103 protein-coding genes, 3 tRNA genes and 1 other RNA gene (1 of these 107 cut by a window edge) are annotated in these 109287 nt (G+C 71.2%); 73 read left to right on the top strand and 34 right to left on the bottom strand.

The genetic code is table 11. The features are described from left to right. Positions 1-6: 6 nt before the first annotated feature. Entirely contained in the window at positions 7-747 is a 741-nt protein-coding gene (locus tag GH740_RS10460) for a CPBP family intramembrane glutamic endopeptidase (RefSeq protein ID WP_153746075.1), read from the bottom strand. Between the two features lie 234 nt (positions 748-981). Here GH740_RS10460 and GH740_RS10455 point away from each other — a divergent pair, with 234 nt between their 5' ends. The 20 genes from GH740_RS10455 (at position 982) to GH740_RS10360 (ending at position 22218) form a co-directional block, all read left to right on the top strand. Then, positions 982-2610, top strand: coding sequence for an ABC transporter substrate-binding protein (locus tag GH740_RS10455; RefSeq protein ID WP_367641455.1), 1629 nt, complete (start codon positions 982-984; stop codon positions 2608-2610). A gap of 171 nt (positions 2611-2781) precedes the next feature. Then, positions 2782-3711 (top strand): ABC transporter permease, encoded by a 930-nt coding sequence (locus tag GH740_RS10450; protein WP_153746008.1) that lies wholly within the window; start codon positions 2782-2784, stop codon positions 3709-3711. Continuing rightward, entirely contained in the window at positions 3701-4639 is a 939-nt protein-coding gene (locus GH740_RS10445) for an ABC transporter permease (protein WP_153746007.1), read from the top strand. The genes GH740_RS10450 and GH740_RS10445 overlap by 11 nt, the downstream gene beginning before the upstream one ends. Then, complete coding sequence (locus tag GH740_RS10440; RefSeq protein ID WP_153746006.1) at positions 4636-6303, top strand: ABC transporter ATP-binding protein; 1668 nt, start codon at positions 4636-4638, stop codon at positions 6301-6303. The genes GH740_RS10445 and GH740_RS10440 overlap by 4 nt, the downstream gene beginning before the upstream one ends. A 56-nt stretch (positions 6304-6359) precedes the next feature. After that, positions 6360-6869, top strand: a complete 510-nt coding sequence (locus GH740_RS10435) for a PH domain-containing protein (protein ID WP_153746005.1) — start codon at positions 6360-6362, stop codon at positions 6867-6869. Next, positions 6866-7483 carry a PH domain-containing protein gene (locus GH740_RS10430; protein WP_153746004.1) on the top strand — a complete coding sequence of 206 codons (618 nt, stop codon included), beginning with the start codon at positions 6866-6868 and terminating at the stop codon, positions 7481-7483. The genes GH740_RS10435 and GH740_RS10430 overlap by 4 nt, the downstream gene beginning before the upstream one ends. A gap of 137 nt (positions 7484-7620) precedes the next feature. Then, positions 7621-7815: a hypothetical protein gene (locus GH740_RS10425; protein ID WP_153746003.1), complete on the top strand. Its 195-nt coding sequence runs from the start codon at positions 7621-7623 to the stop codon at positions 7813-7815. Further along, complete coding sequence (locus GH740_RS10420; RefSeq protein WP_367641454.1) at positions 7812-8792, top strand: ABC transporter permease; 981 nt, start codon at positions 7812-7814, stop codon at positions 8790-8792. Before GH740_RS10425 ends, GH740_RS10420 begins: the two co-directional genes overlap by 4 nt. A gap of 1 nt (position 8793) precedes the next feature. Next, complete coding sequence (locus GH740_RS10415) at positions 8794-9729, top strand: ABC transporter permease (RefSeq protein WP_153746002.1); 936 nt, start codon at positions 8794-8796, stop codon at positions 9727-9729. Then, on the top strand, positions 9722-11833 hold the full coding sequence (locus GH740_RS10410; protein ID WP_367641453.1) for a dipeptide ABC transporter ATP-binding protein: 2112 nt from the start codon (positions 9722-9724) through the stop codon (positions 11831-11833). Before GH740_RS10415 ends, GH740_RS10410 begins: the two co-directional genes overlap by 8 nt. Before the next feature lie 52 nt (positions 11834-11885). Next, positions 11886-13571 carry an ABC transporter family substrate-binding protein gene (locus GH740_RS10405; protein ID WP_172978349.1) on the top strand — a complete coding sequence of 562 codons (1686 nt, stop codon included), beginning with the start codon at positions 11886-11888 and terminating at the stop codon, positions 13569-13571. A 166-nt stretch (positions 13572-13737) separates the two neighbouring features. Next, on the top strand, positions 13738-15651 hold the full coding sequence (gene typA / locus GH740_RS10400) for a translational GTPase TypA (protein ID WP_153746000.1): 1914 nt from the start codon (positions 13738-13740) through the stop codon (positions 15649-15651). A 31-nt stretch (positions 15652-15682) separates the two neighbouring features. Further along, the gene (locus tag GH740_RS10395; protein WP_153745999.1) at positions 15683-16423 is read left to right on the top strand and encodes an AzlC family ABC transporter permease; all 741 of its coding nucleotides are present in this window, start codon (positions 15683-15685) and stop codon (positions 16421-16423) included. Then, positions 16420-16734 carry an AzlD domain-containing protein gene (locus GH740_RS13890; RefSeq protein WP_367641450.1) on the top strand — a complete coding sequence of 105 codons (315 nt, stop codon included), beginning with the start codon at positions 16420-16422 and terminating at the stop codon, positions 16732-16734. Before GH740_RS10395 ends, GH740_RS13890 begins: the two co-directional genes overlap by 4 nt. Before the next feature lie 33 nt (positions 16735-16767). Further along, complete coding sequence (locus GH740_RS10385; RefSeq protein ID WP_367641448.1) at positions 16768-17166, top strand: histidinol dehydrogenase; 399 nt, start codon at positions 16768-16770, stop codon at positions 17164-17166. Positions 17167-17175: 9 nt separating this feature from the next. Then, positions 17176-17496: a ferredoxin gene (gene fdxA / locus GH740_RS10380; protein WP_367641446.1), complete on the top strand. Its 321-nt coding sequence runs from the start codon at positions 17176-17178 to the stop codon at positions 17494-17496. A 4-nt stretch (positions 17497-17500) separates the two neighbouring features. Then, complete coding sequence (dapC, locus tag GH740_RS10375; RefSeq protein ID WP_367641444.1) at positions 17501-18604, top strand: succinyldiaminopimelate transaminase; 1104 nt, start codon at positions 17501-17503, stop codon at positions 18602-18604. A 203-nt stretch (positions 18605-18807) separates the two neighbouring features. Continuing rightward, positions 18808-20103, top strand: coding sequence for a citrate synthase (locus GH740_RS10370; protein ID WP_367641442.1), 1296 nt, complete (start codon positions 18808-18810; stop codon positions 20101-20103). Continuing rightward, on the top strand, positions 20103-20864 hold the full coding sequence (gene ddaH / locus GH740_RS10365) for a dimethylargininase (RefSeq protein ID WP_153745997.1): 762 nt from the start codon (positions 20103-20105) through the stop codon (positions 20862-20864). Before GH740_RS10370 ends, ddaH begins: the two co-directional genes overlap by 1 nt. A gap of 382 nt (positions 20865-21246) precedes the next feature. After that, positions 21247-22218 (top strand): hypothetical protein, encoded by a 972-nt coding sequence (locus tag GH740_RS10360; protein WP_153745996.1) that lies wholly within the window; start codon positions 21247-21249, stop codon positions 22216-22218. A 210-nt stretch (positions 22219-22428) separates the two neighbouring features. Here the strand turns inward: GH740_RS10360 and dapD are convergent, their stop codons facing one another. Then, on the bottom strand, positions 22429-23364 hold the full coding sequence (gene dapD, locus GH740_RS10355) for a 2,3,4,5-tetrahydropyridine-2,6-dicarboxylate N-succinyltransferase (protein ID WP_153745995.1): 936 nt from the start codon (positions 23362-23364) through the stop codon (positions 22429-22431). 79 nt (positions 23365-23443) lie between these two features. On the opposite strand from dapD, the gene dapE reads away from it, so the two are divergent. From dapE to GH740_RS10340, 3 genes are all read left to right on the top strand, one after another. Further along, positions 23444-24520, top strand: a complete 1077-nt coding sequence (gene dapE / locus GH740_RS10350; RefSeq protein WP_153745994.1) for a succinyl-diaminopimelate desuccinylase — start codon at positions 23444-23446, stop codon at positions 24518-24520. Next, positions 24502-25728, top strand: coding sequence for a hypothetical protein (locus GH740_RS10345; protein WP_367641438.1), 1227 nt, complete (start codon positions 24502-24504; stop codon positions 25726-25728). The genes dapE and GH740_RS10345 overlap by 19 nt, the downstream gene beginning before the upstream one ends. 80 nt (positions 25729-25808) lie before the next feature. Beyond that, entirely contained in the window at positions 25809-25979 is a 171-nt protein-coding gene (locus GH740_RS10340; RefSeq protein WP_084515728.1) for a DUF3117 domain-containing protein, read from the top strand. Positions 25980-26048: 69 nt separating this feature from the next. Here the strand turns inward: GH740_RS10340 and GH740_RS10335 are convergent, their stop codons facing one another. Next, complete coding sequence (locus tag GH740_RS10335) at positions 26049-26687, bottom strand: O-methyltransferase (protein ID WP_153745993.1); 639 nt, start codon at positions 26685-26687, stop codon at positions 26049-26051. Positions 26688-26759: 72 nt separating this feature from the next. On the opposite strand from GH740_RS10335, the gene GH740_RS10330 reads away from it, so the two are divergent. Further along, on the top strand, positions 26760-27107 hold the full coding sequence (locus GH740_RS10330; protein ID WP_153745992.1) for a Sec-independent protein translocase TatB: 348 nt from the start codon (positions 26760-26762) through the stop codon (positions 27105-27107). Positions 27108-27203: 96 nt separating this feature from the next. Then, positions 27204-27650 (top strand): hypothetical protein, encoded by a 447-nt coding sequence (locus GH740_RS10325; protein WP_153745991.1) that lies wholly within the window; start codon positions 27204-27206, stop codon positions 27648-27650. On the opposite strand, the gene GH740_RS10320 is transcribed toward GH740_RS10325, so the two are convergent. Genes GH740_RS10320 through GH740_RS10310 form a run of 3 tightly spaced genes read right to left on the bottom strand, consistent with a single transcriptional unit; the run spans position 27641 to position 30632 of the window. After that, positions 27641-28822 (bottom strand): Mrp/NBP35 family ATP-binding protein, encoded by a 1182-nt coding sequence (locus GH740_RS10320; protein ID WP_153745990.1) that lies wholly within the window; start codon positions 28820-28822, stop codon positions 27641-27643. The genes GH740_RS10325 and GH740_RS10320 overlap by 10 nt on opposite strands. Further along, positions 28819-29343, bottom strand: a complete 525-nt coding sequence (locus GH740_RS10315) for a DUF1003 domain-containing protein (protein WP_153745989.1) — start codon at positions 29341-29343, stop codon at positions 28819-28821. Before GH740_RS10315 ends, GH740_RS10320 begins: the two co-directional genes overlap by 4 nt. Next, complete coding sequence (locus tag GH740_RS10310) at positions 29343-30632, bottom strand: CBS domain-containing protein (RefSeq protein ID WP_367641434.1); 1290 nt, start codon at positions 30630-30632, stop codon at positions 29343-29345. Before GH740_RS10310 ends, GH740_RS10315 begins: the two co-directional genes overlap by 1 nt. A 68-nt stretch (positions 30633-30700) precedes the next feature. Between GH740_RS10310 and GH740_RS10305 the strand changes: the two genes are divergently transcribed. Both GH740_RS10305 and GH740_RS10300 read left to right on the top strand, forming a co-directional pair. Further along, a complete protein-coding gene (locus GH740_RS10305) occupies positions 30701-31456 on the top strand; it encodes a general stress protein (RefSeq protein WP_153745987.1) in 756 nt (251 codons plus the stop codon). Between the two features lie 16 nt (positions 31457-31472). Further along, on the top strand, positions 31473-32132 hold the full coding sequence (locus tag GH740_RS10300) for an alpha/beta family hydrolase (RefSeq protein WP_153745986.1): 660 nt from the start codon (positions 31473-31475) through the stop codon (positions 32130-32132). Positions 32133-32135: 3 nt separating this feature from the next. Here the strand turns inward: GH740_RS10300 and GH740_RS10295 are convergent, their stop codons facing one another. Both GH740_RS10295 and GH740_RS10290 read right to left on the bottom strand, forming a co-directional pair. Further along, entirely contained in the window at positions 32136-33554 is a 1419-nt protein-coding gene (locus GH740_RS10295; protein WP_153745985.1) for an aminopeptidase P family protein, read from the bottom strand. Between the two features lie 37 nt (positions 33555-33591). Then, positions 33592-34611, bottom strand: a complete 1020-nt coding sequence (locus GH740_RS10290; protein WP_367641431.1) for an endonuclease/exonuclease/phosphatase family protein — start codon at positions 34609-34611, stop codon at positions 33592-33594. Positions 34612-34676: 65 nt separating this feature from the next. On the opposite strand from GH740_RS10290, the gene GH740_RS10285 reads away from it, so the two are divergent. Further along, on the top strand, positions 34677-35546 hold the full coding sequence (locus tag GH740_RS10285; RefSeq protein ID WP_153745984.1) for a PHP domain-containing protein: 870 nt from the start codon (positions 34677-34679) through the stop codon (positions 35544-35546). 7 nt (positions 35547-35553) lie between these two features. Here GH740_RS10285 and GH740_RS10280 read toward each other — a convergent pair whose 3' ends face one another. Beyond that, positions 35554-37038: a DEAD/DEAH box helicase gene (locus GH740_RS10280; RefSeq protein ID WP_367641429.1), complete on the bottom strand. Its 1485-nt coding sequence runs from the start codon at positions 37036-37038 to the stop codon at positions 35554-35556. A gap of 176 nt (positions 37039-37214) precedes the next feature. On the opposite strand from GH740_RS10280, the gene GH740_RS10275 reads away from it, so the two are divergent. Further along, a complete protein-coding gene (locus GH740_RS10275) occupies positions 37215-37928 on the top strand; it encodes a ferritin-like fold-containing protein (protein ID WP_367641427.1) in 714 nt (237 codons plus the stop codon). A gap of 10 nt (positions 37929-37938) precedes the next feature. Here GH740_RS10275 and GH740_RS10270 read toward each other — a convergent pair whose 3' ends face one another. Together GH740_RS10270 and GH740_RS10265 are read right to left on the bottom strand one after the other, a co-directional pair. Further along, complete coding sequence (locus tag GH740_RS10270; RefSeq protein WP_153745982.1) at positions 37939-38229, bottom strand: hypothetical protein; 291 nt, start codon at positions 38227-38229, stop codon at positions 37939-37941. After that, complete coding sequence (locus GH740_RS10265) at positions 38229-38453, bottom strand: DUF3107 domain-containing protein (RefSeq protein WP_367641425.1); 225 nt, start codon at positions 38451-38453, stop codon at positions 38229-38231. Before GH740_RS10265 ends, GH740_RS10270 begins: the two co-directional genes overlap by 1 nt. Positions 38454-38604: 151 nt before the next feature. Here GH740_RS10265 and GH740_RS10260 point away from each other — a divergent pair, with 151 nt between their 5' ends. Beyond that, on the top strand, positions 38605-41748 hold the full coding sequence (locus GH740_RS10260) for an ATP-dependent DNA helicase (RefSeq protein ID WP_153745981.1): 3144 nt from the start codon (positions 38605-38607) through the stop codon (positions 41746-41748). Beyond that, positions 41745-45023, top strand: coding sequence for an ATP-dependent DNA helicase (locus GH740_RS10255; RefSeq protein ID WP_367641422.1), 3279 nt, complete (start codon positions 41745-41747; stop codon positions 45021-45023). The genes GH740_RS10260 and GH740_RS10255 overlap by 4 nt, the downstream gene beginning before the upstream one ends. Positions 45024-45027: 4 nt before the next feature. On the opposite strand, the gene GH740_RS10250 is transcribed toward GH740_RS10255, so the two are convergent. After that, a complete protein-coding gene (locus GH740_RS10250; RefSeq protein WP_253941354.1) occupies positions 45028-46215 on the bottom strand; it encodes a phosphotransferase in 1188 nt (395 codons plus the stop codon). Between the two features lie 63 nt (positions 46216-46278). On the opposite strand from GH740_RS10250, the gene nudC reads away from it, so the two are divergent. Then, positions 46279-47220, top strand: a complete 942-nt coding sequence (gene nudC / locus GH740_RS10245) for an NAD(+) diphosphatase (protein ID WP_153745980.1) — start codon at positions 46279-46281, stop codon at positions 47218-47220. Further along, positions 47217-48977 (top strand): ATP-dependent helicase, encoded by a 1761-nt coding sequence (locus GH740_RS10240; RefSeq protein ID WP_367641419.1) that lies wholly within the window; start codon positions 47217-47219, stop codon positions 48975-48977. Before nudC ends, GH740_RS10240 begins: the two co-directional genes overlap by 4 nt. 741 nt (positions 48978-49718) lie before the next feature. Here the strand turns inward: GH740_RS10240 and GH740_RS10235 are convergent. Then, positions 49719-51131: a zinc-dependent metalloprotease gene (locus GH740_RS10235; protein WP_367641417.1), complete on the bottom strand. Its 1413-nt coding sequence runs from the start codon at positions 51129-51131 to the stop codon at positions 49719-49721. A gap of 125 nt (positions 51132-51256) precedes the next feature. On the opposite strand from GH740_RS10235, the gene GH740_RS10230 reads away from it, so the two are divergent. The 3 genes from GH740_RS10230 (at position 51257) to GH740_RS10220 (ending at position 55452) form a co-directional block, all read left to right on the top strand. Then, positions 51257-52381 (top strand): PDZ domain-containing protein, encoded by a 1125-nt coding sequence (locus GH740_RS10230; protein ID WP_367641415.1) that lies wholly within the window; start codon positions 51257-51259, stop codon positions 52379-52381. 42 nt (positions 52382-52423) lie between these two features. Continuing rightward, on the top strand, positions 52424-55333 hold the full coding sequence (locus GH740_RS10225; protein WP_367641413.1) for a UPF0182 family protein: 2910 nt from the start codon (positions 52424-52426) through the stop codon (positions 55331-55333). A 42-nt stretch (positions 55334-55375) separates the two neighbouring features. Continuing rightward, positions 55376-55452, top strand: a tRNA-Met gene (locus GH740_RS10220). Positions 55453-55498: 46 nt separating this feature from the next. Here the strand turns inward: GH740_RS10220 and GH740_RS10215 are convergent. Together GH740_RS10215 and GH740_RS10210 are read right to left on the bottom strand one after the other, a co-directional pair. Next, positions 55499-56026: a flavin reductase family protein gene (locus tag GH740_RS10215; RefSeq protein WP_172978348.1), complete on the bottom strand. Its 528-nt coding sequence runs from the start codon at positions 56024-56026 to the stop codon at positions 55499-55501. A 5-nt stretch (positions 56027-56031) separates the two neighbouring features. After that, the gene (locus GH740_RS10210; protein WP_153745978.1) at positions 56032-56382 is read right to left on the bottom strand and encodes a carboxymuconolactone decarboxylase family protein; all 351 of its coding nucleotides are present in this window, start codon (positions 56380-56382) and stop codon (positions 56032-56034) included. Positions 56383-56482: 100 nt separating this feature from the next. On the opposite strand from GH740_RS10210, the gene GH740_RS10205 reads away from it, so the two are divergent. Further along, the gene (locus tag GH740_RS10205; protein ID WP_153745977.1) at positions 56483-57301 is read left to right on the top strand and encodes a carbon-nitrogen hydrolase family protein; all 819 of its coding nucleotides are present in this window, start codon (positions 56483-56485) and stop codon (positions 57299-57301) included. Between the two features lie 12 nt (positions 57302-57313). Here GH740_RS10205 and GH740_RS10200 read toward each other — a convergent pair whose 3' ends face one another. Beyond that, on the bottom strand, positions 57314-58513 hold the full coding sequence (locus tag GH740_RS10200) for an aminotransferase class I/II-fold pyridoxal phosphate-dependent enzyme (protein WP_367641459.1): 1200 nt from the start codon (positions 58511-58513) through the stop codon (positions 57314-57316). A 98-nt stretch (positions 58514-58611) separates the two neighbouring features. Between GH740_RS10200 and GH740_RS10195 the strand changes: the two genes are divergently transcribed. From GH740_RS10195 to GH740_RS10185, 3 genes are read left to right on the top strand one after another with little or no spacing between them, the layout of a single operon-like run. Then, on the top strand, positions 58612-60003 hold the full coding sequence (locus tag GH740_RS10195) for a S1C family serine protease (RefSeq protein ID WP_253941353.1): 1392 nt from the start codon (positions 58612-58614) through the stop codon (positions 60001-60003). A 40-nt stretch (positions 60004-60043) separates the two neighbouring features. Then, the gene (locus tag GH740_RS10190; RefSeq protein ID WP_367641409.1) at positions 60044-61315 is read left to right on the top strand and encodes a CDP-glycerol glycerophosphotransferase family protein; all 1272 of its coding nucleotides are present in this window, start codon (positions 60044-60046) and stop codon (positions 61313-61315) included. Beyond that, complete coding sequence (locus GH740_RS10185; protein ID WP_153745975.1) at positions 61312-62748, top strand: CDP-glycerol glycerophosphotransferase family protein; 1437 nt, start codon at positions 61312-61314, stop codon at positions 62746-62748. The genes GH740_RS10190 and GH740_RS10185 overlap by 4 nt, the downstream gene beginning before the upstream one ends. Positions 62749-62755: 7 nt before the next feature. Here the strand turns inward: GH740_RS10185 and GH740_RS10180 are convergent, their stop codons facing one another. The 5 genes from GH740_RS10180 to GH740_RS10160 all read right to left on the bottom strand — a co-directional run bounded on the left by GH740_RS10180 (position 62756) and on the right by GH740_RS10160 (position 67155). After that, positions 62756-63775 (bottom strand): glycosyltransferase family 2 protein, encoded by a 1020-nt coding sequence (locus tag GH740_RS10180; RefSeq protein ID WP_153745974.1) that lies wholly within the window; start codon positions 63773-63775, stop codon positions 62756-62758. A 93-nt stretch (positions 63776-63868) separates the two neighbouring features. Then, entirely contained in the window at positions 63869-65107 is a 1239-nt protein-coding gene (locus tag GH740_RS10175; protein WP_153745973.1) for a DUF4192 family protein, read from the bottom strand. A 97-nt stretch (positions 65108-65204) separates the two neighbouring features. Next, positions 65205-65411, bottom strand: coding sequence for a hypothetical protein (locus tag GH740_RS10170; RefSeq protein ID WP_153745972.1), 207 nt, complete (start codon positions 65409-65411; stop codon positions 65205-65207). A gap of 73 nt (positions 65412-65484) precedes the next feature. Beyond that, positions 65485-66432: a hypothetical protein gene (locus GH740_RS10165; RefSeq protein ID WP_367641406.1), complete on the bottom strand. Its 948-nt coding sequence runs from the start codon at positions 66430-66432 to the stop codon at positions 65485-65487. A gap of 30 nt (positions 66433-66462) precedes the next feature. After that, positions 66463-67155, bottom strand: coding sequence for an NTP transferase domain-containing protein (locus tag GH740_RS10160; RefSeq protein WP_153745971.1), 693 nt, complete (start codon positions 67153-67155; stop codon positions 66463-66465). Between the two features lie 190 nt (positions 67156-67345). On the opposite strand from GH740_RS10160, the gene GH740_RS10155 reads away from it, so the two are divergent. Genes GH740_RS10155 through GH740_RS10145 form a run of 3 tightly spaced genes read left to right on the top strand, consistent with a single transcriptional unit; the run spans position 67346 to position 70443 of the window. After that, positions 67346-68590 carry an ABC transporter ATP-binding protein gene (locus tag GH740_RS10155; protein WP_367641404.1) on the top strand — a complete coding sequence of 415 codons (1245 nt, stop codon included), beginning with the start codon at positions 67346-67348 and terminating at the stop codon, positions 68588-68590. Next, a complete protein-coding gene (locus GH740_RS10150) occupies positions 68566-70134 on the top strand; it encodes a hypothetical protein (protein ID WP_153745970.1) in 1569 nt (522 codons plus the stop codon). Before GH740_RS10155 ends, GH740_RS10150 begins: the two co-directional genes overlap by 25 nt. Before the next feature lie 42 nt (positions 70135-70176). Further along, complete coding sequence (locus tag GH740_RS10145) at positions 70177-70443, top strand: DUF3039 domain-containing protein (protein ID WP_153745969.1); 267 nt, start codon at positions 70177-70179, stop codon at positions 70441-70443. Between the two features lies 1 nt (position 70444). Here the strand turns inward: GH740_RS10145 and GH740_RS10140 are convergent, their stop codons facing one another. Then, positions 70445-71773, bottom strand: coding sequence for a nicotinate phosphoribosyltransferase (locus tag GH740_RS10140; protein ID WP_153745968.1), 1329 nt, complete (start codon positions 71771-71773; stop codon positions 70445-70447). A 60-nt stretch (positions 71774-71833) separates the two neighbouring features. Between GH740_RS10140 and murI the strand changes: the two genes are divergently transcribed. The 4 genes from murI (at position 71834) to GH740_RS10120 (ending at position 75009) form a co-directional block, all read left to right on the top strand. Then, the gene (gene murI, locus GH740_RS10135) at positions 71834-72688 is read left to right on the top strand and encodes a glutamate racemase (protein ID WP_367641401.1); all 855 of its coding nucleotides are present in this window, start codon (positions 71834-71836) and stop codon (positions 72686-72688) included. Next, a complete protein-coding gene (gene rph / locus GH740_RS10130) occupies positions 72685-73425 on the top strand; it encodes a ribonuclease PH (protein ID WP_153745967.1) in 741 nt (246 codons plus the stop codon). The genes murI and rph overlap by 4 nt, the downstream gene beginning before the upstream one ends. After that, on the top strand, positions 73422-74018 hold the full coding sequence (rdgB, locus tag GH740_RS10125) for an RdgB/HAM1 family non-canonical purine NTP pyrophosphatase (protein WP_367641398.1): 597 nt from the start codon (positions 73422-73424) through the stop codon (positions 74016-74018). Before rph ends, rdgB begins: the two co-directional genes overlap by 4 nt. Before the next feature lie 79 nt (positions 74019-74097). Beyond that, positions 74098-75009, top strand: a complete 912-nt coding sequence (locus GH740_RS10120) for a cation diffusion facilitator family transporter (protein WP_367641396.1) — start codon at positions 74098-74100, stop codon at positions 75007-75009. Positions 75010-75012: 3 nt separating this feature from the next. Here the strand turns inward: GH740_RS10120 and GH740_RS10115 are convergent, their stop codons facing one another. Then, positions 75013-77499 carry an ATP-dependent DNA ligase gene (locus GH740_RS10115; protein WP_153745966.1) on the bottom strand — a complete coding sequence of 829 codons (2487 nt, stop codon included), beginning with the start codon at positions 77497-77499 and terminating at the stop codon, positions 75013-75015. A gap of 116 nt (positions 77500-77615) precedes the next feature. On the opposite strand from GH740_RS10115, the gene GH740_RS10110 reads away from it, so the two are divergent. Further along, on the top strand, positions 77616-78455 hold the full coding sequence (locus GH740_RS10110) for a Ku protein (protein WP_153745965.1): 840 nt from the start codon (positions 77616-77618) through the stop codon (positions 78453-78455). Between the two features lie 6 nt (positions 78456-78461). Here GH740_RS10110 and GH740_RS10105 read toward each other — a convergent pair whose 3' ends face one another. Then, positions 78462-79151 carry a DedA family protein gene (locus GH740_RS10105; protein ID WP_367641393.1) on the bottom strand — a complete coding sequence of 230 codons (690 nt, stop codon included), beginning with the start codon at positions 79149-79151 and terminating at the stop codon, positions 78462-78464. 60 nt (positions 79152-79211) lie between these two features. Continuing rightward, positions 79212-79293, bottom strand: a tRNA-Leu gene (locus GH740_RS10100). A 124-nt stretch (positions 79294-79417) separates the two neighbouring features. Between GH740_RS10100 and GH740_RS10095 the strand changes: the two genes are divergently transcribed. From GH740_RS10095 to GH740_RS10065, 7 genes are read left to right on the top strand one after another with little or no spacing between them, the layout of a single operon-like run. Beyond that, complete coding sequence (locus GH740_RS10095) at positions 79418-80599, top strand: CpaF family protein (protein ID WP_153745964.1); 1182 nt, start codon at positions 79418-79420, stop codon at positions 80597-80599. Further along, complete coding sequence (locus GH740_RS10090; RefSeq protein ID WP_153745963.1) at positions 80596-81450, top strand: type II secretion system F family protein; 855 nt, start codon at positions 80596-80598, stop codon at positions 81448-81450. Before GH740_RS10095 ends, GH740_RS10090 begins: the two co-directional genes overlap by 4 nt. Continuing rightward, the gene (locus GH740_RS10085; protein WP_153745962.1) at positions 81447-82376 is read left to right on the top strand and encodes a type II secretion system F family protein; all 930 of its coding nucleotides are present in this window, start codon (positions 81447-81449) and stop codon (positions 82374-82376) included. The genes GH740_RS10090 and GH740_RS10085 overlap by 4 nt, the downstream gene beginning before the upstream one ends. 34 nt (positions 82377-82410) lie before the next feature. Continuing rightward, a complete protein-coding gene (locus tag GH740_RS10080) occupies positions 82411-82632 on the top strand; it encodes a hypothetical protein (protein WP_153745961.1) in 222 nt (73 codons plus the stop codon). Positions 82633-82636: 4 nt separating this feature from the next. Beyond that, a complete protein-coding gene (locus GH740_RS10075; protein WP_153745960.1) occupies positions 82637-83035 on the top strand; it encodes a TadE/TadG family type IV pilus assembly protein in 399 nt (132 codons plus the stop codon). After that, positions 83010-83477, top strand: a complete 468-nt coding sequence (locus tag GH740_RS10070; RefSeq protein ID WP_153745959.1) for a TadE family protein — start codon at positions 83010-83012, stop codon at positions 83475-83477. The genes GH740_RS10075 and GH740_RS10070 overlap by 26 nt, the downstream gene beginning before the upstream one ends. Next, complete coding sequence (locus GH740_RS10065; protein ID WP_153746052.1) at positions 83477-83899, top strand: pilus assembly protein TadG-related protein; 423 nt, start codon at positions 83477-83479, stop codon at positions 83897-83899. Before GH740_RS10070 ends, GH740_RS10065 begins: the two co-directional genes overlap by 1 nt. Before the next feature lie 162 nt (positions 83900-84061). On the opposite strand, the gene GH740_RS10060 is transcribed toward GH740_RS10065, so the two are convergent. After that, on the bottom strand, positions 84062-85354 hold the full coding sequence (locus GH740_RS10060; protein WP_253941364.1) for an MFS transporter: 1293 nt from the start codon (positions 85352-85354) through the stop codon (positions 84062-84064). A 25-nt stretch (positions 85355-85379) separates the two neighbouring features. Between GH740_RS10060 and prfB the strand changes: the two genes are divergently transcribed. The 4 genes from prfB to smpB all read left to right on the top strand — a co-directional run bounded on the left by prfB (position 85380) and on the right by smpB (position 89048). Continuing rightward, the gene (prfB, locus tag GH740_RS10055; protein ID WP_153745958.1) at positions 85380-86489 is read left to right on the top strand and encodes a peptide chain release factor 2; all 1110 of its coding nucleotides are present in this window, start codon (positions 85380-85382) and stop codon (positions 86487-86489) included. 68 nt (positions 86490-86557) lie between these two features. Further along, complete coding sequence (gene ftsE / locus GH740_RS10050; protein ID WP_153745957.1) at positions 86558-87568, top strand: cell division ATP-binding protein FtsE; 1011 nt, start codon at positions 86558-86560, stop codon at positions 87566-87568. Beyond that, positions 87565-88479 carry a permease-like cell division protein FtsX gene (gene ftsX / locus GH740_RS10045; RefSeq protein ID WP_153745956.1) on the top strand — a complete coding sequence of 305 codons (915 nt, stop codon included), beginning with the start codon at positions 87565-87567 and terminating at the stop codon, positions 88477-88479. The genes ftsE and ftsX overlap by 4 nt, the downstream gene beginning before the upstream one ends. 92 nt (positions 88480-88571) lie before the next feature. Further along, positions 88572-89048, top strand: coding sequence for an SsrA-binding protein SmpB (gene smpB, locus GH740_RS10040; RefSeq protein ID WP_153745955.1), 477 nt, complete (start codon positions 88572-88574; stop codon positions 89046-89048). On the opposite strand, the gene GH740_RS10035 is transcribed toward smpB, so the two are convergent. Both GH740_RS10035 and GH740_RS10030 read right to left on the bottom strand, forming a co-directional pair. Further along, complete coding sequence (locus GH740_RS10035) at positions 89049-90521, bottom strand: MFS transporter (RefSeq protein ID WP_153745954.1); 1473 nt, start codon at positions 90519-90521, stop codon at positions 89049-89051. It abuts the gene before it with no gap. A gap of 34 nt (positions 90522-90555) precedes the next feature. Continuing rightward, complete coding sequence (locus GH740_RS10030; protein WP_153745953.1) at positions 90556-91896, bottom strand: M20/M25/M40 family metallo-hydrolase; 1341 nt, start codon at positions 91894-91896, stop codon at positions 90556-90558. Positions 91897-92036: 140 nt separating this feature from the next. On the opposite strand from GH740_RS10030, the gene ssrA reads away from it, so the two are divergent. The 3 genes from ssrA to GH740_RS10015 all read left to right on the top strand — a co-directional run bounded on the left by ssrA (position 92037) and on the right by GH740_RS10015 (position 94187). Continuing rightward, positions 92037-92406, top strand: a transfer-messenger RNA (tmRNA) gene (gene ssrA, locus GH740_RS10025). Between the two features lie 87 nt (positions 92407-92493). After that, the gene (locus tag GH740_RS10020) at positions 92494-92709 is read left to right on the top strand and encodes a hypothetical protein (RefSeq protein WP_153745952.1); all 216 of its coding nucleotides are present in this window, start codon (positions 92494-92496) and stop codon (positions 92707-92709) included. Positions 92710-92789: 80 nt separating this feature from the next. After that, positions 92790-94187 carry an HNH endonuclease signature motif containing protein gene (locus tag GH740_RS10015; protein WP_153745951.1) on the top strand — a complete coding sequence of 466 codons (1398 nt, stop codon included), beginning with the start codon at positions 92790-92792 and terminating at the stop codon, positions 94185-94187. A gap of 56 nt (positions 94188-94243) precedes the next feature. Here the strand turns inward: GH740_RS10015 and GH740_RS10010 are convergent, their stop codons facing one another. Further along, the gene (locus GH740_RS10010; protein WP_153745950.1) at positions 94244-94828 is read right to left on the bottom strand and encodes a hypothetical protein; all 585 of its coding nucleotides are present in this window, start codon (positions 94826-94828) and stop codon (positions 94244-94246) included. Then, the gene (locus GH740_RS10005) at positions 94825-95652 is read right to left on the bottom strand and encodes an inositol monophosphatase (protein ID WP_367641386.1); all 828 of its coding nucleotides are present in this window, start codon (positions 95650-95652) and stop codon (positions 94825-94827) included. The genes GH740_RS10010 and GH740_RS10005 overlap by 4 nt, the downstream gene beginning before the upstream one ends. Positions 95653-95745: 93 nt before the next feature. Here GH740_RS10005 and GH740_RS10000 point away from each other — a divergent pair. Together GH740_RS10000 and GH740_RS09995 are read left to right on the top strand one after the other, a co-directional pair. Next, positions 95746-95817, top strand: a tRNA-Lys gene (locus GH740_RS10000). 44 nt (positions 95818-95861) lie between these two features. Next, positions 95862-96218: a helix-turn-helix transcriptional regulator gene (locus GH740_RS09995; RefSeq protein WP_367641384.1), complete on the top strand. Its 357-nt coding sequence runs from the start codon at positions 95862-95864 to the stop codon at positions 96216-96218. Between the two features lie 213 nt (positions 96219-96431). Here GH740_RS09995 and GH740_RS09990 read toward each other — a convergent pair whose 3' ends face one another. Beyond that, positions 96432-96617 (bottom strand): hypothetical protein, encoded by a 186-nt coding sequence (locus GH740_RS09990; RefSeq protein ID WP_153745948.1) that lies wholly within the window; start codon positions 96615-96617, stop codon positions 96432-96434. Between the two features lie 288 nt (positions 96618-96905). On the opposite strand from GH740_RS09990, the gene GH740_RS09985 reads away from it, so the two are divergent. Continuing rightward, positions 96906-97448: a hypothetical protein gene (locus GH740_RS09985; RefSeq protein WP_153745947.1), complete on the top strand. Its 543-nt coding sequence runs from the start codon at positions 96906-96908 to the stop codon at positions 97446-97448. A 146-nt stretch (positions 97449-97594) separates the two neighbouring features. Here GH740_RS09985 and GH740_RS09980 read toward each other — a convergent pair whose 3' ends face one another. From GH740_RS09980 to GH740_RS09970, 3 genes are all read right to left on the bottom strand, one after another. Further along, on the bottom strand, positions 97595-99742 hold the full coding sequence (locus tag GH740_RS09980; protein WP_153745946.1) for a hypothetical protein: 2148 nt from the start codon (positions 99740-99742) through the stop codon (positions 97595-97597). A 556-nt stretch (positions 99743-100298) separates the two neighbouring features. After that, positions 100299-101528 carry an MFS transporter gene (locus GH740_RS09975; protein ID WP_153745945.1) on the bottom strand — a complete coding sequence of 410 codons (1230 nt, stop codon included), beginning with the start codon at positions 101526-101528 and terminating at the stop codon, positions 100299-100301. Continuing rightward, complete coding sequence (locus GH740_RS09970; protein ID WP_153745944.1) at positions 101525-101956, bottom strand: MarR family winged helix-turn-helix transcriptional regulator; 432 nt, start codon at positions 101954-101956, stop codon at positions 101525-101527. Before GH740_RS09970 ends, GH740_RS09975 begins: the two co-directional genes overlap by 4 nt. Positions 101957-102123: 167 nt before the next feature. Here GH740_RS09970 and GH740_RS09965 point away from each other — a divergent pair, with 167 nt between their 5' ends. The 8 genes in view from GH740_RS09965 to GH740_RS09930 are tightly spaced (at most 2 nt apart) and all read left to right on the top strand, a layout consistent with a single transcriptional unit that may run on beyond the window. After that, on the top strand, positions 102124-103323 hold the full coding sequence (locus GH740_RS09965; protein ID WP_153745943.1) for a substrate-binding domain-containing protein: 1200 nt from the start codon (positions 102124-102126) through the stop codon (positions 103321-103323). Positions 103324-103325: 2 nt separating this feature from the next. Next, positions 103326-104090 carry an ABC transporter ATP-binding protein gene (locus GH740_RS09960; RefSeq protein ID WP_153745942.1) on the top strand — a complete coding sequence of 255 codons (765 nt, stop codon included), beginning with the start codon at positions 103326-103328 and terminating at the stop codon, positions 104088-104090. After that, a complete protein-coding gene (locus GH740_RS09955) occupies positions 104087-104827 on the top strand; it encodes an ABC transporter ATP-binding protein (RefSeq protein WP_153745941.1) in 741 nt (246 codons plus the stop codon). The genes GH740_RS09960 and GH740_RS09955 overlap by 4 nt, the downstream gene beginning before the upstream one ends. Continuing rightward, complete coding sequence (locus GH740_RS09950; RefSeq protein ID WP_153745940.1) at positions 104824-105699, top strand: branched-chain amino acid ABC transporter permease; 876 nt, start codon at positions 104824-104826, stop codon at positions 105697-105699. Before GH740_RS09955 ends, GH740_RS09950 begins: the two co-directional genes overlap by 4 nt. After that, positions 105696-106820 (top strand): branched-chain amino acid ABC transporter permease, encoded by a 1125-nt coding sequence (locus tag GH740_RS09945; protein WP_153745939.1) that lies wholly within the window; start codon positions 105696-105698, stop codon positions 106818-106820. The genes GH740_RS09950 and GH740_RS09945 overlap by 4 nt, the downstream gene beginning before the upstream one ends. Next, positions 106817-108403: a class I adenylate-forming enzyme family protein gene (locus GH740_RS09940; RefSeq protein ID WP_367641378.1), complete on the top strand. Its 1587-nt coding sequence runs from the start codon at positions 106817-106819 to the stop codon at positions 108401-108403. The genes GH740_RS09945 and GH740_RS09940 overlap by 4 nt, the downstream gene beginning before the upstream one ends. Next, positions 108387-109067 carry a TetR/AcrR family transcriptional regulator gene (locus GH740_RS09935; RefSeq protein ID WP_153745938.1) on the top strand — a complete coding sequence of 227 codons (681 nt, stop codon included), beginning with the start codon at positions 108387-108389 and terminating at the stop codon, positions 109065-109067. The genes GH740_RS09940 and GH740_RS09935 overlap by 17 nt, the downstream gene beginning before the upstream one ends. After that, positions 109064-109287 carry the start of a 3-hydroxybutyrate dehydrogenase gene (locus GH740_RS09930; protein WP_153745937.1) on the top strand. Its footprint extends 529 nt past the window's final position, so 224 of the gene's 753 nt are visible here — the first part of the coding sequence; the start codon lies at positions 109064-109066; its stop codon lies off the right edge, out of view. Before GH740_RS09935 ends, GH740_RS09930 begins: the two co-directional genes overlap by 4 nt.

Genomic DNA, 109287 nt, shown 5'->3' with positions numbered 1-109287 from the left:
GACGCGTCAGGACGGGGAGGGGGAGGGGGAGGGGGGCGGGGCGAAGACGGCGGGCCACCAGGCGGCCGCGAGGGGGTAACCGACGAACGAGACGATGTCGAGGATCGCGTGCGCGACGACCAACGGCATGACGCGGCCCGAGCGCTTGTAGTACCACCCGAACACGACGCCCATCACGAAGTTGCCGAGGATCGGCCCCACACCCTGATACGCGTGATACGACCCGCGCACCGCGGCGGAGACAAGGATGATCGTCCACGCGTTCCACCCGGCCTGCCGCAGCCGCGTGAACAGGTAGCCGATCATGATGACCTCCTCCTGCAGCCCCGCGCGCACGGCCGCCAGCACGAGCAGCGGGATCGTCCACCACGCGGGGTCCAGGGGAGACGCCTGCACCTGCACCGTGATGCCGAGGACCCGCCCCGCCGCGTACAGGGCCAGCCCCGGGATGCCGATGGCCAGCGCTATCGCCGCTCCGGCACCGAGATCCCGGCCGGGCCGGTGCAGGTCCAGCCCGATCCGGCGGAACGGACTGGACCCGAGATCCCACAGCAGGTACACGACCAGGCCCACCAGCGCCAGCGAGAACGCGACATCCAGCACCTGGTACACGATGTCCCACAGCGCCTGCGTGGACTGCGCGGGGTTCAGGGATGTCTGCTGCTGTGCCAGCGGCACGCTCGCCATGAACCGGCGCGCCAGCAGCAGCAGCGAATACACGGCGGACTGGCCCAGCGTGCACGCCATCACGAGCCCGATCTCCCACCACAGGCGGGCGCGACGGGGCGCGGCGGCGGCTACGGACACCCCAACAGATTGTCACATCGGCGCCCTCCACGGTAAAAGGTGTGTAACGGTTTTGGGCGATATTTGGAGCAGAGCCGTCAGTGTGCTTATGGTGAACGACATCGCCGCGACGAAGCGCTGCGCACTGCTGCGCACCGCCAGGGCGCGGTCAGCATCCCTTTCACAGGAGGACACGTGAAGCGTACGAAGATCGCCCTCGCGGGCATCGCACTGCTGACTGCGGGCACCATTGCCCTCAGCGGCTGCGCGGGTGGCGGCGGAACGGGCGACAACGGCAAGACGACCGGGGCAGCTGCTGCGTCGATCATCACGGTGAACGGATCGGAGCCGGAGAACCCGCTGATCCCGACCAACACCAACGAGGTCGGCGGCGGCAAGATCCTCGACTCGATCTTCGCCGGTCTGGCGTTCTACGACGGCAAGGGCAAGCTGGTCAACGACATGGCCGACTCGATCACCGTCGACGACCCCAGCACCGTCACGATCAAGATCAAGTCGGGCGAGAAGTTCACCAACGGCCAGGTTCTGACCGCGGACAGCTTCATCAAGGCGTGGCAGTTCGGCGCCAAGTTCTCCAACAAGCAGCTGAACTCGTCGTGGTTCGCCGACATCCAGGGCTTCAACCCGGAGAAGGACTCCGAGCTGACCGGTCTGACGAAGGTGGACGACAACACGTTCACCGTCAAGCTGAGCACCCCGGTGGCCGCCGACTGGTCGCAGCGTCTGGGCTACTCGGCGTACTACCCGCTTCCGGATGTCGCTTTCACCGACATGAAGAGCTTCGGCGAGCACCCGATCGGCAACGGCCCGTACAAGCTGGCCAGCGATTCGGCGTGGCAGCACGACGTGCAGATCGACCTGGTCAAGAACGACGGTTACACCGGCGCACGCCAGGTGAAGAACGGCGGTCTGACGATCAAGTTCTACGCCTCGCAGGACTCGGCCTACGCAGACCTGCAGGCCGGAAACCTGGACGTCCTGGACGCCATCCCGGCGGCCGCGTTCGCCACGTTCGAGAGCGACCTCGGTGACCGCGCCGTCAACCAGCCGGCCGCGATCTTCCAGTCGTTCACGCTCCCGGGCAACCTGGCGCACTTCACCGGCCAGGAGGGAATCCTCCGCAAGGAGGCGATCTCCTACGCGATCAACCGTGACCAGATCACCAAGACGATCTTCAACGGCACCCGCACCCCGGCCAGCGACTTCACCTCGCCGGTCATCAACGGGTGGAGCGACTCCATCCCCGGCGCCGAGGTCCTGAAGTACGACCCGGCCAAGGCGAAGGACCTGTGGGCTCAGGCCGACAAGATCTCGAAGTGGTCCGGCTCGTTCCAGATCGCGTACAACGCCGACGGCGGCCACAAGGAGTGGGTCGACGCCGTGTCGAACTCGATCAAGAACACGCTCGGCATCGACGCGTCCGGCAAGTCGTACGTCGACTTCGCCACGCTGCGCGCCGACGTCAACGCCCGCAAGATCAAGACGGCGTTCCGCACCGGTTGGCAGGCTGACTACCCCAGCCAGTACAACTTCCTGCAGCCGCTGTACGGCACCAAGGCCAGCTCGAACGACAGCGACTACACGAACAAGGACTTCGACGCGCTGCTGGCCCAGGGCGCATCGGCCAGCGACCCGAGCGCGGCGACCGCCGACTACGCGAAGGCGCAGGAGATCCTGTTCAAGGAGTTGCCGGCCATCCCGCTGTGGTACTCCAACGTCACCGGCGGCTTCGCCCAGGGCGTGAAGAACGTCACGTTCGGATGGAACTCGGTCCCGCTGTACTACGAGATCACCAAGGGCTGACACCCTAGGGATCCACACCGCGAGGCGGTGACGACCACGTCACCGCCTCGCGGTGTGCCATCCTCGACTCGCACTCGCATCAGTTTCGCGGGAGGATGTCGGCAGCACACAAAGCTGGCCGGCGACCGCCGCGACGCGATCTGAAGCCCCCTGCACCCGAAGGGAGGGCGCATGCTCGTCTACATCCTGCGGCGTCTGTTGCAGGTGATTCCGGTGTTCATCGGAGCCACCCTGCTCATCTATTTCCTCGTGTTCGCCATGCCCGGCGACCCCATCGCCGCGCTGTTCGGCGACAAGCAGCCGAGCCCTCAGCTCCTGGCCGAGCTGCGCGCGCAATACCACCTGGACCAGCCGTTCGTCGTGCAGTACTGGTTCTACCTCACCGGAATCTTCCGCGGAGACCTCGGCACCACGTTCTCGGGCCAATCGGTCAACGACGTCCTGGCCCGGACGCTCCCGGTCACCGGACGCCTCGCGGTCATGTCGATAGCGATCGAGTTCTGCCTGTCCATCGTGATCGGCACCGTCTCGGCGGTCCGCAAGGGCAAGGCTTTCGACCACGGCGCCCTCATCGTGGGCCTGCTGTTCCTGTCGATCCCGGTCTTCGTGCTCGGCTTCGTCTCCCAGTACTTCCTGGCGATCAAGCTCGGCTGGTTCAGTCCCACCGTCGGGGCGAACAACGGCTGGAACGGCCTGTGGCTGCCGGCCCTGGTCCTCGGGGTGAGCCTCTTCGCGACGAGCATGCGCCTGATGCGCGGCTCGGTGATCGAGACCCGCAACCAGGACTGGGTGCGCACCGCATACTCCAAGGGCCTGTCACGCAGCCGCGTCCTGCCGGTCCACGTGATGCGCAACTCGCTGATCCCGATGATCACGAACTCGGCCACGAACTTCGGCGTCCTGCTCGTGGGCGCCACCGTCACCGAGGCCGTGTTCAACATCCCGGGCGTCGGCAACACGCTGTTCCAGGCGACGATCCGGCACGAAGGCCCCACGATCGTCTCCTTCGTGACGATCTTCGTCGTCCTCTATGTGCTCGTGAACCTGCTCGTGGACCTGCTCTACGGGCTGCTGGACCCGAGGATCCGCTATGTCAAGTGATGTCAACGCGACGCACTACGTCGCCCCCGTCCACACCACGACCATCACGGTGGACGCGGTCAAGGTCGCCGCGAAGCCCTCGAGTCTGTGGTCGGATGCCTGGGAGGACATCCGGCGCCGTCCGACGTTCTGGATCTCGGTGGCGATCGTCGTCGTCGTGATCCTGATGTCGTTCGCGCCGACGCTGTTCACCCGCACCGACCCCGCGCAGTGCAGCCTCGACTTCTCGAACGGGGGACCGGCCCCCGGCCACCCGTTCGGCTACACGTTCCAGGGCTGCGACATCTATGCCCGCATCGTGTGGGGCACCCGCATCTCGGTCGCGGTGGGCCTGCTGGCGACCCTCATCGGGTCGGTGATCGGCCTGGTCATGGGCGCCCTCGCCGGATACTACGGCGGATGGCTGGACTCGGTGCTCTCCCGCGTGGGCGACATCTTCTTCTCGATCCCCTACATCCTGGCGGCCGTGGTCGTGATGACGGTGTTCGCGCAGTTCCGCAACGTCCTGACGCTGTCGATAGCGATCGGCGGGTTCGCGTGGGCGTCCACCGCGCGCGTGGTCCGCGCCGAAGTGCTCCGGGTGCGGCAGTCCGACTTCGTGACGGCATCCCGCGCCCTCGGCAAGTCGAACTTCGGCACTCTGATCTCACACGTGATCCCGAACGCCATCGCCCCGCTGCTGGTGGTCTCCACGCTGAGCCTGGCCGCGGCGATCGTGGCCGAGGCGACACTCGCGTTCCTCGGCGTGGGCCTGGGCGACACGATCTCCTGGGGCACGGAGATCAGCAACGCGCAGACATCGATCCGCGTCGCACCGATGTCGCTGATCTATCCGTCGATCTTCCTGACCGTCACGGTGCTGGCGTTCATCATGCTGGGCGAGCTGATCCGCGACGCCCTCGACCCGAGAGCGAGGGCGCAGCGATGAGCGATGCCGTTCAGACGCCGCTTCTGAGCATCCGCGACCTGAAGGTCGCCTTCCGCGGACAGAAGACCGAACGCGAAGTGCTGCACGGGGTGAGCCTCGAGCTGTTCGCGGGCGAGACGCTGGCGATCGTGGGGGAGTCCGGCTCCGGCAAGTCCACGACGGCCTCGGCCATCGTGAACCTGCTGCCGGGCACCGGCCACGTCACCGGCGGCAGCATCATGCTCGACGGCCGCGAGCTGACCACGCTCAGCCGCCCGCAGATGGAGCGGATCCGCGGCCGCGAGATCGGCTACGTGCCGCAGGATCCGATGTCCAACCTGAACCCGGTGTGGTCGATCGGCTTCCAGGTGAAGGAGGCGGTGCGCGCCAACGGCATCGCCCACGGGCGGCACGCCGTGCGCCAGCGCGCAATCGAAGTGCTCAAGCAGGCGGGACTGGCCGACGCCGAACGGCGTCTGCACCAGTACCCGCACCAGTTCTCCGGCGGCATGCGCCAGCGTGCCCTGATCAGCATCGGCCTGGCCGCCGACCCGAAGCTGCTGATCGCGGACGAGCCCACGAGCGCCCTGGACGTCACGGTCCAGCGCGTCATCCTCGACCACATGGCGGGTCTGACGCGCGAGAAGGGCACCTCGGTGCTGCTGATCACGCACGACCTGGGCCTGGCCGCCGAGCGCGCCGAGAAGATCGTGGTGATGCAGCAGGGCCACATCGTCGAGGCGGGCCCCAGCCGCGAGATCCTCGAGAACCCGATGCACCCGTACACGCAGCGGCTCGTCGCCGCGGCGCCGAGCATAGCGTCCAAGCGCATCCAGGCGCAGGCCGAGCGACGGGGGATCGAGCACGAGACCACGCTGGACGACGTGCCCGCGGTGCGCGTTCGCGACCTCACGAAGGACTACAAGATCCGCACCGGCGGGTTCCGGTCCGTCCCGTTCCGGGCCGTGGATGCCGTCAGCTTCGACATCCCGAAGGGCAAGACGCTGGCCCTGGTGGGCGAGTCCGGCTCCGGCAAGTCCACGGTCGCGAAGATGGTCCTGAAGATCGAGGACGCCACCGCCGGGCTCATCGAGATCGACGGCAAGGACTCGTCGACGCTGGACACCCGCGAGGTGCTGGCGCTGCGCCGGCGCATGCAGCCGGTGTTCCAGGACCCGTACGGGTCGCTGGATCCGCTGCGCAACATCGGGAACACCATCGCCGAGCCGCTGGAGATCCACGAGGTGGGCGACCGGGCCTCGCGTCGCGCCCGGGTGGTCGAGCTGCTGGATCAGGTCTCGCTGCCGCAGGAGCTGACCAGCCGCTACCCGAACGAGCTGTCCGGCGGCCAGCGCCAGCGCGTGGCGATAGCCCGCGCGCTCGCGCTCAAGCCCGACATCGTCGTGCTGGACGAGGCCGTGTCGGCGCTGGACGTGCTCGTGCAGGACCAGATCCTGAAGCTGCTCGCCGAGCTGCAGAGCGAACTGGACCTGACATACCTGTTCATCACCCACGACCTCGCCGTCGTGCGCGTGGTGGCGGACGACGTCTGCGTGATGGAGAAGGGCCGGGTCGTCGAGCACGGCACCGTCGACGAGATCTTCGCGAACCCGACGCAGGAGTACACGCAGCGTCTGCTGGACGCCATCCCCGGCGCCGCGATCCCGCTCGGTGGTGCGCGCTGACCCGACGCACTCAGGATCGGTACGTCTACCGGCCGGGATCGGCGATAGCGCTGCTCGTGATCTCGACGGCGGTCGTGGTGTTCCTCCTGGGCGACGCCGTCATCCGGGCGGGCCTCATGGACGCGCTGCTGTTGGCGCCGTGGCCGCTGCTGGCGCTGTGGTGCGTGTACGTGTCGGCGTTCGCCTCAGGCCTGAAGATCGACGACGAGGCGCTCACGGTGCAGAACCTGCTCCGGGTGATCCGGATGCCGTGGGCCCGCGTCGCCGACATCCAGTGGCGGTGGCAGGTGGAGATCACCACCGACGCCGGAGAGAAGGTCCGCGCCGTCGGCGGCCCCGTCGAGGGACGCGGGGGACGGCGCGCGGGTTCGCGCGCGGAGACGCCCATGGGCATGCGGGCGCAGTACGACAGCATCGTGCGTGCATGGGAGACCGCCCGGGAGCGGCTGTCCCCGGGGGCGGACGGCGCGGTGCGGCACGGCTGGGACGTGCCGGTGATCGCCGCGCTCGGCGTGCTCGTCGTCTGGGCCGTGATCGCCCTCCTCGTCACCGGGGGGCCGGCGTGACGAAGGACCTCGCCTCCGGCGGCGCCACGGTGCTGCGGGCCGTATCGTCGATCATCGCGTTCTGGGCGTTCGTGGCGATCGCCGTCGTGTTCGTCGGCGACGCGGCCCTGCGGGGGCGTCTGGATGTCGCGCTGCGCGCCGGCGCCGTGTTCGCGTTCATCGGCTGGTGCGCGTGGGTGTTCCTGATCAGGATGAGCGTGCGCCTGGACGCGCAGGCTCTGACCGCCCGCAACCTGCTGCGGTGGGTGCGGGTCCCGTGGGGCCGCGTCGTGGACGTCGAGCGCCGCGCACAGCTGCGGATAGTCCTGGACGACGACTCGACCGTCGAATGCTGGGGCAGTCCGTTCGCGCCCCGCGCCGGCGGACGCACCCGCGACCACGGCGCGTCGGTGCCGGCGGTCACCGCCACGAACAGTCCGTGGGGGCAGCCGGTGGGCGGCACGGCCGGCATGCGCCGGGGGCCCTCCGCGGACGGGGCCCTGGTCGCCGTCCGCTCGGTCTGGCAGGCCTCGCGCGGCGGGTCCGGACCGGTCACCCGCGGCTGGGATCTCCCCGCGATAGCGGTCGGTGCGGTCCTCGCGGTGGCCGTGATCGTCGCCGTTCTGCCCTGGTGAGCAGGCCGATCGCCGTTCGGGTCAGCGTTCTGCGCGGTCTGCGCGATGCCCGCCGTGCTGATCTGAGCACGTTGCGTACCTAACGCCCCGATAAAGATTCAAGTGAAACCCAGCGAAACGGCCGATGTCGAATTAGAGTGGACGCCGGTCCCGCGGGGCCAGCGCCGAACACACTCGGCATCGACATCGTCGTCGACCACAAGTCGGCGCTCGACGAGCAAGGAACGTTCACGACCGTGATCATTGAGAACACCGGGCGAGGGTCCCATCTCGCCAGCGGCGACGGGCCGCCGGATGCCGCGCGCGCGACAGACGCGGAGCCGCGCCGGTGACCGTCTACATCGTCCGGCGCATCGTCAACTACCTGATCCTGACGGCCGTGGCGTCCTCGCTCGCGTACGTCCTGGCCAGCATCGGCCTGAATCCGGTGTGGCAGTTCGAGAACCGGCATCCCCGACCGCCGCAGTCCTCGATCGACCAGCTGCTGGACGCGTGGGGTGTGAACCCCAAGATCCCGCTGATCGAGCGCACCTGGACGTGGTTCATCAACATGTTCCACGGCGACCTCGGGCTCACCGTCGGCAACCAGCCGGTGATCGAGCAGATCGGCGTGCGCGCGGGCGTCAGCCTGCAGCTGCTGCTGGTGGGCTCGATCCTGGGCGCCATCCTCGGCGTGGTCCTGGGCGTGTGGGGCGCTGTCCGCCAGTACAAGGCCAGCGACCAGGTCGTCACGCTCGTGTCCTACATCGTCTTCGCGACGCCGACGTTCGTGATGGGCATCCTGCTGATGATCCTCGCCACCGACCTGAACAACGTCCTCGGCACGCAGCTCATCACGTTCAGCGGGCAGTACTCCCCGAATGCGGCGCCCGACTTCTGGAGTCAGTTCTGGGATCGGATATCGCACGCGCTGCTGCCGACCCTCGTGCTCGTGCTGCTGGGCGCCGCCTCCTACAGCCGTTACCAGCGCAACGCGATGCTCGACGTCCTCGGCGCCGACTACATCCGCACCGCCCGGTCCAAGGGCCGCACCCGCGGGTCGGCGCTCGTGCGGCACGGCGTGCGGATAGCGCTCATCCCGATGTCCACGTTCTTCGCGTACAGCTTCGGCACGCTCGTGGCCGGCTCCGCGATGCTCGAGATCGTCTTCAGCTGGCACGGCATGGGCGAGATGACGATCCAGTCCGTCCAGCAGAACGACATCAACTCGCTGGCCGGATCGACGCTGTTCATCGCAATCCTCATCCTCTGCTCGTCGACGCTGTCCGAGATCCTGTATGCGGCCCTCGACCCGAGAGTGAGGCGCTGAGATGGCTCTGCCCGAGACCGACCTGCTCACCCAGTCCGACACCGTCCCCGAGGTCGAGCCGATCATCGAACTGCCCGGCGCGAAGCCCGCGTCGCGCGGACGCGTCATCTGGCGACGGCTGCAGCACACGCCGCGGTTCTGGATCGGCGGCACCGTCGTGGTCCTGTTCGTCCTGCTCGCGGTGTTCGGACACCTCCTGACGCCCTGGTCGCCCACCGACCAGGATGTCGACAACATGAACTACCCGCCGACGATCCTGCACTGGTTCGGCACCGACATCCTCGGTCACGACCTCTTCTCGCAGATAGTGTCGGGCCTGCAGAAATCCCTGATCATCGGCTTCATCGCCGGACCCGCGGCGACGATCATCGCCGGCATCCTCGGCGCCACCGCCGGGTATCTCGGCGGCTGGGGCGAGAAGATGATCGCCTGGCTCATCGACCTGCTGCTGGTGCTGCCCGCGTTCTTCATCCTCGTGCTGCTGTACCCGTTCACGCACGGCAGCTGGGTGGTCATGATGATCTTCCTGGCGATCACCGGCTGGATGATCATGGCCCAGGTGATCCGCAACCAGACGAGATCCCTGCGCGACCGCGAGTTCGTCAAGGCCGCCCGGTACATGGGCTTCGGCACCTGGTCCGTGGTGCGCCGGCACGTCATCCCGAACGTCGCGTCGCTGCTGATCATCGACGCCACGCTGGGGGTGGCCGCGATGATCCTCGCCGAGACGAGCCTGAGCTTCTTCGGGTTCGGCGTGCAGCCCCCGGACGTGTCGCTGGGCACGCTGATCGCGAACGGGCAGTCCGCGGCGACCACCCGACCGTGGCTGTTCCTGTTCCCGGCGGGCACGCTGATAGTGCTGCTGCTGGCCATCAGCCTCGTCGGCGACGCGCTGCGCGACGCCATCGACCCGACGTCGGGAGTCAACCGTGCCTGAGACCCTCATTCAGCCTCAGTCGCCGGGGACCGCGGGGCGCGTCGGACGGCCACTGCTGGAGGTCCGCAACCTGTCCGTCACGTTCCCGCAGCGCTCGGGAGACGTGCGCGCGGTGCGGGATATCAGCTACACCGTCAGCGAAGGCGAGTTCCTCGGCATCGTCGGCGAGTCCGGGTCGGGCAAGTCCGTCTCGTCGCTGGCGATCATGGGACTGCTGCCGGACACCGCTGTGATCGAGGGCGAGATTCTCTACAACGGGACGCCGCTGCTGACGATGAACGACCGGCAGCTCTCCCGCATCCGCGGCAGCGAGATAGCGATGGTCTTCCAAGACCCGCTGTCGGCGCTGACCCCCGTCTACACCGTGGGCGAGCAGATCGCCGAGGCGCTGCGGCTGCACGACGGTGCGCTCAGCGCGCAGGCCGCCGGAGCCCGCGCCGTGGAGCTGCTGAAGATCGTCGGCATCCCGGACCCGACCCGGCGCGCCCAGGCGTTCCCGCACGAGTTCTCCGGCGGGATGCGCCAGCGCGCGATGATAGCGATGGCGATAGCGAACGACCCGCGCCTGATCATCGCCGACGAGCCGACCACGGCGCTGGACGTCACGATCCAGGCGCAGATCCTCGAGGTGCTGCAGAAGGCGAAGGACCTCACTGGCGCCGCCGTGTCGCTGATCACGCACGACCTCGGCGTGGTCGCGGGGCAGGCCGACCGGGTCGCGGTGATGTACGCCGGCAAGCTCGTCGAGTACGGCACCGTCGACCAGGTCTTCCACGAGCCGACCATGCCGTACACGATCGGCCTGCTGCGCTCGGTGCCGAACATCCGCACCGCCGGGACCACACGGCTCGTGCCGCTCGAGGGTCGTCCGCCCTCGCTCGCACACCTGCCGCAGGGCTGCCCGTTCGCGGAGCGCTGCCCCGCGGCCATCGACCTGTGCCGCATCGAGGAGCCCGCGCTCGTCGAGCACGGCGGACCGGACCGGCACCTCTCGGCGTGCCACCGCGCCGGGGAGATCATCGACGGCGAGCTCACCCGCCCGCAGATCTTCCCGCGGCCGGAGGCGCTGACCGCCCGGGCGGTGCCCGCCGACGCCCCGCCGGTGATCGTCGTGAAGGACCTTGTCAAGCACTTCCCGCTCATGAAGGGCGGCGTGTTCCGCCGTCAGGTGGGCACGGTGCGCGCCGTGGACGGCGTGTCGTTCTCGCTCAAGCCCGGCCGCACCCTCGCGATAGTGGGGGAGTCCGGCTGCGGCAAAACCACGACGATCCTCGAGCTGATGGAGCTCGTAGGGCCGCAGAGCGGGACCATCGAGATCGTCGGCCAGGATGTCGGAAGGCTGACCCCGCACGCACGCCGGAAGCTGCGCAGCGAGATCCAGATAGTGTTCCAGGACCCGGCGGCCGCCGTCGACCCGCGCCTGCCGATAGCGGATGTCGTCGGCGAGCCGCTGCTGGCGCAGGGTGTCCCACGGGACAAGCGCAACGCGCGCGTCGCCGAGCTGCTGGACCTGGTGGGCCTGGACTCGTCGATGCTGGACCGCTACCCGCACGAGTTCTCCGGCGGGCAGCGCCAGCGCATCGGCATCGCGAGGGGACTGGCCACCGACCCGAAGATCCTCGTCCTGGACGAGCCGGTCTCGGCGCTGGACGTGTCGATCCAGGCGGGCGTGATAAATCTGCTGCAGGACCTGCGCGACCAGTTGGGGCTCTCCCTCATCTTCGTCGCGCACGACCTGGCGGTGGTCCGCCAGATCGCCGACGACGTCGCGGTGATGTACCTCGGTGAGATCGTCGAGTACGGGCACATCGCCGACGTGTTCGACCGCCCCAAGCATCCGTACACCCAGGCGCTGATGTCGGCCGCGCCGATCCCGGACCCGGCGATCGAGCGCACCCGTGAGCGGGTCCTGCTGCAGGGCGACCTGCCTAGCCCCGCCGAGCAGATCGACGGATGCCGTTTCCGTACGCGCTGCCCGCTGTACAAGATCATCGGCGAGTCCGAGCGCGCGCTGTGCGACGCGAAGGATCCCGACCTCGTCGATCACGATGGCGACCTGGTGGCGTGCCACCACGTCGCCCTCAATACCCTGGTCGTCGGCTGACGACCACAGGACCCGCCGGAAGCGGCGGGGTACACAGAAGAAGAGGAAGCACATGAACCGCAGAACCACAGCACTCGCGGCTGTCGCTGTGCTCAGCGCTGCCGGTCTCGCGCTGGCCGGGTGCGCGCAGCCGAATGCGAAGCCGACCAACAGCGAGCCCCCGCAGCTCCCGCTCGTGGGCTGGACGCCGGTGCCGACATCCGACCTGCAGCAGGGTGGCACGCTGAGCCTGGCCGTCCTGTCCAGCGGCACGGACGAGGGCAACTGGAACATCAGCACCACGCAGGGCGCGAACGTTCCGGTCGTCGACATGCAGGCACCGCTGATGGGCACCCCGTACAAGGCCACGAAGGACGGCAGCGTCGAGGTCGACCCCAACTATGCGACCGACATCAAGCTCACGAGCGATTCGCCGCAGACCGTCGACGTCAAACTGAACCAGAAGGCTGTCTGGGAGGACGGCAGCCCGCTCGTCGCCAAGGACTACGAGGCCACGTTCGCGGCGCTGTCGGGCAAGAACACGAAGTTCAACATCGCCTCGTCGGCCGGTTTCGACCAGGTCTCGAAGTTCGAGGTGGTGGGCGACTACGAGTTCACGTTCACGTTCGACACCCCGTACGCGGACTGGCAGGCGCTGCTGACCACACCGGCGGTCAAGGCGGACATCGCCAGCGACCCGGCGAAGTGGGCCAGCTACACCACCAAGCCGCTGCCGTCGAGCGGTCCGTACATCATGAGCAAGATCGACAACAACGCCAAGGTGTACACCGAGACGCCGAACCCGAAGTGGTGGGGTGAGAAGCCGCTCCTGGACAAGATCACCTGGACGGTCATCGACCAGGGCTCGCAGGCGCAGGCCTTCGCGAACAGCGAGATCAACGCCGTCGAGGCGCAGGACGTCGACACGTACACGGCGGCACTGAAGAAGTCCGGCGCCAAGTCGCTGAACTCCGGCGGTGTGACGTACTCGCAGGTGACGTTCAACGGCCTGCAGGCGCCGCTGGATGACGCCAACGTCCGCAAGGCCATCGCCCAGTCGATCGACCGCAACCTGATCGCGAAGACGGCGAACGAGCCGATGGGCGTGAAGGCGACCACGGACGGCAACTGGATCTTCATGCCCGGCCAGAACGGCTATGCGGACACCGTCGAGAACAAGCTGCCCTACGACCTGACCGCGGCCAAGAAACTGCTCACCGACGCCGGCTGGAAGAACGCCGACGGCAAGTGGACGAAGGACGGCAAGGACCTCAAGCTCTCGGTCATCGTCCCGCAGGGCACGAAGTCCAACGAGCTGCGTGCGCAGCAGATCCAGGCGTCGCTGAAGAAGATCGACATCGACGTGGCCCTGGACGAGGTGCCCAGCGCCGACTACTTCACGAACATCATGGCCGGCAAGTACGAGATGGCCACGTTCGGCTGGCAGGGGACGCTGTTCCCGATCAGCTCCAGCGAGTCGCTGTTCTACCCGGAGATGAAGCCGGGTGGAGACGGACAGAACTTCGCGTTCGTGACCGACCCGAAGCTCGGCGACCTGTGGAAGCAGGCCAACTCCGAGCTCGACCCGGCCAAGCGGCTCAAGCTCGCCGACGACATCAACAACACCATCGCGAACTACATGCCGATGCTGCCGATCTACCCCTACCCGGAGGTCATCATCGTCGACAAGAACCTCGCCAACTACGGTCCGGCGACGTTCATGGCGGTGGACTGGACCCAGGTCGGATTCACCAAGTGAGCAGGGCGCGCTCCGGCAACTGAGTGCGCGCTGAACGGGGCGCCCGTCCCGCACCGATAGAATCGGTCGCGGGGCGGGCGCCCTCTCGCGTTTCTGCCGCATCACCACGCTGATGCCGACACGGCCCCCGCACCCTCCCTCACCCCACCGAAAGGTGCCACCGGCCATGTCCATCGCCCATCGCACAGACCTGCGCAACGTCGCCATCGTGGCCCACGTCGACCACGGCAAGACCACGCTCGTGGACGCCATGCTCCGCCAGACCGGATCGTTCGGCGACCACGCGCACGTCGAAGAGCGCGCGATGGACTCCAACGACCTGGAGCGCGAGAAGGGGATCACGATCCTCGCGAAGAACACGGCGATCACCTACAACGGCGTGCACACCGACGTGCCGGTGACGATCAATGTGATCGACACGCCCGGGCACGCCGACTTCGGCGGCGAGGTCGAGCGCGGCCTGTCGATGGTGGACGGCGTCGTGCTGCTGGTGGACGCCTCGGAAGGCCCGCTGCCGCAGACCCGGTTCGTGCTCCGCAAGGCCCTCGAGGCCAAGCTCCCCGTCATCCTGCTCGTGAACAAGACCGACCGTCCGGACGCGCGGATCGCGGAGGTCGAGGAGGAGAGCCACGACCTGCTGCTGGGGCTCGCCTCCGACCTCGTCGACGACGTCCCCGACCTGGATGTGGACGCCCTGCTGGACGTACCCGTGGTGTATGCCTCCGGCCGGGCGGGCGCGGCATCCCGCAACCGTCCCGCGAACGGGCAGCTGCCCGACAACGCCGACCTGGAGCCGCTGTTCGCCGCGATCCTCGAGCACGTGCCGGCCCCGACGTACGACGACCAGGCGCCGCTGCAGGCGTGGGTGACGAACCTCGACTCGTCGCCGTTCCTCGGCCGGCTCGCGCTGCTGCGGGTGTTCAACGGCACGCTGCGCAAGGGCCAGACCGTCGCGTGGGTGCGTCACGACGGCTCGCACGCGAACGCGCGGATCACGGAGCTGCTGAAGACCCGCGCCCTCGACCGCTACCCGGCGGAGGAGGCCGGGCCCGGCGACATCGTCGCGATCGCAGGCCTCGAGGAGATCACGATCGGCGAGACGATCGCCGACCCGGAGGACGTGCGGCCGCTGCCGGCGATCCACGTCGACGACCCGGCCATCTCGATGACGATCGGCACGAACACGTCGCCTTTGGTCGGCAAGGTCAAGGGCCACAAGCTCACCGCCCGCATGGTGAAGGACCGGCTGGATCGCGAACTCGTCGGGAACGTGTCGCTGAAGGTCGTCGACATCGGACGCCCGGACGCGTGGGAGGTGCAGGGCCGCGGCGAGCTGGCGCTGGCGATCCTCGTGGAGAACATGCGCCGCGAGGGCTTCGAGCTGACCGTCGGCAAGCCGCAGGTGGTGACCCGCCGCGACGAGCAGGGGCAGCTGCAGGAGCCGTTCGAGCAGCTCACCGTGGACGCACCCGAGGAGTACCTGGGGGCCATCACGCAGCTGCTGGCGAACCGGAAGGGCCGGATGGAGTCGATGACCAACCACGGCACCGGCTGGGTGCGGATGGAGTTCATCGTGCCCTCGCGGGGCCTGATCGGGTTCCGCACCGAGTTCCTGACGACCACCCGCGGCACCGGCATCGCCAACGCCATCTCGCACGGGTACGAGGCCTGGGCCGGTCACATCGTCACCCGGCAGAACGGGTCGATCGTCGCGGACCGCTCCGGCGTCGTGACGCCGTTCGCCATCATCGCCCTGCAGGAGCGGATGTCGTTCTTCGTGCAGCCCACGCAGGAGGTGTACGAGGGCATGGTGATCGGCGAGAACTCGCGCAACGACGACATGGACGTGAACATCACCAAGGAGAAGAAGCTCACGAACATGCGCTCCTCCACGGCCGACACGTTCGAGTCGATGACCCCGCCGCGCACCCTCTCCCTGGAGGAGAGCCTGGAGTTCGCCCGGGACGACGAATGCGTGGAGGTCACCCCCGAGACCGTGCGCATCCGCAAGGTCGTCCTGGACGGGCACGACCGCGCGCGGGCCACCGCACGCCTGAAGCGGCAGGATGCCAGCGCCTGAGCACCGCCGCGCGCGCCGGTAGGCTCGCAGGGTGACGGAGGGTAGGGACGCCGCGGCCGGACGCCGCGCGGTGCGGGATGCGCTCGGGGTCGCCGTCGCCACGAGCGCCTACGGGATCTCGTTCGGCGCGCTGGCGACGGCATCCGGGTTCGACGTGTGGCAGACGTGCGTGCTGAGCCTGCTGATGTTCACCGGCGGGTCGCAATTCGCCTTCATCGGGGTGATCGGCAGCGGGGGACTGGCCGCGGCCCCGGCGGCCATCACGTCGGCAGCCCTGCTCGGGGTGCGCAACATCGCGTACGGCATGCGCATGGCGCCCCTCGTGGGCGGCGGGTTCTTCACGCGCGCGGCCGCCGCGCATTTCACGATCGACGAGTCCACCGCGGTCGCCCTCGGGCAGAAGTCGCTGCGCGGGCAGCGGCTCGGATTCTGGGTCACCGGGATCGGGATCTACATCGGGTGGAACCTCACCACCCTGGCCGGGGCGCTTCTGGGCGACGTGCTCGGCGACCCGAAGGCGTACGGGCTGGATGCCGCCGCCGCCGCCGCGTTCCTGGCGCTGCTGTGGCCGCGGCTGCGCCGCCGGCAGGCGATAGCGGTGGGGATCGCTGCCGCCGCCGTGGCCACGGTGCTGACCCCCGTCCTGGTGCCGGGGCTGCCGGTGTTGGTGGCGGCCGTGGTCGCGGTGGCCGTGGGCTGGTTCAACTGGCTCGGCCGCGAGGAGGCGCCGGCCGAGCCCGCCGACGTCCCGGAGCGGGAGGGATTGCCGTGACGCTGTGGAACGCGATCCTCGTCGCCGCGATCATCTGCGTGGCCCTGAAGACGCTCGGCTACCTGGTGCCCGCACGCGTCATGGACGCGCCGCGCCCCGCGCGGATAGCGGACCTGCTGACCGTGGCGCTGCTGGCGGCCCTCGTGGCCGTGCAATCCCTCGGCGTCGGGCAGGCGATCACCGTGGACGCGCGGGTCCCCGCGGTCGCGGTGGCAGCGGGGCTCCTGCTGCTGCGCGCCCCATTCCTCGTGGTGGTCGCGGCCGCCGCGGTGGTCGCGGCGCTGCTGCGGCTGTGGGGCTGGGCGCTGTGACATCCCCGCCCGAGGCGGCCGTAGACTGACGCGGTGAACCCGACGCTGGCCCGCGCGCTGACCTGGCTTGTCGCCCTCGTCGTCGGCGCCGTGTACGGCACCGCCGGCACGATCGCGCACTCTTACCGGCTCGGCCCGCTGCCGGTGGGCCTGGCCCTGGCCGTGGTCGGCATCGCCGCGATGCTCGTGGCGATGCGGGCGCTCACCGCCGACCGCTGGACCGCGCTGTGCGGGGGAGCGGGCGCGCTGGCGGCAACGGTCGTGTTCTCCGGTCCCGGCCCCGGCGGCTCCGTCATTGTGCCCGCCGGCGATCTCGACCAGCTGGCCGGAGTGAGCCTCGGACTCGTATGGGGGATAGCGGTGGTCGCGGTGGCGACGCTCGTGGTCGCGTGGCCGGACCTGGCGGCCGTGCGGCGTCGCCCGGACAACTAGACTGGCCGCGTGACGTATGTGATCGCCCTGCCGTGTGTGGATGTGAAGGACCGCGCGTGCGTCGACGAATGCCCCGTGGACTGCATCTACGAAGGCGATCGCTCGCTGTACATCCACCCCGACGAGTGCGTGGACTGCGGCGCCTGCGAGCCGGTGTGCCCAGTCGAGGCGATCTACTACGAGGACGACCTGCCCGAGGAATGGGCGGACTACTACAAGGTCAATGTGGAGTTCTTCGACGACCTCGGCTCGCCCGGCGGGGCCGCGAAGGTCGGCGTGATCCACAAGGACCATCCGATCGTCGCCGCGCTGCCGCCGCAGGGTGCCTGAACCCGTGGGTGTCGCCGATCTCGCCGACTACCCCTGGGACGCGGTCGCCCCGTACGCGCAGCGCGCCCGCGCGCACCCGGACGGCATCGTCGACCTGTCGATCGGGTCGCCGGTGGATGCCACGCCCGACGTCGTCCGGGCGGCGCTGACGGCCGCCACCGACGCGCACGCGTACCCGCAGACGGTGGGCACCGCAGCGCTGCGCGACACCATCGCCGCGTGGTACGCGCGCCGCCGCGGGGTGCCCGGCCTGACTCCGGCGGAGGTCCTGCCCACGGTGGGGTCCAAGGAGCTCGTCGCGCTCCTGCCGCTGCTGCTGGGCGCAGGTCCCGGCGACGTCGTCGTGCACCCCCGCGCCGCGTACCCCACGTACGAGATCGGCGCCCGGCTCGTCGGCGCCACCCCCGTCGCCGCCGACGACCCCGCGGACTGGCCCGAGCGCACGCGCCTGGTCTGGCTGAACAGCCCCGGCAACCCCGACGGGCGGGTCCGCGACATCGGGTCGCTGCAGGCGGCGGTGGCCCGCGCGCGCGAGCTCGGCGCGGTGATCGCCGGCGACGAGTGCTACGCCGAGCTGGGATGGGACGCCCCCTGGGACACCACGCCGATCCCGTCGATCCTGGACCCCCGGGTCGCCGGCGCCGAACGGACCGGCGTGCTGTCGGTGTACTCGCTGAGCAAGCAGTCGAACCTGGCCGGGTACCGGGCCGCGTTCCTCGCGGGCGACGCCGCGCTCGTGGCGCGCCTGCTCACAGCGCGCAAGCATCTCGGCCTGATGGTGCCCGCACCGGTCCAGGCCGCGATGGCGGCGGCCCTGCGCGACGACGCGCACGTCGCCGTGCAGAAGGAGCGGTACCGGCGGCGCCGCGACATCCTGCTCCCCGCCGTCCGGGCCGCCGGTTTCCGCATCGACGGCAGCGAGGCGGGGCTGTACGTGTGGGCGACCGAGGGACGGGACGCGTGGGAGAGCGTGGACCGGCTCGCGGACCTCGGCATCCTCGTGGGCCCGGGCCACTTCTACGGGCCGGACAACGCGCAGCACATCCGGCTGTCGCTGACGGCAGCCGACGAGCGGATAGCGGCCGCCGCCGCGCGCCTGCATTCGTAGACGGCATCCAACCCGAGTGCGGATGCTTTGGCGGATGTCTCAGTAGGCCGATGGGCGGGATAGGCTGTATGGCGAGCGACCCGGCGGTGCCGGCTCCGGCATCCACCGGCTGCCGAGCGAGGCCGCGGCGCTCCACGGACCGAGACGGGGTACGCCCTGCGGGACCGCGATCCCCCTGCCGACAGACATCGCAAGGAGGCGTCGTGACAGACGCGGGAGCCCAGCCGGACATTGCCACCCTCTCCATCGCGGGGCGCACCGCCCAGTTGCCCGTGCTGACGGCGACCGACGGGACCCCCAGCGTCGACGTCTCGTCCCTGATGAAGCAGACCGGCCACACCGCGCTGGACTACGGCTTCGTCAACACCGCCGCGACGAAGTCCGCGATCACGTACATCGACGGCGAGCAGGGCATCCTCCGCTACCGCGGGTACCCGATCGAGCAGCTCGCTCGCAACAGCACGTACCTCGAGGTGGCGTGGCTGCTGCTGTACGGGGAGCTGCCGAACGCGACCGAGCTCGCACAGTTCGACGAGCGCATCCGGCGGCACACGCTGCTGCACGAGGACCTCAAGCGGTTCTTCTCCGCCCTGCCGCACACCGCGCACCCGATGTCGGTGCTGTCCTCGGCCGTCTCGGCACTGTCGACGTACTACGAGGGCCAGGCCGATCCGCACAACCCCGAGCACGTCGAGCTGAACATCGTCCGGATGCTCGCGAAGCTGCCGGTGATCGCCGCGTACGCGCACAAGAAGAGCGTCGGCCAGGCGTTCCTGTACCCGGACAACTCGCTGAGCTTCGTCGACAACTTCCTCAAGCTCAATTTCGGTGTGCTCAGCGAGCCGTATGAGGTCAACCCGGTGATGTCGAAGGCGCTCGAACTGCTGCTGATCCTGCACGAGGACCACGAGCAGAACGCGTCGACCTCCACCGTGCGCCTGGTGGGGTCGACCGGGGCGAACCAGTTCGCGTCGATATCCGCCGGCATCCACGCCCTCTCCGGCCCGCTGCACGGCGGGGCGAACGAGGCGGTGCTGACGATGCTCGCGCGCATCCGCGACTCCGGCGAGAGCGTGCAGCGGTTCGTCGAGCGCGTGAAGAACAAGGAAGACGGCGTGAAGCTCATGGGGTTCGGGCACCGCGTCTACAAGAACTACGACCCGCGGGCGAAGCTCGTCAAGGAGTCCGCCGACGAGGTGCTGCGCGAACTCGGCGTGCGCGACCCGCTGCTGGACCTCGCGAAGGAGCTCGAGGAGATAGCGCTCGGCGACGACTACTTCGTGGAGCGCAAGCTGTACCCGAACGTGGACTTCTACACCGGCGTGATCTACAAGGCGATGGGCTTCCCGACACGGATGTTCACGGTGCTGTTCGCTATCGGGCGGCTGCCCGGCTGGCTCGCGCAGTGGCGCGAGGCCATCGGCGATCCGCAGACGAAGATCGGGCGCCCGCAGCAGCTGTACGTGGGGTCGGCCGAGCGCCGCTACCCGGGCGTCTGATGCCGCGGCTGCTGGTGCGCCGGCCGTCGCCGCTGCTGCCGGACGGCGAGCTGACGCACCTGGAGCGCGTCCCCGCGGATGCCGGGCTGGCGCGTGCGCAGTGGGAGCGGTACGTCGAGGCGTTCCTCGCGCGGGGTTGGGATGTGGCCCCCCTGCCGGTGGCCGACGAGCACCCGGACGGCGTGTTCGTGGAGGACGTCGTGGTCGTGTTCGACGACCTCGCCGTGATCACGCGCCCCGGGGCCTCCTCCCGGCGCGGGGAGGTCGACGGCGTGCGCGCCGTCGTGGAGGCATCTGGTCTGTCCGTCGCGGCCATCGCGGAGCCCGGCACGCTCGAGGGCGGCGACGTGCTGAAGGTCGGGCGCACCGTATATGTGGGTCGTTCGTCGCGCACGAACGAGGCGGGCATCGCGCAGCTGCGGGCCGTGCTGGAGCCGCGGGGGTGGGATGTCGTGGCCGTGCCGGTCGCGAAGGTGCTGCACCTGAAGACCGGGGTGACGGCGCTGCCGGACGGCACCGTGATCGGCTACGCGCCGCTCGTTGACGATGCGTCGGTGTATCCGGAGTTTCTGCCGGTGCCCGAGGCGGAGGGAAGCGCCGTCGTGGTGCTCGACGAGCGCACCGTGCTGATGTCGGCATCCGCCCCGCGCACCGCCGCGCTGCTGCGCGAGCGGGGACTGGACGTCGTCGCGGTGCCGGTGACGGAGTTCGAGAAGCTCGAGGGCTGCGTCACGTGCCTCTCGGTGCGCGTGCGCGGCTGAGGGGGCTGCGGGGTCGGCGTCCGCGTCGCAGAAGATGCGGGATGCCGAGGCGTTAGGCCGCCGATTGTGCGACCCGCTCGTGGATGTGTCGCAGCACATGCGGGATGCTGCGCCCTCCGGCATGGTCGCTCCGACGTGTCGCAGAAGATGTTGGATGTCAACGTCGCAAGCCGCGCGTTGTGCGACGGGCTGACGGTTGTGTCGCAGTTGATGCGGGATGCCGGACTCCGATGCCGCATATTCTGCGACGCGCTCGAGGACCTCTCACATCGGTACTCCCCGGCATCAATCGGTTCCTCCCCAACCGGCCGAGGAGGGCCGGTTCTCCACCGATCCGACCCTGACTCTCCGCACGAGCGCCCCGACGCGGTCGGATGGAGGCATGACCAGAGCCGCACCTCTGCCCGCCCCGCTCTCCGGGCGGCCGTTCTCGATCGACGAGGCACGCAGAGCCGGTGTCAGTCGGTCGCGTCTGCGGGCGCGGGACCTCATTGTTCCGACGCGCGGCGTGCGCGACGCGTCGGCTGCAGCGGCCTCGGTGACTGCGGGGGAGACGCCGTCGCAGAGGATGGAGCGTCTGCGCGTCGACCTGATCGCCCGTGCCCGGCAGATAGCTCCGGCGCTGACGCCGGAGCAGTTCTTCAGCCACGATGTGGCCGTCGCGGTGCTCGGCGGACCCCTGCCGTACACGACCGCGAATCGCCGCGCGATCGATGTCTCGGCCCGCCGGCCGGCGGCACAGCCTCGCCGCGCCGGCGTGACCGGTCACCGGTTGCAGTCCCGTCCACCCGCATTCCGGGTGATCGATGGATTGCGGATCGAGGATCCCGCTCGCGTGTGGCGGCAGGTCGCGCGCTCCTGGGCCCTCGACGATCTCATCGCACTCGGCGACTACCTCGTCCAGCCGCGGAATCGGCTGCTCACGATGGACGATCTGCGCGCCGAGCTCGAGCATGGCGAAGACGTGCGCGGACGCCTGCTCGCGCGGGCCACGGCCGAGATCCGCCCCGGTTCGGAGACATCCGAAGAGACGAAACTGCGCCTGATCCTGGTGCGGGCGGGTCTTCCCGAACCGGAACTGAACTGGGAGCTCGTCGACCGCGCCGGCAATCTCGTGGCACGGCTGGATCTCGCCTACCCGCGATATCGGGTGGGGGCCGAGAGCGACGGTCGCGTGCACGCGTTCGACGAGGCCCAGTTCGCCCGCGACGCCGACCGGTGGGACGCGATCCGCGCGCTCGGGTGGGCGCACGTGCGCATCCTCAGCCACCATCTGCGGCCAGACCCGACCGTCGCCCTGCGGAAGGTGACGGAGGCGCTGCTGGATGCCGGGTGGCGGCCCGGCATGGCCTGACGCCGTGGCGCGATGCGGTTTCGGATCTGCGGGTACCGCAACCCGCGCCGGGGATGTCGCACTAGATGCGGGATGCAGCGGCGGGATGCCACCCGTTGTGTGACACGCAACTGGGGATGTCGCAGAAGATGCGGGATGGGGCGGCGAACACCCGCATCTTGTGCGACACGAACCCGGCGCCGCGCCGCGCAGGTCGCGCCCTCGCAGCCGTCAGACGTGCAGAGCCTCGTTGAGGGTCACGCCGACGCCCTCCCGGCGCAGGGCCTCGACGGCGCCGGTGAGCGAGTTGCGGCGGTACAGCATCCCGGGCCGCCCGGACAGGTCGGCCGCCTTCGCCGACGGGCGGATGCCGTCGGCGCGCGGGGGCTCGTCGGCCAGCACGACCTTGGTGCCGCCGGTCAGGTACAGCCCCGCCTCGACCACGCAGTCGTCGCCGAGCGAGATGCCCACGCCCGCGTTGGCGCCCAGCAGGCACCGCTCGCCGATCGAGACGCGGTGCGTACCGCCGCCCGACAGCGTGCCCATGATCGACGCGCCGCCGCCGATGTCGCTGCCGTCGCCCACCACCACGCCCTGCGAGATCCGGCCCTCCACCATCGAGGCGCCCAGCGTGCCCGCGTTGAAGTTGACGAAGCCCTCGTGCATCACCGTTGTCCCCGGGGACAGGTACGCGCCGAGCCGCACGCGCGCGGCGTCGGCGATCCGCACCCCGGCGGGGGCGACGTAGTCCAGCAGACGCGGGAACTTGTCCAGTCCCTCCACCTGGATGCCGGCACGGCGCAGGGCGGGACGCAGCCGTGTCACGTCGTCCGGATGCATCGGCCCGGCGTTCGTCCACGCGACGATCGGCAGGAAGGAGAAGATCCCGTCGAGGTTCAGACTGTTCGGCTCCACGAGCCGGTGTGACAGCGCATGCAGGCGCAGGTACGCGTCGACGGTGGACGCGGGCGCGTCATCGAGGTCGATGTGCAGCTCGACGACCTCCCCGCGCACCCCGCGGCGCGGATCGTCGCCCGCAGCACCGGCAAGATCCACGGCATCCGCCGCCGACCCGACCCGCGGATGCGGGAACCACGCATCCAGAACCATCCCGTCGGCGGTCACCGTGGCCACACCCGTCCCGAAGACCCGTCGCTCGTCGCTCATCCCTCAACCGTATCCGCTGGGCCGTCGCCGCCCGCGCCCGGTGACATCCCCGGCGAAGGGCCCTGGCTAGACTCGGAGGATGCCGGTGCTCGATCTGTCACAGACATCCCCGGACCTCACCCGTGCCGTGTGCGACATCCCGAGCGTGTCCGACGACGAGACCACGCTCGCCGACGCCATCCACGCGGCGATCACGGGCCTTTCCCACCTCGACGTGCATCGCGACGGTGACACCATTGTCGCCCGCACCCATCGCGGACGGGGCCGCCGGGTCGTGATCGCCGGCCACATCGACACCGTCCCGATCAACGGCAACGTCCCCACCCGCGACATCGAGATCGACGGCGCCGCGCACATCTGGGGCCGCGGCACCGTCGACATGAAATCCGGTCTCGCCGTGCAGTTGAAGCTGGCCGCGGAGCTGACCGACCCCGCGATCGACATCACCTGGATGTGGTACGACCACGAGGAGGTCGACGCGTCCCGCAACGGCCTGAACCGGCTCTCGCAGACCCGGCCCGACCTTTTCGCCGCGGACTTCGCGATCCTCGGCGAACCCTCGGGCGGTGAGGTCGAGGGCGGCTGCAACGGGACGCTGCGCGTCGTCGTGCGCACGCACGGCGTCCGCGCCCACAGCGCCCGCGCGTGGATCGGCGAGAACGCCATCCACGCCGCCGCCCCCGTCCTCGCGCGCCTTGCCGCGTACCGGCCCCGCGACGTCCCCGTGGAGGGGCTCGTGTACCGGGAGGGGCTCAACGCGGTCCGCGTCGCCGGCGGCGTCGCCGGCAACGTCATCCCGGACCTGTGCGAGGTCGAGGTCAACTACCGCTTCGCCCCCAGCCGGACCGTCGACGAGGCCGTCGCGCACGTGCGCGACGTGTTCGAGGGATTCGAGGTGGAGGTGACGGATGCCTCGCCCGGCGCCCGTCCGGGCCTGGACGCCCCGGTGGCCCGCGAGTTCCTCGCCGCCGTGGGCGCCCAGCCGCGGCCGAAGTACGGGTGGACGGATGTCGCCCGGTTCTCGGCGCTCGGCGTTCCCGCGGTCAACTACGGGCCGGGGGACCCGCACCTCGCCCACCATGACGAGGAGCGCGTGCCGATAGCCCAGATCGAGGCGGTGGAACAGGGTCTGCGCGCGTGGCTGACGGCGCTCTGACCGCGCAGGACACCGCGCAGCGCGGCTGGAGCCGGCTGCCCGCGGCGCTGCGCATCGGCATCCTCTACCTCGCCGCCCGGGTGATCACGACCGGGTTCTTCGCGCTGGCGTCCGCCCTCGCCACCCCGGACTCACGGTTCGGTCCGCGCCCGGGCGTCGGGGCTCTGTTGATGGGTTGGGACGCGCAGTGGTACTGGTTCATCGCCGTGCACGGCTACCCCACGCAGCTGCCGGTGGATGCCGCAGGGCACGTGTCGCAGAACGCCTGGGCGTTCATGCCGGTGTACCCGTACCTGGCGCGGCTGCTGGGCGGCGACGGCGCGGGATGGCCGGTGGCCGCGATCCTGATCTCCCTCGTCGCCGGGTACCTGTCGTGCCTCGTGCTGTACCGGCTGCTGCGCGAACGGCTCGACGCGCCGACGGCCACCTGGGCGGTCGTGTTCTTCGCGTGCGCGCCGCTCGCGGCCGTGTTCCAGATCGGGTACGGGGAGGCCCTGTTCCTGCTGTGGCTGTTCCTCGCGTTGTGGGCGGTGGTCCGGCGCCGATACGCGTGGCTGTGGCTGCTGATCCCGCTGATGGGGTTCACCCGCCCCGGCGTGCTCGCGTTCGCGCTGCTGCTGGGGCTGCACGGCATCGCCCGGTGGGTCGGCAGGCGACGCGAGCCGCTGCCGGCGCGGCACGTCGCGCAGCTCGTCGCCCTCGGCGCGTGGACGTGCACGGTCGGGTTCGCGTGGCCGGTGATCGCCGGGGCGGCCACCGGCCGGTCCGACGCGTACATGGCCACCGAGCTGAGCTGGCGCCGCGACTGGGTGGGGACGGACGCCGGCTTCGCGCCGCTGCGCGGATTCTGGGATGCCGCGGGCTTCTGGTTCCGCACCTGGGGCCTGGGCGAGACCACCGGCCACATCGCCCTCGTCGTCCTGGTCCTCGCGTGCGCCGGGATGCTGCTGTTCGGCCCCCGGGTGCGGCGGGTGGGCGTCGACATCCGGCTCTGGTCGGCGTCGTACCTCGCGTACCTGCTGGCGGTGTTCTTCCCGCAGTCCAGCGTGTTCCGGCTGCTGCTGCCGCTGTCGCCGCTGTGGGGCGCGGTCGCCGTGCCCCGATCGCGATGGTGGCGCGGGGGAGTCCTGGTGCTGTGCCTGGCCGGGCAGTGGTGGTGGATCTACAACATGTACGCGCTCGGGAACACGTACTGGCAGATCCCGTGAGCGGCGCGCCCGGCGCCGATTCCCGGGCGGGAGGGGCTCACGATAAACTTGTGTGAAGACCACAACGAAAGGGAGCCACGATGGCAGCCATGAAGCCGAGAACCGGGGACGGGCCGATGGAGGCTGTGAAGGAGGGGCGCCTCATCATCGTCCGCGTTCCGCTCGAGGGTGGTGGACGCCTTGTCGTCTCCGTCAACGACGCGGAGGCGAAGGAGCTCTACGACGTGCTCGGCGGTGTCGTGAACGCGTAGTTCCGTCACGTCCAGCGGCCGGTCTGTCCAGACCGGCCGCTGTTTTTTGCCTGCCCGGCCGGTGGTCGCTCAGACCGTCGCGCGGATCGTCGTCAGCTGGAGCAGTCCCTCGCCGGTCGTGGACAGCGCCCCGATCACCGCGGGCGATGCCTGCGTCTCCTGGATGAGGGAGCGGTAGGCCGTCGTCGTCGGGTCGCGGCGCACCGGGTCCGAGACCGCGCCGCCGGCAAGCACCCGCGGGACCAGCACGGTGCCGCCGGGGCGCACCAGGCGCAGACCGTGCTCGACGTACTCGATGACGCCCTCCGGGTCGGCGTCCACGAGCACTATGTCGTAGGAGGCCTCGTTCATGCGGGGCAGCACCTCGGACGCGCGGCCGGCGATGAACCGCGCGCGTCCGGCGGGGATCTTCGCGTCGGCGAAGGCCTGGCGGGCGACCCCCAGATGCTCGGGCTCGCTGTCGATCGTGGTGAGCACCGCGTGCGGGGAGCCGTGCAGCAGCCACAGGCCGGACACGCCCGCCCCGGTGCCGATCTCGATCATGCTCTGCGCGTTCGCGCACGCGGCGATCACGGCGCACTGGGCGCCTACGGCGGGGCTGATCGGCGCGGCACCCAGCTCCAGGGCGTGGGCTCGCGCGCGGGCGATGTGGTCGGGTTCGACGGTCGCCTCCTGGACGAACCGCTGGTTCGCGTCGTGCTCGGTCATGGTGCGCCTCCGCGCAAAGCCTACGGGAGCCGGATGCGCGGGACCGCCAGGCGCGGCGGGTACCCTGAGGAGATGATCTTCGGGCTCACGATCGAGAAGCTCGTGGTGATCGGGGTGATCGCCGCGCTGCTGGTGGGCCCCGACCGGTTGCCGCGGTACGCGGCCATGCTCGCGCAGCTGCTCGGCCGCGGTCGCGAGCTGCTGGGCACCGCTCGGGAGCGGATGAAGGACGAGCTCGGCGACGACGTCGACTGGCGCACGCTCGACCCCCGCCAGTACGATCCGCGTCGCATCATCCGTGAGGCGCTCCTGGACGACGTGCCGCCGCCCGCGCGGCCCGCGCCGGCCCGCGCGACGCTCACCCCGCCCACGCCGTTCACCCCGGGGACTATTCCGCCGTTCGACTCCGAAGCCACCTGACCGTCGGCTCCTCCCCAGCGCGGGACGGACGGCCGCTTGTCCACAGATCGCGTGGACGGACCCTCGTGCCCCGTCCGGCCGGCGCAGGCTGAGGGGATGACGAACAAGACCGCGGCCGACCGCGAGGCGCCGCTGACCGACGACATCCTGCTGGCCGAGCGCGTCGCGTTCCTCCTGGAACGCGCGTCCACGCGGCAGCTGTGGATGATGTTCCTGGATGCCGACGACGTGCAGTGCCCGATGCTCATGCCGTGCGCGGGACTGCCCGCCGATCCCGCCCAGCCGGCGGGCACCGGCGGCACCGGGCCGGTCACGGCCGCGCAGCTGCTGGGATCGCGGGTCGCCGAGCTCCTGGACGGCACGGCCCTCGCCCAGGTCGTGTTCGCGTGGGAGCGACCCGGCGGGTCGCGCCCCGACGATCGGGAAAGGGCGTGGGCGCGTGAGCTGGCCGACGCCTGCACCGGCGCGGGCGGTCGCGTACGGGCGCAGTTCCTCGTGCACGACCGGGGCGTGCGCCCGCTGACACCGGACGACTACCGCTGAGCGTCCCCGGGCCGGCGGCCGGTGCTGCCGAGGTTCACGGCGCCGGGCCGATGGTCCCTCGCGGGCGTGTGCAGCGCGGCGATCCGCTCCGCGAGACCCGCCAGCGCAGCCGCGGCCGGATCCTCGGGATGCACGCCCACGATCGGGGTCCCCGCGTCGCCGCACGCGCGCAGCCGCGGGCTGAGCGGCACGGAGCCGAGCAGTGGGACGTCTTCGTCGGGGGTGGACAGGGCGGCGGCCGCTTGTGCTCCGCCGCCCGCGCCGAACAGGTCCAGCAGCGTCCCGTCGGGCAGGGCCAGCGGCGCCATGTTCTCCACCACGCCGATCACGTGCTGGCCGGTCTGCCGGGCGACCATGCCGCTGCGCACCGCGACGTCCACCGCCGCCGGCTGCGGGGTCGTGACGACCAGGACGCCGGCGTCCGGCAGCAGCTGCCCGGCGGTGATGGCGATGTCGCCGGTGCCGGGCGGCATGTCCAGCAGCAGCACGTCCAGCGGTCCGAAGTGCACGTCGGTGAGGAACTGCTGCACCGTGCGGTGCAGCAGCGGACCGCGCCAGGCGACGGCCTTGTGCTCGTCGCCCTCCCGCAGGAACATGCCGATCGATATCGTCTTCACGTCGTGGGCGACCGGCGGCAGGATGAGGTCGTCGATGCGGGTCGGGCGCGGCGCGTGGCCCTGCGCGTCCACGAGTCCCATCAGCCCGGGGATCGAGAATCCGTGCACGTCGAGGTCGACAAGGCCCACCCGCAGTCCCGCGCGACTGAGCGCGACGGCGAGGTTCGCGGTGATCGTCGACTTGCCGACCCCGCCCTTCCCGCTCGTGACGGCGACCACCTGGGTGCCTGAGCCCGCCCCGAACGGGGTGCCGCGGCCCGCCCGCCGGCCGCGCAACTCCTCCACGAGTGCGCCGCGCTCCTCCGGCGACATCACCCCGACGACGACGTCGACCGCGGTCACCCCGGGCACCGCCGCGGCGGCCGCGCGCACGTCCGCGGTGATGCGCTCGGACATCGGGCAGCCGACCACCGTCAACAGGATGTCGACGTGGGCCGCGCCATCCGGGTCCACGCGGATGCCGCGGACCATGTTCATCGTGGAGATGGGCCGGCGCAGTTCCGGGTCCACGACCGCGCCGACCGCGTCGCGGACGGCGGCGTCCAGGCTGGTCATGGCGCGGCGGGCGAGCCGTCGGCGCGGCCGTCCACCTGCTCCAGCAGCGCCTTCAGCTCCTGCCGCAGCGTCTCCTTCGTCATGACCTCGCTCGACAGCTCGGTCAGGGCAAGGCGCAGCGCCACAATCTCGCGGGCCAGGTACTCGGTGTCGGCGAGATTGCGCTCGGCGCGCTGGCGGTCCTGCTCGATCTGGACGCGGTCGCGGTCGTCCTGCCGGTTCTGCGCGAGCAGGATCAGGGGAGCGGCGTATGAGGCCTGCAGGGACAGCATCAGCGTCAGCGCGGTGAACCCATTCGTCGCGGAGTCGAAGCGCAATTCCGGCGGCGTGAGAGTGTTCCACGCGAGCCAGGCCGCGCAGAAGAGCGTCAGCAGCAGCAGGAACGCCGGGGTGCCCATCGCGCGCGCGACCCACTCCGTGAAGCGGCCGAAGCGGTCCCGCGACGGCTGCGCCGGGCGGGTGCGCATGCCCGTGCGCCCGCGCGGCGCGTCCAGCCGCGCGCGGTCCGCCGCCCGCGCCATCAGCGCCGCCTCGGGATGCTCGCGGTGGTCGTGGGGACGGTCTCGGCGTGGTCATCGGCCCCGTGCGACCGCCAGTCCTCGGGCAGCAGGTAGTCCAGCACGTCGTCCACGCTCACCGCGCCGACGAGGCGCCGGGCGGGGTCGACGACCGGGAGGGAGACGAGGTTGTAGCTGGCCAGCAGCCGCGCGACCTCCGCCGCCGACGCCGTCACCGGGACGGGGTCGACGGTGTCGTCGATGATGGCGCCCAGGCGCTCGTGCGGCGGGTAGCGCAGCATCCGCTGGAAGTGCACGGTGCCCAGCAGCCGCCCGGTGGGGGTCTCGTACGGCGGGAGCGTGACGAAGACGGCCGCCGCCAGCGCGGGATGCAGCTCGTGACGGCGGATCAGGGCCAGTGCCTCGGCGACGGTGGCATCGGCGGGCAGCACTATCGGCTCGCTCGTCATCAGGCCGCCGGCGGTGTCCGGGCCGTACTTCAGCAGCGCTCGGACGTCTTCGGCCTCCTCGGGCTCCATCAGCTCGAGGAGCTTCTCGAGGCGGTTCTCGGGGAGCTGGCCGAGCACGTCGGCGGCGTCATCCGGCTCCATGGCGTCGAGGATGTCGGCGGCGCGCTCGTCGCCGAGCTGCTCGAGGATGTGCAGCTGCTCGTCCTCGGGCATCTCCTCGAGGGCGTCCGCGAGCCGGTCGTCGGGCAGCTCCTCCGCCACTTCCAGGAGCCGGTCGTCGGGCAGGTCCAGCAGTGTGTTCGCGAGGTCGGCGGGCTTGAGCTCCGAGTACGTCGCCACGAGCTGTTCGGCGGACTGCGCCTCGCCGGGGGTCTGCTGCTCGCGCACGTCCTGCCAGTCCGCGAACGTGGTCGGGCCCTTCGCGAACGGCGACGCGCTCGTCTTCGGCTTGCGCAGGAACAGCTGTCCGATGTTCCACAGGCCGTGCCGGTCCTGCTCGATGGCGACATCCTCGATCACCGCGTGGCCGGTGCCGTCGCGGAAGTACACCTTGCGACCGAGAAGTTCGACCATCACGCGCACCTCGCCCCCGCGCTGCTGGAAGCGGCGCACGTTGATGAGGCCGGTCGTGATCACCTGGCCCATCGCTATCGAGGTGACCCGCCCGATCGACAGGAAGACGTTGCGCCGGCCGGGGATCTCCACCACCAGGCCGACCACCCGCGGCGGGTCGTCTTTGCGGTAGATGACGACGACGTCACGCACCCGGCCCACGCGATCGCCCGCGGGGTCGAAGACCGTGCAGCCGGCCAGCCGCGCGACGAAAACCCTCTGCGTGCTCACGCTTCCAGCGTAGCCGCACGGTACAGCCGGATCACAGAATGCCGCGGCCGGCATGACAAGATGGGGGCATGAGCATGCCGGGAATGCCCCAGGGGCGAGGCGGCGAGATCGGGGAGACCGTCGCGAGCTTCCCGACGTACGAGGGCGCGCAGAAGGCTGTCTCGGCGCTCATCTCGTCCGACGTGCCCGCCCGCGACATCGCCATCGTCGGCAGCGGCCTGCGCTCCATCGAACGGGTCACCGGCAAGCTCGGCTACGCCACCGCCGCACGCCAGGGCGCCATCAACGGCCTGCTGCTGGGACTCTTCTTCTCCGCGATCTTCGTGCTCGGCAACAGCGCGGTGCCGGTCTCCGTGTTCATCGGCGTCCTGTTCATCGGCGTGGCCCTGGGCATGCTGATGAGCATCGCCGCGTACGCGATAGTGCGCCGCCGCCGCGACTTCGCGTCGGTCATGCAGGTGGTCGCCGACCACTACGACGTCACGGTGCTGCCCACGAGCATCCACCGGGCCCGCGAGATCCTCGGACCGGGCGTCACGGTCGCGCGCCCGCCGGCGCCGCCGCAGCACGACCGGGCGCAGCATCCCGCTCCCCGGTTCGGACTGCGAGCCCGCCCGGCGGCACCCGCGACGCCGGATGCGGACGCTCCAGCGCCGCCGGCACCCGACGTCGACGAGCCGCCGCGCTACGGCGAGCGGATCCCCGACACGCCACCGGCATCCGAGGACGCCGGTGCCCCGCACCCGGATGCGCACGCGGATGCCGCGCCCGACGGCCCGGCGGATGAGCCGGCCGCGGACGGCCCGGACGACCACCGGGCGTGAGCCGGCGCAACGCCCGATGATCAGGGAGCTGGCGGTGCCGGTCCCGCTGCCGGCGGGCGAGGTCGACATCGACGCCGTGGTGCACGAGCCCGCGCACCCGTCGGCGACGGTGATCGTCGCGCACGGGGCCGGCACACGGCTGGACCATCCGTTCCTCGTCGGCTTCGCCACCGCCGTCGCCGCCGCCGGGATGCGGGCGGTGCGGTTCAACTTCCCGTACGCGCAGGCGGGACGGCGGATGCCGGGACCCGCCGCCCACGCCGTCGCCGCGTGGCAGGCCGTCGTGGACCGCTGTCGCGGGGACGTCCCGGTGCACGCGGCGGGCCGGTCCTACGGCGGACGGATGGCGTCGATGGCCGCCGCCGAGGGGCGCATCCGGCCGCACACGCTCGTGTACCTGGGCTACCCGCTGCACCCGCCCGGCCGGCCCGACAAGCTGCGGACCGAGCACCTTCCCCTGATCCTCGCGCCGCAGCTGTTCGTCTCCGGCACGCGAGACCCGTTCGTGGATCCGCACGGGCAGCTCGAGGACGCCGTCGCCGCGTGCCGCCGGGCCCACCTGCACTGGGTGGACGGCGGCGGGCACGGCTTCGAGGTCGCCGGACGCCGTCGCCCGGCGGACGAGATCGGCGCCGGGATAGCGGCGATAGCGCTGGAGTGGATCGCCGCGCAGTAACACTCAGGCGCGCAGCCGCGCCACCCAGGCCTCGACCTCGTCGGCCGTGCGCGGCACGCCGGCGGACAGGTTCTCCACGCCGTCCGCGGTCACCAGCACGTCGTCCTCGATCCGCACGCCGATCCCGCGGTATTCCGCGGGCACTGTCTCGTCGTCGATCTGGAAGTACAGGCCCGGCTCGATGGTGAACACCATCCCGGGCTCCAGGATGCCGTCGTAGTACATCTCGCGGCGCGCCTGCGCGCAGTCGTGCACGTCGATGCCGAGGTGGTGGCTCGTACCGTGGACCATGTACCGGCGGTGCTGGCCGCCGGCCTCGGCATCCAGCGCTTCCTGCGCGGTCACCGGCAGCAGGCCCCATTCCGCCGTGCGGCGGGCTATCACGCCCATCGCGGTCTCGTGCACGGTGCGGAACGTGACGCCGGGTTTCGCGGCAGCGAAGGCCGCGTCGGCGGCCTCGCGCACTGTCTCGTACACCTTCCGCTGCACGTCGGTGAACGTCCCGGACACCGGGATGGTGCGGGTCACGTCGGCGGTGTACAGGCTGTCGACCTCGACGCCCGCGTCGACGAGGATGAGGTCGCCGTCGACGACCGCACCGTCGTTCCGGGTCCAGTGCAGGTAGCACGCGTGCGGACCGGATGCCGCGATGGTGTCGTAGCCTTCGCCGTTGCCGTCGCTGCGGGCACGGCGGTGGAACACGCCCTCCACCACGCGCTCGCCGCGCGGGTGCGCGGTCGCGGCGGACAGCTCGCGCACTATGTCGTCGAAGCCGTCGGCGGTCACCTTCACGGCCAGCCGCAGCTGTGCGATCTCGTATTCGTCCTTCACGAGGCGCAGCTCGGACACCGCGCGCGTGAGCTCGGCGTCGTCGCCGACGACGAGCTCGCCGTCGGCGTGCGTGAAAGCGTTGATGTGCGCGGTCGCGACGCCGAGATCGGCGGCGACGCCCGCGAGGGACGGCCGCGGGCCGATCCAGAACTCGCCGATCGAGGCATCCCCGTAGAACTCCGCGGTCGTCCGGTCGGCGCGCTCACGGAAGTACAGCGTCACGTCGTGCCCGTCGGGACGCGGCTCGAAGACCAGGACGGCGCCGGGCTCGGCATCCGCCGCCCACCCGGTCAGATGCGCGAACGCGGAGTGCGCGCGGAACGGGAAGTCGGTGTCGTTGCTGCGCTGCTTGAGCTCACCGGCGGGGACCACGAGCCGCCGGCCCGGGAACTGCGCGGACAGGCGGGCGCGCCGGTGCGCGGCGTACGGCGCCTGATCGCGCTGCGGCGGCAGCGTCTCGGGGCGCGTCGCCCACCCCGATGAGATCGTGTCGAGGAACCCCTGCGGGAACGGCTGTCGGCGGTTCTCGCTCGTGGAGGGGCGGGCCGGTCGGGCCGTGGTGCCGGTGGACGATTCGCCTGTCGTGCTCATCTTTCCAGTCTCGCACGCCACGGGAAGTCCGCAGGAGTCACTGCGCGCGGTCGAGCTGCACTATCAGCGGACGGTGGTCGCTGCCGCTGCCGTCCATCGAGGTGAGGACCACCGAGCCCACCGGCACCCAGGCATCCGTCGCCATCACGTGGTCGATGGGGGCGCCGATCAGGGCCGGGGTGGACGTCGGCCACGTGCCGACGCCGCCGTTGCCGGTCGCGCCCACGGCGTCCCGGCACCGTCCCATCGTGCCGCCGCCGGTGCCCAGGCCCGCCATGTGGTCCACGGTCGCGTTGAAGTCGCCGGCGAGGATGACGTCGCGGGACGCGCATTGGTCGGCGATCCACTGCAGGTCGTGCTTCCAGTTGCCCATGTCCTGCTCGCGGGGGGCCACCGCGTGCGCGGCGACGATGATCGGACCCTTGCCGTCCACGGGCATCGCGACCGCCGACGGCACGGTCGACGTGTTGCTGGTGCCGTCGGCCGACGACGCCGTCACCGAGTACGCGCCCAGTCGCGGCGTTATCAGCACCGTCGTGGAGCTGGCATCCCATCCGTGTTCGCCGTACTGGGTGTGGTACGCCCACATCCGGTGTCCGAGGCTGCGCATCGCCAGCGCCACCTTCTCGCCGGTGCCGATCGTCGTCTCCGGCAGCGTCACGACGTCGGCGTCCATCGCGACCGCGGTGCGGGCGATCGCATCGGGGGATGTCGCGGCCCCGGCGGTGTTCCAGGTCATCACCCGCACGCTGCTCGCCGTCTTTGCCGGCAGCGCGTCGGTTCCCATGCCGCGCATCGCGATGATCGCCGCGTTCGTGCCGCCGGCGAGCAGGGCCAGCACCGCCATCGACGCGGCGAACGCCCGCAGCGGCCGGGCGAGCATGAGCAGCAGCATCACGACCAGCAGCGCCGTGAAAGCGACGACGAGGATGCCGCGGAACGACACCGCCTGCGCGACCGGGAACGCGCGCTCCAGCCGGAACACCTGCGGCCACGTCAGGATCGCCGCGACGATCGCGCACAGCGCGGTCACCAGGATCCCGAGCAGGCGAAGCACGCTCGGAACTCTATGCCGTCAGGCTGGGAGATCGGCGCACGCGGCGCGCACGCTACCCTCGGACAATGGCGTTGCAGCGGTTCCGTGGTCCGAGCGATCTGCACCTGCATTCGGACCGCTCCGACGGCACCCAGCCGCCCGCCGAGGTGATCCGCGCCGTCCATCAGCACGGGCTGCGCACTGTCTCCCTGACCGACCACGACACCACGTCCGGGTGGGCCGAGGCCGCCCAGGCGGCGACGTCACTGGACGTGACGTTCCTGCCGGGCATGGAGATGTCGGCCAAGCACGAGTGGCGCAGCGTCCACCTGCTCGCGTACCTCGTCGACCCGGACGATGCGGCGCTGCGCGCGATGACCGACCGAGTGCGCACGTCGCGGCTGGACCGGGCGCGCACGATGGCCGACCGGATAGCGCGTGACTACGACCTCACCTGGGACGACATCCTCGCCGAGACCACCGACGGCGCCACGGTCGGCCGTCCGCACATCGCCGACGCGCTCGTGCGGCGCGGGCACGTCCGCGACCGCACGGAGGCTTTCTCCGGCATCCTCAGCCCCCGCGGCGACTACTACGTGGCGCTGTTCGCCCCGGACCCGGTCACCGCCGTCGGGTTGATCGCCGGCGCCGGCGGCGTGCCGATCGTCGCGCATCCCGCCGGGCGCGCAGGCGTGCTGCCGCGGGCGCTGCTGGAGCGGATGCTGGACGCGGGACTGGCCGGCTTCGAGCTCGGCCACCGGGAGAACCTGGAGCCGGGCGTGCGGATGCTGCGCCGGCTCGTGGCGGAGCGGGACCTCATCGCCACCGGCTCCAGCGACTACCACGGCGCCGGCAAGCCGAACATGCCGGGGGAGCACACGACCGAGGACGCCATGGTGCAGCGCATCATCGCGCGCGGCACCGGCAGCACGCCGGTCTACCCTCGGGCGGGGTGACCGGCGGTCACGCCCCGGGCGTCGGCGAACCGGCCCCCGAGCGGCGCCGGCGCCGGCGACGGGCCACGGCGGGCTTGCCGTCGCGGTGCTCCCGGCCCGCGCCGTCGTGGACGCCGGTGCCCTCGGCCGCATCCTCCGCCGGCTGCTCGCCGTCCTCGGACGCGGCGGCCGGCTCGAACGACGAGCCCACGCTGTCGTCCGCGCGCCGGCGCCGCCGACGACGCTTCGTGCCGCCCTCGCCCTCCGCGGCGGCATCCGCGGCGCGTGCGGGCGCCTTCTGCGTGCGCACCGACTGCGTGCGCGGCGCGGTGGCGATGCGGCCCTTCGTCCCCTCCGGGATGTCGAGATCGCTGTACAGGTGCGGGCTCGACGAGTAGGTCTCCATCGGCTCCGGCTTGCCGAAGTCCAGGGCGCGGTTGATCAGCGCCCACTTGTGCAGATCCTCCCAGTCCACGAACGTGACCGCGATGCCGGTCTTGCCGGCACGGCCGGTGCGCCCCACGCGGTGCAGGTACGACTTCTCGTCGTCCGGGATCGTGTGGTTGATCACGTGGGTGACGTCATCGACATCGATGCCGCGGGCTGCGACGTCGGTGGCGATCAGGACGTCCCGCTTGCCGGCCTTGAACGCCGCCATCGAGCGCTCCCGCGACTCCTGGCTCATGTCGCCGTGCACGGCGCCGGCGTTGAACCCGCGGTCGGACAGCTCGTCGACGAGCTTCTGCGCGGCGCGCTTGGTGCGTGTGAAGATCACCGTCTTGCCGCGGCCGCGGGCCTGCAGGATCCGCGAGATCACCTCGTCCTTGTTCAGCGCATGCGCCCGGTACACGAGGTGGCGGATGTTCGCCTGCGCGATGCCCTCATCCGGGTCGGAGGCGCGGATGTGGATAGGGCCGGACATGAACCGGCGCGCGAGCGCCACGATGGGGCCGGGCATCGTGGCCGAGAACAGCTGCGTGTGCCGGACGGTGGGCAGCTTCTGGAAGATCTTCTCGATGTCGGGCAGGAACCCGAGGTCCAGCATCTTGTCCGCCTCGTCGAGCACGACCTCGGTGGCGTGCGAGAGGTCCAGCAGCCGCTGGCCGGCGAGGTCGATGAGCCGGCCGGGCGTGCCGACCACTATCTGGGCGCCCGCCCGCAGCTGCTCGATCTGGCCCTCGTACGCCTTCCCGCCGTAGATCGCCACGACGCTCGTGGCGCGGTTCGAGGTCAGCATGTCGATGTCCTCGTACACCTGCACCGCCAGCTCGCGGGTGGGCACCACCACGAGTGCCTTCACCCCCGGCGCCGGGGCGATGCCCAGGCGCTGGACGATCGGGATGCCGAACCCGAACGTCTTCCCGGTGCCGGTCTTGGCCTGCCCGATGATGTCCTGCCCGGGAAGGCTGAGCGGAATCGTCTGCTCCTGAATGGGGAAGGCATCCACGATGCCGCGCGCGGAGAGCGCGTCGATGATGTCCTGGTCCACGCCGAGGTCGGCGAAAGTCGTCACGATGAGATGAGGCCTGTCTGATGTCAGAGGCGGCAGCCGGCCGCCGGGCGAGGAGTCCACGCCCTTGTGTCATCTGCCAGGCGCGGGGCCCCGGTCCATCGCCGGGGCAGTCCCAGTCTACCGGAGCACGGAGCCGGCGCCGGGATCGGCCGCCGCAGGGCCGTAGGCTGTATCGCGTGTTCGGGTGGTTCAAGCGGCGTCAGCCGGCGGTGCGGACGCTGCGTCTGCGCTCCCGCGGTGACGCCGGGGATGCCACCCGGGTGGCGTTCCAGGACCTCGCGCCGAACATCGACACGTTCCTCGGGCAGGCGGCGTACCTGCAGCTCGGATACTTCGAGACGCTCAGCGAGCTGATCGCCGCGACGCCCGCGCTCGCGCACAAGGAGGCGCTGTCCCGCGCGGCCGGCGCGGCGCTCACGAAGCACCAGGCCATCGTCGCCCTGATCCGCGAGAGCGCGGCCGACCCGACGGATCTGATGCGGCCGTTCCGTGAGCCGCTGGACGCGTTCCGGGCCGCCACCCACGGCATCCGCCCGCAGGAGACCATGCTGTCCGTGCACATCACGGCGGGAATGCTCGACGACTTCTACGACACGCTGTCGCACAGCTACGGCGAGATCGGAGGCCGGGTCGCGCGGATCCTCCAGGCCGACTCCGACCGGCAGGCCATCGTCCAGCTCGTGGCCGAGGCCATCGCCGCCGACGACGAACTGCGGTCGCTGCTGGCGCTGTGGGGACGGCGCCTGGTGGGCGACACGATCCTCATCGCGCGGGCGGCGCTGCGCACCGGGATGCTGGATGCGGCCGTCCAGGAGCAGGTCGAGCCGGTGTTCACCGAGCTGCTGGGCGCGCATGCTCGCCGCATGGAGGCCATCGGGCTGAACGCCTGAGCCGTGCGGATCAGACGATCCCGAGCCGGCGCCGTTCCTGGTCGTCGCGGGCGCGCCGCACCCGGGTCAGCGCCGCCACGATGAGGTACACGGCCGCGGGCGGCACCAGTGCCCCCGCCAGCCACAGCCACGGGTTGCCGAGGCCCAGCCCCGCCCAGGTCAGCGCGGTCCACAGCACGCTGCCGATCACGGCGCCCAGCACGGGCGCCAGTCCCGCACCGCGCGTGTCGCGCGCAGGCATCGTGAAGTGCGCGAGAGCGCCCACCGCCGCCCCGTAGATCAGCGCGAGGACTATCTGCATCAGGCCACGAATCCGACGCGGCGCACGTCCTCCGTGCCGAGCTCCACATACGCGAGGCCCGCGGTGGGCACTATGTACGAATTGCCCTTGTTGTCGGCCAGGCTCACATGCGTGGCGCCGGAGTCGAGGGCTCCGGTGACCGCCGCGCGGACGGCATCCGCGGTCTGGTCGGTCTCGAAGTTCAACTCGCGTCCGGTGTTCGCGATGCCGATGCGGATCTCCACGGATCACTGCCTCTCTGTGCCGTGCGTGCTGGGGTATGGCCACTCTACGACACGGCCGCACCCGCCCGGACGGCTCCCGCCCACGCTGTCGGCGAACGCGCGGCGCCGCCAGGCGGGCGGTGTCGCCGGCACACGGTAGCGTGACCAGGCGATGACACAGAACCCCCCGACCGGCCCGTCGCACCGGCCGCCCGACCCGGCCGCCCCCGTGCCGGATGTTGATCAGCGCGCCGTGATCGAGCTTCCGGTGCACGCCTCGGGCACCATCGCGGGCGGTCCCGGCACCGGCAAGACGTCGAGCCTCGTCGCCCGCGTGCGCGCCCTCGTCGAGCGCGGCGTCGGCCCCGACGCCGTCGTCGTGCTCACCCCCAGCCGGCAGACGGCGACCGCGCTGCGGGACCGGCTCGGGCTCGCGGTGGGAGGGGCGACATCCGGCGCGCTCGCGCATTCCGTCGCGTCGTTCGCGTTCCGGCTCGTGCGCGGCGCGGCCGTGCACGCGGGCGCCGAGCCGCCGCGGCTGCTCACCGGCGGCGACGAGGACCAGCTCATCCAGGATCTGCTCGACGGCGACGCGCAGGACGAGGCCGCCGGCGTCGTCCGCTGGCCCGACTGGCTGCCGGCCGACGTGCGGGCCACGCGCGGGTTCCGCAGCGAGGTGCGCGCGTTCCTCGCCGAGTGCATCACGCTGGGCGTCGAGCCGGCGGCGCTGGCGTCCCTCGCCGCCCGCGTGCGGGTGCCGGTCTGGGAGTCGGCGGCCTCGTTCTTCGCCGAGTACCTGCAGGTGCGCGCCGACATGCGGGGCGCGCACCGGGATGCCGCGGGACTCGTGCGCGAGGCGGCGGCCCTCGTGCGCACGGCCGACGCCGCGATGCTCGGCGGGCTCGGCGACGTGCAGGCGATCCTCGTGGACGACGCGCAGGAGCTCACGCTCGGCGGTGTCGAGCTGCTCGAGGCGTGCCGGAGCCGCGGCATCCCGGTCCTCGCGTTCGGCGACCCGGATGTCGGCGCGGGCGCGTTCCGCGGCGCGACGCCGGAGAACTTCGCACGGCTGACGGCCGCGCTCGGCCCTGTGCACGTGCTGGGCGTCCCGCATCGCGGAACCGGCACCATGGTCGACCTCGTCCGCACCGTGACCGCGCACATCGGCACCGCCGGCGGCGTGCGGCACCGGCGTCCGGCGCAGGGCGGCGAGCCCGACTCGTCGGTGCAGACCCTGCTGCTGCGCTCGCAGGCGGAAGAGTACGACGTCGTCGCGCGGCTGCTGCGCGAACGGCACGTGCGAGGCGGCGTCCCATGGGACGCGTGCGCCGTGATAGCGCACGACACGCGCCAGGTCGCCGCGCTGGAGGCCGAGCTCGGCGCGCGGGAGGTCCCGGCGCGCGCGGCGGGCCCGGGACGCGCCCTGGGCACCCTGCGCCCCGTGCAGGACATCCTGCGCGTCGTGGAGCTCGCCGCGATCGATCCCGCCGAATGGACGGCGGCGTCCGTGGCGGACGCGTTCCTCGGCGTCGCCGGGGGCTTCGACCCGGTCCGGCTGCGCCGGCTGCGCACGGCGCTGCGCCACGAGGAGCTGCGCGCCGGCGGCGACCGGTCTGCCGCCCAGCTCCTGGTGGACGGATGCCGTCATCCCATCGAGTTCGAGCAGGTCGACCTCCGCGAGGCGCGCCGGGCGGCACGGCTGGCCCGCACCATCGCCGCGGTGCGCACCGGCATCGAGGAGGGCGCGACCGCGCACGAGCTGCTGTGGACGGTGTGGGATGCCTCCGGCCTGCACCGGCAGTGGGGGCAGGCCGCCGCCGGCACCGGCCCGCTGGCGGAGCAGGCGAACCGGGGCCTGGATGCCGTTGTCGCGCTGTTCCAGGCCGCGAAGCGCTTCGACGAGCGCGCCGCGGCCGGCAACCCCATGCTGTTCGTGCGCGGCATCCTGCACAGCGACGTCGCCGAGGACCGCCTCGAGCCGTCCGCGAGCATGCCCGCCGTCGCCGTGCTGACCCCGGCCGCAGCGCTCGGCGTCGAGTTCGACACCGTCGTGGTCGCGGGGGTCCAGGACGGCGTGTGGCCGAACATCCGGCTGCGGGGGAGTCTGCTGGACACGTGGCGGCTCGCCGACGCCGCCACCCGCGCGCCCGGCGACGACGGCACCGTGGGCCTGCTGGATCGGCGCCGCGCGGCCATGCACGACGAGCTGCGCCTTTTCGTGCGCGCCGTCTCCCGCGCACGGTCGCATCTCACGGTGACCGCCGTCGACGACGACGACACCGGGCCGAGCCGCTTCTTCGAGTTCCTGCCCGCGCCCTCGCCGACCGACCGGCTCGCCGAGCACCCGCTGTCGCTGCGGGGCCTGGTGGCGCGGCACCGCCGCACCCTCACCGAGCCGCGCACCGCCGCCCACGCCGCCCGGCACGCCGCGGGGCAACTGGCGATTCTCGCAGCGGCGGGCGTGGCCGGCGCCGACCCCGGCGAATGGTACGGCGTCGCGGACCCCACCTCGGCCGCCCCGCTGCGTGACCCCGACGGCGAGGTCCGGGTCTCGCCGTCGCGGATCGAGGCGCTGGAGACGTGCCAGCTGAACTGGGCGATCGGCGACCTCGGCGGCGACCCCGGCGGGGCGACGGCGGGCCTGGGCACCATCATCCACGCCGCCCTCGAGCATGCCGACGGGTCCGACGAGGCGGCGCTGTGGGACCTCGTCGAGCAGCGCTGGGGTGAGCTCGAGTTCGAGGCGCCGTGGCTCGACCGGGCCTCGCAGGCGCAGGCCCGCGACCTCATCCACCGGCTGCATCTGTACCTGCGGCGCTTCGAGTCAGGCGGCGGCACCCTCGTGGACGCCGAGCCGCACTTCGAGGTGCCGATCCCGATGGGCGACGGAACCGCGGCCGTCCTGTCCGGCTACATCGACCGGGTCGAGCTCACGGCGCAGGGCCGGGTCGTGATCGTGGACCTGAAGACCGGCAAGCACGAGCCGCAGTCCGACGCGAAGGTGGCGGCGAACCCGCAGCTGGCCGCCTACCAGCTCGCGTTCGAGTCCGGAGCCATCCCCGGGGCGGACGGGCACCCACCCGGCGGGGCGAAACTGCTCGTCCTGCGGCCCTCTGCGAAGACCAGCGACTACGCCGAGCCCTGGCAGCCCCCGTTCGACGACGAGACCCGCGGGGCGTTCCTGGCGCGGGTGCGCACCGCCGTGGACGTCATGCGGTCCACGACGTTCACCGCCCCGTTCGAGGAGCACTGCCGCGACGAGCACTCGTACGGGCTGTGCCGCATCCACACGATCGGGGCGGTGAGCGCGTCGTGACGCACGCCCCGCTGACCCCCGAGGTGATCGCCGCCGCCCTCGGCCAGTTCCCGCCCACCGCCGAGCAGTCCGCCGTGATCGCCGCGCCGCTGGAGCCCGCGCTGGTCGTCGCCGGCGCCGGCAGCGGCAAGACCGAGACGATGGCGGCCCGGGTGGTGTGGCTCGTGGCCAACGGGATCGTCGGCCGCGACGAGATCCTCGGACTGACGTTCACCCGGAAGGCCGCCGGCGAGCTCGCCGAGCGCATCCAGAAGCGCCTGGCCCGCCTGACGGAGTTCGAGCGGCGCGGACTCGTCGACCGCCTTCCCGCGCTGCATGCCGACGGTGCCCTGGACGTGTTCGTCCGGCTGGAACGCGCGGGGGCGGGGGAGCGCGCCCGGCAGGCGGCACTCGCCGACCTGGCGGAGCGGGCGGGGGCGCACCCGCGCCCGGACGACGACGAGATGCTGCTGCACCGGCCCACCGTCGCCACATACAACAGCTTCGCGGACGGCATAGTGCGCGAGCACGCCGTGCGCATCGGCCGCGACCCCGAGGCCACCGTGATGAGCGAGTCCGCCGCGTGGCTGCTGATGCGCCGGGTCGTGTTCGGCAGCGACGACCCGCGCCTGGAGGGTGTCCAGCGCTCTCCCCGGGGCGTCATCGACGCGGCGCTGCGGATAGCCCGTGACGGCGTCGACAACGTCGTGGATCTCGACGAGCTGGCAGCGTTCCCCGCCCGGTTCCGCACCGTCGCCGACCTGCCGTCCACGACCAGCCGCACCACGGTGTACGCGGACGTGCGCACCGCGGTGGCATCGGTCGACGCGCTGGAGCTGCTCGTGGACCTGGCCCGCGCGTACAACGCCCAGAAGCGCCGGCTGGGCGTCCTGGACTTCTCCGACCAGGTCGCCGGGGCCCGTCAGGTGGTGATCGGCCACCCCGCCGTGGCCGCCGAGATCCGGGACCGCTACCGCGTGGTGCTGCTGGACGAATACCAGGACACCTCCGTGGTCCAGACCGAGCTCCTGGCGAGCCTCTTCGCCGATCGTGCCGTGATGGCGGTCGGCGATCCGCACCAGGCCATCTACGGGTGGCGCGGGGCCAGCGCCGGCAACCTCGGCGGTTTCGCGGCGGCGTTCGGGGCGGCCACGCCCTGCGGCACGTACGCGCTGATGACGAGCTGGCGCAACAGTGCCCGGATCCTGCAGGCGGCGGCTGCGGTGCTCGAGCCGCTGCCGGCGGCCGTGCCGGTGGGTCGGCTGCGCCCGCGGCCGGACGCCGGTGCCGGTGAGGTGAGCGTGTGCACCGCGCCGGACCTGGATGTCGAGGCCGACCGCGTCGCCGAATGGTTCGGCGGGGTCCGGCGCGCGCGCGCCGAGCAGGGCCGGTCCACCACCGGGGCGGTGCTGTTCCGCAGCAAGAAGCACATGGTGCGGTTCGCCGACGCGCTGGGCGCACACGGCATCCCGCACCGGATCCTGGGGCTCGGGGGGCTGCTGTCGACGCCGGAGGTCGTGGATGTCGTCAGCACGCTGCGCGTGATCAGCGACCCGCGCGCCGGTTCGGCGCTGATCCGGCTGCTGACCGGCCCGCGCTGGCGCATCGGCCTGGCCGACATGGGCGCGCTCGCCCGGCTGTCGCGGCGCATAGCGCAGCACGACACGGCCCTGCAGCGGCTCGAGCCCGATGTCGCCGAGCGGATCCGCACGTCGTCCGGCGACGATCAGGGCTCGCTCGTGGACGCGCTGGACTTCGTCGGACGGGTGCCCGACGACCACGGCTGGCTGGCGGAGCTCACGGTCGCGGCCCGTGCACGGCTGCGCGAGGCGTCCGCCGTGTTCGCGGGGCTGCGCCGCTCGGCGGCGCTGCCGATCGCCGAGCTCGTGCGGCTGATCGAACTGGAGCTGCGGCTGGACGTGGAACTGGCCGCGAACGAGGCGCGGGGCCCCGCGCGGATAGCGTCCGCGCAGCTGCGCGCGTTCGTCGACGAGGTGCACGCGTTCCTCGCGGCGGACGAGACCGGCTCGCTGTCGAGTCTGCTGGCATGGCTGGATCACGCCGAGCAGCTCGACGAGTTCGCGCCGCGCACCGAGCCGCCGGAGGACGATGTCGTCCAGCTGCTGACGATCCACGGCGCGAAGGGGCTGGAGTGGGATGCCGTCGCCGTGGTGCGCATGGTCGACGGGGAGCTGCCCACCGGGGCGAAGGACACGAAGGGATGGCTCGCCTTCGGCGTGCTGCCGTATCAGTTCCGCGGGGATGCCGCGTGGCTGCCGGAGTTCGCGTGGGAGGGCGCCGCCACCCAGCAGGAGCTCAAGGACGCGCTGGCCCGGTTCGTGCAGGCAGGCCGCGACCGCCAGGTGGAGGAGGACCGCCGCCTCGCGTACGTCGCGGTGACCCGCGCCCGGGAGCATCTCCTGCTGACCGGAGCGCCCTGGTCGGGCACGACGCGGCCGCGTGCGCACAGCCCGTTCCTGCAGGAGATCGCGGCCGCCCAGGGCATCCCGCTGCCGGACGCGGACCCGGGGGAGAACCCGTACCTCGGAGAGCGCCGGCTGCTGCACTGGCCGATCGATCCGCTGGGCGCCCGACGGCCGCGCGTGGAACGCGCGGCCGCCGCGGTGCGCGCGGCACAGGATGCCGCACCCGCCGCCGCCGACGAGGACCTCGCGCTGCTGCTGGCCGAGCGCGCCGCCCGGCAGCATCCGGCCTCGGCGACGGCGCCGGTGCGGATCCCCGCGTCCCGGTACAAGGACTACGTGGCGGACTACGACGGCGCCGTCGCGGCGACCGCGCGGCCGATGCCGGAGCGGCCGTACCGGCAGACGCGGCTGGGCACGCTGTTCCACGCCTGGGTGGAGCGCCGGTCGGGCCTTGTCGGCACGACCGGGAGCCTCGACGACACGCTGTGGGACGGCCAAGACGAGGACGCCGCGGGGGACTGCGCCGACGACGACGCGCTGCGCGAACTGAAGGCCGCGTTCGAACGGTCGGAGTGGGCGCCGCTGCAGCCGGTCGCGGTGGAGACCGAGATCGACTTCCGGTTCGTCGGGCTCGACGGCCGCGAGCACCTGGCCATCTGCAAGCTGGACGCGGTCTACCGGCGCGGCGAGCGCATCGAGATCGTCGACTGGAAGACCGGTGCGCCGCCGGCGACCGACGCCGACCGGACGGCGCGGATGCTGCAGCTGGAGCTGTACCGGCGGGCGTACCACGCGAAGCACGACATCCCGATCGAGGACATCGACGTGGCGCTGTACTACGTCGGCCACGGCGTCGTGATCCGCGGCTGAGCGGCTACTCGGACGCCGCCCAGCGGCGCAGCGCCGCTTCGGACGCGCGATCGGCGTCGGCGATGTCCGGGTCGGACAGGTCCAGCGGCAGGGTGTCCTGCTGGTGCACGGGGGTCACCGCCGGCGCGTCCTCCGCGAAGAACGCTGTGTCGTCGGCGTCGAACGCGTCGGTCTGCATCGACGTGTCCGTCTCCTGTGCGGGCGTGCGCGGGGTGCGGCCGAGGAGCGCTATGGCGTCGTCGACGTCGAAGCCGTCCTCCGCGAGCAGATCGTCGTCGACCACGGTCTCGGCCAGCGACTGCAGCAGGGCGACGGCGTCGTCGACGACGTCGTCACGGCCGTCGTCGTGACCGTGCACGAGCCACTTCGCGAACTCCAGCTCGGCGTACAGCCGCGCCCGGGTGCGCAGCGTCGCGTCGGGGGTGCGGGCGGAGGCGGCGAGGTACGCGTCGAACACGTCATCGGCGGCATCCGGTGCGGACGACAGCCACCGCAGGTCGACGGCGGGGTCGCCCACCCCCAGCCCGTTCCACACCAGCAGCCCGGTCACCGTGGGCACGCCGTCCACGTCCTCCAGCAGGAACGCGTCCGCCGTCGTGCCGCCCAGGGTCAGCGTCGCCTCGAAGCGCCACAGCCGGTCCGCCGCCAGGGCACGGCTCCAGCGCGACAGCAGCGCCACCGGGACCCGGTGGTGACTGGCCGCGACGCGGTCCAGCAGACGCGACACCTCCGAGCGCACATGCTCGGGCGTGCGGTGCGGGAGCTCCTCGGTGCGGGCGACGGACTCGGGGAGGGCGTGCACCGCGGCGATCGCCGCGCCCAGCGAGACCGCCGCCCCGCGCCCGGGCGGCACCTGCGCCGCGTCGACACGGTATCCCTTGAGCAGATCGGTCACCAGCACCGGCATCCCGCCGAGGGTGGCGCGCCCGTGCACGACGGGCGCCCGCATCGGCAGGAGCCCGCGCACCCCCGAGGTGAGAGCACGCAGCGCGCGCGCCTGCGCGCCCAGCTCCGCGGCGCCCTCGTCGTCGGTGGCGACCCGGACCACGACCCGGCGGCCGTCGTCCAGATCCGCGACGGCGGAGTCGAAGCGGCCGGACGCATGCTCGGTGAGCGCGGCGACGCCCACGACCGAGGCCTCCGGCAGGGCCGCGGTCACCATCGCCGCTAGAGTGAGAGGGGAGCGTGCCATGCCCCCCAGGGTAGGTCTGGCCCGGTGCCGGGGCCTGCCGCCACGCCCTGGACGGAGGTATCCATGACCGCACGGACGGACCCCCGGATCCCCGTGCGGATGCCGTCGGGTTTCGACCGCGCCGCCGCCGAACGCGAGGACGACGGCCTCCTGGATCGGCTGCGTGCGGACGAGGCGTCCCGAGTGCTCGTCCTGCACGCCGACACCGCCCAGGTCACCGGCCCCTCCGGGGGTGGCGCCCGGCTCGTCTACCGGCGATCCGCGCAGGTGCCGGACGGCGCACGGTGGGCGTTCCTCGGCCGTGCCGACGACGGTGCGGCCCTGTTGACGGCGGTGTTCGACCGGGAGGCGGAACGCCCGTTCGCGGGCGAGGAGTGGGCGCCGCTGCGCGCGGCCGGGGGCGACCTGGACGCCGGCGAGGCAGCCGCCTTCACGGCCGCGGTGAGCCTTGGCCGCTGGCTGCTGGATGCCGAGTTCTGCCCCGCCTGCGGAATTCGCACCCGCCTGCGCGCGAACGGCTGGGCGCGCGTGTGCGACGACTGCGGTCGCGAGCACTTCCCCCGCACGGATCCCGCCGTGATCGTCGCCGTGCAGAGCGCGACCGACCCGGACCTGCTGCTGTTGGGATCGAACGCGCTGTGGGAAGCGGACCGCTTCTCCTGCTTCGCGGGGTTCGTGGAGGCAGGGGAGTCCGCCGAGGCCGCGGTGGTCCGGGAACTCGGCGAGGAGGCCGGCGTGCGCGTGCGCGACGTCCGCTACCGCGGCTCGCAGGCGTGGCCGTATCCGCGGTCGCTGATGCTGGGGTTCCTCGCGCGCGCCGTCGACGATGATGCGGCTCGCGCCGACGGCGCGGAGATCGCCGCCGTGCGCTGGTTCACGCGTGCGCAGATCGGCGAGGCGCTGCAGGAGCGGGCGGCCGGACGTCGCCCCGGCGATGTGCTGCTGCCGGGGACCGCGTCGATAGCGCACCGGCTCATCTCCGAGTGGCACGCGGGGGCCGCGTGAGCGCCCCGCTGGACAGCCTCGACGAGCAGCAGCGGGAAGCGGCCACCGCGCTGCGCGGACCGGTGTGCGTGCTCGCGGGCGCCGGCGCCGGCAAGACCCGGGTGATCACGCACCGGATCGCGCACGGCGTGGACACCGGGGCATACTCGCCGGGCCGGGTCATGGCGGTCACATTCACGACGAAGGCCGCCGGTCAGATGCGGGGCAGGCTCCGCGCGCTGGGTGTCGAGGGCGTCGCCGCGCGCACGTTCCACGCCGCCGCGCTCGCACAGCTGAACTTCTTCTGGCCCACGGTCGCGCGGGATTCCGCCCCCGCCATCGTCGACAACAAGGTGCGCCTTCTCGCGCATGCCGCCGACGGCATCGGACTGGACCTGGACACTCCCACGCTGCGGGATGTCGCCGCGTCGATCGAATGGCGCAAGGTCACCATGCGCTCGATCGAGACGTACGCGGCCGACCGGCCCGGCGGGGTGGGGCGCCTGGGCGCCGACCGCGTCGCCGACCTGCAGCGCGCGTACGAGAAGCTCAAGGACGAGCGCCGCCAGCTGGATTTCGAGGACGTGCTGCTGGCCTGCGCCGGAATGCTGGAGGCAGAGCCGCGCGTGGTCCAGGCCGTGCGCGAGCAGTACCGGCACTTCACGGTCGACGAGTTCCAGGATGTCTCACCGCTGCAGCATCGCCTGCTGGAGCTCTGGCTCGGTGACCGGCGCGACCTGTGCGTGGTCGGGGACGCCAGCCAGACGGTGTACTCGTTCGCGGGGGCGGACCCGTCCTACCTGCTGGACTTCGACAAGAGGTACCCGGATGCCCGCGTCGTGCGGCTGCAGACCAGCTACCGGTGCGCCCCGGAGATCCTCGAGGTGGCCAACGAGCTGATGCGGGGACGGCCGGGCGCGCTGCGCCTGAGCGCCGCGGGTGCCGGCGGAGGCGAGCGGCCGGTGCCGCAGGTGACGGCGTACCCCGACGACGCGGCCGAAGCCCGCGGAGTGGCCGGGGCGATAGCGGCGCAGCTGCGGGCGGGCGCCGATCCGCGCACCATCGCGGTGCTCTACCGCGCGCACATGCAGTCGGCCGAGCTCCTGGGCGCCCTGGCCGCCGAGGGGATCCCCGCCACCGTGCTGGGCGGGCGCCGGTTCTTCGACCTGCCGGAGGTGCGGCAGGCGGTGCTCGCGCTGCGCGGCGCGTCCGTCGCGCCGATGTCCTCGGGGTTCGTGGACAGTGTGCGCGACGTGCTGCGCTCACTGGGCCTGACCGAGGAGCCGCCGCCGGCCGGTGGTGCCGTGCGGGACGCGTGGGAGGCACGGCGGGCGCTGCTGCGGCTGGCCGAGGAGGCGCCCGCGCACACGACGCTGCGCGTGTTCACCGACCAGCTGATAGCCCGCGCCAAGGACCAGCACGAACCGGCGATGCGCACCGTCACGCTGTCCACCCTGCACGCGGCGAAGGGCCTGGAGTGGGAGCACGTGCACCTCGTGGGGCTCGCGGAGGGTCTGCTGCCCATCTCCTACGCGGGCACCTTCGACGAGGTCGACGAGGAGCGTCGCCTCGCGTACGTCGGGGTCACGCGCGCCGCGCGGACGCTGTCGGTGTCGTGGTCGCGGGGTTCCCGCGGCGACCGGTCGCCGTCGCGTTTCCTTGCGGAGATCGGCACCCGCACGCTGCATGCGGTCGATGCACGCGCCACGTCCGTCGCGCGGAGCCGGCCGTCAGCTGCAGCGACCGGGAGGCCCACGCGGTCCGGTCGCGTCCGCTGATCAGCTGCCCCGCGACAAGGCCCGCCTCCAGCGCGAGCGCGTCCGGCACCGGGGGACCGGTGCGGTGCAGCAGCTGCGCGGCCAGGGTCGGCCACGCGGGATCCGCGTCCGTGCGCTCGGCCTCCACGCACATCAGGCACGCAGTGCGGCCCGGCTGCACGAGCGGCCCGACCGTCGCGCCCCGGCCCGTGAACACGACCGGCAGGTGCAGGATGTCATCGCGCATCAGGGCGGCCGCGTCCACCGGCGAGGTGACGTGCGCGCTGACCACGACCACGACGTCGGCGCCGTCGGCCGCCGGGCCGGCGTGCAGGCCCGCGCCGGCGAGCGCGTCGACGATCCGCTCGCCGGCACCGGGCGGGGCGCCCACGGCCACCCGCACCTGCACGGTGGGCAGGTGCGGCGCAGCCGGCGGCAGCAGCACCGGGCGCAGCTGCGCCAGCAGCGCGTCCGCGTCGGCGCGCGTGCCGCCCAGGGCTATCGCCAGCGGCTCGACGGCCGGCTCGGGCACGCCTCGCTCCAGCTCGACGAGCATGCGCTGCTGCCAGATCGTCGGGTCGTGAACCTCGGCGACCCGGTCCACCCCGAACTGCAGGACGTCGGGGGAGCGCCACAGCGGCGGCTGCGCGGGATCCAGGAGAAGCATGAGCCGATTCTGCGCGCGCGCGTGCGGCGTGTCGCGGTTTTCCACAGCGCCGCGACGCGAGAGACAATCAGGCCCCGGTTGGGGAGGCGCCGGTGTCAGACCGGATGCGGTCCGTGCGGCGGCTCGCCGGCGGCGCTGCCGTCCTCGTCGCCGTCGGGATGCGCGTCGCCGGCCAGTGGCGGGACCTCGCCGCGCAGCAGCGCGTCGAAAGCGTCGTCGATCTCGTCGCGCGGGGCCTGCTCGCCCCGCGCCCGGGCCTGCAGCCGGGCTATCAGCGCGCTCGGGTCGTCGATGTCGGAGCCCCCCGGCACGAGGTCCGGGTAGTCCCACAGGGCGTCGCGGGCCGCGACGCCGACGGCGTCCGTCACCGCCCGCCACATCGCCGCCGCCTCCCGCATCCGCCGCGGGCGCAGCTCCAGCCCGACGAGGGTGCCCAGCGCCTTCTCGGCGGGTCCGCCCACGGCGCGGCGTCGGCGCACGGCCTCGGCCACGCGTGCCGCAGAGGGCAGCCGCCCGGTGGCGTCGGCGGTGACGACATCCACCCAGCCCTCGATCAGCGCGAGCAGGTTCTCCAGGCGGTCCAGCGCCGCCGCCTGCGCGTCGGTGCGCGGCGGCAGCAGCGCGCCGCTCTGCAGCGCGTCGCGCAGCTCACCGGGATTGGCGGGGTCGAAGCGCGACGCGAGGTCCTCCAGCGCGCTCGTGTCCACATGCACGCCGCGGGCGAATTCCGTGATCTGCGCTATCACGTGCAGCCGCAGCCACCGGGCGTGCCGGAACAGTCGCGCATGCGCGAGCTCCCGGGTCGCCAGGTACAGCGCCAGCTGGTCTTCGGGCACCTCGAGGTCGCGGCCGAAGTCGGCGAAGTTCTGCGGCAGGATCGCCGCGCTTCCGGCGGGCATGAGCGGGATGCCCACGTCGCCCCCGGCGACCACCTCGAGTGAGAGGCGGCCGATCACCTGGCCCAGCTGGGTCGCGAACAGGCCGCCGCCGATGGTGCGCATGACGCGGCCGGCGCCCTGGATCAGCGACTGCATCTCCGCCGGTGCCTGCGTGCGCATGGCGTCGGTCAGCGCGTCCGCGATGCTGGTGGCCACCGGCTCCGCCAGCTCCTGCCATACCGGCATGGTGGCCTCGACCCAGCCGCCGCGCGAGACGGCCTGCGGCGGGGTGGGCAGGTCCGAGATCGTCGTGGCCTCCCCGAGCCAGAGCGTGGCCAGCGCGAACGCCTGGTCGAAGCCGGTGCGCTGCCCGCCGGTCACGCCGAGATCGCTCTGGTTGGCGATGTGCAGCGCCTGCTGCTTCGCGACGTCCCACGAGATGCCGCCTTCGGGGGTGCCGCGGAACGCGGACTGCAGCTGCCGCATCATGTTCTGCATCATCGCGGGATCCACGCCCAGCGCACGCAGCTGCTCGAGCTGCTCCGGATCGACGGAGCCGTCCTGGCCGCCGAACAGCTGCCGCATCAGCTCCTGGAAATCGTCCTCGGGGCTGCGGTCCTCGTCTGCCACTTCAGCCGCCTTTCAGCGCGGGGTCCGGGTGTGGTTCTACGCTAGTCGCACGGATCGCACCGATCCCCGACCGTGGCGCCCCCGCCGTACGCCGGTCGCGAACGACACGACGCGGAAGGTCACCTGTGGCGCTGTTCGACGAGAACGTCACGATCGCCCCGGCGCCGCCCCGTCCCCGCCGCCCCGGCGTGACGTTCGGCGTGTGGTCGCTGACGGTCGCGCTGGTGGTGCTGCTGGCGCTCACGTTCCTGCCCACCGCGTACGTCATCCAGCGGCCCGGGCCGGTGTTCGACACCCTCGGGTCCGCGGCGAACGCCGACGGACGCCAGGTGCCGCTGATCAGCGTGAAGGACACGCCGACCTACCCGGCGCAGGGTCGCCTGGACCTGCTCACTGTGCAGGTGGTCGGCAACCGCGAGCGCACCCCGTCGTGGCTCGAGCTGGCCGCCGCGTGGTTCGATCCGTCGCGCGCCGTGCTGCCGATCGACGCGGTGTTCCCGCAGGGGCAGAGCTCCACGCAGCGCGACCAGGAGTCCGCGGAGATGATGGTCGACTCACAGAAGGAGGCCACGGCGGCGGCGCTGCGGCACCTCGGCTACGCGGTCACGCCGCTGGTCACGGTGTACTCGCTGGTCACGGATTCCGCCGCGCAGGGGATCCTGCGCACCGGCGACGTGATCCTCGAGGCCAACGGCACCGCCATCGCGGATGCCACGGCACTGCGGAGCATCGTGGCGCGGGCGGCGGGCAGCCCGGTGTCGCTGCTGATACGGCGCGAGGGGCGGCGGGAGGCCGTCTCGGTGACGCCGCGCCAGGCCACCGTGGACGGCAAGACCCAGTGGCTGATCGGGGTCACGCTCGTCACCGACTTCGACTTCCCGATCGACGTGACGATCCAGCTGGACAACGTGGGCGGCCCGTCGGCGGGGATGATGTTCGCGCTCGGGATCATCGACACTCTCACTCCCGGCAGCCTCACCGGCGGACGGAACGTCGCCGGCACCGGCACCATCGACGCGGCCGGCTCGGTGGGCCCGATCGGCGGCATCCGTCAGAAGCTGTATGGGGCGAAGGATGCCGGTGCCCGCTATTTCCTGGCGCCGAGGTCGAATTGCGATGAGGTCGCGGGGCACGTCCCGGCGGGACTGCGGGTGTTCGCGGTGACCACGCTCGACGACTCGCTGAAGGCCCTGCAGACACTGGATGACGGCGGCGACGTCGACGCACTCCCCACCTGCAGCGGATCCTGACGCCGCGGCGGCCCGATGCGCCGCCGCGCATAGGATGAAGGGGTGACCACGACTCCTGCGCCGCCGCCGGCCACGCCTCACCGTTCCCGCCGCGTCATCGCCATCTCGCTCGTCATCATCGCGGCCTTCGTGGTGGCGTTCTTCGTCTTCGCGAACCTGTACGCCGACTGGCTCTGGTACGACCAGCTCGGGTTCTCCCGGGTCCTGGTCACGCAATGGCTCGCGCGGATCGGCATGTTCGCCATCGGCTTCGTCGGCATGGCGCTGCCGGTGTGGCTGTGCATCCAGCTCGCGTACCGGCTGCGTCCGGTGTACGCACGGCTGAGCTCGCAGCTGGACCGCTACCAGGAGGTCGTCGAGCCGCTGCGGCGCCTGGCCATGTGGGGCATCCCGATCTTCTTCGGATTCTTCGCCGGGTTCGCGGCATCCACCCAGTGGGAGACCACCGCGCTGTGGCTGAACGGGGTGACCACGAAGGTCATCGACCCGCAGTTCGGCCTGGACACCGGGTTCTACATGTTCGCGCTGCCGTTCTACGGCTCCGTGCTCGGCTTCAGCTCCGCGGTGCTGCTGATCTGCCTGCTGGTCTCCGCGGTCGTGTCGTACCTGTACGGTTCGGTGCGGATAGCGCAGCGCGAGCTGCGGATCTCGCGCGCGGCCCGCATCCAATTCGCGGTGCTCGCCGGCGTCTACCTGCTGCTGCAGGCGGCGAGCCTGTGGCTGGACCGGTACAAGACGATGGTGTCCGAGAACGGCCTGATCACCGGCCCCGGCTTCACCGAGACGAACGCGGTGATCCCCGGGCAGGTGATCCTCGCGATCATCGCCGCGCTCGTGGCGGTGCTGTTCTTCGTCACCGCCGTGATCGGCCACTGGCGCTACCCGCTGATAGCGACAGCGCTGCTGGTGGTGTCGTCGATCGTCGTCGGAATGGCCTACCCGTGGGTCGTGAACGTCGTGCAGGTCAAGCCCAACCAGCTGAGCCTGGAGGCCATGTACTACCAGCGCAACATCGACGCGACGAAGCAGGCGTACGGGCTGTCGGGCCTGGAGACCACGAACTTCGCCGCGAAGACGGATGCCACGAAGGGGCAGCTGCTGTCGGACGCGTCCACCACCGCCCAGATCCGGATCATGGACCCGGCCATCATCGGCCCCACCGTGCAGCAGCTGGAGCAGTACCGCTCCTACTACCAGTTCAACAACCCGCTGGACGTCGACCGCTACCAGCTGAACGGCGTCTCCCAGGACACCGTGGTGTCGGTGCGCGACCTGAACCTCAACGCGCTCGGCGCGAACGCGACGTGGCAGAACACGACGCAGATCTACACGCACGGCTACGGGATGGTGGTCGCGAAGGGTAACGCCCGCACGAACGACGGCATGCCGGTGTTCCTGGAGCGCGGCATCCCGAGCGCCGGATTCCTCGGTTCGGACTTCCAGCCGCGGGTCTACTTCGGCGAGCACTCGCCGCAGTACTCGATCGTCGGCGCCGCCGCCGGCGCCGCACCGATCGAGCTGGACTACCTGTCCGGCACCGAGGGCGCCGACGAGGTGAAGACGACGTTCACCGGGGACGGCGGCCCGAACATCGGCAGCTGGTTCAACCGGCTCGTGTACGCGCTGAAGTTCCAGTCCGAGCAGATCCTGTTCTCGGACAGCATCAACGCCCAGTCGCAGATCCTGTACGACCGTGACCCGGAGCTGCGGGTGAAGAAGGCGGCCCCGTACCTGACGCTGGACGGCGACCCGTACCCCACCGTCGTCGACGGCCGCATCGTGTGGGTCGTGGACGGCTACACGACCAGCGCCGACTACCCGTACTCGCACACCACGAGCCTGTCCAAGGCGACCGCGGACGCGTCCAACACGACGCCGACGATCACGATGGACAACATCAACTACATCCGCAACTCGGTGAAGGCCACCGTGGACGCGTACGACGGTCACGTCACGCTCTATGCGTGGGACGCGGCCGACCCGGTGCTGCAGACGTGGGAGAAGGTGTATCCCGCCACGATCAAGCCGCTGTCGGCGATCAGCGGGGAGCTGATGAGCCACGTGCGGTATCCCACCGACCTGTTCAAGGTGCAGCGGTCCGTGCTCGGCACGTACCACGTCGATGACGCGCAGTCGTTCTACCGCAGCGACAACAAGTGGATAACGCCTGACGATCCGCAGACCCCGGACAGCCTGCAGCCGCCGTACTACCTGACGATGAAGATGCCGGGGCAGAAGAACCCCGAGTACTCGATGTTCACGAGCTTCATCCCGGAGTCGAACACCGGCAGCGACGCGCGCAACGTGCTGATGGGCTACCTCGCCGTGGACTCGAACGCCGGCAGCACGTCCGGTGAGAAGTCCGCGGACTACGGCAAGCTGCGGATGCTGGAGATCAGCGCCGACACCCCGGTCCCCGGTCCCGGCCGCGTGCAGAACAACTTCGACGCGCAGCCGAGCGTGTCGCAGTTCATCAACCTGCTCAAGCAGGGGCAGTCGCAGGTTCTCCCGGGCAACCTGCTGACCGTCCCGGTCGGCGGCGGCCTGCTGTACGTGCAGCCGGTGTTCGTGCAGTCGTCCGGGCAGACGAAGCTCCCCACGCTGCAGAAGGTGCTCGTCGCGTTCGGCGACAAGGTCGCGTTCGAGGACACCCTGGGCGACGCGCTGGACACCCTGTTCGGCGGCGACTCCGGAGCGTCCACCGGTGACGAGAACGTCACCCCGACCGCGACGGCCACGCCGACGCCGGGGCAGACCACGACGCCCGGCCAGGGCGGCACCGGAACCGGGACGTCGGTCGCGTTCCAGGCGGCGCTGCAGGAGGCCAAGCAGGCCATGACGGACCGGCAGGCGGCGCTGAGCAAGGGCGACTGGGCCGCGTACGGGCAGGCCGATGCCCGCCTGACGGACGCCCTGGACAAGCTGCTGCAGCTGTCCGGTCAGCAGCCCTGAGGTCGGGCACCACCCCGCGGGCATGCTAAGCTTGTGATGTGCCGCGGGGTGGAGCAGTTCGGTAGCTCGCTGGGCTCATAACCCAGAGGTCGTAGGTTCAAATCCTGCCCCCGCAACCAGACACGAAGGCCCTCACGACGTGAGGGCCTTCGTCGTTTCCGGACGTCACCGGAGGTATCGCGACCGCCACCGCACGAGCGGCCCGGCCGTCGTCGCGGCGGTGCTCATCGCCTCCACCCGGCCCACGACGAGCAGGTGCGTCGCGGCGCGGTGCGCGGCCTGCACCCGCACGTCGAGCCACGCCAGCGCGCCCGCCAGGAGCGCCGGTCCCTGCGGATCGCGCCGCACGTGCGGCACCTGATCGAGGAGGGCCACGAGCGGCGAGCCGGGCTCGCCCAGCCGATCCGCGATCCAGCCCTGGTCCTCGCCGAGGATGCACAGGCCGAACCGGCCCGCCGCGGTGACGGCATCCGCTATCCGCGACAGCTCGTGCAGGGAGACCAGCACCGTCGGCGGGTCGTACGAGATCGACAGGAAGTCGGTGACGGTGACGGCGTGATCCCAGCGGCCTTGCCGTGCGGTGACCACGCCGACGCCCTTCGCCGTGAACGTGGACAGCAGCTTGTACGCGTCCTCGTCATCGGCGGTGGGGGGATCGGCGAGCACCCGCGCGCCCGGGGCGGGATCGGTCACGGCGCTCAGACGGCGGACTGGTGGGCGTGCACGCGGTCGAGGGCATCCAGCGCCACTATCGAGTGGGCGTAAGCGCCGCCCGCGCGCATCTCCGCGGCGACCCAGATGGCCTCCATGATCTCCTCGTCGGTGGCGCCCTTGCGCGCGGCCTGCTTCGTGTGGCCGTCGATGCAGTACGGGCACTGCGTGACGTGCGCGACGGCGACCGCCAGCAGCTGCTTCGTCTTCTCGTCCAGCGCGCCGGCGGCGAACACCTGCCGGCTGAACGACTGGAACGCGGCGGCAGTGTCGGGCACCAGCTCTTCCCGGCGGCGCAGCAGCTCAGGGGTGCGCTTCGGGTACGGGGAATCGGTCATGTCGTCCTCTCTGCGGCCGGACCCCGGTCGCAGCACCAGGCTATGCCCGCCGGGATGCCGCCGGCTTGCCCCCGGCCTTCACGGCGGCGAGGATGGACCCATGCCCGAGGAGTCGCCGTCCACCCTCGCCCTCGCGGTCGCCCAGTTCGCCCCGACCGCGGACACCGCCGCAAACCTGGCCGAGATCGCCCGGCTGACCGCCCTCGCCGCGGACCGGGGCGCCCAGGTCGTGGTCTTCCCCGAGTACGCGAGCGCCTTCGTCGACCCGTTCGACGACACCCTGGCCTCCCTCGCGCAGGACCTGGACGGGCCCTTCACGCAGGCGCTGGCGCGCATCGCCGCCGAGACCGGCGCCGTGGTCGTGGCGGGGCTGCTCGAGCACGGCACGGCCGGACGCCGCGTGCACAACACCGTCGTCGCGGTGGACGGCGGCGGCATCCGCAGCCACTACCGCAAACTTCACCTGTACGACGCGTTCGGGCAGCGCGAGTCCGACTGGGTGCAGGCCGGGTCGATCGAGCCGCCGCGGATCTTCGAGGTCGCGGGGCTCCGCTTCGGCCTGCAGACGTGCTACGACCTGCGCTTCCCGGAGGTCACCCGGATGGTGGTGGATGCCGGAGCCGACGTGGTCCTGGTGCCCTCGCAGTGGGTCCGCGGGCCCCTCAAGGAGCAGCACTGGCACACCCTCCTGCAGGCGCGGGCGATCGAGAACACCGTGTACGTCGCCGGCGCCGATCACCCGCCGCCGCTCGGGGTCGGTCAGTCGACGGTGATCGACCCGCAGGGCGTCGCCGTCGCCGCCGTCGGCACCGCCACCGACGTCGCCGTGGCGCACCTGGACCCGTCCGCGATCGAGCGCGTGCGCCGGATCAACCCGTCGCTGGCCGCGCGCCGGTTCACGGTCGCGCCGCGCGGATGAGACCGGTGCGCCTCACCGCAGTCGCTGCAGGCGGGTGACGGCCTCCTCGATCACCGTTGTCCGCTTGCACGCGGCGAAGCGCACCAGCGTCGCATAGTCGCGGCGGTGCGCGGGGCTGGCGAACGCCGTGAGCGGGATGGCGACGACCCCGGCGCGCTCGGGCAGCGCCCGGCAGAACGCCGCGGCATCCTCCGCCCCGAGCGGCGCCGCGTCCGCGACTGTGAAGTACGAGCCCGCCGGCGCCGACACCGCGAACCCGGCATCGCGCAGGCCGCGTCCGAGCAGGCGCGCCTTGGCCTGCATCGTCGCGGCGATGCCCGCGAAGAAGTCATCCGGGAGCCCCAGCCCGGCGGCAACCGCCGGCTGGAACGGTCCGCCGTTCACGTACGTGAGGAACTGCTTGACGGCGAGCACGGCGTCCACGAGCGGCGCGGGGCCGCTGACCCAGCCGATCTTCCAGCCCGTCGCGGAGAATGTCTTCCCGGCGGAGGAGATCGACAGCGTCCGCTCCCACGCGCCGGGCAGGGTCGCCAGCGGCACGTGCGACGCGTCGAACACGAGGTGCTCGTACACCTCGTCGGTGACCACCAGGGCATCATGACGTTCCGCCAGCCGCATGAGCTCTGCGCGCACTTCGGGCGAGAAGACGACGCCTGTCGGGTTGTGCGGGTCGTTCACGAGGATAATGCGGGTGCGGTCGCCGACGGCGGCGCGCAGATCGTCCAGGTCCGGCTGGAAGTCGGGGAAGCGCAGCGGCACCGTGACCAGACGTGCCCCGGACAGCGCCGCGCACGCGGCGTACGAGTCGTAATAGGGCTCGAACACGACGACCTCGTCGTCGGGTCCGTCCACGAACGCCAGCAGCGTCGCGGCGATGGCCTCGGTGGCTCCCGCGGTGACGAGGACCTCCCGCTCGGGATCCGGGTGCAGGCCGTAGAACCGCGCCTGGTGGTCGGCGATCGCGGTGCGCAGCTCGAGCGTGCCGCGCCCCGGCGGGTACTGGTTGGCGCCGTGGGCTATCGCCTCGCGCGCCGTCTCCAGCAGCAGCGCCGGACCGTCCTCGTCCGGAAATCCCTGGCCGAGGTTGACCGCGCCGGTCCGGGACGCGAGGTCGCTCATCTCGGCGAAGACGGTCGGCGCGCTGCGGCCGTCCGCGCCGAGCAGACCCGCTCCCGCGGCGACACGACGCCAGGCTCCTGCACGCTCTTGCACGATTCCCACGCTACCCGCATAGGGTCATCCCAATGCCGCCATACGGAACACACAGCAATGCGCGGCATGCTGGCATCTGTCAGCACGAAGGAGCACCCATGAGCGAGAACCAGGACCCCCGGCCCGAGGACGTCCCCGCGGCACCCGCGACGCCGTCGGCCCCGCCCGTGCCGCCGCTGCCCCCGACGCCCGGGGCGTCGACGGCGCCCACGCAGCCCTACCCCGGCCAGAGCTTCGGCATCCCCGCCGCACAGACACCGGAGCCCGCCTCGACGGCACCGGCCCGGGACCGGCGGATCGGCACCGGCAAGGTCGCGAGCCTGCTCGTGGCTGCGGCCCTCGTCGGCGGCGCCGCGGGCCTGGGCGGCACCTGGGCCGGCTCGAACCTGTGGAGCGTGGCGGATTCGTCGCCGGCGGCCGGGCCGAGCGTGGTCACGGTGAACAACACCGACAGCGTCACCGCGACCACGGCGATCGCCGCGAAGGTGGTACCGAGCGTCGTGACGATCAACGTGTCCGCCGGCAGCGACGGCGGCACCGGATCGGGTGTCGTGCTGAGCAAGGACGGCTACGTGCTGACCAACACGCACGTGGTGACCCTGGACGGCCAGAGCGCCACTCCGCGGATCTCCGTGACCACCTCGGACGGGCACATCTACGCCGCGAAGATCGTCGGCACCGACCCGGTGTACGACCTCGCCGTGATCAAGCTGGAGGGCGCGACAGATCTCGCGCCGGTCACCTGGGGCGACTCCGGCAAGCTCAACGTCGGCGACCAGACGATAGCAATCGGGGCCCCGCTGGGGCTGTCGAACACCGTCACCACCGGCATCGTCAGCGCCCTGAACAGGTCGATCGAGATAGCGTCGTCGGCCGCCCCCGGCTCCGGCGGCGACAGCAACGGAGACAACGGGGGCCAGAACGGCGACAGCCCGTTCTTCTTCGACTTCGGCCAGGGCCCGCAGACTCAGCGGTCCAGCGAATCGATCAAGATCGCCGTGATCCAGACCGACGCGCCGATCAACCCGGGCAACTCCGGCGGCGCCCTTGTGGACGGACAGGGCCGGATCGTCGGCATCAACGTCGCGATAGCCTCCACCGGGTCGACGACCTCCTCGTCGCAGAGCGGGTCGATCGGGGTCGGTTTCTCGATCCCGTCCGACATCGCGCAGCGCGTGGCGAAGGAGATCATCGACACCGGCGCCGCCACGCACGGACTGCTGGGCGCGAGCGTGCGCGACGCCTCATCGATCCAGGGGGCGACGATCACCGGCGCCGCGATCGTCGAGGTCACCGCCGGCGGCGGGGCCGACGGCGCGGGGCTGCGCGCGGGCGACGTGGTGACGGCTTTCAACGGCGTGCCGGTGGGCAGCGCGGTCGATCTGACCGCCCAGGTGCGTGCGGCCGCCGCCGGCAGCAAGGCCACCGTGACGTACGTGCGCGACGGAGCCAGCCACACGACGGATGTCACGCTGGGCACGCTGAAGTAGCGCCCAGGGACCGGACGCCGCCCCGCGATAGGCTCGCGGGGTGGCGTCCTTCTCGTTCAGCGCGGGCAACGCGGCAAAGCTCCTCCGGATCCCGCTGTACGTCGCCGGACGCCTCGTCACCCTCCTCGTCCCGCGCACCCGCGACGAGTGGGTCTTCGGCTGTGGCGCCGGCATCGGCGACGGCGCGCTGGCGCTGTGGGACGAGGCCACCCGGCACTCGCACGCGATGGTGTGGCTGGTCACCTCCGAACGGCAGCAGGCCGATGCCGCGGCCCGCGGCATCCCGACCCTTTGCGCCTACTCGCCGCGCGGCTTCTGGCGCACCGCGCGAGCCCGCGTGGTGGTCGTCACGCACGGCTTCGGGGACGTGAACAGGTACGCCGTCGGCGGCGCCTTCATCGTCCAGCTGTGGCACGGCATCCCCCTCAAGCGCATCGGGATCGACTCCCCGGAGACCGTGCGCATCCCGGACGCCGTGAGCGGGATGCCGGGGGCCGGCGCCGTGCGCCGGCTCATCGCCGTGCTGTACCGGCGCACGACGCGCCGCATCGACCTGATCCCGGCGGCATCCCACCTCGTGCGCGGACGCCTCGAGTCGGCCTTCTCGCTGCCGGACGCGCGAGTGCCGGTCACGGGGGAGCCGCGCGTGGACGTGCTCTCGGCCGGCGACCCCCGGGCGCGCCGCGACCGCGCCCGTGCCCTGATCGAAGCCGCCGTGGGCCCACTGGACGGCTCCCGCGCGGTGCTGTACGCGCCCACGTGGCGCGACGGCGCGCAGGACCCGGCGGTGCCCGGCGACACGGACTGGGCGCGGATCGTCGAGATGCTCCGCGCCCGCGACGCGGTCCTGCTGATCCGCTCGCATCCACTCGGGTCGGGGCGCTATGCGCCCGGGGAGCCGACCGACCGGGTGCGGTCGATCGGCAGCGACCTCGTCCCCGACATCACGCCGCTGCTGCCCGGTCTCGATGCGCTCGTCACCGACTATTCGTCGCTCGCGTTCGACGCGTCGCTCGTGCCGCTGCCGGTGGTGTTCTTCGCCCCCGACCTCGAGGAGTACGTCGCCCGCCGCGGGATGTACGGCAGGTACGTGGATGTGGCAGGTTCCGGGTGGGCGACGGACTGGACGCAGACCGTGGGGCAACTGGACGCGGTCCTCGCAGACAAGGCCGCGCGCGCCGACCGACTCGCCCGGTCCGCGGCGCTCGGTGCGCGGGTGCACGCTTTCGCGGACGCCAGGAACGCCGTCCGCGTGCACCGCGCCATCCTCACGCGGCTGGCCGCGGGGCGGGACCGGGAGGAGACCCGATGACCGAGGCCCGCTTCGACGCCGCCGCGCCGGCCCTCGTCGTCACCGGGACCGGCGCCCGGCCGGCGCGAGCGCGCCTGGACGGGCCGCGCGCCGGCGTGGACGCCCGGGTCACCGGCGGCGGACGCACGTGGCGTGCGGTGTTCCCGCTGCAGGCGTCGCGCTGGTCGGGCCCGGTCCTGCCGCTGCCCACCGGCGAGTACCGGGTGCACATCGACGGCGCGGACCTTGCATCCGTGCGCCTCCCCGACACCCTGCTCGGCACGGTGCGGGCGGCGCTGGACGACGGCATCCTGCGCATCGCGGCGCCGCTGGACTCCGCCTACGACTCGTGGGAGGGACAGGCCGCGCTGGAGCGCCGGTACGCGAACCGGCCCAGCGACCGGCTCGAGAACGCGGTCTTCTTCGAGAGCTTCTACGGCCGCAACGCGAGCGACAACCCGTACGCGATCGACCGCGAGCTCGCGCGACGCGCCCCGCAGACAGCCCGCTACTGGAGCGTCGTCGACCTTTCGGTGGCCGTCCCCGACGGGGCCATCCCGATCATCGAAGGCAGCCCGGAGTGGTGGCGGGCGCGGGGAACGGCGCGGCTGCTCGTGGTCAACGACTGGCTGCGCCGGCGTTTCGAGCGGCGGCGCGGACAGCGGGTCGTGCAGACCTGGCACGGCACGCCCCTCAAGCGCCTCGCCCTGCACCGGCCGGGCTTCGCCCCGCGGAGGGCGGTCGCGGCGATCCGCGAGGCGCGCCGGTGGGACGTGCTGCTCGCGCAGAACCCGTACGCCGCCGGCGTCCTCGGCGGCGCGTACGCGCTGGGCCGCCGACCCATCTGGGTGGAGGGATACCCGCGCAACGACGTGCTGGTCACCGGCGATGGGGCACAGGTCCGCGCCCGGCTCGGCATCGCCGCGCACGAGCGGGTGCTGCTGTACGCCCCGACGTGGCGGGACGACCGCGAGCAGATCGTCGACTTCCTCGACCTCGAGGCGCTGGCCGCCGACACCGGAACCGTGGTCCTGGTGCGGGGCCACTCCCGCACGCTCCTGCCGGGTCGGGATGCCGTCGGCGCGCGGGTCCGCGACGTCACCGCGTTCCCCGACACGGCGCTTCTCATGCTGGCCGCCGACGCGCTGATCACGGACTACTCGTCGGTGATGTTCGACTTCTCGGTCACCGGCCGGCCGATCTACTTCCACGTGCCGGACATGGCCCACTACCGCGGCGAGCTGCGGGGGTTCTACTTCGACCTGGCGGCGCGGGCGCCCGGCCCCCTGGTGCGGACGCAGAGCGAGCTCGTCGCCGCTGTCCTCGCCGACGACCCGGCCCCGTACGCCGAGCGCTACGCGGCGTGGCGGGAGCGGTTCAACGCGCGCGAGGACGGGCACGCCGCCGAACGGGTCGTGGCACGCCTGCTCGACCAGGGCTTCGTCGAGCTCTGACGCGCGGCTACGGCAGCGGCGTGTTCCGGCTGCCGAGCCGGGACGTGTCGACGGTCCGGGACGCCCCCGCGAAAAGGCCGGCGAGGAAGCCCGCCCCCCAGCACACGTGCATCGTCGGGAGCACCGCGAGCGTCCAGAGCCGGTCGCGCCACCCGCCGTCGCGGCCGATCGCGACGGCGACGACGAGGACGACGTAGGCCAGGATCGGCAGGTGGATCACGGAGGCAGCCACCGCCGCCGGCCCGGTGATCACACGCAGCACCTGGAGCAGCCCGACGACGACCGCGAGCGCGACGACGACGACGAGGACCGGCGGGGCGAAGAACCGCAGCGCATTGCGTCGGCCGTACCGGCGCACGAGCTCGCCGCGCCACGCGCCGGTGGCCCGGAACTGCTGTGCGAGCCGCAGCCAGCTCTCCCGCGGCCAGTACGTCACCGCCAGGGACGGGTCGAACCACACCCGGTACCCGGCCCGGCGGATGCGCAGGTTCAGCTCCCAGTCCTCACCGCGGCGGATCGACTCGTCGAACAGGCCCACCTCGTCCAGCACCGTGCGACGCATGACGCCGAGGTACGCCGATTCGGCGGGTCCGGCCTGCGCGCCGCCATGGTACGCGGCACCGCCCAGGCCGATCGGCGAGTTGTAGGCATGCGCGACGGCGCGCTGGAAGGGGGTGCGGCCGTCCGCGCGCATCACGCCGCCGACGTTCGCCGCACGGGTGCCCGCGAGCACCGCGAGGGCTGCGCGCGCGTACCCGCCGGCCAGCTCGGAATGCGCATCCACGCGCACGACGGTCGGGTACCGGCTCGCGCGGATGGCGCGGTTCAGGCCCTTCGGGATGTCGGCCTCGGGGTTGTCGACGAGCACTATCCGGGAATCCCCGGCGGCCAGCCGCCGGGCGAGGTCGCTGGTGCCGTCGGTGGACGGACCGAGGGCGAGCACGAGCTCGGACGGCCCGTCGACCTCCTGCGCGAGCACCGTCTGCACCGCCCGGTCGAGGTAGTCCGCCTCGTTCAGCACCGGCATGACGAAGGAGACGCCCGCACCGGCGGGAGGGACAGGGGCGTCTCGATGGCCTGCCGCGTCCTCCTGCACCACACGATCATGTCATGCCCGCGATCACGTCCGCGTCCGCCGCCGCTTCGCGGCCGTGGGCCGGCGCCTTCCCGTCGCGTGCGGCACGGGCGGCGGGTCGCTGTGCAGCCGGAACAGCCATTCCGGGATCTTCCCGCTGCCGATCAGGGCGGTGAGCACGCGCGCCATGCCGTGATCGGGATCCGCCTGCAGCGCGGCATCCAGGTGATGCCCCGCCACCGTGCCGGCACCCAGCGCCCAATGCTGCCACGCGAGCATGCACAGCAGATCGGGTCGCAGGTCGGCGGGGAGGTGGGCGACGACGCGGCGGAGGATGCCGGTGGCCCGCCGGATCCGGTCGACGTCCGGGATGCGGTCGCTGTCGCCGCTCATCAGCCCGCCGATCTCGCCCGGCAGGTCGCCGGCCGCGGTTTCGGCGGCGATCACGTCGTCCATGGACTGCCCCGTCGCCCGCTGACGCTCATGCCACCGGTCGGAGTCGGCCCGCGCCCGTTCGCCGACGCCGCGGCCGAACGCCATCTGCAGCATCATCTCGTCACGCCGGGCCGGCAGGAACGCGAGGACGGCCAGCTGCATCATCAGCGGGAACGGCACCACGTCGGGCTCGTACGCGAGGATCCGTTCGACCAGCTCCACGCCGTCGGGGAAGGAGCCGGGATGGATGCGACCGAACGCGTCCCGCTCGACACCGTCGCAGAGCAGGTCCTCGACAGCATCCACCAGCAGCCGAGCCAGCGCCGGGTCGGCCGGCGGCAGGGCGGTGTCCGCGGTGTGCGCCGGCAGCCGCTTTCCGCCGCGCACCGCGGCGGCATCGGCGGCCAGGGGGCTCTGGGCGATCCGGGCCGGGGGGTGCCCGTCGAACGGCGGATCGTCCTCGTACCAGCTGGCATACCCGTCGCCGGCGACGCACAGTGCGTCCTTGACCTGGAAGCCGGCCGACTCGAAGCCCTCGTCCAGCCGTTGGATGAGCGCCTCACGCCCGGCGTACGCGACGGGGAACGTGTCGTCCGTGTAGACGACGAAGGTCGCGCCGTCGCAGCCGTCGAGGCGGCTGAGCGCGCCCAGGGCGAGCGAGCAGATGGCGGCATCGTGCTCCGGGGACCGGAGCGACGGGAGATCCAGACGCATCGTCCCCATCGTGCGCTTGCCGCGGAAGGCGACGACCACGACGCTTTCGCGCACGGTGCGACCCATGAGCGTGGGCAGTGTCGCCAGGAAGTCGGTGCTCGTCGTGGATCGGAGGATCACGCGGTTCTCGGTCATCACCCCATGGTCGTGATCCGGGTGGTGCGGTGGCGGCCGAGGCGGGAATCTGTGGACAGGTCAGTGCGGCGCCCCCGTTGGGGAGGAGCCGATGACCTCACAGTGGATCGTCGGCGGGTGCGGGATCGGCCGGGGTCACCTCGACCGAAATCGAGATCGAGGCTCCGGAGGTTCCCGTCGCAATCGCGAACGGGTCCACCGGCGGGTCTTCCAGCAGTTCGGCGTCGGTGTGCTGCCGCAGCGGCTCGGACGGCAGGCCCGCCCACTCGAACGGATTGTCGGGGTGCGACGCGAAAAGTCCCATGGCTTCATTCTCGTCGGATCGCGCGGGCGCAGGACGGTCATTCGGCGAACATCCAGCGAGCCGGCCGGCGGGCCTACTCGTCCGGCGCCGTCTCGCGGGCCGGTGCGGTCCGGCGCACGGCGAGCGCGGCGGCCGCATCCTTGACCCGTCCTGCCGCCCCGCCGACGGCGCCGGTGGCGCGGCCGGCCGCGCCGGCGACGGCGGTCCCGGCCCGGTGCAGGCCGCCCCCGACGATGTGCTCCACGCGGCGCGCTCCCGGCCGCGGCGCTGTCTGGGCCGGCAGCACCGGGGGAGGCACGCCGAACGCGCGCCGGGACGAGACGACGACGCGGCGGCCGAGGACCCCGTTGCCGACGCCGCCGACGACAGCGCCGACGCCGAACGGGAGCGCCTTGCCGAGCAGGGTCGCACCGCCGGCTGCCGCGAACCGGCGGATGAACACCGACTTCAGCCGATCCACGAGGGGGCCGACGGCGGCGCGCGGGAGCGCGGTGGTGATCAGCTCGCCCCAGTACGCGCTGCGGGACGGGCCACGTCCGCTCGCCTGCCGCGCAAGCTGCGTGACGAGATCCACGCCCTCGTTGCCGAGCAGCAGGGTCAGCACGAGCGCCCGCGCACGGTCCGGGTCCTCGACCCGGATGCCATGCACCTCCGCGAGGGACTGCGCGAACAGCGCCGTCGACTCCACGAAGGCCACCGTCTCGACACCGCTGAGGGCCAGGGTCACGCCCGTCGTGATCCCCGGGACCACGGCCGTCGCCCCCACGGCCGCACCGCCGGTCGCGACGGTCGCCAGGTACCGGCGCTCCAGGAGCCGGACTATCTCGACCGGCCCCGCGGCGGGATGGCGCAGGCGGAGGCTGCGCAGGTGCGCGAGCACGGCGGGACGCTGGATCGCCAGCACCCGGTCGAGGGCGCGGATCAGGCGCGGATGCTCAGCGGAGCCCTCCGGCGGCAGACCGCCTGCCCACGGCGCGCCGTCCGGGAGGGAGTCGATGCGGTGCACCTTCTTCGCGGTCACGACGATCCGCTTGCCCCGTCCGACCGCGGGTCAGACGAAGAGGTTGGCCCGCTCGAGGTCTTCGGCGAAGTCGACCTCGACGGCATAGAGGTCGGAGATGTCCAGCGGCGCCAGCAGCACGCCGTCCTCGAGGATGGCCAGCTCGAGACCGCGCTCGAAGTAGTCCTGGTCGTCGACGCGGTGCAACTGGCGCATGAACGCCTTCTTGTCCCGAGAGGAGATGTAGTTGATCCCGACGGCTTCGCCGATCCCGCCGGCGACCGTCTTGGAGAGCTCCTTGATGTGCCCTTCGGCGTCGATCGTGTACTTGACCTCTTCGTCGCTCACGCGCGCCGTGTTCACCGTCACGAACGACTCGTCCCGCTCGATCAGGGCTATTGCGCGCCCCAGGATCCGCGGATCGAACACGACGTCCCCGTTCATCCAGAGGACGCCGTCCCGGCCCGTGGAGGACAGTCCGCGCAGCAGGCTCTTGGACGTGTTCGTCTGGTCGTAACGGTCGTTGTAGACGTAGTCGTCGTCCGGGAACGCCTCGACAATCGTCTCCGCCCGATATCCCACCACCACGGTGATCCGGACGTCCCGGCCGAAAGCGGCGCGGATGTTGTCGTGCTGCTGGCCCATGATCGTGCGGCCGTCGGTGAGCGTCGTGAGCGGCTTGGGAAGACTGCGACCCAGGCGCGAGCCCATGCCGGCCGCGAGTATGACGGTCTGAAGTGTCAAGATCAGCTCCTGGAATACGTGTCTGGGATGCCGGGGGAAAGCCGGCGAGACACCCCATCGTGCTGTTGCCATGCTATCGAACGGCCCTGGATGTGCTCTGGGACGTCCGGGTGACGTTGCCGATTCGTGACACGCCGCACGGCAACCTCACAGCATCGTTCGTCCCGGCCGCGCTTGATACCGTGGTGCGGTGACAGCCTCCTCCCCGGTGCCGCAGGACCCGCCCGCCGACAAGGGCGACGGTGGCGCGGGCGCGGGGAAGAAGGCCCTGCCGCGTCCTCCGCGGCCACGGATCGACGCGGCCACGGCGGCACGGGCGGCGGAGAAGGGCACACCCAAGAGCACGGCGAAAGAGCTCGCTGCGGCGAAACCGACCGTGCCGGCGGGACCCGCTCCGCGACCCAAGAAGCCGCGTGCGAAGCCGAAGCCGAAGCCGAGGCCTGAACCCGCGGCGCCGGTCGAGCCGGTGGATGCCGCCGACACCGCCCTTCCCGCCGCCGACGTGGTGATCCCGCCGAAGCCGCCGCTTCCCCCCGCCGCGCCACCGCCCCCGACCTCGCCGGCGACGGATGCCGCGCCAGACGACGTGGTGGTCACCGTCGCGGAGGCAGAGGAGGACGTCGCAACCACGCCGGAGCCTGCTGTCGCCGAGGACGCCGCGACGGCATCCCCGCCGCTGCCTGCACTCGAGGTACACGGGCTCGCCAAGAGCTTCCACGGCACGGCCGCCGTCTCCGGGATCGATCTCACCGTGCCCGCCGGAACGTTCTACGGCGTCGTCGGCCCGAACGGGGCCGGGAAGACCACGACGCTGTCGATGATCGCGGGCCTGCTGCGCCCCGACCACGGCCGCATCCTCGTGAACGGCGTCGACGCCGTACAGCGTCCCCGGGCGGTGAAGCGGCTGCTGGGCGTGCTGCCGGACCGGCTGCGCACGTTCGACCGCCTCACCGGCCGGCAGCTCCTCTACTACTGCGGGGTGCTGCGCGGACTGGACCCTGCCCTCGTGAACACCCGAACCGGCGACCTCGCGCGCGCGTTCGACCTCACCGACGCGCTCGCCCGGCCGGTGTCGGACTATTCCGCCGGCATGACGAAGAAGGTCATGCTCGCGGGCGCCATGATCCACTCGCCGCGCCTGCTCGTGCTCGACGAGCCGTTCGAGGCCGTCGATCCCGTCTCGTCCGCGGTGATCCTCGACATCCTCGGCGCGTATGTCGCCCACGGCGGCACCGTCATCCTCTCCAGCCACGGCATGGAGCTCGTGGAGCGCGTGTGCACGCGGGTCGCGGTGCTGGTCGGCGGTCAGGTGCTCGCCGAAGGACCCGTCGCCGACGTGCGCGGCGAGCTCACCCTGGAGCAGCGGTTCGTGCAGCTGGCCGGCGGCCTCGGCGACGTGGAGGGCCTGGAATGGCTGCACACGTTCTCCGACTGAGACTGGCGATGCTCGTCGGCGCGGTGCGCACCGACCGGCGCGCCGCGGTGCGGGTGGTCCTCGGCCTGATCCTGGTCGTCGCGGCCACCGTGGTCGGCTGCGTCGCGCTGCTGACCCTGCGGCACTCGTCGGTCGCGGCGGCGTTCGTCGTCAGCGTGTTCGGCGGCAGCGCGCTGACTCTCGGATTCGCCGCCGCCCCGCTGATGGCGGGCGCCGTCGACCCGCTGGATCCCCGGCGCTTCGTCGTGTTCGACATCCCGCCGGGCCGGCTTGCGGCCACGCTCGCGCTCGCCGGCGTGCTCAGCGTCCCGCTGGCGGCGGTCACCGCGCTCGCCGCGTGCACGGCCGTGCTGTGGCAGTCGCTCGGGGTGCCGTGGCCCGTGGCCACACTGGGGGCGCTGCTCGGCGTGCTCACGTGCACGCTTGCGGCGCGGGTGTTCACCGCGCTCGCGGCGCTGGTCCTGCGGCAGCGCCGCTCCCGCGAGCTCACGGGCCTCTTCGTCCTCGCGCTGCTCGTGGTGGTCGTCCCGGTCGGCGTGTTCCTCGCCTCCCTGCAGTGGGCGGGGCATGTCCCCGGGCAGCTGGGCGCGGCCGCCGCGATCCTCGCTCTCACGCCAATGGGCGCGGCCTGGGCGATCCCGGCGCTGTGGGCGTCCGGCGCCGGCGAGGTCTGGATCGCGGCGCCGCTCGCCCTGGTCACGGTGGCGGTCCTCGGCGCCGGGTGGGTGTGGATCGTCGCGCACGTCCTGCGCACCGTGGAGCGCCCGGCGGTGGGCCGCGGCAGCGGGGGACTGGGCTGGTTCGCCGTCGCCCCGGGCACGCCCGGCGGCGCCGTCGCGGCCCGGAGCCTGCTGTACTGGCTCACCGACCGCCGGTACATCGTGAACGTCGTGATAGTGCCGGTCGCGGCGCTGCTGGCGATGGTGCCGCCGCTGGTGGTGGGCGTGCCGTTCGCCGTCGTGGTCCTGGTGCCGGTGCCGATCATGGCCCTGTTCCTCGGCTGGCTTCCGCACAACGATCTCGCGTACGACTCCACCGCCGTGTGGATGCACATCGCCGCAGGGGTGCGCGGCGTGTCCGACCGTGTGGGCAGACTCGTTCCGGTGCTGGTGATCGGCATCCCGGTGCTGGCGGTCACCGCGCCGGTCGCGATAGCGCTCCACGGGCACTGGGCGCTGCTGCCCGCCATGATCGGCGTGTGCGGGAGTCTGTTCCTGGGCGGACTTGGCCTGTCCAGCATCTCGTCGGCGCTCGCGCCGTATCCGGTCACCCGGCCCGGCGACAGCCCGTTCCAGCAGCCGGAGCGGGCGGGCACGGCGTCCGCGCTCGCCCAGGCCGCCGTCCTCGTGGGAGCGCTCGTGTTGTCGGCGCCGGCGCTGTGGTGGGCGTGGCGCGCGCTCACCGGCACCGCCGCGGACGCGACGCTCGCGCTGTGGGCGGGACTGGGCACCGGGATCGGGATGCTGGTGGTCGGCGTCATCCTCGGATCGGCGGTGTACTCCCGCCGCGGACCCCGTCTGCTCGAGGTCGCCGAGTCGGCCTGACGCCGGCGCCGGGGGCGCCGACCGTGACTAGACTTGGCCACCATGAGCACCCCGATCGATCGGCCGGATTCCGGGGGACTGGCGACCCTCGACCGCGAGCTGGAAGAGCTCCTGCGCGAGGAGGCCATCGAGCCGGGCGACCACGAGCGCTTCTCCCACTACGTGAAGAAAGAGAAGATCCTCGAGTCGGCCCTCACCGGGAAGCCCGTGCGCGCGCTGTGCGGCAAGAAGTGGACGCCGGGCCGCGACCCGGAGAAGTTCCCGGTGTGCCCCGCCTGCAAGGAGATCTACGAATCCCTGATGGGATGACTCACTCCACGTCCACGTAGACCGTCGGGATGGCGGGATCCGCGCGGCTGAGGGCCAGTGCCCGCACCGGCAGTTCCTCGCGCACGCGGGCGTGGTGCGCGCGGGCCGTCTGCACGCCGGCGATGCCTTCATACTGCGGGTCGGCCTCGCCCGCGACGATCAGCGGCTGCTGCAGGGCGCGCGCGTCCGGGAACGCCGCGCCGGCAGGCGTCGTCTCGAAGCCGTCTGCCACGGCGATCAGCTCCTGCGTGGCGGTGCCGGCGTCCAGCGTGCGGAACGCCGCCTTGCGGCCGCCTCTGGACGCCTTGTCGGCGGACGCCTTCGCGACCGACACCCACGACCCGTCGCCGGCCTGCCGCGCCACGAGCTTGTACACCATGCCGGCGGTGGCGGTGCCGGATCCGGTCACCAGCGACGTCCCCACGCCGTACGCGTCGACGGGAGCGGCGGCCAAAGTCGCTATGGCGTACTCGTCGAGGTCGCTGGTGACCGTGATCCGCGTACCGGTGGCCCCCAGCTCGTCCAGCTGATCGCGGACGGCGGCGGCCACGCTCGGCAGATCGCCGGAGTCGATGCGCACGCCGCCGAGCCCGGTGCCGGCGGCGCGGACCGCCGCCTCGACGCCCGCGCGGATGTCGTACGTGTCCACCAGGAGCGTGGTGGCGGCGCCGAGCGCCGCGACCTGGGAGCGGAACGCGTCCGCCTCGGTGTCGTGCAGCAGTGTGAAAGCGTGCGCGGCCGTTCCCATCGTCGGGATGCCCCAGACCCGGCCGGCCTCCAGGTTGCTGGTGGCGTCGAAGCCGGCGATGAACGCGGCACGCGCTGCCGCCACTGCGGAGTGCTCGCCGGTGCGGCGCGATCCCATCTCCGCCAGCGGCCGGTCCCCGGCCGCTATCGACATGCGGGCGGCGGCGGTGGCGACGGCGGAGTCGTAGTTCATCACGCTCAGCGCTATCGTCTCCAGGACCACGGCCTCCGCGAACGTGCCCTCCACGGTCAGCACCGGGGATCCGGGGAAGTACAGCTCGCCCTCCCGGTATCCGGTGATCGAGCCGGTGAACCGGAAGTCCTCCAGATACCGCACGGTGTCGGCATCCACGACCCGGCCGTCGCGCAGGTACCGCAGCTGGTCGTCGCCGAAGCGGAACTCGCGCAGCAGCTGCAGCAGCCGCCCGGTGCCGGCGACCACCCCGAAGCGCCGCGCCCCGGACAGGCGCCGGGTGAAGAGCTCGAACACGCACCGCCGCCCCGCCGTGCCGTCCCGCAGCGCCGCGTCCACCATCGTCAATTCGTAGCGGTCGGTGAACAATGCGGTGCTGGCCTCGCCCATGCCGGTCAGCCTAGCGGCGACGGCGGGACGACCAGGACGCCCCGGGTAGGCTGGGTGACTGTGAACGACGCGCCGATCGGCATCTTCGACTCCGGAGTCGGCGGTCTGACCGTCGCCCGCGCCGTCTCGGCGCTGCTGCCCCGGGAATCCATCCGTTACATCGGCGACACCGCGCACTCGCCGTACGGACCCAAGGCCATCGCCGACGTCCGCCGGTATGGGCTCGAGGTGCTGGACACGCTCGTCGGCCAGGGCGTGAAGATGCTGGTGATAGCGTGCAACACCGCCTCCGCCGCGCTGCTGCGCGACGCCCGCGAGCGCTACGACGTCCCCGTGGTCGAGGTGATCGGCCCCGCCGTGCGCACCGCCGTCTCCACCACCCGCAACGGGCGGATCGGTGTGATCGGCACTGCCGGAACCATCGGCTCGGGCGTCTACCAGGACATGTTCGGCGTCGATGCGCGGTTGACAGTGTTCGCGCAGGCCTGCCCCCGGTTCGTGGAATTCGTCGAGGCCGGGGTCACCGGCACGCCGGAGGTCCTCGCCGCCGCCGAGGAATACCTCGCGCCGCTGCGGCACGCCGGGGTCGACACGCTCGTGCTCGGCTGCACCCACTACCCGTTCCTCGAGGGCGCCATCAGCTACGTGATGGGCGCGGAGGTGTCACTGGTCTCCAGCGACACCGAGACCGCGAAGGACGTGTACCGGCAGCTCGTCTCCCGCGACCTGCTCGCGGGACCGGATGCCGCGGCCCGGCACGACTACGAGGCGACCGGCGACTCCGCGAGCGCCTTCCTCGACCTGGCGCACCGGCTGATGGGCCGCGAGGTGCGCAGTGTCACGCTGGTGCAGACCGGTGTGATCGACCTGCCGCCGCTGGCGGCATCCGTCCCCCAGGACCAAGGAGAACGATGACACAGACCGTCCGCGCCGATGGGCGCACCCCCGACCGGCTGCGCCCCGTCACGATCGAACGAGGCTGGAGCGCGCAGGCGGAGGGATCGGCCCTTGTCTCGTTCGGCGGCACGAAGGTGCTGTGCACGGCGTCGTTCACGAACGGCGTGCCGCGCTGGCTCACCGGGAAGGGACGGGGCTGGGTCACCGCGGAGTACGCGATGCTCCCGCGCGCCACGAACACCCGCAACGACCGGGAATCGGTGAAGGGACGGATCGGCGGGCGCACCCACGAGATCTCGCGCCTGATCGGCCGCGCGCTGCGTGCGGTCGTGGACACGAAGGCGCTCGGCGAGAACACCATCGTGATCGACTGCGACGTGCTGCAGGCCGACGGCGGCACACGCACGGCCGCCATCACCGGCGCGTATGTCGCGCTCGCCGACGCCATCGCCTGGGGACGCGACCAGAAATTCGTCGCGCAGCGCTCGAACGTGCTGTTCGACTCGGTCTCGGCGGTCTCGGTGGGCATCATCGACGGCGAGCCGATGGTCGACCTCGCGTACGTCGAGGACGTGCGGGCCGAGACCGACATGAACATCGTGGTGACCGGGCGGGGCCTGTTCGTCGAGGTGCAGGGCACCGCGGAGGGGGCGCCGTTCGACAAGAGCGAGCTGGATGCCCTGCTCGAGCTCGGCGTGAACGGCTGCGCGCAGCTGCGCGACATCCAGCTGGCCACCCTCGGGACGCAGGCGTGAAGCGCGCGGTCCTCGCGACGCACAACCCGCACAAGGTCAGCGAGTTCGCACAGATCATCGCCGCGTCCCGGCCCGACTTCGAGCTGATCGGATACGACGGACCGGAGCCCGTGGAGGACGGCGTCACATTCGTCGCGAACGCGCTTCTGAAGGCGCGGACTGCCGCCGCCCACACCGGCCTGCCGTCGTTCGCGGACGACTCCGGCGTGTGCGTCGACGTGCTCGGCGGCGCACCCGGCATCTTCTCTGCGTACTGGGCCGGGCACCGCAAGGACCCGGTCGCGAACCTCGAGCTGCTGCTGGACCAGATCTCCGACATCGCCGACCCGCACCGCACCGCGCACTTCACGTCCGTGATTGCGCTGGTCCTCCCCGGCGGAGCGGAGCACGTCGTGGAGGGCATCTGGCCGGGGCGGATAGCCACCGCCGGGCGCGGCGACGGCGGCTTCGGGTACGACCCGATCTTCATCCCCGACGAGCAGCCCACATCGCACGAGCGCACCGTGGGGGAGTGGACCGACGACGAGAAGGCGGTCGCCTCCCACCGAGCCCGGGCGTTCGAGGCGCTCGGGCCGCTGCTGCAGTCCCTGTAACCGGGTCGACCGGCATGTTCGGCGTGCGCGCAGACGCACCATCGACCGGTTGAGCCCTTCGGCGGCCTAGCCTGGAGACGTGCACGACCACGTTCCGACCGGAATCCGCGGCGCCGACAACCGGCGCCTGCTGGCCATCTCGCTCGGCGTGACGAGCGTCGTCATGGTCGTGCAGATCGTCGGCGCCGTGCTGTCCGGGTCCCTGGCCCTGCTCGCGGACGCCGCACACATGTTCACGGACGCCGCGGCCCTGGTGATAGCGCTCGTGGCGAGCATCGTGGCGGCCCGACCGGCGAACGACCGGCGCACATTCGGCTACCAGCGGGCCGAGGTCTTCGGCGCGCTCGTGAACGGCATCATCCTCATCGCGCTGTCGGTGGGAGTCGCGGTCGCCGCCGTGCTGCGCCTGTCCCGCGGCGACCAGGTCGAGGTCACCGGCGGCGTGATGCTGGTGGTGGCGATCGTCGGATTCTGCGCGAACGGCGTCGCCATGTGGCTGCTGTCGGCCGCGCAGCGGCGCAGCATGAACGTGCGCGGCGCGTACCTCGAGGTGATGGGCGACCTGATCGGCTCCGGCATGGTGATCATCGCCGCTGTCGTCATCCTCCTCACGGGATGGGCGCCCGCGGATGCCATAGTGTCGCTCGTGATCGCCGCGATGATCGTGCCGCGCGCCGTCGGCCTGCTGCGCGAGGTGGTGTCGGTGCTCGGTGAGTCCGTGCCCGAGGGCATGCACGTGCAGGCCATCCGCGAGCACATCCTCGCAACGCCGCACGTGCACGACGTGCACGACGTGCACGTGTGGCAGCTCACGCGCGGCGCGCCGGTGTTCTCGGCGCACGTCGTCGTGGACCAGGAGGCGCTGCGCTCGGGCAGGTCCGGCGAGATCCTCGCGAGCCTGCAGGGATGCCTGGCCGCGCACTTCGACGTGGAGCACTCCACGTTCCAGCTCGAGCCCGCCGGCCACGCCGAGCACGACGCGCACGCGTGACGCTCAACCCTCGCGGCGCACCTCGGACGGCGCCTTGTCCGGCCGCAGGCCCCGCCATCGCGCGTGGCGCAGCGCGCCGCCGGGGCTGAACTCGGCGAACTCCACCTCGCCGACCACGTCCGGACGCACCCACAGCGCATCACGGGCGTCGGCCGCCGGCACCCCGACGAACGGATCGGCATCCGTGCGCAGCGGCTCGAGCACTTCCTGCAGGCGCTCCAGCGTCGACTCGCTGAATCCGCTGCCCACGCGCCCCACGTACCGCAGGCCTTCCCCGTCCGGGATTCCCAGCAGAAGGGACCCGATCTGGCCGGTCCGTCCGCCGCGCCCGGGGCGGATCCCCCCGATCACGACCTCCTGCGTGCGGGTGAGCTTCACCTTCAGCCACTGGTCCGACCGCGCGCCCCGGCGGTATCCGGAGGCCGGGTCCTTCACGACGATGCCCTCCAGCGCCAGCCGCTGCGCGGTCTCCAGTGCGTCTCCCACGTCGTCGAACACGGGAGGAACGACGATCTCCGCGGCCGTCGACGCGGCGATCCGCTCGAGCAGCGCACGGCGCTCCCGCAGCGGCCGCGGCGCGAGGTCCTCACCGTCGAGGGCCAGGATGTCGAACACGTGATACCGCACCGGCGTGCGACGGCGCTCCGCGTCGATCTGCCGGGCGCCGGTGAGGTGCATCCGGGCCTGCAGCCGGGCGAAGCTCGGCCGCCCCGCGGCATCCAGGGCGACGATCTCGCCGTCCACGACCGCCGCGCCGGCATCCAGCCCGATGTCCGCCGCCGTCAGCTCCGGGTAGCGCGCGGTGATGTCGGTGCCGCGGCGCGCGTACAGGCGCAGCATCCCACCCTCCCATGACCCCACCGCACGGACGCCGTCCCACTTCATCTCCGCCCACTGGCCCCACCGCTGCGCCGTGGAACGGGCGAGCGCGGGCGTCGCGGACGTGGCGAGCATCGGCGCGACGGCCGCGGGGCCCTCCGGCGCCCGCGGCGCGGGTCGCTCCGGGGCGGCGCCGCGCACGGTCCGTGCGGGGCGGGCGGGAGCGACCCGCGCCTCGTCCGCCTGCTCGGACGCCACCACCGCCGCACCGTCCGACTGCGCCCGGCCCTCGGCATCCGTCTTCATCCGGTGCAGCAGCCAGCTGGACTTCTCGCCGGACCCCTGCGTGCGGATGAGCGCCAGGCGCACCGATCCGAGCGGCCCGCCCGGCCGTCCGTGCGCGGTGAAGATGATCTCGTCGTCGCGCCATTTCTCCAGCTCGTAGCGGCCGTCGTCCCAGATGGTGACGGTGCCGCCGCCGTACTCGCCGCGGGGGATCGACCCTTCGAACGAGCCGTACTCGAGCGGATGGTCCTCGGTCATCACGGCGAGGCTGTTGCGCGCCGTCGTCGCCGGCACGCCGCGCGGCACCGCCCAGCTCACGAACACGCCGTCGTGCTCCAGGCGCAGGTCCCAGTGCAGGCGGCGGGCGTGGTGTTCCTGGATCACGAACCGCGGCGGCGCGCCCGGCGGGGTCGCGGCGGCCAGCGGGTTGTCCGGCACCGGCTCGGGGGTGCGGGCGCGGTCGCGCTTGGCTATGTATGTGGACAGGGGGCCGGATGCCGCGGCACGGCCGCCCGCACGGAAGCCCAGCGCGCCCATCGGATCGCCGTCGCGCTCGGCGCGGTCGAGCACGTCAGCGAACCCGAGCTGGGCCAGCTGCGGGTCCGACAGCTCCTCCCACGTACGGGGCGCCGCGACCGTCGGATGCTCCCGGCCGCGCAGCGAGTACGGGGCAATCGTCGTCTTGCTGCCGTTGTTCTGGCTCCAGTCCAGGAGCACCCGCCCGTCCCGCAGGTTCTTCGCCATCCGGCTGACGACGAGGTCGGGATGATCCGCCTCCAGCGCCCGGGCGAGCTCCTTCGCGATCGCGGACGCCTGATCGCTGCTCTGCCGGCCGTCCAGGCCCGCGTACAGGTGGATTCCCTTGCTGCCGCTGGTGACCGGATGCGACTCGAGCCCCATGCCCGAGAGGATCTCGCGCGCCCAGAACGCGACCTGGGCGCACTCGGCGAGTCCCGTGCCGGGGCCGGGATCCAGGTCCAGGACGAGGCGGTCCGGGTTGCCGGGCTCGCCCTCGGGTGTGAACCGCCACTGCGGCACGTGGAGCTCGAGGCTCGCGACCTGCGCGAGATACACGAGGGTGGGCACATCGTCGACCAACGGGTAGTGCTTCGGCCCGCCGGAATGCCGGATCGGCAGCCGGTGCACCCACTCCGGGGCGCCGCGTTCGAGATCCTTCGCGAAGAACGGTGGGTGGTCCACGCCCTCCGGCCACCGCTTACGGGTAACCGGCCGGCCCGTGACGTGGGGCAGCAGGAGCGGGGCGATGCGGGTGTAGTAGTCGATCACCTCGCCCTTCGTGGTACCGGTCGCCGGATACAGCACCTTGTCCAGACGGCTCAGGCGCAGGCGTCGGCCGCCGATCTGCACCAGATGCTCGTCGCCCATGTGCCCATCCTGCCGGGCGGCGCGGCGCCGCGCACCCGGTTGCGGCCGCCCGGCGCGACATCCGGGGCCGGCGGGAAGCCGTTGCCCTTGCGGCGCGGGCAGTGTGTACTGATCACATGAGGGCGATCTGGAAGGGTGCGCTTACGTTCGGGCTCGTGAACGTGCCGGTGAAGGTCTACGCCGCCACCGAGGAGCACGACGTGTCGCTGCACCAGGTGCACAGCAAGGACGGCGGCCGGATCCGCTACCAGCGGGTGTGCGAGCTGGACGGCGAGGTCGTGCCGTACGCCGAGATCGACCGGGCGTACGACGACGGCGAGCGCACGGTGGTGCTCACGAAGGAGGATCTCGCGGCGCTGCCGGCCGAGCGCAGCCGCGAGATCGAGGTCGTCGAGTTCGTTCCGACCGACCAGATCGACCCGCTGCTGTTCGAGCGGGCGTACTACCTCGAGCCGGACTCGTCGTCGCCGAAGGCGTACGCGCTGCTGCGGGAGACCCTCGAACGCACCGACCGCACCGCTGTCGTGCGGTTCTCGCTGCGGGAGAAGACGCGGCTGGCGGCGCTGCGGGTGCGCGGCAACGTGCTCACACTGCAGACGCTGCGCTGGGCGGACGAGATCCGCGAGGCGGCGTTCCCGTCGCTGGAGGAGAAGGTCACGGTCTCGGACAAGGAGCTGAAGCTCTCCGCGGCGCTCGTGGAGGGGTTCGCCGCCGACTTCGACCCCGGCTCGTTCACGGACGAGTACCAGGACGAGCTGCGCACCCTGATCGACGCGAAGCTCGCCAAGGGCGAGGCCATCGACACCGCCGAGACGTTCGGCGAGCGTGAGGAGGAGACGGGCGGCGAGGTCATCGACCTGATGGAGGCGCTGCGGGCGAGCGTGGAGCGCAGCCGCCAGCAGCGCGGCGAGGAGAAGCCGCCGCCCAAGAAGGGCAAGCGGGCCTCCGGCCAATAGCGCGCCTCAACGCGTGCGGTGCTCGTGCACGCCGTCGGCCTCCGCAACCTCCCGGCGCGCCTTCGCGCGCTCGTAGAAGTAGTGCCACACGGTTCCGGCGATCGTGAGGACCACGACGCCGACGAGGATGAGATCGATGTACTCGGTGACGATCTGGGCCACCCACGGGATGAAGCCGATCCCGAAGCCGAGCATTGTGAGCCCGAAGCCCCACAGCACCGCGCCGACGAGGTTGTACAGGGAGTAGCGGCGCCACGGCATGCGGCCGACGCCCGCGGCGACCGGCGCGAAAGTGCGCACTATCGGCACGAACCGGGCGAGGACGACAGTGAGGCCCCCGTACCGCTCGAAGAAGGCGTTCGTCCGGTCGACGTTCTTGCGGCTGAAGAGCCCGGACTCCTTCCGCTCGAACACGGCGGGTCCGCCCTTGTGCCCTATGAAGTAGCCGACCTCGCCGCCGACGAACGCTGCCACCGCTATCAGCAGCGAGACGAGCCAGATGTTCAGGCCGAAGACGTCGCTGGTCTTGGTGAGAAGGCCGGAGATGACCAGGAGCGTGTCGCCGGGCAGGATGAACCCGACCAGCAGCCCGGTCTCGGCGAACACGATGAAGCAGACGACCAGCAGCGCCCAGGGGCCCGCGTAGGCGATGATGGTCTCCGGGTTGAGCCAGGGAATCAGACCAGCTGAGAGCACGTGTGTCCCGTCGGTGAGAGGCGGATGAAAGCACCGGATGCCGCAGACGGCGGCGTTCCGTGCGGAAGGGGGGAGTCGAACCCCCACGCCCGAAGGCACAGGAACCTAAATCCTGCGTGTCTGCCGGTTTCACCACTCCCGCGAATGGTCATCAGTCTAGTGAGCCGGTGCCGCGGATGCTGGGGGACACCCCTCACGTCCGCGCCCGGAAAGCCCCCTGTGGATAACTTCCGCGGCGGATTCCGGAAACTTGCGAGGATGCTGGGATGAGCCTGGCTCGGGTCGCCGTCAGCGATGTCGATGCGCGCGCGGTCGACCTGATCGCGCAGCAGGTCCGCGAGCGGCTGCGCGCCGATCAGACCGATCCGACGCGGGACCCGGACGCCGCCGCGCGGGTCGCCTGGACCGAGGTGCGCCGGCACAACGACCACGCGCTGGCGCGGGGTCTGCCCACGATCGACGACGAGCAGGCGTGCGCGCGCGAAATCCTGGCATCCGTCTCCGGGTTCGGGGTACTCCAGGCGTACTTGGACGACCCGACCGTCGAAGAGCTGTGGATCAACGCTCCGGATCGGATCTTCATCGCGCGCGACGGCGTCGCTCAGCGGGTGCCGCTCGTGCTGACGGCCGCCGCGGTGCGGGATCTCGTCGAGCGCATGCTGCAGTCCACCGGCCGCCGCGTGGATCTCAGCCAGCCGTTCGTGGACGCGTCGCTGAGCGACGGCAGCCGACTGCACTGCGTCATCCCCGACATCACGCGCACGGACTGGTCGGTGAACATCCGGAAGTTCCTGCCGGCGTATCGCGACCTCGACCGGCTCGTGGCCGGCGGCTCTCTCTCGGTCGCGGGGGCGCAGCTGCTGCGCGACGCGATGATCGCCGGGCGCAGCATCCTCGTCTCCGGCGCCACGCACGCCGGCAAGACGACGCTGCTGGGCGCGCTGGTGGCCGCGTGCGCGCACATGAGCCGGATAGTGACGGTGGAGGAGACGTTCGAGCTCGCGGTGGACGGCCCCGACCTCGTCGCGCTGCAGGGACGCCAGCCGAGCCTGGAGGGCACCGGGGAGGTGACCCTGCGCCGGCTCGTGAAGGAGGCGCTGCGGATGCGCCCGGATCGGATCGTGGTCGGCGAGGTCCGCGACGCGGAGGCGCTGGACCTCGTGCTCGCCCTGAACACCGGCGTGCCGGGCGCGGCGACGATCCACGCGAACTCTGCCCGCGAGGCGCTGTCCAAGCTCGCGGCGCTGCCGTTGCTGGCCGGCCGGAACATCGACGCCGGCTTCGTCCTGCCGGCGATAGCGTCCACCGTGGACCTCGTGGCCCACTGCGTCCGCGACGCGGACGGGCGCCGACGTGTTGCGGAGATCATCGCGCCCACCGGCCAGGTCGTGGACGGCGCCATCGAGGCGCGCACGGTCTACGACGCGCCGCGACGGAGCGGGCGATGACGATCGTCCTGGGGGCGCTGCTGGCCGCGGGGGTGCTCCTGACGATGTCCCCGTGGCTGTGGCCGTGGCGACCGATGCGGCCGCCGCGGGAGCGCGGGGCTCTGGACGCGCTGATGGATGCCGCGGGGTACGCGCACCTGCCGGCGAAAGTGCCGGTGGCGCTCGCCGCGGGCCTGTGCGTTGTCGCGGCCGCCGCCGTGTGGCTGGTCGTCCCGGTGCCGGCGCTCGCCGCACTCGCTGCCATCGCCGCCGGCGCGGCTCCGTTCCTCTGGCTGCGCGGGCGGCGGCTGCGTCTGCTGCGGATGCGGCGTGCGCTGTGGCCGGACGTGTGCGATCTGCTCATAGCGTCGGTGCGGGCCGGGATGTCGCTGCCGGACGCCGTCGCGTCCCTGCAGAGCTCCGCGCCGCCCGCGCTGCGCGCGGCCTTCGCCGCGTTCGCCCGCGACAGTGCGGCGTCGGGGCACTTCGATTCCAGCGCTGCACGGCTGAAGCTCGCCCTGTCCGACCCGATCGCGGACCGCATCGTGGAGACGCTGCGGATGGCGCGGCAGGTCGGCGGCACCGAGCTGGTCCCGGTGCTGCGCGCCCTCGCGGCATCCGTGCGCGCCGACGCCGCGCTGCGCGCCGAGGTCGAGGCGCGCCAGTCGTGGATCCGCGGCGCGGCGGTGCTCGGCGTTGTGGCCCCGTGGGTGATCCTTGCCCTGCTCGCCATGCGGCCCGAGGGCGCGCACGCTTACAGCAGCCCCGAGGGCGTCGCGCTGATCCTCGGCGGCGCGGCGGTGTCGTTCGTCGCGTATCGCATCATGATCCGGCTCGGACGTCTGCCGGAGCCGCGGCGGTGGTTCGGATGACCGGGGTCACCGACGTCGCCATCGCCGTGGTGCTCGGCGGCGCCCTCGGCACGGGCGGCCTCCTGCTCCTGGTGCTGATGCCGCGGTGGGGCGCGCCGGGCCTGGAGCGCCGGATCGCCCCGTACATCCGTGACGTCACCGACCCGCAGGGCGTGACGCCGCTCGTGGGCGTGTCGATGCCGAGCGTGATCTGGGACCGCGTGCAGGCGGGCAGCGCCGTTTTCGGGGGTGCGTCGGATGCCGTCGGCCGGCGCCTGCGCCAGGCGGGGCGGCGCGCGGACGAGCAGGGCGTCGCCGCGTACCGGGCCCGCCGCCTCATCTGGATGCTCGGCGGGCTCGTGCTGGGCGGCCTCGTCACGGTGGGGCTGGTCCTGTCCGGCCGGTTCTCGACGCCGGCGGTCGTCGTCCCGGTCGTGGCGGCCGCGGTGGGTGCCGTGGGGTGCGACGCGCTGCTGGCTCGGGCGGCGCGTGCGCGGGTCGCCCGGGTTCAGGAGGAGCTGCCCACCGTGCTGGAGTTCCTCGCGCTGTGCCTGTCGGCCGGCGAGGGGATCCTGGACTCGCTGCGCCGGGTCGGGCAGGTCGGCGCGGGGGAGTTGACGGCGGAGATCCGCGCCGCGGTGCTCGCCGTCGGCACGGGGTCGACCCTTGCCGAGTCGCTGACGGCGATGGCGCGCGGGCTCGACATCCCGGCGCTCACCCGGGCGGTGGATCACATCGTGGCGGCGCTGGACCGGGGCGCGCCGCTCGCGCACGTGTTGCAGGCGCAGGCTGCCGACGCGCGCGAAGACGCGAAGAGGGCGCTCATCGAACAGGCCGGCCGCAAGGAGATCTTGATGCTCCTCCCGCTGGTCTTTCTCATTTTGCCGCTGTCCGTGTTGTTCGCCGTGTTTCCGGGCGTGTTCATGCTCCGCCTGGGGATCGGGTGAAGCCGGAATCAAGGACGTCGACGAGGAGGATGACATGGAGGATCACGGACGCGCGGCGGCGCCGCTGCTGCGCTCGGCATGGGGCCGTGTCCAGCGACGGTGGCAGCGTGGCATCGCAGACGATCGCGGGGACGTGCCGGGCTGGGTGCTGATCACGCTGATGACCGCCGGCTTGGTGGTCGTGATCTGGGCGCTGGCCGGCCCCGCTCTGGCGGATCTTTTCCAGCAGGCCATCGCCAAGGTCTCCGGGCTGTAGACGCATGCCGCTGCACGTGCCGAATGCGAGCGACGACCGCGGCTCGGGCCCGGTCGAGTTCGTGCTCGTCGGTGTGCTGCTGACGCTGCTGACCCTCGCCGTCCTGCAGTTCGGGCTCGTCGTCTACGTGCGCAACGTGGTCCACGACGCGGCCGTGGAAGGCGCCTACCGCGGGGCGCTCGCCGATCAGACTCCGCGGGACGGGGTCGCACGGGCGCGCGAACTCATCACCCGGGCGGTCGGCGCGGGGTACGCCCGGGATGTCACGGCAACGGAGGTGCTCGTGGGCGGCGCCCCGGTGGTGCGGGTCACCGTGCACACTCCGCTCCCGCTCGTGGGCCTGGTCGGAGCGCCGCGCGCGCTGGAGGTGAGCGCGGATGCTCCGGCGGAGAACTTCGACTGACCCGCCGGACACGGGTGACCGCGGGTCGGCGGCGCTGGAGTTCATCCTCGTGGGCGTCCTGCTGCTGGTCCCGATCGTGTATCTCATCCTCGCGCTGGGGGCGATCCAGGAGCAGACGCTCGGCACGGAATCCGGGGCGCGCCACATCGCCCGCGTGCTGGCGGAGGCGCCGGACGCGACGGTCGCCCGCGAACGCGCGGACGCCGTGCTGCGCTCGATCGTCGCCGAGTACGGTCTGGACCGCGACCGCGTAGAGCTCGCCGTGGCGTGCCTGCCCGCCGGCGGCCCGTGCCCGTGCGCCGGTGCGACGCTCGTGGTGACGGTGCGCACGCGGGTGGCGCTGCCGCTGGTCCCGCCGGTGCTGGGACTGGATGGCACAGCGAGCGTGCCGGTCGAGGCATCCTCCGCGCAGCGCGTGTCACGCCTCTGGGGCACGCCGTGATGCATCGGGGTGCCCACCGGGGCGACGACGAGGGAACGGTGCTGCTGCTGACGATCGGCTACGCGGTGCTCGCCCTCGTCGCAGTTCTCGTCTGCGTGGACGCCACGTCGCTGTACCTCGCGCAGAAGAAGCTCGACGGCCTCGCGGATGCCGCGGCGCTGGCCGGGGCGGACGGCTTCGCGCTCACCGTCGAGGGTGGCGAGCCCGTCGCACGGCTGACGACGGACCAGGTGCGCGCGCAGGCAGCGTCGCTGGTGGGGCAGGTGGGCGGCGACGCCCGGCTCGTCGCGGCGGGCACTCCCGACGGCGAGTCGGCGCGCGTGCAGGTCGCTGTCGCCTGGCATCCGCCGGTCGTCACGCTGTTCGTGCCCGACGGCTTCGTCCTGCAGTCCACCGCGACCAGCCGCACCGCGCTGCGGTGACACGCGTCGGGCCGCGATCGGGTGACCGCGCCGGCCGGCGTTCATCTGGCGCTGTCGCGCGCGCGGAGCGCGGTTCGGTGCAGGAGCGGCAAATGGACACGCGAAGTGGACGCGATTTCGCAGGTATCGGCCGCGCGGCGTGGAATCGCGACCACTGCGCGGCTACCGGGGCCCGCGCGGCACGTACCGGGGGATCCAGCGCAGGAACCCGAGAGCGCCCACCAGACCGACCACGCCGATCACCCCGGTCGCAAGCGCCAGCGACCACGCCGCGGTCAGCGCCGAGATCAGCAGCGGCGCCGCCGCGCCGCCGGCATCCGTCAGGGTGCGCCACGAGCCGAGGAACGCCGCCGGGTCACGCTGCGGGGCGAGGTCGGCGCCGAGGGTCATCAGGATGCCGCTGGACATCCCGTTCCCGACGCCGAGCACCGCCGCGAACAGGGCGAACCACATCGCGGCCTGCGTTGTGTCGTGCGTGAACGACAGCGCGAGGAAGGCGGCGCCCATCAGCAGCATCGCCGGCAGCGCCGCCCAGAGCCTGCCGAATCTGTCCATCACCTGGCCGGACGCGTAGAACAGCGCGAAATCCAGCGCGCCGGAGATGCCGACCACGATCGCTATCGTCTGCGCGTCCAGCCCGATCGACACGCCCCACAGCGGCAGTGCGACCTGCCGCGCCGAGCGGATCGACGACAGGAGCGCCGCCGCGGCTCCGAGGCGGGAGAGCACGTTGCGGTGCTGCCACATCGTGCGGAACACGCCCTGGGCCGCGTCGACCGTGCGCACCGGTCCGGTGATGACCTCGCCGGTGTCCTCGGCCAGCTCGTCGGCCTCGGGTTGTGTCCGCGCCAGCGCGGCCGCCGCATCCTTCTCCGGGTCCGGGCCGAGCAGCACCAGCAGCACCACGCCGACCAGGCACACCAGCGCGAACCAGATCGCCGAGTGCTCGTCGACGAAGATCGCCAGCAGCGCCGCGGCGGCGAACGGCCCCACGAACACGCCGAGCCGGAACGACCCGCCCAGCAGTGACAGCGCACGGGCGCGGAACGACAGCGGGATGCGGGTCGTCATGAACGAATGGCGTGCCAGCCCGAACACGGCCGCGCAGAACCCGAGCACGAACACAGCGATGGTCAGCGTGACGAGGTTGGGCGCCAGGATGAGGCCGCCGGCCGCGACGATCGCCGCCGAGCCGCCGATCACCATCGTCATCCGCTCGCCGATCCGGGCCACCGCCCACCCGGCCGGCAGGTTCCCGCACAGCTGACCCACGACGAGGGCCGAGGACACGAGGGCCGCGAGCGCGACACCCGCGCCCAGCTGCGACGCGATCACCGGGATCAGCGGGATGACCGCGCCCTCGCCGAGCGAGAACAGCAGGGTGGGTCCGTAGATCATCGGACCGAAGCGCCACAGCACGGTGCCGATGCGGAGGGGAGCGGAATCGGCGGTCATCGCATCCACGTTAGTCTGGAGTGTCATGCTCGAACTCGATCTGTCTGCCGACATCCAGGCCCTGCGCACCACATTCGCCGACATCCAGGCGGTGGTCGACGTGTCCGCGCTGCGGGCGGACATCGACCGCTTGAGCGCCGAGGCCGGCGCGCCCGACCTGTGGGACGACGTCGACAAGGCGCAGAAGGTGACCAGCGCGCTCAGCCACCGGCAGGCCGATCTCAAGCGGATCACCGAGATCGAGCATCGGCTGGACGACCTCGAGGTGCTGGTCGAGTTGGCCAACGAGATGGACGACGAGGACTCGGCGGCCGAGGCGCGCCACGAGCTCACCCACCTCGGCGAGACGATCAACCAGCTCGAGGTGCAGACCCTGCTGGACGGCGAGTACGACGACCGGGCCGCCGTCGTCACGATCCGCTCGGGAGCCGGCGGCGACGACGCCACCGACTTCGCCGAGATGCTGATGCGGATGTACCTGCGCTGGGCCGAGCGGCACAAGCACCCGGTCAAGGTGATGGACACGTCCTACGCCGAAGGCGCCGGCATCAAGTCCGCGACGTTCGAGATCGACGCGCCGTACGCGTACGGCACACTGTCCGTCGAGGCGGGCACGCACCGACTCGCGCGCATCAGTCCGTTCGGCGGCGCCGACAAGCGTCAGACGAGCTTTGCCGCCGTCGAGGTCATCCCCGTGATGGAGGAGGCGCAGGAGGTCGAAATCCCCGAGACCGACATCCGCGTCGACGTGTTCCGCTCCTCCGGCCCCGGCGGCCAGTCCGTGAACACGACGGACTCCGCGGTCCGGCTCACGCACATCCCCACCGGGATCGTCGTGTCGATGCAGAACGAGAAGTCGCAGATCCAGAACCGCGCCGCGGCGATGCGCGTGCTGCAGACGCGTTTGCTGCTGCTCAAGCGCGAGGAAGAGGCGGCGAAGAAGAAGGAGCTCGCGGGAACGATCACCGCGAGCTGGGGCGACCAGATGCGCTCGTACTTCCTGTACGGCCAGCAGCTGGTGAAGGACCTGCGCACCGGGTACGAGGTGGGCAACCCGGCCCCGGTGTTCGACGGGGAGATCGACGGGTTCATCGCCGCCGGCATCCGCTGGCGCAAGCGCAAGGACGAGGACTGATCTCGCGTCATCGGCGCGGCGGTGTCGCTCCCGGCATTCCGGCCCGGTCCGCTTAGGCTCGTTGAGCCATGATCCGGTTCGAAAACGTCACCAAGCGGTATCGCGGCACTGCCGGAGCCGCGTTGCAGAACGTCGACTTCGAGGTGCAGCGCGGGGAGTTCGTCTTCCTCGTCGGGCCCTCGGGGTCCGGCAAGTCCACATGCCTGCGGATGATCCTGCGCGAAGAGACGCCCAGCCAGGGCCGCGTCGTCGTGCTCGGCCGGGACCTCCGCTCGCTGTCCAGCCGCAAGGTGCCCTACTTCCGGCGGCACATCGGCGCGGTGTTCCAGGACTTCCGGCTGCTGCCCACCAAGACGATCTTCCAGAACGTCGCGTTCGCGCTGCAGGTCATCGGCTCCTCGCGCGCGTTCATCCGCCAGGCCGTGCCGGAGGCGCTGGCCCTGGTCGGCCTGCAGGACAAGGGGAAGCGGCTGCCGCACGAGCTGTCCGGCGGTGAGCAGCAGCGCGTGGCGATAGCCCGCGCCATCGTCAACCGTCCGCAGGTGCTGCTGGCCGACGAGCCCACCGGCAACCTCGACCCGGCCACGTCCGTCGACATCATGCAGCTGCTGGCCCGCATCAACGCCACCGGCACCACGATCGTGATGGCCACGCACGAGGCCGGCTTCGTCGACGAGATGAAGCGCCGCGTCATCGAGCTGCACCGCGGCACGCTGGTCCGCGACGAGCGGCACGGCGGATACGGCGACACGTCGAGCCTGCCCAGTCTCGCCCCCGGACCCGAACGTGGCGCCGCCGCCGTCGCCGCGCTCACCGCGGTCCTCGAGGTGCACCGCGAAACTGTGGAGGGCACGACATCCCCCCAGGCTCGGGATGCCGCGCCCGCGTCGCGGACCCGGGATGCCGCGCGCGACGCCGTCGCCGACCCGGCCCCGCAGACGCCGCCCGTGACGCGTCCGCCCGTGCGCCCCGCGCGCCCGGCCGACGACCTGTCCGGCGTGCAGCTGGACGAGCTCGGACTCGTCGATCGGCTGGGTCTGGACGACGAGGACGACGACGAAGTGGGTCCCACGCGATGAGGGCAGGACTTATCCTCGGCGAAGCGCTCTCGGGCCTGCGCCGCAACGCCTCCATGGTCATCTCGATCGTCCTGGTCACCTTCGTGTCGCTCACATTCGTCGGCGCCGCGATGCTCATGCAGGCGCAGATCGGCACTATGCGCGACTTCTGGACCGGACGCGCCCAGGTGCAGGTGTCGATGTGCGTGGACGGCGCCCGGGAGGCGACCTGCGTCGACGGGGCGGCCACCGACCAGCAGATCCAGTCGGTGCGCGATCGGCTCGACGGCGCCGGCCTGAAGCCGCTGATCGCGAAGGTGCGCTTCGAGAACCCCGAGCAGGCCTACAAGAACGCGCTGGAGCTGCTCGGCGCGGACTACAAGGACATCCTCTCCCCGAGCCAGTTCGGCGCGAGCTTCTACGTGAACCTCGTCGATCCGCAGAACTCCGCCGTGATCACGGAGGCGTTCGCCGGCAACAAGGGCGTGCAGACCGTGCAGGACCAGATGCAGCTGCTGCAGCCGCTGTTCTCCGCGCTCACGATCGCCACCTACATCGCCGTCGGCATCGCCGTGCTGATGCTGATCGCCGCGGTGCTGCTGATCTCCACGACGATCCGATTGTCGGCGTACGCGCGCCGCAAGGAGCTGCGCATCATGCGCCTCGTGGGAGCGTCGAACCGCTTCATCCAGACGCCGTTCATCCTCGAGGGGGTGTTCGCCGCGCTGATCGGGTCGATCCTCGCCGGCGGCGCGGTATGGGCGGCGGTGCAGTTCGGTGTGCGGGGATACCTGCAGAAGCGTGTGGACTTCATCACGACCTGGGTCGGGATGGGCGAGGTGGCGTACGTGATCCCGGTCCTCGTCGGGATCGGCGTGGTCCTCTCGGCGGTCTCCGCGGGCTTCGCCATCCGCCGCTGGCTGCGCGCCTGACCGACGGGCGGGATGCCGCCGCTGCGATACACTGATGGGCTGCCGTCGCCCGGGCCGGGCGCGGCATCCGGCACCGAAATCAGGGAGCGCTCATGCCCAGGGAACGTGGCGAGAAGGTCGTCGCGACCAACCGTCGCGCCCGCCACGACTACCTCATCGAGAAGACGTACGAGGCGGGCCTCGTGCTCACCGGCACCGAGGTGAAGTCACTGCGCGAAGGGCGCGCGAACCTGACCGACGGGTACGCGTACATCAAGGACGGCGAGGCGTTCCTGGACGCGGTGAACATCCCGCAGTACCTGCAGGGCAACTGGACCAACCACGCCGCGCGGCGGGTCCGCAAGCTCCTGCTGCACAAGGAGGAGATAGTGCGGCTCTCGCACGCCGTCTCCGCCGGCGGATACACACTGGTGCCGCTGCGGCTGTACTTCTCCGACGGGCGCGCGAAGGTCGAGATCGCCATTGCGAAGGGAAAGCGCGAGTTCGACAAGCGGCAGACGCTGCGCGAGCGGCAGGACCGGCGCGAGGCCGAGCGGGCCATGCGCACCCGCAACCGGCTCGGCGAGTAGTCAGGCGACCGGTCCGACCTCGGCGGGCTCGGGCACCGCCTGGTCGCTGAACGCTGTCTTCGGCACCACAAGCAGCAGCGCGGCGGCCGCGAACGCCGTCACACCGCACACCACCCACACCGTGACGTAGCCGGCGAACGATCCCGCGGTGCCCGACGCGGCGGCCCCGGCCGTGCCGTGCAGCAGGGCGATGCCGAACGCGCATGACGCTATGGCGCCGCCGACGGTCTTCACCGAGTTCGTGAGCCCGGTCGCCACGCCGGTCTGCGTGTGGGCTGCGCCGGATGCCGCTGCCGCGGGCAGCGCGGCGACCAGCGCACCGGAACCCAGTCCGACGACGACCATGTTCACGATGACCTGCAGGTACGACTGGTGGAACGGAAGGAACAGCAGGAAGCCGATCCCGACGAGCACGGCCGCGACGATCAGCGCTATGCGCGGCGCGGACAGCCGTGCGGCGAGCGGATACCCGAGAGCCCCGGTGATCATCGCGATCAGGTAGATGCCGATGATGAGGGATGTCGCGAAGCCGCTGGTCCCCAGGCCGTAGCCGTACACGCCCGGATCTGTGCGCGCGAACGTCGACAGCGGCGCCTGCGCGCCCAGCACGCTCACGCCGAACAGGCCCGCGGTCAGGAAAACCGGGCCGAGGGCGGGGGAGCGGAACATGCGCACGTCGATCAGCGGATCGTCCTGACGCAGCTCCCACAGCACGAACGGCACGACCAGGAGCACGCCGAGCGCGACCGTGATCCACGACACGAGGTCGCCGGGGCCGTTCAGGCGCAGCAGGCTCAGGCCGCCGGTGAACGCTATCAGGGCGAGCGAGATGAGCACGACGCCGACGGTGTCGAACACGCCGCCAGTGGGCTCGGGCGACTCGCGCACGCCGAACAGCACGACGAAGAAGCAGACCACGATCATCACGGCGGGCACGAGCAGCACTATCCACAGGGGCAGCGCATCCACGAGCGCCCCGCCGACGAGGGCCCCGATGATGGCCCCGGATTCGAGGGCGGCGACGAGGAAACCGGCGGCGCGAGCGGTGATCGTCGAGCGGCCCTCCATCCGCCGCGCGCGCGACCAGATCAGCGCAATCTCCAGGGGCAGCCACACGACGTAGAAGCCCATCAGCGCCCACCCGGCCAGGAACACCGCGAACGAGTCGGTGAACGGCAGCACGAACGCGGCAGCACCGGTCACCGCCGTCGAGATCAGCAGCATCCGCTTGTGCCCGATCATGTCGCCGAGCTTGGCGAACGCCGGGACGACGAGGGCCGACAGCATCAGCTGGGTCCCCTCGAGCCAGTTCACGTCGGCGTCGTGGATGCCCAGGTGGCGCGCTATGTCCGTGAGCATGGGCGTGTAGTAGCCCTGCAGCACGCCGCTGGTGAACTCGACGAACGCGAGGAATCCGACGACGCCGGCGAGGGCGCCGATCGAGACGCGGGTGGATGTCGCGCGGCCCGTCATGCGTGCTCCTTTGCAGGCCGGGATTCGGGTGCGCTCACTCTAGCCGCTGGATCAGCGCGCGATGGAACAGCACGCCCTGTTCGAGCGACGCCACCTCGACCCGCTCATCGACGCCGTGGATCCCGGCGCGCTGGGCGGCCGACATCCGCAGCGGCGCGAAGCGGTACACGGCCGGGGAGAACCGGTGGAAGTGCCGTGCGTCGCTGGCCTGCATCATGATGTACGGGACGACAGCGGCCTCCGGGTAGGACGCGTGCACCGCCGCCGCGAGCAGGGCGAACGGCGCACCGTCGCTCGCCGATTCCGGCGACGGGTCGTCGCCCTCGTCGACGGTGACCGTGACCGCGTCGTCGGCGATGCGCCGCCGCACGCGGGTGACCGTGCCGGCGACGGTCTCGCCGATCGCCAGGCGCAGGTTGACCGTCGCGCCGGCCTGCGACGGCAGCACGTTGACGGCGGTGCCGCCGGAGGTCATCGTCGCGGCCACCGTGGTGCGCACGAATGCCGCCGTCTCGCCGCCCATCCGGGCGAAGACCCGCCCCGCCAGCCACGGCCAGGCCGCGAGGATCCGATACAGCGGCCGCCCGGGGCCGTTCGCGCGGGCGGCGAAGACCCGCAGCATCCCGGACACCGCCTTCGGGGTACGGGGCGGGAACGTCCGGGCGTTCAGACGGTACAGGGCGCGGGCGATGCGGCGCACCGCCGTCATCGGCGGGGGAGCGGACGCGTGCCCGCCCTCACCGCGGGCGGACAGGGTCACCGTCAGCACGCCCTTCTCGGCGACGCCGATCATCGCGGCATCCCCGGTCACGAACGGGAGGGGCGCGTCGATCACGGCACCGCCCTCGTCCACGACGAGCCAGGGGATCTCGCCGCTGTCGCGGAAGCTCGCGGCGATCTCGCGTGCGGCGGCGCCGTACGTCTCCTCGTTGCCACCGAACGAGAGGCACACGTCGCGCGCAGGCTGGAATCCCTCCGCGAGCAGGCTCTCCACGGCCTCGAGGATGACGATGAGCGGACCCTTGTCATCGAGCGTGCCGCGGCCGTAGACCCAGCCGTCGGCGATCCGGCCCTCGAACGGCGGATACGTCCACGGGTCGCTCTCATCCACCGGCACCACGTCGTAATGCGCCATCAGCACGAGCGGCCCGTCCGCCGCGGTGCGCCGGCCACGCCAGCGGAACAGCAGGCCGAGGTCAGTGTGTCGGGTGAGCTCGAGATGCTCGTGTACGCGGGGGTAGAGCTCGCGGATCAGCGCGACGAAGTCCTCGAACGGGCCCATCCCGCGCTGTGCGAGCTCTGCCGAGACCGTGGGCAGCCGGATCATCAACGACAGACGCTCGGCGATCCCGGGACGGAGTGTGGGCTCGGTCATACCCGGAGCCTACGGCCCTGCGCAGCGCCCCGCAGGAATTCCGGATGTCGGGGATCCGTTGTATCCTGTGATGCTCGGGGGCCACGGCTCCCGGGGACAACTCCACAGTGTGACAACGGCCGCTCCGATGGAGCAGACACGGGGATGATCGGTTTCGACGTCGCCTGTCTATTCACGAGAAGCGGGCCGAGGATGCAGGGTTATCTCGTGAACGCTCCCTGCAAAACAATAAGTGCCAATGCAAAGCGCACTGACTTCGCCCTCGCTGCGTAAGCGAGCCCGATAGTCCGTCAGACCGTATGTGATTCCGGTACGGATCCTGGCGTCATCTAGGAATCTCGCTGTGTGGCGGCGTCTGGACGTCGCACGGGACTTCTCCCAGACTGGGCCTGTCGACTTAGGTGTCTGTGACAAAGGTTGGGGCCGAGTAGAACGCTTTCACAGACTGCGCCCGGAGAAGGCGTGGAGATTCAGCGATGGACGGGGGTTCGATTCCCCCCATCTCCACAACGCCGTTGTCACCGAAGAGGGCCCGAGAGCCGCGTGAATTTTGCGGGTCGAGGGCCCTCTACGTCGCTGCGGAGCTAGGGTGAGCACGTGAAGCGAAGCTGGCCAGTGATCACCGCGGGCGCGATTGTCAGCGCTGTGGGACTGGTGTGGATGCTCCAGGGTCTCAACGTCCTGGGGGGCTCCGTGATGAGTGGCTCGCCGGTCTGGGCGGTCATCGGCCCGATCGTCCTCTTGATCGGACTCGCTGTGCTCATCGTTGGAATCCTCAACGCGCGAAGGCGCCGGCGCGAAATGACCCGCTGAGACAGCCACACGCCGTTGTCATCCACGAGGGCCCGACGAACCGAGATTCGAATGTCGGTGCCCACATCTACCATCGAGATATGGATACCTCATCGGACGACCCGGGCCCGCGGCGCAGCCCGGATCTGTGGGACGATCCAGTCGCGTTGGCATCGGCGCTGGCGGAATACGACGAGTACCTCGAGTCGCAGGCCACGCCGGCGTGGGGCCACGACATCTTCACCTCGGGAGCCGCGCACGACGTCGCGGTGGACGATGCAGGCGAGGTGACCGCCGATCTGCGGCGGTTGACGGCCCGTCAGTACGGCCTGTTCGCGCAGGTGCTGCGGGATGCCGCGGACTGCCCCGACCCCTGGTGCGGGCCGGATCCCACCCTCGATCCGCACTGGACGAACCCGCGGGACCTGACGGTGTCGCGCGTACGGGCCGAGCGCGCCGAAATGGCGGTGCGAGCAGCGGTGTGCGACCTGGCGGTACGCACGCGACTGTCCGAGGTGGTCATCCGCACCCGTGCGGCCGACGCCGACACGTTGCAGGAGCGGTGCCCGGTCGTGTGGGCAGCGTTCTGCGCGGGGAGCGTCGATGAGCGCAATGCGATCACCGCCGCCGGCTACGCGCGCAGCCTGCCGGACGATGCCCCGGACGCGTGGACCGCCTTTGATGAACGCATAGCGCCCTCGGCGACTGCGCTGCCTGCTGGAAAGTTCCGCATCAAGGCACGTGCGATCCGTGAACGCATCCACCCCGAGGGCATCGACGAGAGACACCGGCGCGCCCGGGAGGATCGGAGCACGTGGCTGGGCGCCGAGCTCGATGGGATGGCGACATTCAGCATCTACGGACCCGCCGCCGAACTGCACACCATCGGCGCCCGCGTGGAGCAGTGTGCCCGCCACCTGCACGCGCAGGAGGGGGAGACCCGCACCCTGGCGCAGCTGCGCGCCGACACGGCGATCGATCTTCTCGGCAGCGCCGACTCCGACGTCACGCGGGGTGCGGCGACCGGCAAGCCCGCCGTCGCGATCACGGTGCCGGTGCTCACTCTCCTCGGGCGTGGCGACGAGCCGGCGATGCTGGACGGCTACGGACCCGTCGATACCGCCACAGCGAGCAGCCTCGCCGGGGATGCGACCAGTTGGGTGCGCATCCTCACCCACCCGGTCAGCGGCACGGTACTCGACCTCGACCGGAAGACCTACCGCGTCCCGAAGGCGTTGCGGCGGTGGCTGGGCGTCAGAGACCCGGTGTGCGCCTTCCCGGGCTGTGGGCGGCTGGTCCGCGATTGCGATATCGATCACCGCAGGGAGTGGCATGCGGGCGGCACGACGTCGGCCCGCAACACCGGTCCTCTGTGCCGACCCCACCACCGCGTGAAGACTGAAACCTTGTGGGACGTCCGGACCGATTCCGAGACCGGCGAGGCGCACTGGGTCTCACCAACGGCGCTCAGCGCCGACACCGACCCTCCACCCTGGTGATGCGGGGCGTCCGTCGCCGAGGCTCGGGTGCCGACCCACTTGCCCGGCTCATTCCGTCACTGCGGCGGCCACTGCACGAGCTGCAGGCCCTGCTTCGTATCGGCCACCGAGATCTGCCCGTCATCGAGACGGTAAGTGATGCCGTACCCGTCCTCATCCGGATTCATGATCATGTCGCCGGTGGCGGTGAGATACGTCGCGCCGTCCTCGTCGAATTCCTTCCAGCCCGAGTCGAGCAGCTCCTTCGTCACTTCCGCCTTGACGGCGTCATCCATGGGCGCCCAGCCGTACACCTGGACCTGGTCGCTGGCCACCCCGGGATCGCCCCACGTGCACTGGATGCCGCCGGGCAGTTCGATGTTGCCCACGTAGAAGGGATCCTGCCGGGCCTTCCATCCGAGCTTCGTCAGATCATCGACGGTGACCGAGCTGATGATGCCCTCGCAGGTGGGCGGGCCGGCCGGGGTGACGGTGGAATCCGGGCCGGTCACGGTCGCCGACGGCGCCGCGGCCTGCCCGCTGGGACTGGCCGGGGGCACCGTCGGTGTCACGACCGGACCCGGGGTGGCCGCGCAGCCGGCGACGACGAGCAGTGCGACAAGCACACTGCCGGCCACGCCCGCGAGCCGGAGGGATCTCACCGCCGCACCGTCCCACCCACGAGAGCGAGGAACGCCTCGTGCAGAACGCCGTTCGTGGCCAGCGACGAGCGGGTGCCTATCTCGTCGGCCCCGTCGATATCGGTGAACCGCCCACCCGCCTCGCGCACGATCGGCACGTGTGCCGCGATGTCGTATTCCTTCACGTCGAACTCGGCCACCATCTCGAGGCGTCCCTCGGCCAGCAGCATGTACGGCCAGGCGTCTCCGTAGCCGCGGTCGCGCCACACGGACCGGGTCAGCCGCACCAGATCGTCCACGCGACCCACCTCGTCCCACTGCGCGATGCTCTGGAAGCTCACACTCGATGCCGCGACATCGTCGACGCCGGACACTGCGATGCGCCGGGTCGCGGCATCCGGCGCGCTCGTCCACGCGCCCAGTCCCGCCGCCGCCCACCACCGACGCCCGATCGCGGGCTGGCTGACCACCCCGACCTGCGGAACACCATCGACGGCGAGCGCGATCAGAGTGGCCCACATCGGAATGCCCTTGAGGTAGTTGGCGGTGCCGTCGATGGGGTCGATGATCCACTGCCGAGATCCCGCGCCCGCTGCACCGAACTCCTCGCCGAACACGCCGTCCTGAGGGCGCTCGACGGCCAAGATGTCGCGGATTGCCCGCTCTGTCGCCAGGTCCGCCTCCGTCACATAGCTGGCGTCGGCCTTCACGCGCACGTCGAGGTCCGGGGCGTCGAATCGTCGCATGGATGCCGCATCCGCGGCATCCGCGAGGCGGAGTGCGAGGGCGAGATCGGCGTCGTACTCCGCGCGGCCGGGGGCCCGATCGGGGGTAGGGGACGTCACTTGCTCAGGATACCGGCACCGGCGTGGGTGATTTCGCGAAGGGTCAGCCGTGATGCTAATGTTGACCCTCGGTTCGCCTCTTCGGTGGACCGAGCGCCTCTAGCTCAACGGCAGAGCAATTGACTCTTAATCAATGGGTTCTGGGTTCGAATCCCAGGGGGCGCACCGCAATACCCCCGGGAGCTTCAAGGAAGTCCGGGGGTTTCCTTATGCGTCACTTTGCCCAGCGACACCTCTTTCCCCATTGGGGGTGCCGGGAGCGGTGCCGATACCGTCGTCACCGGAGGTTCCCGAGGGCGCCGGCCGCTGACGGGCACCGCACTAGACAGGCCATGAGCGCTGCGATTGCGGGCCTAGAGCTCCTCGTTACCATCGACGAGCTGTCGGAGTACCTCGGGGTGCCTAAGCAGACGATCTACAGCTGGCAGGCCACCGGCAACGGCCCGCGTGCGACCCGGGTGGGCCGTCACCTGAAGTACCGGGTCAGGGTGCTTCGCCGATCCCGGCAATTGCGACGATCCGGAAGACCACCAGAGGCGCGGCACCCAGCTACGATGAGCGCATAAACGACCCCTCTGCCGAGGATCCGCGGTCTCGCTACCGCCGCCTGGAACCGCCGATCGCGTTGGGTCAGACAATGGAGACGGTGGATGCCTCGACGCCGCCGGAGTCGCGCGATGAGGGGTATAGCGAGCAGGAGCGGCTGCTGCGTCTCGGGGAGTGAACTGTCCACCCGCACAGCACGCTGAACCGTTTCCGCGGAAGTTTGCCTGCACTGTCTAGCCTTGGGTGAAACCGCCGCCGAGCTCGGCGGCAGCAGCGCTCCGAATCGCATCCGCGAGCCCGTCGTAGCCGAGATCGACGCCGCCCTCAGCCAGGGCCCTGTTCCAGCTCAGCGACGTGCGCCCGGTCGCGGCGACCCTGCTGCGGGTGAGCACCACGAAGCGCCACTGCGAGAGGTCCAACTGCTGGTACAGGTTGTGGCTGTGTGCCGCCGGCTGCCAGGATATCGGGCGTCGAGTTAGCCACAACGTGTGCGATGCGCTCAATCGACCCGTCCCGCGTGGCGAGGGTGATCATCGGGAACGACGCGGGTCCTGGTGGTCACGTCGGCGGGACCGCCTTCGCTGCAATCCGGGAGGGGTCTACATTCGGAAGGGAGGGCGATTGGGGCAAGGATGAGCCCGGATTACTGGGGTCGGCACCCGCTGACAGAGGCGTTCCGAAGGGGTGGCTTCTGGGCGAAGGTGTCCGTGAACGCGGCCGCCGGCCTAATCGTCGCGTACGTCGTGGTCTCCGCGGGTGTGGTCATTGCCGCCGCAGCGTTCGGCGGCCCGACCAAGCCGGTGGCGTGGCGGAACGCCCTGTTCATTGCGGGAGCGCAGCTGGCGCTCGTGATTCCGGCCGCCCTCCTGCTCTGGGCCGGGTACCTCCTCTTGGACCAGAGACCTCTTCCCCACGACATTGGGCAGCTGTACGACTTCAACCTCCTCGCGGTGTGGGCCGCGAGCCTCGCTTTCGTCGTGTCGTTCACCATCGACGACCAATGGTTGTACCAGACCTTCGCCTGGATCGTGTTGGGAAGCGGTATCTACTGCGCATTGGCGTCATGGCTCGTGGTGAGGAGACGTCAGGACCAGCTCTTCGGTCGGCCTGAGAGGCGCATCTACCGGTGGGTGCGTGCTGATCCCGCGCAGCTGTCAGTGCAGGTATCGGCCGTGGTGACCGGCGCCGGCGCGTTCTTCACCTTGGCCGTCTTCTACGGGGTTCTGCTGGGCAAGGCAGGCATCCTCTAACCTCGCAGCGGCGTCAGCTTGCCCAGCGCGCCACCTGCGGGACACCCGCCACATCCAGCTGGACCTCGATCGATACGAGCCGACCGGCGACGATGCTATGCGAGTCGATGCGGCGGAGCGTGGATCGGTTGAGCCTCGTGCGGGCCTTAGCGGTAGTGGGCCTGGTAGTGGAGGTTGCCCAGGTCGAAGAATGCGTAGCTGATGCCCTTGATGAGCTTGACGTCGTAGTCGACCGGTTTCCCGTCGGCGGTGAACGACGACAAGACCTTGTCTGCCCAGTTCACCGGAAGCATGCCGCTGAGCAGACCGGCAGCCCGTGAGTCCACCCCGGCGTCGAACGTCACGTCGCCCGTGCTGTTCTTTGCGACGTTCGTGAACGTTGACGCATCACGTCCTTCGGTGAAGGCGAGCAGCTGTTCCGCGGACACCATGGGGATGTGCCTGCGGACCGCGACGTTTGTGAGCTCTTGATCGAAGTTGTCGCTGAAGTCGAAATGCGTGCCGAACGCCCCGTAGTAGCCGCGCTCGTCTTCGGCCGCGGTGATCAGCTGCTCGATGGCCACGGGGGAGCCATTCCAGGTCTCGTCGACCAGATGCGATTCCTGCTGGAACACGTCCAGCATCCGGCCGTTCTCGTCGCTGAACCGCATGGGCAGCGCGGAACCGGTGATATATCCGGGTCGGCCCCGAATCCAGCTCGGTGGCCAGTTGAAGTAGTTCATGTCGAAGTGGATGCCCCATCGCTGCTCCTCGCGCGGCACACCCAGCCAGTCACTATAGACAACGCAGTGGAGGCGGTTGCCGGCTTGGTCGGGGAGGTCGGGATACTTCCTGCGAAACTCGAGCAGGTACGCCCTGAACGCGGCGGCAAGTGAATCCTCGGTCCAGTCGGCACAATCCGTGGAAACGTGTGCGCCCAGATCGAACCCCAGACCGGAGTAGTGTTTCGCCTCCTGTCGGGTGAGCGGGGTCCATGGATACACCCACGCGGTTGCCCGCGGGCACTCCCACTTCCGGGCATCGCATCCGGGTGGGGACAGGGCGAGCATCCGTTGGAAGAGCTGTCGGGTTCCGTCCTCGGTGTCGTGGTCATCTGCTGCCATCACCAGGGCGGCCTTCTGACCGTGAGGCAGGTACCAGAACCGCGGCAGCGGGTAGGTGTCTGCGTGTAGTTCCTCCAGCAGGTTGCTGAGCAGGCGCATCTGCTCATCGGCTTGGGGAATCCCGATGTCGGCGTGATCTAGGTAGTCCTTTCCACCATCCGATCCCATGAAGAGGTCATTTGGCCGGATGGGAGGCGACATGTCACGCTCCGTGCCCGCCGCGGCCGGATCTCCCTGCCTCGTGTACATCACCGATGTCGCAAGGTCGTAGGTGAAGGCGGCGATGTGCCCACCATGAGGACCGACCTTCGTCAGTGTCACCGCGGGACCAAGGTCGGGGGCCTGCCGATCGGACGCCAGGGTCGCGAGGGTCTTACCGCCCGGGCCGCGTGTGTAAAGGCGCGCGCCTCCATGGAACTGCATCCGCTCGGCTGTCAGGCCGATTCCCGGGGCGTGCGTGGTGTCGATCTGCAGATAGCCATCCCGGAGCGCCCCGCCGGTCGGCTCCAGCCCAGCCAGAGAAGCCAGCCCGCCCTGGGGTGTCATGGTGATCACATCACCGCCGCCCTTGACCCACGACTCCACGTCGCGAAGATGCGGTCCTGTCGAACTCGTCGCCCCGAGGATGACGACGGCATGATCGGCCAACACGTCTCGGGAAAGATGCTCGGGGGCCACCGTATCGAATCCCGTGAATCCCTCTGCCCGCAGGATCTCGGCCAGGTACGCATCCCGCGTCCCCTCACGCGCCACCAGCAGGATGCTGCCACCGGAGCCATCCGACAGGCTCGGCACGGACTCCACCCCGAACGACCACGAGTCGAGCACGGTGTCCTCGACCGGTGACTCGCGCAGGTGGACCACCGCCGTGTACTTCCCTGCAGCAAAGGGCCTCACCGGGGTGAACGACAGCGCCTCGGCGCTGTCCACCGCGCTGCGCCCCCGCACGATCCGTCCGCCCGGCCCCGTGACCACCATGTCGAACGTCTTCTGCGCGTCCATCCAGCCAACCTGCAATTGCACGGAGATCTCAGCGGACGGGGAAACACGCTGCGCCCCTCTCCCCGGGTACCGGGCGACCACCCCTACCTCTCCGCCGCCCGCCACCGCGGCCACGCCGCCCGCCACCACCACCGCAGCAACGATCACCCCGACCGCGACGCGGCCGACACCGAGCGTGCGCCGCCGCACGCCCCTCACAGCGCCGCCGAACGGAGTGCACTCATCGCTCTCATCGGCGCATCCTTGAAACAGATCGTTTCGCCAGTGTCACCTCCCCCACGAGAAGCGTCAACAGACAAGCCGCAACTCCCGGCGCAGCCACAGGATCGACGACATCCGTTCGCAGGCACCGCGTTGTCGCCTGTCATCGCCCGCCCCGATGGCCTCTAATGAAGATGCCCGTGACACCTAAACCCGGTTCTGTGACACCTATTGCGACACCTAAACCCCCGCCAGCGACACCTGAACCCAGTGGGTTTTGGTAAGTCGGTGGGGGAGAGGGCCGCAGCGGATGATCCGAAAACCGCGGAATTACGCGGTAAACGGGGTTTCGTGGGTGGTCGCGGGATGTCTCAAACATTTGGCCAGTTGCCAATGGGTTCTGGGTTCGAATCCGAGGAGGGCGCACCACGTTTCACAGCGGCTGTTCCCAGGTGTGCGACCAGTCCGGCCGCAGCCTGGCGGCTGACGCCGTTTCGTCACCCGGGGCCGGGTGGTACGAGCGCCCCCGGGACCGGACGCCGCCTCAGGTGGCGTCGCCCACGAGGATCGCGGCACCCTCCTCCGCGACATCCGCTTCGTGCACGTCGATGCGTGCGATCACGCGACGCCCGAGCGCTATCGCCAGCGTCGCGACGAGTATGGACGCTCCGGCGAAGAAGTATGGCACCGAGGCGCCGAATGCGTGCCAGAGGGCTGCCGCGATCGGCGGGGCGGCGGCACCGCCGATGAATCGGACCGCCGAGTACGCGGAGGATGCGACCGCGCGCGGCTGGTCGGTGGCCTCCATGACCGCCTCGGTGAGGACGGTGTTCATGATGCCCAAGAGCAGCCCGCCCGCGACGATGCAGATAACGAGCGCGGTGACCGAGGCTACGAGCACGCCGGCGACGATCAGATCGATCGCCAGCAGCGGCAGGATGATGAACATCACAGTCGTGCGCGACATCCGGTGCAGCAGGATCGGTGCGATCCACACGCTCGTGACAGCCAGAGCCACGCCCCAGCCGAAGAACGTGAACCCGATGCCCATTGCCGAGAAGCCGAGGACGAACGGCGAGAACGCGAGCAGGACGAAGAATCCGATGTTGTAGAAGAGCGCCGCGACCGCGAGGATCGCCAGCGCGGGGATCCGCAACGCCCGGAACGGGGCGGACAGCGGCATCGGCGCGCGCTTCTCGCCCTTCGTGCGCAGCAGCACGAGGACCGCGACGAACGCAATCGCCATCAGCACGACGACGCCGAAGAACGGCCCCCGCCAGCTGACTTCGCCGAGCAGGCCGCCCAGCAGCGGCCCCACCGCGATGCCGAGACCCAGCGCCGCCTCGTACAGGATGATGGCCGCTTCGCTGCCGCCGGATGCCGCCCCGACGATCGTCGCGAGCGCGGTGGAGATGAACAGGGCGTTGCCCAGGCCCCACCCGGCGCGGAAGCCGATGATGGCATCCACGCTTCCGCTGAGCGCGCACAGCAGGGAGAAGGCGACGATAAGGGCGAGTCCCGCCAGGAGCGTCGCCTTCGCCCCGATCCGGCTGGAGACCCAGCTCGTGATGAGCATCGCCGCGCCGGTGACCAGCAGATAGCTGGTGAACAGCAGCTCCGTCTGGACGGCGTCCGCCTTCAGCGACCCCGCGATGGCAGGCAGAATCGGGTCAACCAGGCCGATGCCCATGAACGCGACGACGCACGCGAAGGCGACGGCCCAGACCTGCGGCGGTTGACGCCAGATCGATCCGGTAGCGGTGGCAGATCTCATCCAGTGACTCCTCGTGGGGTGGTGCGGGATTTGAGGATGCGGGCGGCTTGCGACAGGGTGTCCCATTCCGCATCGGTCAGGTCTGCGAACAGGGGCTGCAGGGCATCCCGTAGCTCGACGCGCCAGGCGGCGAGATCCTCGCGACCCCGGTCCGTGATCTCGATCACCGTCGCGCGGGAGTCGGACGGATCGTGGTCGCGCGTGACGAGCCCGGCCTCCGCGAGCTGGCCGATCAGCCGGGTCATGCCTGGCTGGGTCGCCCGACTGGCGCGCGCGAGTTCACCGAGTCGCATCGGCCCGTCGGATTGCAGGATGCTCAGCGCACGCCATTGCGTCGACGGCGCCTCGTTCTTCGTCTCCAGAGCAGCCAATCGCGTCAGCACGTGCGCGGCGGTGACGATCTCGGAGATGTCCTCGGCGCGTGGCATTCGATAAGTATATAACACGGATATATAAACGGTGCATTGAATCAGCCGCACTCGGCCGTCCGCCCAGCCTCGTGTGTCGGCGTTGACAACCGGATGTCGATCTCCGTAGCATTCGTATACCTGAATCGGGTTTCATAAACTCCCTTCCAACGGCGAAAGGCACTCACATGCGGGTTACGAAGAAGATGGCGCTGCTGGGCGCGCTGGCGACCGCTGCCGCGGTCGCCCTCACGGCATGCGCCCCGGGCGTCGCGGACACTGGCAACCAACCGTCTGCCGGTGGCGAGATCAGCGTCGGGGTCGTCAGCAGCGAGACCGGCCCCCTCGCCGGCTACGGAAAGCAGTACCTCGACGCCTTCAAGGCCGGTCTGGACTACGCGACCGACGGCACCGGGAAGGTCGACGGCCGCACGCTGAAGATCGACTACCGCGATGACGCCGGCGACCCCGATACCGCGGTGACCGCCGCGAAGGACCTCATCGGCAAGGGCACCAAGATCCTGATGGGCAGCACGTCGTCCGGCGTGGCTCTCGCCGTGGCTGCGCAGGCTGCGCAGAACAAGGTCCTGTTCATCTCCGGGCCCGCGGCCGTCGACGGGATCACCGGCGTCAACAAGTACACTTTCCGGTCAGGCCGCCAGAGTGCGCAGGACGTCGCAACCGCCGGTACGTTCCTCGACGACGTCGCCGGGAAGAAGATCACGGTGTTCGCGCAGAACACCGCTTTCGGCCAGGGCAATGACGCCGCAGTGAAGGCCATCCTCGGCGCGAAGGGCGCGACGGTGGCCAGCGTGCTCGTCCCGGAGGATGCCACCGAGTTCACCCCGTTCGCCCAGCAGATCCTGCAGTCCAAGCCCGATCTCGTGTTCGTGGCCTGGGCGGGGGCGACCAGCGGCGCGATGTGGCAGGCGCTCTCGCAGCAGGGCGTGCTCGAAGACATCCCCGTGGTCACCGGGCTCGGTGACTCGCCGACGTTCGGCGCCTACGGCCAGGCCAGTGAGAAGATCAACTTCCTCAGCTACTACTTCCCCGGCGCCAATGACGACAAGGTGAACACGGCGATGATCGATCTCATCGAGAAGGCCGGCGGCACGCCCGACCTGTTCAGCCCGGACGGCTTCAACGCGGCCATCATGCTGGTGCACGCGGTGAAGGAGGGTGCCGGCGACGTGGATGCCATGGTGAAGGCGCTCGAGGGCTTCAGCTTCGACGGCCCGAAGGGCAAGACCACCGTGCGGGCGTCCGATCACGCGCTAATCCAGGAGATGTACCAGGCCAAGCTCGTCGCCAAGAACGGCTCGTTCGTCCCCGAGCTCATCGCCGCGGTGCCCGCGGACGAGGTGGCCCCTGCGGAGGCGACCAAGTAGCCATGAGCATCCCAGTCCCGCCCGCGCTGCGCATTCGCGGACTCGGCCTGCAGATCGGCGGCATCGGAATCCTGAAGGATGTCGACCTCGACGTGCCGCCCGGCGCGTTGGTCGGCGTCATCGGCCCCAACGGAGCCGGCAAGACGACGCTGTTCAACGCGATCTCCGGTCTGGTCCGCCCCACTGCAGGCAGTGTCGAGATGGCCGGCACCGACATCACCCGGATGTCGGTGGCCCGCCGAGCGCGGGCAGGACTGGGGCGCACCTTCCAGACCTCCAGCCTCTTTCCCCAGCTGAGCGTCCTCGAGAATGTACGCCTCGCAGCGCAGGCCGCCCTCGGTGGCAGCTACTCGCTGCTGCGGTTCCCGACGGCGGCGGATCAGGCCACCGCCACGGCGCACGAGAAGCTCCAGATCGTCGGGCTGGCCCACCGCGCGGGCGCGCGCGCCGGCGACATCTCGCACGGCGACAAGCGCAAGCTCGAAATCGCCGTGCTGCTGGCCACCCGTGCCCGCGTCATCCTGCTGGACGAGCCGATGGCCGGTGTCGCCTCCGGAGATGTCGCGGGGCTCGTCGACAGCATCCGTGAGCTGCACCGCGCCACGGGCTGCACTGTGCTCATGGTGGAGCACCACATCGAGGTGCTGATGGGCCTCGTGCAGAAGGTCGCGGTGATGTACGCCGGCTCCATCATCGCGTTCGACGCCCCGACGACGGTGATGGCGGACCCGCTCGTGCAGAGCGCCTACCTGGGGAGCGCGGCATGACGGACACGTCTGTTCTGCAGGTGCGGGGGCTGCGTGCCTCGATCGCCGGTCAGCAGGTCGTCGAGGATGTCACGTTCGACGTCGCAGCCCACGGTGTGACCGCCGTGCTCGGACGCAACGGTGTGGGCAAGACCTCGACGCTTCGGGCGATCATGGGACTCATCCCGCGCCGCGGGGAGGTGCGCCTGGCGGGGGAGCGCATCGACGGACTGCTCACCCACCGGATCGCGCAGCGCGGCGTGGGCTACGTGCCCGAGGACCGCGAGGTCTTCGCCGGCCTGACCGTCGCGGAGAACCTCGCCCTGGCCGAACGGAGCCGCACGCCGCACCGCGACCGCGTCGCCGAGCTGTTCCCCGATCTGACTGCACGCGCGCAGCAGCGCGCCGGCACGCTTTCGGGCGGCCAGCAGCAGATGGTGTCGATAGCTCGGGCCCTGCTCAACGACAACCGCGTGCTGCTCGTCGACGAGCCGACCAAGGGTCTCGCGCCGAAGGTGGTCGACGAGGTGGCGGCCGCACTCGAACAGGCGGCGCGCACCGTCCCGATCGTCCTGGTCGAGCAGAACCTCCAGGTCGTGCGACGGCTCGCCGCGCGTGCCATCGTCATCGCCGCCGGCCGGGTCGTGCACACGGGTGCAACGGCCGACATCCTCGATGACGCCGAGCTGACCCGCCGGCTCCTGGGCGTGCACGCAGACCGGGCCGGCGACGATGCGGAGCAGGGGGTGCACAGATGAGCACCGTCATCCTCGCCCTGCTCACCGGTGTCGGCCTCGGCGCACTGTACTTCCTTGTGGCGTCCGGTCTCAGCCTGATCTACGGTCTCATGCACGTTCTGAACTTCGCCCACGGCGTGTTCCTCTCGCTGAGCGCGTTCGTCGGCTGGGAGGTCGCGCGGCGGATGGACGCCGGCAGCTGGGGCGGGTTCGCCGCGTCCATCCTCGTCGGGGCCCTCGTGGGCGCAGCGTTCGCCGCACTGACCGAGCTCGCGCTGATCCGCCCCCTGTACGAGCGGCACATCGAGCAGGTCCTCGTCACCGTTGGGCTCTCGTTCGCCGCCATCGCCCTGTTCGACGGCATGTGGGGCACCGACCCGATCTACATCCCCGGTCCGGCGTGGCTCGGCCGTACGACGGAGATCCTCGGCGCGAAGGTCCCCAACGTGTATTGGCTGCTGATGGTGGCCGCCACCGTCGTCCTCGCCCTGCTCGTCCTGTTCCTAAGACGCACCCGCTACGGCGTCATCATCCGCGCGGGTGTCGAGAATCGGGCCATGGTCACCGCCCTCGGCATCGACGTCCGACGCTCCTTCACGATCGTGTTCGCGATCGGAGGGGCCGCCGCCGGCATCGGTGGCGTGCTCGCCGCGCAGTGGGCGGGGTACGTGTCCGCGGGGCTCGGCCAGACGCTGCTGATCTTCGCGTTCATCGTCACGATCGTCGGCGGCCTCGGTTCGCTGCTCGGCGCGGCGATCGCCTCCGTGCTGGTGGCCGTGCTCCAGCAGTTCGCGAATTTCTTCCTCGCCGGCACCGGTGACTTCATCGTCGTCGTGCTGCTCGCCGTCGTGCTCCTGGTGCGACCGGCCGGACTTCTGGGGAGGCGCGCATGATGCCGAGCGAGCACCGAACCGCGTGGCGGATCGCCACTGCGCCACTCGTCGGCGTGGTCGTGGTGGCCGTCCTCGCGATCCTGCCGCTGCTGAACCTCAGCATCCCCGGGATCCTGCCCGGTCCCACCTACACGCCCGGCAGCCTCGCGCTGATCTCGTTGTGCATGGTGTACGGGGCACTGGCGCTGTCGTACAACATGCTGCTGGGAACCGCCGGGCTGCTCTCCTTCGGCCATGCTCTCTCGTTCGGCGCGGGCGCGTACGGGTTGGGGATCGTGCTGCAGGCCCTGCAGGTGCCGCTGTGGCAGGGCGTGGCGATCTCGGTGCTGGGCGGGCTGGTCATCGCGGTGATCACCGGTGCGATCAGCCTGCGGGTCAATGGCATCCCGTTCGCCATGGTGACGCTCGCATTCGCCCAGGCGGCATCCGTGCTCGTTCGACGCAATGCGCAGATCACCGGCGGGGAAGAAGGGCTGAGCTTGCCCACCGCGCACGTGCCGGACGCATTGGTGGGCGTCGTCAACACCCGCAATCTGTACTGGTTCGCCCTGGCGGTCGTGGTGATCGCCTATCTGATCGCGGTGTGGGTGGACCGCTCCCGGCTCGGGCATATCGCCCGCGCAGCCCGCGAAAACGACCTGCGGGTGCGAGTGCTGGGCCTGAGCCCCTACCGTGCCAAGCTCGTCGTCTTCCTCGCGGCCGCCGTCGCCGGTGGCCTGGCGGGCATCGCCTACATGCTGCTGCAGAGCGGTACGCAGCCGCACGCGGTCTCCGCCGATCTGACGATCACGGTGCTGGTGATGGTGGTCCTGGGCGGGGTCGGGTTCCGCTGGGGCGCCATCGTCGGTGGCGTCGTCTACACGCTGCTCGACCAGCGTCTGACCGTGCTCGCCCGGTCCGACGCCATCGCAGGGCTTCCGGACGTGCTGCGCATTCCCCTGTCCGAGCCGCTGTTCCTGCTGGGCGTACTGTTCATCATCGTGGTGATGTTCCTGCCCGGCGGCATCGCCGGCACCGTCGACGCCCTGGCGCGCCGTCGGCGTGGACGGCGGGTGCCGGATGCCTTCGCGGATGCCGAACACGAGGATGCCGCGGTCACCGAGGCGGAGGTCCGGGCGTGACGATCGTTCCGGGGACATGGGCCCCGGCGGACGAGCCGCACACCATCGGACGGTGGCTGGACGACCGTGCCGCCGCGTCCCCGGGGAAGACCGCCATCGACGACCGAGGTGTGACGATCGACTATCGCCGGCTGCACGAGCGCGCCGCCGCCCTGGCTTCGCTGTTCGTGCGCAGCGGGTATGGACCCGGCGACCGGATCGCGACGCTGTCCGGCAACTCCATCGACCACGTCGTGGCGTTCTTCGCCTGCGTGAAGATCGGGGTCGCGTTCGTCCCGCTGTCGTGGCGCCTGACCGCCGCCGAACTGGCGGCGGTCGTCGACCGCGCCGACCCGCAACTCATCCTCGTCGAGGAGGAGTACGCGGGTCTCGCCTCCGACGCGATCAGCCGGACGCGGGGCTTCGCACCGACCGCGATGCTCGGCGTCGCCGGAGTCGAAACGCATGTGCCGTCTCGGTCCGGCAGCTCCGGACCGGCCACCGCGGCACGAGCGGTCCGCGACGACGACCCCGCCCTGGTCATCTTCACCTCGGGGAGCGAGGGGACGCCCAAAGGCGTCGTGCTCACGCATGCGAACTGCTTCTGGAACAACCTCGCGCTGGACGGCGTGGTCCAGCTGACCGCGTCGGACGTGGTCCTGTGCGCCCTCCCGCAGTTCCACGTCGCGGCCTGGAACGTGCAGCCGCTCCTGGCATGGTGGGCGGGAGCGACCGTGGTCTTGGAGCGATCGTTCCAGCCCGACCGGATATTGCAGCTGATCCCGGAGCGCGGCGTGAGCGCGCTCATGGGCGTGCCCACCCAGTATCGTCTTCTCGCCGACGACGTCCGGTTCCCGGCATCCGATCTCTCCTCGCTGCGCATCGCGCAGGTCGGCGGCGCCCCGCTGGACGAGGACCTTCGCGGGGCCTGGCGCATCCGCGGTGTCGAGCTGCTGGCCGGCTACGGCCTCACCGAAGCGGGCCCGAACGTGTTGACGGTCACCGCCGGCGAAGGGGACGCCGCGGCCGGCACCGTCGGGGCCGCCTATCCGCACGTGGACGTCTGCATCGCGGATCCCGCCACCGGTCTGCCGCTGGGGGCGGGCGCCATCGGCGAGCTCTGGGTCCGCGGGCCCAGCGTGTTCGCCGGATACCTGGGCGACGCGGCCGAAAGCGCGCGCGCCCGGTGCGGGGAGTGGCTGCGAACCGGGGATCTGGCGCGCCGGGACGGATCCGGCCGGTATCGCATCGTCGACCGGGTCAAGGACATCTACATCTCCGGCGGGGAGAACATCGCCCCCGCCGAAGTCGAGCGCGCCCTGTGCACGCACCCGCACGTGCAAGCCGCCGTCGCCGTCGGGGTCCCCGACCGCGTGTGGGGTGAGCGCGGTGTCGCCTTCGTCGAACTGCGGCCGGGGGCCGCGTGTTCGGAGGATGAGCTGATCGCTCACGCCCGAGATCACCTCGCCTCGTTCAAGGTGCCGGTGCGCATCGTCCCGGTGGACGAACTGCCGCGGTCGGCGATCGACAAGTTCGCGCGCTCACGGCTGCGCGAACGGGCACGCGCCCTGATCCAGGAGGGATCCCATGAGCATGCAGGATGAGCAGACCCCGCTGAACGTCTCGTCGATCACCGGCCGCCCGCTCACCAAGCGCGGCGAGGCGACGCGCCGTCGCCTGCTCGCGGCCGCCGAGCACGTCTTCGCGGACCAGGGCTATCACGAAGCGTCGATCGTGAAGATCACCGAACGCGCCGGGATCGGGCTGGGCACGTTCTATCTCTACTTCGACAGCAAACAGACCATCTTCGAGTCGCTCGTCCTCGATTTGAACCAGCGTGTGCGTCACTCGATGGCCGAGGCCATGTCGCACGCGACCGATCGCCTCGCAGCGGAGCGTGCGGGCTTCGCCGGGTTCTTCCGGTTCACGGCTGAGCACCCCGCGCTGTATCGGGTGGTCCGCGAAGCCGAGTTCGTCTCGCCAGAGATGCTGCGGTTGCACTACACCCGCATCGTGGAAGGGTACGAGCAGGGTCTCGCCCGTGCGCAGCGGGACGGCCAGATCGACCCGGCGCTGGATCCCGAGATCACCGCGTGGGCCCTGATGGGCCTGGGCGAGCTGATCGGCATGCGCTTCCTGCTCTGGGAGCGCGACGGGGCCGGCACGGTGCCGGAGAGCATCCCGGACGAGGTCTTCGACGCAATGATGCGATTCATCGACAACGCGCTCGCCGTGCGCGGCGCGACCCGGAAGGACGGACGGCCATGACCGAGCGAGACCTCGACGGCAGGCGTGCCGTCGTCACCGGGGGTGCCAGCGGCATCGGGCTGGCCTGCGCCCGGGAACTGGCCGGACGCGGCGCGCACGTCGTGATCGCGGATCTGAACGCGGATGCCGCGCAGGCGGCGGCCGCCGCGGTCGGCGGCGAGGCGTGGACCGTCGATCTGTCGGACACCCGCGCGCTGGACGACCTGCGGCTGCAGGCCGA

It is taken from the genome of Microbacterium sp. SYP-A9085, from assembly GCF_009649635.1.
GTDB lineage: Bacteria > Actinomycetota > Actinomycetes > Actinomycetales > Microbacteriaceae > Microbacterium.
The sequence above is the reverse complement of the archived record's forward strand: the minus strand, read 5'-3'. Positions and strand labels throughout refer to the sequence as shown.

Coding starts and splice junctions, on each gene's coding strand:
- GH740_RS10460 (WP_153746075.1), bottom strand. CDS start 747: ATGGCGTGCACGCTGGGCCAGTCCGCCGTGTATTCGCTGCTGCTGCTG.
- GH740_RS10450 (WP_153746008.1), top strand. CDS start 2,782: ATGCTCGTCTACATCCTGCGGCGTCTGTTGCAGGTGATTCCGGTGTTC.
- GH740_RS10445 (WP_153746007.1), top strand. CDS start 3,701: ATGTCAAGTGATGTCAACGCGACGCACTACGTCGCCCCCGTCCACACC.
- GH740_RS10440 (WP_153746006.1), top strand. CDS start 4,636: ATGAGCGATGCCGTTCAGACGCCGCTTCTGAGCATCCGCGACCTGAAG.
- GH740_RS10415 (WP_153746002.1), top strand. CDS start 8,794: ATGGCTCTGCCCGAGACCGACCTGCTCACCCAGTCCGACACCGTCCCC.
- GH740_RS10405 (WP_172978349.1), top strand. CDS start 11,886: ATGAACCGCAGAACCACAGCACTCGCGGCTGTCGCTGTGCTCAGCGCT.
- typA (WP_153746000.1), top strand. CDS start 13,738: ATGTCCATCGCCCATCGCACAGACCTGCGCAACGTCGCCATCGTGGCC.
- ddaH (WP_153745997.1), top strand. CDS start 20,103: ATGCCGCGGCTGCTGGTGCGCCGGCCGTCGCCGCTGCTGCCGGACGGC.
- GH740_RS10360 (WP_153745996.1), top strand. CDS start 21,247: ATGACCAGAGCCGCACCTCTGCCCGCCCCGCTCTCCGGGCGGCCGTTC.
- dapD (WP_153745995.1), bottom strand. CDS start 23,364: ATGAGCGACGAGCGACGGGTCTTCGGGACGGGTGTGGCCACGGTGACC.
- dapE (WP_153745994.1), top strand. CDS start 23,444: ATGCCGGTGCTCGATCTGTCACAGACATCCCCGGACCTCACCCGTGCC.
- GH740_RS10340 (WP_084515728.1), top strand. CDS start 25,809: ATGGCAGCCATGAAGCCGAGAACCGGGGACGGGCCGATGGAGGCTGTG.
- GH740_RS10335 (WP_153745993.1), bottom strand. CDS start 26,687: ATGACCGAGCACGACGCGAACCAGCGGTTCGTCCAGGAGGCGACCGTC.
- GH740_RS10330 (WP_153745992.1), top strand. CDS start 26,760: ATGATCTTCGGGCTCACGATCGAGAAGCTCGTGGTGATCGGGGTGATC.
- GH740_RS10325 (WP_153745991.1), top strand. CDS start 27,204: ATGACGAACAAGACCGCGGCCGACCGCGAGGCGCCGCTGACCGACGAC.
- GH740_RS10320 (WP_153745990.1), bottom strand. CDS start 28,822: ATGACCAGCCTGGACGCCGCCGTCCGCGACGCGGTCGGCGCGGTCGTG.
- GH740_RS10315 (WP_153745989.1), bottom strand. CDS start 29,343: ATGGCGCGGGCGGCGGACCGCGCGCGGCTGGACGCGCCGCGCGGGCGC.
- GH740_RS10305 (WP_153745987.1), top strand. CDS start 30,701: ATGAGCATGCCGGGAATGCCCCAGGGGCGAGGCGGCGAGATCGGGGAG.
- GH740_RS10300 (WP_153745986.1), top strand. CDS start 31,473: ATGATCAGGGAGCTGGCGGTGCCGGTCCCGCTGCCGGCGGGCGAGGTC.
- GH740_RS10295 (WP_153745985.1), bottom strand. CDS start 33,554: ATGAGCACGACAGGCGAATCGTCCACCGGCACCACGGCCCGACCGGCC.
- GH740_RS10285 (WP_153745984.1), top strand. CDS start 34,677: ATGGCGTTGCAGCGGTTCCGTGGTCCGAGCGATCTGCACCTGCATTCG.
- GH740_RS10270 (WP_153745982.1), bottom strand. CDS start 38,229: ATGCAGATAGTCCTCGCGCTGATCTACGGGGCGGCGGTGGGCGCTCTC.
- GH740_RS10260 (WP_153745981.1), top strand. CDS start 38,605: ATGACACAGAACCCCCCGACCGGCCCGTCGCACCGGCCGCCCGACCCG.
- GH740_RS10250 (WP_253941354.1), bottom strand. CDS start 46,215: ATGGCACGCTCCCCTCTCACTCTAGCGGCGATGGTGACCGCGGCCCTG.
- nudC (WP_153745980.1), top strand. CDS start 46,279: ATGACCGCACGGACGGACCCCCGGATCCCCGTGCGGATGCCGTCGGGT.
- GH740_RS10210 (WP_153745978.1), bottom strand. CDS start 56,382: ATGACCGATTCCCCGTACCCGAAGCGCACCCCTGAGCTGCTGCGCCGC.
- GH740_RS10205 (WP_153745977.1), top strand. CDS start 56,483: ATGCCCGAGGAGTCGCCGTCCACCCTCGCCCTCGCGGTCGCCCAGTTC.
- GH740_RS10195 (WP_253941353.1), top strand. CDS start 58,612: ATGAGCGAGAACCAGGACCCCCGGCCCGAGGACGTCCCCGCGGCACCC.
- GH740_RS10185 (WP_153745975.1), top strand. CDS start 61,312: ATGACCGAGGCCCGCTTCGACGCCGCCGCGCCGGCCCTCGTCGTCACC.
- GH740_RS10180 (WP_153745974.1), bottom strand. CDS start 63,775: ATGCCGGTGCTGAACGAGGCGGACTACCTCGACCGGGCGGTGCAGACG.
- GH740_RS10175 (WP_153745973.1), bottom strand. CDS start 65,107: ATGACCGAGAACCGCGTGATCCTCCGATCCACGACGAGCACCGACTTC.
- GH740_RS10170 (WP_153745972.1), bottom strand. CDS start 65,411: ATGGGACTTTTCGCGTCGCACCCCGACAATCCGTTCGAGTGGGCGGGC.
- GH740_RS10150 (WP_153745970.1), top strand. CDS start 68,566: ATGGCTGCACACGTTCTCCGACTGAGACTGGCGATGCTCGTCGGCGCG.
- GH740_RS10145 (WP_153745969.1), top strand. CDS start 70,177: ATGAGCACCCCGATCGATCGGCCGGATTCCGGGGGACTGGCGACCCTC.
- GH740_RS10140 (WP_153745968.1), bottom strand. CDS start 71,773: ATGGGCGAGGCCAGCACCGCATTGTTCACCGACCGCTACGAATTGACG.
- rph (WP_153745967.1), top strand. CDS start 72,685: ATGACACAGACCGTCCGCGCCGATGGGCGCACCCCCGACCGGCTGCGC.
- GH740_RS10115 (WP_153745966.1), bottom strand. CDS start 77,499: ATGGGCGACGAGCATCTGGTGCAGATCGGCGGCCGACGCCTGCGCCTG.
- GH740_RS10110 (WP_153745965.1), top strand. CDS start 77,616: ATGAGGGCGATCTGGAAGGGTGCGCTTACGTTCGGGCTCGTGAACGTG.
- GH740_RS10095 (WP_153745964.1), top strand. CDS start 79,418: ATGAGCCTGGCTCGGGTCGCCGTCAGCGATGTCGATGCGCGCGCGGTC.
- GH740_RS10090 (WP_153745963.1), top strand. CDS start 80,596: ATGACGATCGTCCTGGGGGCGCTGCTGGCCGCGGGGGTGCTCCTGACG.
- GH740_RS10085 (WP_153745962.1), top strand. CDS start 81,447: ATGACCGGGGTCACCGACGTCGCCATCGCCGTGGTGCTCGGCGGCGCC.
- GH740_RS10080 (WP_153745961.1), top strand. CDS start 82,411: ATGGAGGATCACGGACGCGCGGCGGCGCCGCTGCTGCGCTCGGCATGG.
- GH740_RS10075 (WP_153745960.1), top strand. CDS start 82,637: ATGCCGCTGCACGTGCCGAATGCGAGCGACGACCGCGGCTCGGGCCCG.
- GH740_RS10070 (WP_153745959.1), top strand. CDS start 83,010: ATGCTCCGGCGGAGAACTTCGACTGACCCGCCGGACACGGGTGACCGC.
- GH740_RS10065 (WP_153746052.1), top strand. CDS start 83,477: ATGCATCGGGGTGCCCACCGGGGCGACGACGAGGGAACGGTGCTGCTG.
- GH740_RS10060 (WP_253941364.1), bottom strand. CDS start 85,354: ATGACCGCCGATTCCGCTCCCCTCCGCATCGGCACCGTGCTGTGGCGC.
- prfB (WP_153745958.1), top strand. CDS start 85,380: ATGCTCGAACTCGATCTGTCTGCCGACATCCAGGCCCTGCGCACCACA.
- ftsE (WP_153745957.1), top strand. CDS start 86,558: ATGATCCGGTTCGAAAACGTCACCAAGCGGTATCGCGGCACTGCCGGA.
- ftsX (WP_153745956.1), top strand. CDS start 87,565: ATGAGGGCAGGACTTATCCTCGGCGAAGCGCTCTCGGGCCTGCGCCGC.
- smpB (WP_153745955.1), top strand. CDS start 88,572: ATGCCCAGGGAACGTGGCGAGAAGGTCGTCGCGACCAACCGTCGCGCC.
- GH740_RS10035 (WP_153745954.1), bottom strand. CDS start 90,521: ATGACGGGCCGCGCGACATCCACCCGCGTCTCGATCGGCGCCCTCGCC.
- GH740_RS10030 (WP_153745953.1), bottom strand. CDS start 91,896: ATGACCGAGCCCACACTCCGTCCCGGGATCGCCGAGCGTCTGTCGTTG.
- GH740_RS10015 (WP_153745951.1), top strand. CDS start 92,790: ATGGATACCTCATCGGACGACCCGGGCCCGCGGCGCAGCCCGGATCTG.
- GH740_RS09995 (WP_367641384.1), top strand. CDS start 95,862: ATGCGTCACTTTGCCCAGCGACACCTCTTTCCCCATTGGGGGTGCCGG.
- GH740_RS09975 (WP_153745945.1), bottom strand. CDS start 101,528: ATGAGATCTGCCACCGCTACCGGATCGATCTGGCGTCAACCGCCGCAG.
- GH740_RS09970 (WP_153745944.1), bottom strand. CDS start 101,956: ATGCCACGCGCCGAGGACATCTCCGAGATCGTCACCGCCGCGCACGTG.
- GH740_RS09965 (WP_153745943.1), top strand. CDS start 102,124: ATGCGGGTTACGAAGAAGATGGCGCTGCTGGGCGCGCTGGCGACCGCT.
- GH740_RS09960 (WP_153745942.1), top strand. CDS start 103,326: ATGAGCATCCCAGTCCCGCCCGCGCTGCGCATTCGCGGACTCGGCCTG.
- GH740_RS09955 (WP_153745941.1), top strand. CDS start 104,087: ATGACGGACACGTCTGTTCTGCAGGTGCGGGGGCTGCGTGCCTCGATC.
- GH740_RS09950 (WP_153745940.1), top strand. CDS start 104,824: ATGAGCACCGTCATCCTCGCCCTGCTCACCGGTGTCGGCCTCGGCGCA.
- GH740_RS09945 (WP_153745939.1), top strand. CDS start 105,696: ATGATGCCGAGCGAGCACCGAACCGCGTGGCGGATCGCCACTGCGCCA.
- GH740_RS09935 (WP_153745938.1), top strand. CDS start 108,387: ATGAGCATGCAGGATGAGCAGACCCCGCTGAACGTCTCGTCGATCACC.